100 protein-coding genes are annotated in these 103446 nt (G+C 46.9%); 51 read left to right on the top strand and 49 right to left on the bottom strand.

Going from position 1 to position 103446, the window contains the following annotated elements; translation table 11 throughout:
• The first annotated feature begins 374 nt into the window (after positions 1 to 374).
• Genes EKM92_RS08600 through EKM92_RS08615 form a run of 4 tightly spaced genes read left to right on the top strand, consistent with a single transcriptional unit; the run spans position 375 to position 5063 of the window.
• Positions 375 to 1382: a LacI family DNA-binding transcriptional regulator gene (locus EKM92_RS08600; RefSeq protein WP_164509948.1), complete on the top strand. Its 1008-nt coding sequence runs from the start codon at positions 375 to 377 to the stop codon at positions 1380 to 1382.
• Positions 1383 to 1402: 20 nt separating this feature from the next.
• A complete protein-coding gene (locus EKM92_RS08605; RefSeq protein WP_125709872.1) occupies positions 1403 to 2566 on the top strand; it encodes a galactokinase in 1164 nt (387 codons plus the stop codon).
• Between the two features lie 39 nt (positions 2567 to 2605).
• Positions 2606 to 3598 carry a UDP-glucose 4-epimerase GalE gene (galE, locus tag EKM92_RS08610; protein ID WP_125709874.1) on the top strand — a complete coding sequence of 331 codons (993 nt, stop codon included), beginning with the start codon at positions 2606 to 2608 and terminating at the stop codon, positions 3596 to 3598.
• Between the two features lies 1 nt (position 3599).
• Positions 3600 to 5063 carry a UDP-glucose--hexose-1-phosphate uridylyltransferase gene (locus EKM92_RS08615; RefSeq protein WP_125709876.1) on the top strand — a complete coding sequence of 488 codons (1464 nt, stop codon included), beginning with the start codon at positions 3600 to 3602 and terminating at the stop codon, positions 5061 to 5063.
• Between the two features lie 57 nt (positions 5064 to 5120).
• Here the strand turns inward: EKM92_RS08615 and EKM92_RS08620 are convergent, their stop codons facing one another.
• From EKM92_RS08620 to EKM92_RS08645, 6 genes are read right to left on the bottom strand one after another with little or no spacing between them, the layout of a single operon-like run.
• A complete protein-coding gene (locus tag EKM92_RS08620) occupies positions 5121 to 5384 on the bottom strand; it encodes a hypothetical protein (RefSeq protein ID WP_125709878.1) in 264 nt (87 codons plus the stop codon).
• Complete coding sequence (locus tag EKM92_RS08625; protein ID WP_125709880.1) at positions 5381 to 6235, bottom strand: hypothetical protein; 855 nt, start codon at positions 6233 to 6235, stop codon at positions 5381 to 5383. The genes EKM92_RS08620 and EKM92_RS08625 overlap by 4 nt, the downstream gene beginning before the upstream one ends.
• Before the next feature lie 11 nt (positions 6236 to 6246).
• On the bottom strand, positions 6247 to 7206 hold the full coding sequence (locus EKM92_RS08630) for a hypothetical protein (protein ID WP_125709882.1): 960 nt from the start codon (positions 7204 to 7206) through the stop codon (positions 6247 to 6249).
• A 12-nt stretch (positions 7207 to 7218) separates the two neighbouring features.
• Positions 7219 to 8016 carry a hypothetical protein gene (locus EKM92_RS08635; RefSeq protein WP_125709884.1) on the bottom strand — a complete coding sequence of 266 codons (798 nt, stop codon included), beginning with the start codon at positions 8014 to 8016 and terminating at the stop codon, positions 7219 to 7221.
• Complete coding sequence (locus EKM92_RS08640) at positions 8006 to 8932, bottom strand: hypothetical protein (protein WP_125709886.1); 927 nt, start codon at positions 8930 to 8932, stop codon at positions 8006 to 8008. The genes EKM92_RS08635 and EKM92_RS08640 overlap by 11 nt, the downstream gene beginning before the upstream one ends.
• Positions 8933 to 8945: 13 nt before the next feature.
• Positions 8946 to 9776, bottom strand: coding sequence for a hypothetical protein (locus EKM92_RS08645; protein ID WP_125709888.1), 831 nt, complete (start codon positions 9774 to 9776; stop codon positions 8946 to 8948).
• Positions 9777 to 10188: 412 nt separating this feature from the next.
• Here EKM92_RS08645 and EKM92_RS08650 point away from each other — a divergent pair, with 412 nt between their 5' ends.
• The 5 genes from EKM92_RS08650 (at position 10189) to EKM92_RS08670 (ending at position 14766) form a co-directional block, all read left to right on the top strand.
• Positions 10189 to 10668 carry a hypothetical protein gene (locus EKM92_RS08650; RefSeq protein WP_125709890.1) on the top strand — a complete coding sequence of 160 codons (480 nt, stop codon included), beginning with the start codon at positions 10189 to 10191 and terminating at the stop codon, positions 10666 to 10668.
• A 466-nt stretch (positions 10669 to 11134) separates the two neighbouring features.
• Complete coding sequence (locus EKM92_RS08655) at positions 11135 to 11935, top strand: (Fe-S)-binding protein (RefSeq protein WP_125709892.1); 801 nt, start codon at positions 11135 to 11137, stop codon at positions 11933 to 11935.
• Positions 11916 to 13382, top strand: coding sequence for a LutB/LldF family L-lactate oxidation iron-sulfur protein (locus EKM92_RS08660; RefSeq protein WP_125709894.1), 1467 nt, complete (start codon positions 11916 to 11918; stop codon positions 13380 to 13382). Before EKM92_RS08655 ends, EKM92_RS08660 begins: the two co-directional genes overlap by 20 nt.
• Positions 13375 to 14073 (top strand): LutC/YkgG family protein, encoded by a 699-nt coding sequence (locus tag EKM92_RS08665; RefSeq protein WP_125709896.1) that lies wholly within the window; start codon positions 13375 to 13377, stop codon positions 14071 to 14073. Before EKM92_RS08660 ends, EKM92_RS08665 begins: the two co-directional genes overlap by 8 nt.
• Before the next feature lie 105 nt (positions 14074 to 14178).
• Entirely contained in the window at positions 14179 to 14766 is a 588-nt protein-coding gene (locus tag EKM92_RS08670) for an NTP transferase domain-containing protein (RefSeq protein WP_125709898.1), read from the top strand.
• A gap of 64 nt (positions 14767 to 14830) precedes the next feature.
• On the opposite strand, the gene EKM92_RS08675 is transcribed toward EKM92_RS08670, so the two are convergent.
• Positions 14831 to 15817 carry a LacI family DNA-binding transcriptional regulator gene (locus EKM92_RS08675; protein WP_125709900.1) on the bottom strand — a complete coding sequence of 329 codons (987 nt, stop codon included), beginning with the start codon at positions 15815 to 15817 and terminating at the stop codon, positions 14831 to 14833.
• A 7-nt stretch (positions 15818 to 15824) separates the two neighbouring features.
• Positions 15825 to 17237 carry a sucrose-6-phosphate hydrolase gene (locus EKM92_RS08680; RefSeq protein ID WP_125709902.1) on the bottom strand — a complete coding sequence of 471 codons (1413 nt, stop codon included), beginning with the start codon at positions 17235 to 17237 and terminating at the stop codon, positions 15825 to 15827.
• A 167-nt stretch (positions 17238 to 17404) separates the two neighbouring features.
• On the opposite strand from EKM92_RS08680, the gene EKM92_RS08685 reads away from it, so the two are divergent.
• Entirely contained in the window at positions 17405 to 19360 is a 1956-nt protein-coding gene (locus tag EKM92_RS08685; protein WP_125709904.1) for a sucrose-specific PTS transporter subunit IIBC, read from the top strand.
• A 94-nt stretch (positions 19361 to 19454) separates the two neighbouring features.
• Here the strand turns inward: EKM92_RS08685 and EKM92_RS08690 are convergent, their stop codons facing one another.
• Together EKM92_RS08690 and EKM92_RS08695 are read right to left on the bottom strand one after the other, a co-directional pair.
• Positions 19455 to 20195, bottom strand: a complete 741-nt coding sequence (locus EKM92_RS08690; RefSeq protein WP_125710050.1) for an amino acid ABC transporter ATP-binding protein — start codon at positions 20193 to 20195, stop codon at positions 19455 to 19457.
• On the bottom strand, positions 20192 to 21622 hold the full coding sequence (locus tag EKM92_RS08695) for an ABC transporter substrate-binding protein/permease (RefSeq protein ID WP_420812575.1): 1431 nt from the start codon (positions 21620 to 21622) through the stop codon (positions 20192 to 20194). Before EKM92_RS08695 ends, EKM92_RS08690 begins: the two co-directional genes overlap by 4 nt.
• Positions 21623 to 22180: 558 nt before the next feature.
• Here EKM92_RS08695 and EKM92_RS08700 point away from each other — a divergent pair.
• Positions 22181 to 23143, top strand: a complete 963-nt coding sequence (locus EKM92_RS08700; protein WP_164509949.1) for a ketopantoate reductase family protein — start codon at positions 22181 to 22183, stop codon at positions 23141 to 23143.
• Positions 23144 to 23619: 476 nt separating this feature from the next.
• Here EKM92_RS08700 and EKM92_RS08705 read toward each other — a convergent pair whose 3' ends face one another.
• The 7 genes from EKM92_RS08705 to EKM92_RS08735 form a co-directional block, all read right to left on the bottom strand.
• Entirely contained in the window at positions 23620 to 24339 is a 720-nt protein-coding gene (locus tag EKM92_RS08705; protein WP_125709911.1) for a GntR family transcriptional regulator, read from the bottom strand.
• Positions 24340 to 24583: 244 nt separating this feature from the next.
• Entirely contained in the window at positions 24584 to 24904 is a 321-nt protein-coding gene (locus EKM92_RS08710; RefSeq protein ID WP_056963203.1) for a PTS sugar transporter subunit IIB, read from the bottom strand.
• 67 nt (positions 24905 to 24971) lie between these two features.
• Complete coding sequence (locus tag EKM92_RS08715; RefSeq protein ID WP_125709913.1) at positions 24972 to 26420, bottom strand: PTS sugar transporter subunit IIC; 1449 nt, start codon at positions 26418 to 26420, stop codon at positions 24972 to 24974.
• A gap of 267 nt (positions 26421 to 26687) precedes the next feature.
• Positions 26688 to 27035, bottom strand: coding sequence for a helix-turn-helix domain-containing protein (locus tag EKM92_RS08720; RefSeq protein ID WP_125709915.1), 348 nt, complete (start codon positions 27033 to 27035; stop codon positions 26688 to 26690).
• Positions 27036 to 27133: 98 nt separating this feature from the next.
• Entirely contained in the window at positions 27134 to 27457 is a 324-nt protein-coding gene (locus EKM92_RS08725) for a heavy metal-binding domain-containing protein (RefSeq protein WP_125709917.1), read from the bottom strand.
• A gap of 9 nt (positions 27458 to 27466) precedes the next feature.
• A complete protein-coding gene (locus tag EKM92_RS08730) occupies positions 27467 to 28237 on the bottom strand; it encodes an ABC transporter permease (protein WP_125709919.1) in 771 nt (256 codons plus the stop codon).
• Complete coding sequence (locus tag EKM92_RS08735; protein ID WP_338035114.1) at positions 28237 to 29139, bottom strand: ABC transporter ATP-binding protein; 903 nt, start codon at positions 29137 to 29139, stop codon at positions 28237 to 28239. Before EKM92_RS08735 ends, EKM92_RS08730 begins: the two co-directional genes overlap by 1 nt.
• 139 nt (positions 29140 to 29278) lie before the next feature.
• On the opposite strand from EKM92_RS08735, the gene EKM92_RS08740 reads away from it, so the two are divergent.
• The 7 genes from EKM92_RS08740 (at position 29279) to EKM92_RS08770 (ending at position 34405) form a co-directional block, all read left to right on the top strand.
• Positions 29279 to 30265 (top strand): aldo/keto reductase, encoded by a 987-nt coding sequence (locus EKM92_RS08740; RefSeq protein WP_125709923.1) that lies wholly within the window; start codon positions 29279 to 29281, stop codon positions 30263 to 30265.
• A 209-nt stretch (positions 30266 to 30474) separates the two neighbouring features.
• On the top strand, positions 30475 to 30714 hold the full coding sequence (locus EKM92_RS08745; RefSeq protein WP_125709925.1) for a hypothetical protein: 240 nt from the start codon (positions 30475 to 30477) through the stop codon (positions 30712 to 30714).
• Between the two features lie 81 nt (positions 30715 to 30795).
• Positions 30796 to 32274, top strand: coding sequence for a glycoside-pentoside-hexuronide (GPH):cation symporter (locus tag EKM92_RS08750; protein WP_125709927.1), 1479 nt, complete (start codon positions 30796 to 30798; stop codon positions 32272 to 32274).
• Between the two features lie 113 nt (positions 32275 to 32387).
• The gene (locus EKM92_RS08755) at positions 32388 to 32828 is read left to right on the top strand and encodes a MerR family transcriptional regulator (RefSeq protein ID WP_125709929.1); all 441 of its coding nucleotides are present in this window, start codon (positions 32388 to 32390) and stop codon (positions 32826 to 32828) included.
• Complete coding sequence (locus EKM92_RS08760; protein WP_125709931.1) at positions 32809 to 33210, top strand: cupin domain-containing protein; 402 nt, start codon at positions 32809 to 32811, stop codon at positions 33208 to 33210. The genes EKM92_RS08755 and EKM92_RS08760 overlap by 20 nt, the downstream gene beginning before the upstream one ends.
• A gap of 3 nt (positions 33211 to 33213) precedes the next feature.
• Positions 33214 to 33537, top strand: coding sequence for a carboxymuconolactone decarboxylase family protein (locus EKM92_RS08765; protein ID WP_125709933.1), 324 nt, complete (start codon positions 33214 to 33216; stop codon positions 33535 to 33537).
• 1 nt (position 33538) lies between these two features.
• On the top strand, positions 33539 to 34405 hold the full coding sequence (locus EKM92_RS08770) for an aldo/keto reductase (RefSeq protein ID WP_125709935.1): 867 nt from the start codon (positions 33539 to 33541) through the stop codon (positions 34403 to 34405).
• On the opposite strand, the gene EKM92_RS08775 is transcribed toward EKM92_RS08770, so the two are convergent.
• The 12 genes from EKM92_RS08775 to dnaA form a co-directional block, all read right to left on the bottom strand.
• Positions 34402 to 35541: a hypothetical protein gene (locus tag EKM92_RS08775; protein ID WP_125709937.1), complete on the bottom strand. Its 1140-nt coding sequence runs from the start codon at positions 35539 to 35541 to the stop codon at positions 34402 to 34404. The two genes, EKM92_RS08770 and EKM92_RS08775, sit on opposite strands and share 4 nt — an antisense overlap.
• A 95-nt stretch (positions 35542 to 35636) precedes the next feature.
• Positions 35637 to 35873 carry a 30S ribosomal protein S18 gene (gene rpsR / locus EKM92_RS08780; protein WP_125570580.1) on the bottom strand — a complete coding sequence of 79 codons (237 nt, stop codon included), beginning with the start codon at positions 35871 to 35873 and terminating at the stop codon, positions 35637 to 35639.
• 25 nt (positions 35874 to 35898) lie between these two features.
• Entirely contained in the window at positions 35899 to 36492 is a 594-nt protein-coding gene (gene ssb, locus EKM92_RS08785) for a single-stranded DNA-binding protein (protein WP_125709939.1), read from the bottom strand.
• Between the two features lie 30 nt (positions 36493 to 36522).
• Complete coding sequence (gene rpsF, locus EKM92_RS08790) at positions 36523 to 36819, bottom strand: 30S ribosomal protein S6 (RefSeq protein ID WP_054718326.1); 297 nt, start codon at positions 36817 to 36819, stop codon at positions 36523 to 36525.
• A 204-nt stretch (positions 36820 to 37023) separates the two neighbouring features.
• Positions 37024 to 37728, bottom strand: a complete 705-nt coding sequence (locus tag EKM92_RS08795) for an MgtC/SapB family protein (protein ID WP_125709941.1) — start codon at positions 37726 to 37728, stop codon at positions 37024 to 37026.
• A 705-nt stretch (positions 37729 to 38433) separates the two neighbouring features.
• Complete coding sequence (gyrA, locus tag EKM92_RS08800; RefSeq protein WP_125709943.1) at positions 38434 to 41037, bottom strand: DNA gyrase subunit A; 2604 nt, start codon at positions 41035 to 41037, stop codon at positions 38434 to 38436.
• Between the two features lie 318 nt (positions 41038 to 41355).
• Positions 41356 to 43317 carry a DNA topoisomerase (ATP-hydrolyzing) subunit B gene (gyrB, locus tag EKM92_RS08805; protein WP_125709945.1) on the bottom strand — a complete coding sequence of 654 codons (1962 nt, stop codon included), beginning with the start codon at positions 43315 to 43317 and terminating at the stop codon, positions 41356 to 41358.
• A complete protein-coding gene (recF, locus tag EKM92_RS08810; protein ID WP_125709947.1) occupies positions 43310 to 44440 on the bottom strand; it encodes a DNA replication/repair protein RecF in 1131 nt (376 codons plus the stop codon). The genes gyrB and recF overlap by 8 nt, the downstream gene beginning before the upstream one ends.
• Positions 44437 to 44655 (bottom strand): S4 domain-containing protein YaaA, encoded by a 219-nt coding sequence (gene yaaA, locus EKM92_RS08815; protein ID WP_125709948.1) that lies wholly within the window; start codon positions 44653 to 44655, stop codon positions 44437 to 44439. Before yaaA ends, recF begins: the two co-directional genes overlap by 4 nt.
• Positions 44656 to 44848: 193 nt before the next feature.
• Positions 44849 to 46225, bottom strand: coding sequence for a hypothetical protein (locus tag EKM92_RS08820; RefSeq protein ID WP_125709949.1), 1377 nt, complete (start codon positions 46223 to 46225; stop codon positions 44849 to 44851).
• Between the two features lie 127 nt (positions 46226 to 46352).
• A complete protein-coding gene (gene dnaN / locus EKM92_RS08825) occupies positions 46353 to 47492 on the bottom strand; it encodes a DNA polymerase III subunit beta (RefSeq protein WP_125709951.1) in 1140 nt (379 codons plus the stop codon).
• Between the two features lie 173 nt (positions 47493 to 47665).
• Positions 47666 to 49021 (bottom strand): chromosomal replication initiator protein DnaA, encoded by a 1356-nt coding sequence (gene dnaA, locus EKM92_RS08830; protein WP_125709953.1) that lies wholly within the window; start codon positions 49019 to 49021, stop codon positions 47666 to 47668.
• 579 nt (positions 49022 to 49600) lie between these two features.
• On the opposite strand from dnaA, the gene rpmH reads away from it, so the two are divergent.
• The 6 genes from rpmH to mnmG all read left to right on the top strand — a co-directional run bounded on the left by rpmH (position 49601) and on the right by mnmG (position 55660).
• Complete coding sequence (gene rpmH, locus EKM92_RS08835) at positions 49601 to 49741, top strand: 50S ribosomal protein L34 (RefSeq protein WP_003568442.1); 141 nt, start codon at positions 49601 to 49603, stop codon at positions 49739 to 49741.
• Between the two features lie 454 nt (positions 49742 to 50195).
• Positions 50196 to 50552, top strand: a complete 357-nt coding sequence (rnpA, locus tag EKM92_RS08840; protein ID WP_125709955.1) for a ribonuclease P protein component — start codon at positions 50196 to 50198, stop codon at positions 50550 to 50552.
• Positions 50553 to 50596: 44 nt separating this feature from the next.
• Entirely contained in the window at positions 50597 to 51430 is an 834-nt protein-coding gene (locus EKM92_RS08845) for a membrane protein insertase YidC (RefSeq protein ID WP_125709957.1), read from the top strand.
• A gap of 85 nt (positions 51431 to 51515) precedes the next feature.
• On the top strand, positions 51516 to 52226 hold the full coding sequence (gene jag, locus EKM92_RS08850) for an RNA-binding cell elongation regulator Jag/EloR (protein ID WP_125709958.1): 711 nt from the start codon (positions 51516 to 51518) through the stop codon (positions 52224 to 52226).
• 142 nt (positions 52227 to 52368) lie between these two features.
• Complete coding sequence (mnmE, locus tag EKM92_RS08855) at positions 52369 to 53748, top strand: tRNA uridine-5-carboxymethylaminomethyl(34) synthesis GTPase MnmE (protein ID WP_125709961.1); 1380 nt, start codon at positions 52369 to 52371, stop codon at positions 53746 to 53748.
• Positions 53749 to 53758: 10 nt separating this feature from the next.
• Positions 53759 to 55660, top strand: coding sequence for a tRNA uridine-5-carboxymethylaminomethyl(34) synthesis enzyme MnmG (mnmG, locus tag EKM92_RS08860; RefSeq protein WP_125709963.1), 1902 nt, complete (start codon positions 53759 to 53761; stop codon positions 55658 to 55660).
• A 763-nt stretch (positions 55661 to 56423) separates the two neighbouring features.
• On the opposite strand, the gene EKM92_RS13615 is transcribed toward mnmG, so the two are convergent.
• The 3 genes from EKM92_RS13615 to EKM92_RS08870 all read right to left on the bottom strand — a co-directional run bounded on the left by EKM92_RS13615 (position 56424) and on the right by EKM92_RS08870 (position 58043).
• On the bottom strand, positions 56424 to 56600 hold the full coding sequence (locus EKM92_RS13615) for a hypothetical protein (protein WP_164509950.1): 177 nt from the start codon (positions 56598 to 56600) through the stop codon (positions 56424 to 56426).
• A gap of 2 nt (positions 56601 to 56602) precedes the next feature.
• On the bottom strand, positions 56603 to 56863 hold the full coding sequence (locus EKM92_RS08865; RefSeq protein ID WP_125709965.1) for a hypothetical protein: 261 nt from the start codon (positions 56861 to 56863) through the stop codon (positions 56603 to 56605).
• A gap of 391 nt (positions 56864 to 57254) precedes the next feature.
• Positions 57255 to 58043, bottom strand: a complete 789-nt coding sequence (locus EKM92_RS08870; protein ID WP_225420761.1) for a Cof-type HAD-IIB family hydrolase — start codon at positions 58041 to 58043, stop codon at positions 57255 to 57257.
• A gap of 179 nt (positions 58044 to 58222) precedes the next feature.
• Here EKM92_RS08870 and EKM92_RS08875 point away from each other — a divergent pair, with 179 nt between their 5' ends.
• From EKM92_RS08875 to EKM92_RS08910, 8 genes are all read left to right on the top strand, one after another.
• Positions 58223 to 60055 carry a sensor domain-containing diguanylate cyclase gene (locus tag EKM92_RS08875; protein ID WP_164509951.1) on the top strand — a complete coding sequence of 611 codons (1833 nt, stop codon included), beginning with the start codon at positions 58223 to 58225 and terminating at the stop codon, positions 60053 to 60055.
• A gap of 780 nt (positions 60056 to 60835) precedes the next feature.
• Positions 60836 to 61540 carry an AzlC family ABC transporter permease gene (locus tag EKM92_RS08880; RefSeq protein ID WP_125709971.1) on the top strand — a complete coding sequence of 235 codons (705 nt, stop codon included), beginning with the start codon at positions 60836 to 60838 and terminating at the stop codon, positions 61538 to 61540.
• Positions 61533 to 61856, top strand: coding sequence for an AzlD domain-containing protein (locus EKM92_RS08885; RefSeq protein WP_125709973.1), 324 nt, complete (start codon positions 61533 to 61535; stop codon positions 61854 to 61856). Before EKM92_RS08880 ends, EKM92_RS08885 begins: the two co-directional genes overlap by 8 nt.
• Positions 61857 to 61963: 107 nt before the next feature.
• The gene (locus tag EKM92_RS08890) at positions 61964 to 64651 is read left to right on the top strand and encodes an HAD-IC family P-type ATPase (protein WP_125709975.1); all 2688 of its coding nucleotides are present in this window, start codon (positions 61964 to 61966) and stop codon (positions 64649 to 64651) included.
• A gap of 77 nt (positions 64652 to 64728) precedes the next feature.
• A complete protein-coding gene (locus tag EKM92_RS08895) occupies positions 64729 to 65238 on the top strand; it encodes a transcription repressor NadR (RefSeq protein WP_054717196.1) in 510 nt (169 codons plus the stop codon).
• Positions 65239 to 66136: 898 nt separating this feature from the next.
• Positions 66137 to 67786 (top strand): peptide ABC transporter substrate-binding protein, encoded by a 1650-nt coding sequence (locus EKM92_RS08900; protein WP_125709977.1) that lies wholly within the window; start codon positions 66137 to 66139, stop codon positions 67784 to 67786.
• 381 nt (positions 67787 to 68167) lie between these two features.
• On the top strand, positions 68168 to 68356 hold the full coding sequence (locus EKM92_RS08905) for a leucocin A/sakacin P family class II bacteriocin (RefSeq protein WP_125709979.1): 189 nt from the start codon (positions 68168 to 68170) through the stop codon (positions 68354 to 68356).
• A 97-nt stretch (positions 68357 to 68453) separates the two neighbouring features.
• Entirely contained in the window at positions 68454 to 68750 is a 297-nt protein-coding gene (locus tag EKM92_RS08910) for a bacteriocin immunity protein (RefSeq protein ID WP_125709981.1), read from the top strand.
• 183 nt (positions 68751 to 68933) lie between these two features.
• Here the strand turns inward: EKM92_RS08910 and EKM92_RS08915 are convergent, their stop codons facing one another.
• A complete protein-coding gene (locus EKM92_RS08915; RefSeq protein WP_420812576.1) occupies positions 68934 to 70451 on the bottom strand; it encodes a DHA2 family efflux MFS transporter permease subunit in 1518 nt (505 codons plus the stop codon).
• Positions 70452 to 70482: 31 nt separating this feature from the next.
• A complete protein-coding gene (locus EKM92_RS08920) occupies positions 70483 to 71088 on the bottom strand; it encodes a PadR family transcriptional regulator (protein WP_164509952.1) in 606 nt (201 codons plus the stop codon).
• A gap of 73 nt (positions 71089 to 71161) precedes the next feature.
• Between EKM92_RS08920 and EKM92_RS08925 the strand changes: the two genes are divergently transcribed.
• Positions 71162 to 71662: a GNAT family N-acetyltransferase gene (locus EKM92_RS08925; RefSeq protein ID WP_125709987.1), complete on the top strand. Its 501-nt coding sequence runs from the start codon at positions 71162 to 71164 to the stop codon at positions 71660 to 71662.
• 111 nt (positions 71663 to 71773) lie between these two features.
• On the opposite strand, the gene EKM92_RS08930 is transcribed toward EKM92_RS08925, so the two are convergent.
• The gene (locus tag EKM92_RS08930) at positions 71774 to 73411 is read right to left on the bottom strand and encodes a peptide ABC transporter substrate-binding protein (protein WP_125709989.1); all 1638 of its coding nucleotides are present in this window, start codon (positions 73409 to 73411) and stop codon (positions 71774 to 71776) included.
• Positions 73412 to 73791: 380 nt separating this feature from the next.
• A complete protein-coding gene (locus tag EKM92_RS08935; protein ID WP_164509953.1) occupies positions 73792 to 74514 on the bottom strand; it encodes a GntR family transcriptional regulator in 723 nt (240 codons plus the stop codon).
• Positions 74515 to 74608: 94 nt separating this feature from the next.
• Here EKM92_RS08935 and EKM92_RS08940 point away from each other — a divergent pair, with 94 nt between their 5' ends.
• From EKM92_RS08940 to EKM92_RS08980, 10 genes are all read left to right on the top strand, one after another.
• Complete coding sequence (locus EKM92_RS08940; protein ID WP_164509954.1) at positions 74609 to 75355, top strand: MurR/RpiR family transcriptional regulator; 747 nt, start codon at positions 74609 to 74611, stop codon at positions 75353 to 75355.
• A gap of 271 nt (positions 75356 to 75626) precedes the next feature.
• Positions 75627 to 76967: a PTS sugar transporter subunit IIC gene (locus EKM92_RS08945; protein ID WP_125709994.1), complete on the top strand. Its 1341-nt coding sequence runs from the start codon at positions 75627 to 75629 to the stop codon at positions 76965 to 76967.
• A 94-nt stretch (positions 76968 to 77061) separates the two neighbouring features.
• A complete protein-coding gene (locus EKM92_RS08950) occupies positions 77062 to 78519 on the top strand; it encodes a 6-phospho-beta-glucosidase (protein WP_125709996.1) in 1458 nt (485 codons plus the stop codon).
• Between the two features lie 48 nt (positions 78520 to 78567).
• The gene (locus tag EKM92_RS08955; protein WP_125709998.1) at positions 78568 to 79491 is read left to right on the top strand and encodes an ROK family protein; all 924 of its coding nucleotides are present in this window, start codon (positions 78568 to 78570) and stop codon (positions 79489 to 79491) included.
• Between the two features lies 1 nt (position 79492).
• The gene (locus EKM92_RS08960) at positions 79493 to 79978 is read left to right on the top strand and encodes a hypothetical protein (protein ID WP_125710001.1); all 486 of its coding nucleotides are present in this window, start codon (positions 79493 to 79495) and stop codon (positions 79976 to 79978) included.
• A 342-nt stretch (positions 79979 to 80320) separates the two neighbouring features.
• Positions 80321 to 81829: a glycerol kinase GlpK gene (glpK, locus tag EKM92_RS08965; protein WP_125710003.1), complete on the top strand. Its 1509-nt coding sequence runs from the start codon at positions 80321 to 80323 to the stop codon at positions 81827 to 81829.
• A gap of 31 nt (positions 81830 to 81860) precedes the next feature.
• On the top strand, positions 81861 to 83702 hold the full coding sequence (gene glpO / locus EKM92_RS08970; protein ID WP_125710005.1) for a type 1 glycerol-3-phosphate oxidase: 1842 nt from the start codon (positions 81861 to 81863) through the stop codon (positions 83700 to 83702).
• 8 nt (positions 83703 to 83710) lie between these two features.
• Positions 83711 to 84415, top strand: a complete 705-nt coding sequence (locus EKM92_RS08975; RefSeq protein WP_191988953.1) for an MIP/aquaporin family protein — start codon at positions 83711 to 83713, stop codon at positions 84413 to 84415.
• Between the two features lie 134 nt (positions 84416 to 84549).
• Positions 84550 to 84672, top strand: a complete 123-nt coding sequence (locus EKM92_RS13815) for a hypothetical protein (RefSeq protein WP_263853891.1) — start codon at positions 84550 to 84552, stop codon at positions 84670 to 84672.
• Positions 84653 to 85687 carry a zinc-dependent alcohol dehydrogenase family protein gene (locus tag EKM92_RS08980; RefSeq protein ID WP_125710009.1) on the top strand — a complete coding sequence of 345 codons (1035 nt, stop codon included), beginning with the start codon at positions 84653 to 84655 and terminating at the stop codon, positions 85685 to 85687. The genes EKM92_RS13815 and EKM92_RS08980 overlap by 20 nt, the downstream gene beginning before the upstream one ends.
• A gap of 40 nt (positions 85688 to 85727) precedes the next feature.
• Here EKM92_RS08980 and EKM92_RS08985 read toward each other — a convergent pair whose 3' ends face one another.
• Positions 85728 to 86045, bottom strand: a complete 318-nt coding sequence (locus EKM92_RS08985; RefSeq protein WP_125710011.1) for a DMT family transporter — start codon at positions 86043 to 86045, stop codon at positions 85728 to 85730.
• Between the two features lie 142 nt (positions 86046 to 86187).
• Positions 86188 to 87189: an NAD-dependent epimerase/dehydratase family protein gene (locus EKM92_RS08990; protein WP_125710013.1), complete on the bottom strand. Its 1002-nt coding sequence runs from the start codon at positions 87187 to 87189 to the stop codon at positions 86188 to 86190.
• A gap of 76 nt (positions 87190 to 87265) precedes the next feature.
• Here EKM92_RS08990 and EKM92_RS08995 point away from each other — a divergent pair, with 76 nt between their 5' ends.
• Entirely contained in the window at positions 87266 to 87703 is a 438-nt protein-coding gene (locus EKM92_RS08995) for a MerR family transcriptional regulator (protein WP_125710015.1), read from the top strand.
• Positions 87704 to 87830: 127 nt separating this feature from the next.
• Here EKM92_RS08995 and EKM92_RS09000 read toward each other — a convergent pair whose 3' ends face one another.
• The 3 genes from EKM92_RS09000 to EKM92_RS09010 all read right to left on the bottom strand — a co-directional run bounded on the left by EKM92_RS09000 (position 87831) and on the right by EKM92_RS09010 (position 91163).
• Positions 87831 to 89177 (bottom strand): dihydrolipoyl dehydrogenase family protein, encoded by a 1347-nt coding sequence (locus tag EKM92_RS09000; protein WP_125710017.1) that lies wholly within the window; start codon positions 89175 to 89177, stop codon positions 87831 to 87833.
• Between the two features lie 58 nt (positions 89178 to 89235).
• Positions 89236 to 89664, bottom strand: a complete 429-nt coding sequence (locus tag EKM92_RS09005; RefSeq protein WP_125710019.1) for a MarR family winged helix-turn-helix transcriptional regulator — start codon at positions 89662 to 89664, stop codon at positions 89236 to 89238.
• Positions 89665 to 89813: 149 nt separating this feature from the next.
• The gene (locus tag EKM92_RS09010) at positions 89814 to 91163 is read right to left on the bottom strand and encodes an aminotransferase-like domain-containing protein (RefSeq protein ID WP_125710021.1); all 1350 of its coding nucleotides are present in this window, start codon (positions 91161 to 91163) and stop codon (positions 89814 to 89816) included.
• Positions 91164 to 91202: 39 nt separating this feature from the next.
• Between EKM92_RS09010 and EKM92_RS09015 the strand changes: the two genes are divergently transcribed.
• Complete coding sequence (locus EKM92_RS09015) at positions 91203 to 91811, top strand: FMN-dependent NADH-azoreductase (protein ID WP_125710023.1); 609 nt, start codon at positions 91203 to 91205, stop codon at positions 91809 to 91811.
• A 125-nt stretch (positions 91812 to 91936) separates the two neighbouring features.
• Positions 91937 to 92557 carry a hypothetical protein gene (locus tag EKM92_RS09020; protein WP_125710025.1) on the top strand — a complete coding sequence of 207 codons (621 nt, stop codon included), beginning with the start codon at positions 91937 to 91939 and terminating at the stop codon, positions 92555 to 92557.
• A 74-nt stretch (positions 92558 to 92631) separates the two neighbouring features.
• Here EKM92_RS09020 and EKM92_RS09025 read toward each other — a convergent pair whose 3' ends face one another.
• Positions 92632 to 93420: a Cof-type HAD-IIB family hydrolase gene (locus EKM92_RS09025; RefSeq protein ID WP_125710052.1), complete on the bottom strand. Its 789-nt coding sequence runs from the start codon at positions 93418 to 93420 to the stop codon at positions 92632 to 92634.
• A 440-nt stretch (positions 93421 to 93860) separates the two neighbouring features.
• Between EKM92_RS09025 and EKM92_RS13820 the strand changes: the two genes are divergently transcribed.
• The 3 genes from EKM92_RS13820 (at position 93861) to EKM92_RS09035 (ending at position 96360) form a co-directional block, all read left to right on the top strand.
• Complete coding sequence (locus EKM92_RS13820; RefSeq protein WP_263853892.1) at positions 93861 to 93986, top strand: hypothetical protein; 126 nt, start codon at positions 93861 to 93863, stop codon at positions 93984 to 93986.
• Positions 93987 to 93998: 12 nt separating this feature from the next.
• Positions 93999 to 95693, top strand: a complete 1695-nt coding sequence (locus EKM92_RS09030; protein WP_125710027.1) for an oleate hydratase — start codon at positions 93999 to 94001, stop codon at positions 95691 to 95693.
• A 115-nt stretch (positions 95694 to 95808) separates the two neighbouring features.
• Positions 95809 to 96360 (top strand): TIGR01440 family protein, encoded by a 552-nt coding sequence (locus EKM92_RS09035; RefSeq protein WP_125710029.1) that lies wholly within the window; start codon positions 95809 to 95811, stop codon positions 96358 to 96360.
• 39 nt (positions 96361 to 96399) lie between these two features.
• Here EKM92_RS09035 and EKM92_RS09040 read toward each other — a convergent pair whose 3' ends face one another.
• From EKM92_RS09040 to recA, 7 genes are all read right to left on the bottom strand, one after another.
• Positions 96400 to 96981, bottom strand: coding sequence for a hypothetical protein (locus EKM92_RS09040; RefSeq protein WP_125710031.1), 582 nt, complete (start codon positions 96979 to 96981; stop codon positions 96400 to 96402).
• On the bottom strand, positions 96981 to 97184 hold the full coding sequence (locus EKM92_RS09045) for an immunity protein (RefSeq protein ID WP_125710033.1): 204 nt from the start codon (positions 97182 to 97184) through the stop codon (positions 96981 to 96983). Before EKM92_RS09045 ends, EKM92_RS09040 begins: the two co-directional genes overlap by 1 nt.
• 10 nt (positions 97185 to 97194) lie before the next feature.
• On the bottom strand, positions 97195 to 97401 hold the full coding sequence (locus EKM92_RS09050) for a hypothetical protein (protein ID WP_125710035.1): 207 nt from the start codon (positions 97399 to 97401) through the stop codon (positions 97195 to 97197).
• A gap of 98 nt (positions 97402 to 97499) precedes the next feature.
• On the bottom strand, positions 97500 to 97733 hold the full coding sequence (locus tag EKM92_RS09055; RefSeq protein ID WP_125710037.1) for an immunity protein: 234 nt from the start codon (positions 97731 to 97733) through the stop codon (positions 97500 to 97502).
• Positions 97726 to 98463: a LytR/AlgR family response regulator transcription factor gene (locus EKM92_RS09060; RefSeq protein WP_125710039.1), complete on the bottom strand. Its 738-nt coding sequence runs from the start codon at positions 98461 to 98463 to the stop codon at positions 97726 to 97728. Before EKM92_RS09060 ends, EKM92_RS09055 begins: the two co-directional genes overlap by 8 nt.
• Positions 98456 to 99718: a GHKL domain-containing protein gene (locus tag EKM92_RS09065; protein WP_125710041.1), complete on the bottom strand. Its 1263-nt coding sequence runs from the start codon at positions 99716 to 99718 to the stop codon at positions 98456 to 98458. The genes EKM92_RS09060 and EKM92_RS09065 overlap by 8 nt, the downstream gene beginning before the upstream one ends.
• A 291-nt stretch (positions 99719 to 100009) precedes the next feature.
• A complete protein-coding gene (recA, locus tag EKM92_RS09070; protein WP_125710043.1) occupies positions 100010 to 101230 on the bottom strand; it encodes a recombinase RecA in 1221 nt (406 codons plus the stop codon).
• 198 nt (positions 101231 to 101428) lie between these two features.
• Between recA and EKM92_RS09075 the strand changes: the two genes are divergently transcribed.
• Together EKM92_RS09075 and EKM92_RS09080 are read left to right on the top strand one after the other, a co-directional pair.
• The gene (locus EKM92_RS09075; protein ID WP_125710045.1) at positions 101429 to 102418 is read left to right on the top strand and encodes an aldose epimerase family protein; all 990 of its coding nucleotides are present in this window, start codon (positions 101429 to 101431) and stop codon (positions 102416 to 102418) included.
• A 147-nt stretch (positions 102419 to 102565) separates the two neighbouring features.
• Positions 102566 to 103357, top strand: coding sequence for an HAD hydrolase family protein (locus tag EKM92_RS09080; RefSeq protein ID WP_225420765.1), 792 nt, complete (start codon positions 102566 to 102568; stop codon positions 103355 to 103357).
• Positions 103358 to 103446 lie beyond the last annotated feature (89 nt).

The raw sequence follows: 103446 nt of genomic DNA on the forward strand, positions 1-103446 counted from the left end.
CTGGGACCCTTCAGTACCGGTACTTTGGAACTGGAGATCTAGCAGCGCTCGACAGTTAAGCCCAGATGCTACGGGATAGTCTCCGAGAGTTTAGCGGGCACTTCCACCCGTCGCGAAGTGAAACGAGTGACCTGCGCTCAGCCACCCACTCCTCATAGGATCCGCCATTATCTTAACACCATCACCAACCCGTGGCAAGACATAAGTTTTATAAACGTTCTTCATAGAAATTGTCATCCAATGTTGATTGACAATTGCCCATCGACTGCCATTTAGAAAGTGATGAATGAAACGTTTTCTTGCGATAAAAACCATCTGGTAAACTTTTTACCAAAAATAGGTTAAACTTTAACTTTAGATGTGGTACACTGGTTTTGAGCTCAAGGAGGTGCGTTCTTATCGCTACGTTAAAAGATATTGCCAAACAAGCCGGCGTCGCAGTCGGCACCGTGTCTCGCGTGCTAAACGGAGATACCACATTATCAGTTGCTACTGATACGCGCGAGCGGATCTTTGCTGCTGCTGAAGCATTGAATTACACCAAGCATCAGCGCACGCAAACCCAATCCGGTGGCACTGTCGCCGTGATGCCTTGGTACACCGAAGCCGATGAAACTGGCGACTTGTACTATCGGGCGATCCGCTGGGGCGTTGAAAGTCAGTTGAGTCAAGCAGGCTTGGAACTGGTTCGCGTTTTCCCAGGTGATGAATTCCCTGAAATTAATGACTTGATCGGGATGATCGCGATCGGCAAGTACTCACCGGCACAATTGAAAGCGTTTAAAGCGAAGAAATTACCATTAGTGGTGATCGACCAAGACGTTTTAGCCGCTGATGTCGCTTGCGTGGTACCAGATTTTCAAGCTCCGATCACTGCGATCGCGCAATACTTCTTATCTGAAGGTCATACCAATATCGGCATGTTAGCTGGACAAGAAGAAACGACTGATCATGTGGCCCTTACCGACTTGCGGCCAGCGCTGTTCTCTAGCGCAGTCGTCGCTGCTGGCGGTCAAAAACCTCAGCTCATCACTGGTAAATTCACTACCGAATCTGGCTACCAAACTATGAGTCAAGCGCTGGATAACCTCCCAGAAGCACAGCGCCCGACGGCTTGGTTTGTCGCCTCAGATACGATGGCGATCGGTGCGATCAAAGCCTTACAAGAACACGGCATCAAAGTCCCTGAACAAGTGCGGGTGATCGGCTTTAACGATTTAGCCGTCGGACGTTTCTTGACGCCAGCTTTATCAACGGTCCATGTCGCCACTGCCGAACTTGGACAAGCGGCGGTACATTTGCTGACAGACTTGCGCAACGGGACTTACACCCAACCTTTGAAATTAACCATCGCTTCCACTTTACAATTACGCCAAAGCTAACTTAATCAGGAGAACAACTCATGGATAAAACCCAATTAACTCAAGGCTTCACCAAAGCCTTCAACACCGCACCAGAAAGCTTCTACTTTGCTCCAGGCCGCATCAATTTGATCGGCGAACATACTGATTACAACGGCGGGCACGTTTTCCCATGTGCGATTTCGTTAGGCACATACGCCGCAGTCGCCGCCAACGATCAAAAGGCCTTGCGGTTGATCTCTGGTAACTTTGAACAAAACGGCATCATCACTATCGCCTTAGATCAACTCAACTCAGCAAAAGACAACCAATGGAGCGATTACTTCAAAGGCATGGCGCAAGTCCTTGAGGCTAACGGCGCGAAGTTCACCCACGGCTTAGATGTTTATATCTACGGGAACTTACCAAACGGTGCCGGCTTATCATCTTCTGCTTCTTTGGAATTATTAGCTGGGACCATCCTCAACACCACCTTCAACGCCGGCTTTGAAATGCTCGACTTGATCAAATTCGGGCAAAAAGTCGAAAACAACTACATCGGCGTTAACTCTGGGATCATGGATCAATTCGCCATCGGCATGGGCCAAGCAAATCGCGCAACATTCATGGACACCAACACTTTAGCATATGAATCCGTACCTGTAGAACTTGGCGACAACGTGATTTTGATCATGAACACCAACAAACGCCGCGAACTTGCTGATTCCAAATACAACGAACGCCGCGCTGAATGCGAAGAAGCCCTCGCTCGTTTGCAAACGAAACTCGACATCAATTCTTTAGGTGACTTAGATGCTGAAACGTTCGACCAATACAGCTATTTGATCTACGATGCGACGTTGATCCGTCGCGCTCGCCATGCCGTTTTGGAAAATCAACGGACCTTGCAAGCTGTCACCGCCTTAAAAGCTGGCGAACTCGACGCCTTCTCCCGTTTAGTTTCTGCTTCTGGCGTGTCCTTAGCTTATGACTATGAGGTGACTGGCAAAGAACTCGACACCTTAGTCCAAACCGCCTTGAAACAACCTGGTGTCTTAGGCGCACGAATGACTGGTGCCGGATTTGGTGGTTGTGCCATTGCGATCGTCAACAAAGACGCTGTCGACGCCGTTAAATCAGCGGTTGGCGCTGAATATGAAAAGACGATCGGCTATGCCGCAGACTTTTATGTCGCCGAAATTGCCGACGGTCCCAAAGCTTTATAAGACGTTGTTTCACGTGAAACTCGAAAGGAAGAAAATCTGATGACTATTGCTGTTTTAGGTGGCGCCGGCTATATCGGCTCTCATACTGTTGCCCAACTCGTTAAAGCAGGCCAAGATGTGGTCGTGCTCGATAATTTGATCACTGGCCACAAACGCGCCGTTGATCCCAAAGCCCGCTTTTATCAAGGCGACATTCGCGATTACCATTTCTTGAGCCAAGTGTTCTCCAAAGAAAAAATCGACGGTGTCATTCACTTCGCCGCCTTCTCCATTGTCCCAGAATCAATGAAAGATCCATTGAAGTACTTTGATAACAACACTTCTGGCATGATCACCTTGTTGGAAGCAATGAACGAATTCGGCATTAAAAAGATCGTCTTTTCCTCCACTGCCGCAACTTACGGCGAACCAAAACAAGTGCCAATTCACGAAGATGATCCCCAAGTGCCAACCAACCCTTACGGTGAATCTAAGTTAGCAATGGAAAAAATCATCAAGTGGGCTGACGTCGCATACGGTATCAAATTCGTTGCCTTGCGTTACTTCAACGTCGCTGGTGCCATGCCAGACGGTTCCATTGGTGAAGATCACCATCCCGAAACGCATTTGATCCCGATCATTTTACAAGCAGCCGCTGGTACACGCGACGGTTTGCAAATCTTCGGCGATGACTATCCCACTAAAGACGGCACCAATGTCCGCGACTATGTTCATGTCGTCGACCTCGCCAATGCGCATATCCTCGCGATGAAGTATTTGTCGGAAGGCCATGAATCAAACGCCTTTAACTTAGGCTCTGCGACTGGTTTCTCTAACTTAGAAATCCTCAACGCTGCTCGCAAAGTCACTGGCCAACCGATCCCTGCTAAGATCGGCCCTCGCCGCCCAGGCGATCCATCAACATTGATCGCTGCATCTGACAAAGCCCGTACTATTTTAGGCTGGAAGCCGAAATTCGATGATGTTGAACAAGTGATCGCTACTGCTTGGAACTGGCATCAAACTCACCCAGAAGGTTTTGGAGATAAGTAATATGAATGCTATCGAAGCTCACGTCAACTACTGCTTACAACTTAATCCCACTCTCACCCCAATGGATCGCCTTTACTTGATCAACCGCGTGCGCAACTTAGTCGGTGATGCCACCGACACTGTCCACGCACAAGCTGATCCCTTAGCTAACTTAGACGCCTTAGTTGCTGGTGCCGTTAAAAATGGTGCCATCGACGACTTAGGTCCCGCCAAGCAGATCTTAGAAGCTGAATTAATGGCCCTTGGTACCCCAACGCCTGCTCAAGCTAACGCGAAATTCTGGTCTGAATACCAAACTTCACCAAAAGCAGCGACAGATTGGTTTTTCCAATTATCTCGCGCTAACAACTACATTCAAACGCGTGCCATCGCCAAAAACATCGCCTACACCACGCCGACTGAATATGGTGACTTAGAGATCACGATCAACTTATCTAAGCCTGAAAAAGATCCCAAAGCCATCGCCGCAGCCGCCCATGCCGCCAAGTCTGGTTACCCTGCTTGTCAGTTATGCATGGAAAACGAAGGCTACGCCGGACGTTTAGACTACCCTGCTCGCGCCAATCATCGCATTATTCGCTTTGGCTTAGCTGGTAAAACTTGGGGCTTTCAATATTCGCCTTATGCTTACTTCAATGAACATGCCATTTTCCTCGATGCGGTCCATGAACCGATGCATATCAACGGTCAAACCTTCACTAACTTGTTGGACTTGACCACGATGTTGCCGCATTACTTCGTCGGCTCAAACGCAGATCTGCCGATCGTCGGTGGCTCAATGCTCGCTCATGAACATTATCAAGGCGGCCGCCACACCTTTGCGATGGCCAAAGCACAGATTCAAAAAGCGATCACGATCCCAGGGTTCGAAAAGGTTGAGGCTGGCATCGTGCACTGGCCAATGAGTGTGATCCGCTTAACTGCCAGTGATCGCACTGAATTATCCCGCGCTGCGGAACATATCCGTGCCACTTGGGCAGCTTACTCAGATGCTTCAGTGTCGATCAAAGCGTACGCCGCAGACGGCACACCGCATCACACCATCACGCCGATCGCCCGCCGCGTTGGCGATGCCTATCAACTCGACTTGGTGTTGCGCGACAATCAAACCTCTGAACAATATCCTGATGGTATTTTCCATCCCCATCAAGATGTCCAACACATCAAAAAAGAAAATATCGGCTTGATCGAAGTCATGGGCTTGGCGATCCTCCCAGCGCGGTTATTGACAGAACTTGCTGAAGTGCAAAAGTACCTGCTTGATCAGCCTAACCACATCGCTGAGATGCACAAACCTTGGGCTGATGAACTGAAGGCGACACAAACTTGGTCTGCAGACACGGCACAAGCGCAACTGCAACAAGCAGTGGGGAAAGTCTTCGCTCGCGTCCTTGAAGACGCCGGCGTATTTAAACAAACTGACGCAGGGCTTGCTGCCTTTGACCGCTTCATCGCTGCGCTATAAATTAAACAGCCATCCTAATCGACAAAACGTCGACTTGGATGGCTGTTTTAATGAAAACTATTCCGTGATCTGGGTGCCAAAACGGTCATACGCGGTTGCGTGCCACCCATCACAAGAGACCTTTGCTTGCACCTGATACCAGTTGTGATCATCCCATGAAAGATACCATTGATGATTGGGGCGCTGAACTAAAGTCCCCACTTGATGCGACTGCTGAGCAACCACAGCAAATCGTCGTACTGGCGTCGCAGTCGATTGATTTGAACAACCACCTGATCCGATCAAGAGACTCAACAGCAGCACCCCAAGTCGCCAATTCACGCTTGTTCCTCGGCTTGCCAATAAGTAACTTCATGGGCATTGGCATTGCAATACCAACCGCGTTGATGCATGACACGCGCTAAGCCACACCAGCCTGCCAACTTATCCAGATCTCCAACCAGCATCCAGCTTGACGCTTGGCGAGCTGGCACGATCCGCATGTCACTGCCGTTGATCACCAGGCGAACATATTGCGGCCAAGCGCCACCACGAGCGCTTTCGTTGAGTTGCAGATGCTCCTTTTCAAACGCTTCTGTAAAACCAGGCGTCAACGCTTGTGTGATCACCTGATCGCTGAGGCGGCCGACCCGTTTGTTGTTGCCTCTCAATCCCATCCCCATTGGCCGTCCAGAGACGCTGCTGATCAAATCATCTGCCCACAACTGCGCCAGTTGCACCGGATGCAAATAGCGACTGAAGTCCTGTTTCGATTCACGATCGGCTTCGGCACGATCGATGCGGTCAAGGTCGCGTGCCACTTGAGCTTCATCGAGTTGATCGACTCGGATCAACTCAAATTCCGAATCATCGACATAACCGTGAGGGTCAAGAAACGTCACGTCTGAATGAAAATGAAAATCGTCCAACCGGTTTTGCAACATTTTCTGTCGAAGTGGTGCTAATAACATCTTTGAATTCAAATGATATTGCACGTAGTCGTTGGTGAACTCACCAACTCTGACGCTTGAATCACTATCATCAGGATCACGCAACCAAATCGATGCCTCGGATGAATAGGATTCACCACGCAGATCTTGATACGCTGGTCGATACAGGACAAATAACCGGCTAGATGCTTGCTTGATGGTTTGATCTAATGCAATTGCTTCGCTTAAAGTCGTGATTTTCATGTGAACTCCTCCTAATCGAAAATATCTTCTTCGTCATCATCGAAGAAATCGTCTTCGTCTTCGTCATAATCGATCCCAGTGACGTAGAACCCCCCATCACGATCATCTGTCACCTCACGACCATGATCGTCAAGATAATCAAGTAGGCCAAAATGTTGATAAACGTCGGCGGCATCATGCATCTGTAAAACAAAATGATCATCGCGATGTTTGATCAACACCGCCATATACCCTTCTTCGTCATCATCTGATTCATAAAAGCGGATCACCGGGTCTCCCAGGCGAAAATCAAACTCGGTATCTGCATCAGTTAATCGAACATAGTGTGCATTAAATAACTTCTCCCAATTATCACTTAACGCATCGGCAATTTCAGAATCTTTGCGAATTTGAAACGTCATCAAAGCTGGCACGTGATCATCAATCCGCATGGTATTTTTCATCAACGCACGTTTGAACGCTTGAACATCGATGAAATCCTCAAACTTCGCCGAGGCTTCACGTTGTTTTAGCGCGGTTTGTTCAGCCTCAATGCGACTTTCTAAATCTTGACGGCTCACTTGATCTAACCAGATCACGTCGCCTTCGGTGGTCGGCTCAGCAAAAAAGTCTTCAGTTTCAAAGGTATCTTTTAACACTGATGCAACCAATTGCGGCAATTCATCGCGTTTTGTCTGCGACGGTCCAAAACTTGGATGTGTCATCGGACCACCAAATGGTCCTGAAGCAAATGGATTGATCATACTAGGACGTTTGCCACTGAATCCAAGTGGTGGCATCCCCACACCGCCACGCTCATCACTAGACCACAACACTTGATGGCGATCATTTTTTGCTACCACGATCAACGCAGGGTCTTTTTTAACGCCGATCGCATTGACATAGGCGGGATAAAATCCCACTGTTAAAGAGCCATCGCTACCAGCAACTTTTTCATAAACCATCATTGCTTGAGATAAAGTCAACGTCATGTTTTTTTCCTCCTAATTTAAGACAAAACCGCCATCAGCTTGCTTAACAAATTGCCACCCTGCTGCCACAAAAGTTGTGATCAACCCTAACGCTTGCATTAACGCGGCAGTTTGACTGATCAAAAAGCGATACCCACCGGGATATTGGTAGATCACGATCCCATCGCCTTTAACAAATGGCGCAAACGCAGGGATCACCTCACCGGAAAGTGACATATCGCGAGTGGCGACAACTGCTTGGTCAGCAAAGTGCTGTTCAAAATCTGACTTGGTGAGTGCAATTGCTGGGGCTTGATCAAGGGAGCGGCCAGCTTGCCAGTCCATCGACAAGCTCCCACCCACAACGATCATGGGATCAATTTCACGACTGCGGTCGCCAACCATCACATAATTGAAATACCAACGCATCGTTCCTGAGTCGAGTAACTGCCAAATATTTTGACCAGAAAGTTTTGTCGCCGATAGTTGTTGACTCAACGTCCATCGTTGCTGGTGCGCCTTTAAATCAACCTCATCCGCCCAAATTTCCGTCGTTGGCTCAAAGGCTGCATCGATCAAAAAGCCGTCTGGCGCTTGATATTGTTCGACGCATGTTTCCACCACCGTCGCAAGCCACGGCATCGTGTCATCGACCCAATCACTATGTGGTGCACCGCGACGATGCATCAAACAGCGACCGCCTAACCAAACTTCAAAGCCTGCCGGAAAGTCTTGTGTCGCTGGCAAATATCGCACGCGCATCTCTGGTGACATCCGCGTCATCGTGCTTTGAATCGTCATTGCTAAATCAAGGGTCAATTCATCGATCATCTTTTGCCACCACCTTAAAGCCGCCATCATCAGTTAACGTGAATGTTTGGTCTGCTTGAGCAAAGCGTTCTGGCAACTTTAACCACTGTGCCAAAGCACCGCTGCCAACGACGATCAACTTGTACCAACGCTCCTCTTCATCGTCGAAAAATGAACCTTGAGGCGATGCCACCAAATATAGACGCGCACCAGCTACTGTCGTTTGTAAAAAACGTTCACCACCACCAAGTTTGATGTTGTTTCCCAGTTGTTGACCCACTACCTTGGCCACCGCATATTGGTCGAAGAGGTGATCCAAATCAGGTTGTTTCAACACCCCTAACGCCACGCTGTCGGTGTAGTTGTTCGTCAAATACATCACCTCTGGAAAGATTCGTGGATGTGGAGGCAGTTGCTCCACGATCCCACGGTAATCGGCATGACGCATGACTGTGTCGTATAAGTTATCTGCCAATGCCGCTTGATCGATCAATGAGACAAAGTCTTGATGTGCGACTTTTGATTTGGCAACATCTTGCAGTTGCCGGTCGATTAAATTCACTTCATCATGGCTCATCTTCTCAACCATAAGCGGTTGGTATTCAGCTTCTGGCACTGGGTTTAACACTGGGACATAAGCTTTTGGATCAAGGCGCGGCCAAAGCTTTGTCATCACGTCACTCGCCATTTTTCGCCGTTTCTCGCTGAGTAGCAGTTCACCATTTTGATTGGAATGATTGAAGACTAATACTGACCCCGCAGATAACACAGCTGAAACTTCGGGGTCTTCAGGATCGCGACAACCCACTTCAAAATTTGCAGGATAGATTTTACCTCGTAGATCTTGATACGGCGGCAAATAAGTGACAAATAGTCGTGGCGACACTGTCTTAAGGGCATCATCGAAAGTTTTCGCCATTTTAAGTGTGATAATCATATGCTCCTCCTTGTTAATCATCCAGCCGCACGGCGCCATCAGGAAATGTCGTGTAATCTTGTTCAATGGCCAATGCCTTAAACAAGTCCGCAGCGGTGCTGATCTGCATCACTAACGCTTGACGCGCAAGGCTCCAAGTTAAAATCGCCGTGAGCCCGTCATCATTGGTCAATTCCAGAAATTGCGTGTTTGCTGGCACTTGAATCCCTGCGAAGCTTTGCGCTTTAATCGAAGTCACCATTTGTTGGTGCAAAGCTTGGCGCTTATCTCGGAAAATCGGATTATGGTGATGTGGCCAAAACGTGAATTCTAAAATCGGTGGTAAGGTTTGGTCGTCACTTTCTAAATCGTCGTATAACAACCCGTGGATCTTGGGTTTAGTGAGGACGGCTTCAAGGGCGACAGCCTGTGACTGCTTGCGGAGTTGGGCTTGTTCTGTGTTGATTTGATCTTGCAAGTCGCATTCATCAGCTTGAGTAACGTTGATGGGTTCGGCACTAGGTTGCGGCGGCATCAGCAGTGATTCTTGTGGCTCTATTTTGAATGCTTCGTGAATGGCTTGTTGCAGTGGCGCTTGTAACGGCTTAGGTAAGCGATAATCTTTCAACCAAGGATTGCGCATCACACCACTGGGAACTGTGGCGTTGGTGATTCGCCAAATCAATTGACGTTTAGATTTGTTGTCTGGTTGAAAGTAAATGCTGATTTCAGCTTTGAATTGCTCGCGCCGACGATTGAGGTACGCTGGTGAGAAAATCGTTGTGAGGCGTGAATCAATGGCTTGCAACGATTTGTTCAATTGGATCGCGACGCTCATTGTCGGTGAATCTTGAATTGGTGTCATGGCTGACCTCCTGTGTGATTGATTTGAACAAGAGTAGTATTTTGCCGATCACACTTTCCGTCAACGGGGGTCTAAGTAAAAATTTTTCTGTTTTAGTCGCGTTAAGCATCTAGGGTATACGAAGTGGGGTTTAGGTCGTACGGCGATATGAACCGTGTATTTCTGTTTAACTTGTCGCGTATAAAATTGTGTTGCCGATCACAGTTTTCGTCAATGGGATCTAGGGTGGAGATTTTGTGTTTTAACATCACAAATGATTTGGTCATCACGCGTCGGCAGGAATGCATCGACAGGTGACCACGTCTTTTTGCCTAACTTAGCTTAAGTACCGTCAAAACTACTTTTGACAAAAACCTAGATCTCCATATACTCAAACCCTGTCGCCTACCACCCGCCAAAAAAGGAGATCGCTATGTCCGAAGCTTACGACTTATTTGCAGAAGCCTATGATTTAGTAGAATCTGCCACCTTATACCCTGCAGCGTTGCTGTCACACGGTGGCGCACATCTAGATGAATACGCCTTGCAAGGCATGGTCACCTCAGACATGACCTTACATCAGGCGTTATCGGTTTTGATCAAAGCACTTTACGATCAACTCGATACCCCGCCGTCTCGTTATGCCGCGATCCCCAAAGAAGTCGAACTGGCGATGAGCCGCGCCAGTCAAAAGACCCATCAAGTCGTTTTAAAAACCAAAGCTGATCAAGCCGACTTCATCAAGCGAGGGTGGGGAAACTACCAAATCGTCTTAAGCAAGCAAGACTTACAAAACCTGCTTGAAGACCATTGGTTAGGCAACTTCGATGATGAATATACGCACATGATCCGATTAGATCCAGATATTAGTCGTGCTTTGAGAGATAAACTACTCAGCGATTTGTTGATCTGACGCCAAAAGTGGCTGAGACATAAAGCGAACTTAGCATAGAGTAGAAGGCGCCTGACGAGTAAATCCCGAACTTAGGATTTGCTTGGCAGGCGCCTTCTACGCAAATGCGTTGCTTTATGGCTCGTACGATCTTGTCATTGTCGTGATTATTTTGTTGCCTTTAATGATGTCTTGGCCACTTTTTCAGGTCAATTCACGATTCTTAGTTGACAAAATCCAATCGTCTGCCATTTAGCAAGTGAACCATTTGCTAAATGAGAAATGACTATATCAGAATATAATCACCTATATTGTTGCGATTAACGCACTATATAATGCATCGTGAACGATATTTAATAACCGTTTTTTCTAATAATATTTTCTAACTTTCCCTCCCTCACCGCTACCATCACCCAACTTTCGTAAACCTCGCCACCAACCGCCTTCTCTCATCTATACTGTAAGCGCATCCAAAGGAGGGACGAGCATGAAAGTCGCCATTTTTTCGACTTGTATTATGGACCTGTTATTCCCAAACGTGGGCATCGCCATGGTTGAAGTGTTAGAACGCTTCGGCTGTGAAACCGCGATGCCAGTCAAACAGATCTGTTGCGGACAACCTACATATAATTCAGGCTATATCAACGACACACAAAAGGTGATGCATAACGAAATCGACGCGTTATTATCTGTTGACGCAGACTACATCGTCGGTCCTGCTGGTTCATGTGTCGCGATGCTTAAAGAATATCCGCACCACTTGGCCAACGATCCGCAATACGCTGATAAAGCGCAAATGCTGGCGGATAAAACATATGAATTCTCCCAGTTTGTCTACCGGGTGTTACACGTGGAAAATGCCGGCGCTGAGCTCAACGCCACTGCCACTTATCACCGCTCTTGTCATATGACGCGGCTGCTTGGCGAACGTACATCCCCATTTGAACTGCTCAAACATGTTCAAGGTTTGACCATGATCCCACTGCCCCACCTCGAAAACTGTTGCGGCTTTGGCGGGATGTTCTCTGTCAAAGAACCGGAAATCTCACGGCAAATGGTCGATGAGAAAGTCGACTCAGTATTATCAACTGAAGCTGAAGTGCTGATCTCATGTGATCAAGCTTGCTTAATGAACATTGCTGGCCGCTTCAACCGCCGCGGCGAAACCATCAAGATCATGCACTTAGCTGAAGTCCTCAACTCAAATGTCGATCCGAGTCGCATCACTTATAATACCGACGCCACATTAGTTGCAGGAGGTGGCACTTATGCCGATCAAAACATCTGATCAATCTTTTACCACCCGCTTGAAAGAATCAGAAGCAGACAAATTCATGCAACGGGCCGTCGCCAAAGCCCAAGATGCTCAATGGGATAAGCGCACCAGCTCACGCGAAGACCTCGGCAATTGGCCGCAGTGGCGCGAGCTTGGCGAGCAGATTCGCCAACACGTGATCCGCTATTTGCCAGATTACTTAGAACGTTTCAGCAACAACGTCGAAGCTCGCGGCGGGCATGTATTTTTTGCCAGCACTGATGAAGAAGCATCAAGTTACATTCAACAAATCGCCGTTGATCTCGACGCCCACCACATCGTCAAAAGCAAATCAATGGTCACCACTGAAATCGACCTCGACAAAAAGTTGCTTGAACTGCCTGATCGCACACTACTGGAATCCGACCTCGCCGAATTTATTTTGCAAGAAGACGATTTTGACGAGCCAACACATATCGTCTTCCCGACCTTGCACAAAAATCGCGACCAGATCCAAACCATTTTTCAAAAAATCGGCTACACCGGCTCCAACGACCCCCAAGAAATGGCGCGTTTTGCCAGAAAATATTTACGCGCCTCTTTCTTAGAAGCGGATATGGGGATCACTGGCTGCAACTTCGCAGTCGCTGAAAACGGCTTGATCAACTTGGTCACCAACGAAGGTAATGCCGATTTGGTGATGGCCATTCCCAAAACGCAAGTCGTGGTGATGGGGATGGAACGCCTCGTGCCGACCATGCAAGAAGCCGCCGTCTTAGACACCATGCTCGCGCGTTCAGCTGTTGGCCAACGAATGACCAGTTATGCGACTTTTTGTGGACCAGCCATGCCTGATGAAATCGACGGGCCAGAAAACTTCTATGTGGTGATCCTCGACAACGGCCGTAGCAACGCGTTAGGCGGCCAATTCGAACAAGTCTTGCAATGTATCCGCTGCGGTGCTTGCTTGAACGTATGCCCGGTATATCGCCATATTGGAGGACATGGGTATGGGTCGATTTATCCAGGTCCTATCGGCGCGGTGTTGTCGCCAGTATTGCGTGGTTATGAATTATTCGGTGATTTGCCTTTTGCTTCCAGTCTTTGCGGCGCCTGCAGTGAAACTTGCCCAGTCAAAATTCCATTGCATGAATTGTTAATCAAACATCGTGCGGTGATGAATGACCGCTTGAAACTCGACCACAGCTTCAATAACACCGTGATGCATGGCATCGGCATGGCCACTGGAACGCCACCGATGTTTCGAATGGCATTAGACGTCGATCACGCGATGTCTGGTGCGATGGTTAAACACGACGCGCCAACCGTTGAGAACTTCAGCAATCATAACGGCTACTTCATTCACGCACCAGGTATGGCCAAAGGTTGGACCGACAGTCGCGACTTGCCGCGACCACCAAAACACAAAGAAAATTTCCGCAGTTGGTTCAAACACCATCAGGAGGCGTCACATGACTGAACGCGAAGTGTTTTTAAATCATTTGGCAGAAGCTTCAGGAAGGCCGCGCCATCAGTTAGTCGACCATCCCTTCATCCCGATCAATAGCCTGCCGCAAACCACGCTTAGCGATTTATCTGCTGACGAATTACTCAATTTAGCCCAAACCAGAAGCGAAGCTTTGCAGGTCGAATTTCACCTCACCTCACAAAAAAAGCTCCCACAAGTGTTGAATGTTTGGCTAAAAGCGCAACAGGCACAAAACATTTTACTGCCAACAGACCCTAGACTTAGCGAATACGGCTTAGATCAGTGGCTCGCCCACCTCACCCCGACGCCGAGGTTTTGGCAACCAAACGCTGGTCGCGCGACGAATCTTGATGCTGCCAGCCACGCCGACGCCGCGATTTCAGTGGGTGATTATCTATTAGCTGAATCTGGCACCTTGACAGTGGCAACGACTCGCGGACAAGGGCGGGCGTTTCATTTTCTGCCGACACACTATTTATCGATCATCCCCCGCAGTCATGTGGTACCGCGGAGTTATCAAGCAATGAAAGCTTATCGCCACGCGTTACAAAACGGGACGCTACAAACCTCAAACATCAATTTCATCTCTGGCCCATCGAATTCTGGCGACATTGAAATGGTGTTGATCGTTGGCGTTCACGGCCCGCTGACGGTAAGTTATGTCGTGATCGATGACGCTTAGGCAACTTTTGAATAAACCGGTTTCCTCTCGCTTGTTTTCGCGGTATGATAGAGAAAACGCCTACATTAAATTGCGGTGAGCGAGAAAGGATGGCCGTTTGCGTCAATGGATGGATTAGTATTAGCCGGTGGGACCTCCCGCCGCTTCGGGAAAGACAAGGCATTAGCGCATTTTGACTCAGCGGCTATCAGCAATGTCGCCCATGCCGTTTTATTATTAAAAGCATTATGTCAGCAAGTCTATGTCGCCTGTAACACCTCCAACCGCGCAGCGATCCAACAAGCAGTCGCCAGCCTCGGTGCCACCGTGATCATCGACCGCGATCCAGTCGTTAACCGCGGGCCGATCAGTGGGTTGTGGAGTTACTTCGCCACTTTACCACGAGCCCATGTCGATGTGTTGGTGGTCGCTTGTGACTATCAAGGGCTGGATTTACAAACTCTTGCTCCGCTAGTCGCGCAATTCGGTTATCTCAGCACCCCGCAAGGCCCACGCACCACATGTTGTCGCCTAGATTGTGCTTTCACAACGCTGGAAGCGCAGATCTTGCGACAAGATTGGTCTTGGGAGCATCTCTTATCACTCGCCGGGTGTCCGCCGCTGTGCGTCTCCACTTCGATTCAAGACATCGACGTTTATCAACATGGCACTTTAAATGCGCGACCTGATCCTAGTCAACCGCGTGAAGCGTAACCCAATAGCGCCGAGTCCCCTCTAAAAACGAGGTGACTCGGCGCCATTATTTTTGAAATCAGCTTTAGCCCAGCAAGGTGCGACCAGCTTTTAACTCAACTGGCAACTCATATTGCGTTTCTACAGTAGCTTTGGGATCGTTAATTTGTTTCAACAATAAATCCACCATTAACGCACATAACGCTGAGATCGGCTGCATCACTGTTGCCAGATCTGGAAAATAGTTTCTGATCAACTGGCTTCCATCATAACCTACCACTCGCAATTGTTCTGGTACTGAAATGCCTAATTGACGTGCCACTTCTAACACCATCATCGCTGTCAGATCATCTGATGCAAAGATACCGTCAGGATGTTCATGCGCCAAAACCTCGCGAATCTTCGCCCACTTTAATTCAGTTTGCATGCTAAAAGGCAGCTCCAGAACATGTTCAGGTAATCGATTCGCTTTCATCACAGTTTGATAACCAAAAAGACGTTTATTGGTTGGACTCAACGGCCGATTCGCGCCTGCTAATAGCCAAACATGCTTAGCGCCGGTACGAATCAACGCTTGTGTTGCCATTTGCCCACCGTTGAAATTATCTGAGCTAACAATCGGAATATTAGCGGCAATATGGCGATCAAACGACACAATCGGCGCTTCGATTTGTTCATATTCTTTGATTGTCATGTTGTGCGTCCCGGTAATAATGCCATCAACTTGGTTTGCCAACAGCATTCGGACATACTCTCGCTCTTTTTCAGCATTATTAACTGAATTACATAAAATGACCCGATAGTCTTTTTCAAATAAGAGATCCTCTAAAGTTTGAACCATTTCGCCGAAAAATGGATTCGCCACCCCAGGAAAGATCAAGCCGATTAATTTGGTTTGTTTGCCTTGCAACGACCGCGCACTCATATTAGGGGCATAGTTGAGCTCACGCATTGCGGCAAAGACTTTTTGTTTGGTTTTTTCTGATAAAGAACCATAGTTGTTGATCACCCGTGAAACTGTGGTGATCGATACACCTGCAAGCGCTGCGACGTCAGCTAATTTTGCCATCATACACTCCTTAAAAAATCGTCGCCATCGCCCGACTCGTCACTTGGACTTGATTTTGAGTTGGGCGTGACAAATACCAATCGCCAGAAGGAAAAATTCGTCCTGATAATACCACAGTACCTTCATCAAGATACAATTCAAAACAGGAAGCATCTAAATACAAATCTGCTTGATGTGCCTCAGGCAACAAAGTGGCGTGCCGTGTCGCCGTCACACCACTTGTCTCAATCCGCTTAATAGTGAGCGCTTGAGGGCTTAAGTGTAACTCAAGACCTTCTTGCGAATTTCCTAGATACAAGGTCTCCTCAACGTCTGCCGGCCATTCGAAATGGAGGACACTCGCAACATCAATTTTATCATGAGTTTCTGAGTTGACGGCGCCAACCAGCGCATCAACAACTGGTGTTTGACGTAAATGTCCCGCTTGCAGATGCAACTCACGCACCAAACTCAAACACCCTTGCCAGTCTTCGCCATCGCTTGGATAAGTTGTATCTGGCAAACCTAGCCAACTGATCAAACGTGCGCCTTGCGTACCAGCATTTGCCACTTGCGCCGCATAACCGTCAAAGCCAAAATCTAAATTGTGTAATTTTCCGGGCCGAATCAACTTATGGTGGTCCCAATCGACTGCATCCGCAAGCAAATACACATTAGGATGGATGTTGCCGTATTCAAGTAGACTTTGTTCTAACCCTTGGGGGCAAAAAATCAACGCCACTTTGCCATCCACAAAAGCCAAGTTCGGACATTCGATCATATAACCTAAACTTTCATAGCCAAAATCTAGTGGTCCTTCAAACTGCCAAGGCCCTTCCGGTTGTTTTGCAGAATAAATCAAAATCGTCCCACGTAGATCCTGGCGTTGCGCACCTAAAATTGCATAGTAACGACCATTTTGATGCAAAATTTGGGGATCTCGGAAATGTTGGGTGTACCCTGTTGGCGGGGCAGAAATTAAAGGGGTCGCCAACTCGTCAATGGTGCCGTCAGCATCAACCCAAGCACCTAATTGCGTGCTGATGCGATCCCCAGATTCAGTGAAAACATTACCTGTATACATCAAAAAGCACCGCTCACCAACTGCAATCGCAGACCCAGAATAAACCCCTTGAGTTGAATATGGCGCGTGCGGCTGCAAGCCTACGCCATCATCTTGCCAATGTTGAAGATCATCACTACTGATCTCATGCCAACTTTTGAGTCCATGGACGGCACCATAGGGGAAATTTTGATAAGCCAAATGCCAGCGATTGTTTGCATAAACAAACCCATTCGGATCGTTCATCAAGCCACTTTTAGGTTGCAAATGATAGTGTAAATGCCACAGTGAATTTGCTTGCTGGGCTTGTAAAGTCGCAAGCGTTTGTGACGAATAAGTTTCATAGCGAGCATTGCGTTGCATATCAGTCCACTTTTTCATGGCTTACAGCCTCCTATAAGGCGATCGTTTAACACCTGTATTCTAGCATTTTTAAGGTGAATTTCATAGCAAAATGCTAAACGTTTGACATATTTTCCGCAAGCGCTTACGATTATTTTATAAAATAAAATGTCCTTATTCTTAACTCACTCAAGGAGGTAACTGTTATGGACCACAAGAGAGCCGCCCAAGATATCTTAAAACAACTCGGTGCGGATAATATCGTCGCCGCGGCCCACTGCGCAACTCGACTGCGTTTGGTGATCAAAGATGAATCTAAAATCGATCAACAAGCACTCGACAATAATCCTGCAGTCAAAGGGACTTTTCGCGTCAACGGCCAATATCAAATCATTATTGGTCCTGGGGATGTCGATAAAGTATATGCACACTTAATCGCTTTAACCGGTTTGAAAGAAGCGACGCCAGATGATTTGAAAAAAGTTGGCAAAAAAGCCAATCCTTTCTTGGCTTTGATCAAGGTGCTTTCAGATATTTTCGTCCCTTTGATCCCTGCATTAGTCGCTGGTGGGTTGTTGATGGCATTAAATAACGTGTTGGTTTCTCAAGATTTATTTGGTCCTCAATCTTTAGTTGAAATGTATCCTGGCATCAACGGACTAGCCGAAATGATTAACACCTTCGCCTCTGCCCCATTTGCCTTCTTGCCGATTTTACTGGGCTTTTCTGCTACCCGACGTTTCGGTGGGAACCCCTATCTCGGCGCCACAATGGGTATGATCATGGTAATGCCAGCACTTGTGAACGGCTACAATGTATCTGCAACCTTAGCCGCTGGCAAAATGATCTACTGGAACATCTTTGGTTGGAATATTGCCCAAGCTGGTTATCAAGGTCAAGTACTCCCAGTGCTTGCAGTGGCATTTATTCTCGCTGGCGTTGAGAAATGGTTACACAAACGAATGCCAGCAACTTTAGACTTCATTTTCACCCCAATGATCAGCATTATCTTCACGGCGTTTATCACCTTTGCTTTTGTGGGACCAGTGTTGCGGATCGTCGGCGACGGTTTAACCAATGGCATCGTCACCTTATATGACGCATCTGGTGCGGTGGGCTCAACGATTTTTGGGCTGGTTTACTCCCCAATCGTCATTACCGGTTTACATCAAAGTTTTCCTGCCATCGAAACGCAATTACTGGCCAATATTGCCAAGACTGGTGGGGATTTCTTCTTCCCGATTGCCTCGATGGCTAACGCTGCACAAGGCGCGGCCACACTAGCAGTATTCTTTTTAAGCAAGAATGCTAAAGAAAAAGGGTTGGCTACCTCGTCTGGGGTGTCTGCCTTACTAGGAATTACTGAACCCGCAATTTTTGGGGTCAACTTAAAGCGGCGCTATCCGTTTATCGCAGGCATGATCGGTAGCGCAGTCGGTTGTTTAGTGGTTGGGATATTCGGCATTCGCTCGTCAGCGCTTGGTGCAGCCGGGATCATCGGCTTCATTTCGATTCCAGTAAAGTTCTACGCCCCATTCTTTTTAGCTATCGCTTTAAGCATCATCATCGCATTCAGTGGGACTTTGATCTATGGCAAACGGTTTGTTAAAGCCACTGAGCAAGATATCCCAACTGCTGAGCCTGATACTGATACCATCATGACAGACGCTGTCAACGACGGTGTAATCGTTGCGCCAGTTGCAGGTACAATCACCAACCTCAAAAACGTTAATGATCAAGTTTTTGCCAGTGAAATGATGGGGAAAGGCGCTGCGATCATCCCCAGCGACAACCATGTTTACGCACCAGTTACCGGAGTAGTGACTGCCGCTTACCCAACCATGCACGCCTATGGCTTACAAGCTGAAGATGGTGCCGAAGTCTTGATTCACTTAGAGATCGACACCGTCAAACTTAATGGTGATCATTTCTCATCAAACGTCAAACCTGGTGATCATGTGAGTGCCGGTGATTTGCTTGGGACCATGGATGTTGCCGCCATCGAAAAGGCCGGCTACGACACTACAGTAATGGTAGTCGTCACGAATACACCCAGCTTCGCCAGCGTTGACTGCATCAATGACGAAACCGTATCCCAAAATGACGCGATCATTGCTTTAACTGCCACTATTGCCGCCAATCCGATTGCAATCAATGTTTAAACCATCAACGCCGTGCACTGATTGCAAAGCACAGCTGATTCCATAAAAATAACGGGCGAGGCAGATTTCAAATCTGTCTCGCCCGTTAATGTTTTTAAGCTTCTAACACTTGCTTCAAGAAGGTTTGTAAACGTGGATGTTGCGGATGATCAAAAATCTCAGTTGGCGTACCAGCTTCTAAGATCTTCCCATCGCCAAAGAATACGACACGATCAGCAACTTCTTTGGCAAAGCCCATTTCATGGGTCACGATCACCATCGTCATCCCTTGCTTGGCTAAGCGGCGCATAACGCCGAGCACATCGCCGACCATTTCTGGATCAAGCGCAGAAGTCGGTTCGTCAAACAACATGATATCTGGATGCATTGCCAGCGCCCGTGCAATGGCGACCCGCTGCTTTTGGCCACCTGACAAACTGGCAGGCATGGCATCAGCTTTATCGGTCAAGCCAACAACTTCAAGGAAGGTCCGTGCTTCGGCTTGGGCTTCAGTTTTAGACTTTTTCCCTAATTCGATCGGTGCTAACGTCACGTTGTCTAGCACTGACATATTTGGGAATAAGTTAAAGTGCTGGAACACCATCCCGATGTTTTCGCGGATCTTATCGATGTTTTTGCCAGCATGGGCAATGTCTTGGCCATCGACATAGATCTCACCGCTAGTCGTCGTTTCCAAGCCGTTCATCATTCGCAAAACCGTACTTTTACCGGCACCAGAAGGACCGATCAAGACGACGACTTCATTATCTTCAACTTTTAAATCAACGCCTTTAATGACATGGTTGTCACCATAAGACTTGTTGACGTCTTTCATTTCAACACGTGTTGTCATTATGCATTCACCTTCTTTTGAACCCAGTTGGACAGCCAAGTCAGCAAGGTAATGATGATCAAGTAGATCAATGCGACCATCGCCCAGATCTTAAAGCCTTCCATGTTCCGCGCAATGATGATCTTCCCAGTCTGGGTCAATTCCAACAACCCTAAGACAGACAAGATCGACGTATCTTTCAACGTGATGATGAATTGGTTGACGAAACTTGGGATCATGATCTTCACACCTTGTGGCAAAATGACGCGCCGCATCGACTTGCCCCATGGTAAGCCTAAACTACGAGCCGCTTCCATTTGCCCGTTATCAACAGCAGAGATACCACCTTTGACAAACGCTGCCGTGTACGCCCCTTCGTTTAAGGTCAAGGTGATGACCCCGGCGATAAAGGCTGGGATCTTCGCGCCGATCAACGTCGGCACCCCTGAGTAAATGAACAAGGCCAAAACCATCATTGGTAACCCACGGAAAATGTAAATAAAGGTCGTCGACAGTCCTTGCGCAAACTTATTGGGTACCACACCAAGCAAGCCGATCAACACCCCGATGACCGTCGCAAAAACGATGCCGACGACAGTCAACCAAAGCGTTTCGCCTAACCCTGACATCAAAGTGCCCCAGTTAGACTTCAATAATCCGATGAAGCTACGATCAGTTTCTTGCATCCCAGCAGTTTTCTTGGCTTGAGACTTTTCAGAACCATCACCTAAATACTTGGCGACGATTTTATCATATTGACCGTTAGCTTTGAGTTTCTTGATCCCAGCGTTGATCTTTTTGCCTAACGTCGACGCTTCAGATGACTTTACCGCGATGCCGTAGTTGTTGGCACTGGCCATTTTGAAGTTCTTGGCGAGTTCCAAAGAACCTTTGTAGCTCGTGGCGATGGCATATTGCATCACCGGCTTATCTTCAAAACAAGCTTGGGCGTTATTCGTTTTGACGTTGTCATAAACGTTATTGGAATCATCAAAGGTCACAACGGTAAAGCCGTACTTCTTTTTGACTGAGTTAGCATAATCAGCGCTGGCAGTCCCAGTTTTAACGGCGACTTTCTTGCCGCGCAAACCTGACAGTGATTGGATCTTTGAGCCTTTAGCCACCGCCATGACGACCCCTGATTGATAATAAGGGGAGCTCATGAAGAATTTCTGTTGACGCTCAGGGGTGATGCTCATCCCCGCGATGACCCCGTCGATTTGCCCTGCTTCCAAGGCTTGGACAGCGGCGTTAAAGCCTAAAGGTTTGATGTCAACTTTAAAGCCTTCAGTTTTAGCAACGGCATTCATTAAATCAATATCGATACCGACATATTTATTGTTCTTATCTGCGAATTCGAATGGCGCAAAAGTAACGTCAGTTCCGATCGTGTAAGTCTTCTGCGCGGCGTGAACCGGTTCAGATGACAGCGACATTCCTAACATGACCATTAAACCGGCAAACAAGGTGGACCAAAGCCACTTACGTTTCATATAACACACCACTTTCTAAAAATTTCAATTCATTTAAAAGCTTAACGACTTTTAGGTCATCTGTCCAGAAATCATGTCACCTTATCTAACAGTTGTCAGGTATCGCGCATGACCTTTGACCTGACAATTGCTGACAACACACGCTTAGACGTCAATTTAATTCACAGCAACAAGATATTGGCAGCTCTAATATTTTTGCCACAATTTCTCTAAAAAAGGTTGACTTTAATATTCTCTTTGTTTACTATGTGAACATGGTTAGAAAATAATGAGATGCGTTGAGAAACTTAAGGACGAACTTCTGGGAACGGCCTAGCAAGCGTGGCTGCTGAAAACACGTGCGATCCCTTTAGCAAAAGTTAGTTTCGAGCATCATGGGTGGTTGCCACTATACGACTGTTGAGTAATAAACAAAGGTGGTACCGCGCAAAATGCGCCCTTTAGCAGAAATGCTTTTGGGCGCATTTTTCTCATCATTTTCCAAAACAGACAACCAAACGAAGGGAAGTACATATTATGACAAAATATACAGTAATCGGCGCAGGCGCCATGGGCCTTCGCTATGGGGTCTTGATTCAAGAACGCACCGGCAACCAAGTCGACTTCATTGATACTTGGGAACCCAACGTTGAAAAAATCAAAGCACAAAAAGGCACTTGGGTATCTCGCGATCACAAAGACAAGCATATGGTCCCGATCAACGTTTCCTACCCAGAAGACTACACCGGCGATCCTGATGTGTGGATCATTTTCGTCAAGCAAATGCAATTGGCTGAAGTGTTGAAGCGTTGCGCCCCATTGTTTAAAGATCATCAATATGCCTTCTCTGCAATGAATGGGATGGGCCACATCGACAAGATCTCCGAATACTTCCCAGATGATCATATCGTCGGCGGGACTGCGATGATCGCCACAGTCTTGAATGGCCCTGGCGACGTCGACTTCATGGGCGCTCCTCGCACCGGCGTCATGCACTTGTGCAACAAAACAGAAAAAACTGACGCCATGACCCAACAAATGTTTGATGACTTCAAAGAAGCAGGCTTAGGGCCGATCTTGACGGAGAACTTCATGGGCACCTTGATGTCTAAAGTCGTCTTCAACGCCGTGGTCAACACCTTGTGCACGATGTACGAAATCACCATGGGGCAATTCATCGAATTCCTTGGCGCTAAGAAAATGGCTGAACAATTGATGAACGAATCCTTCGATGCCTGCGAACGAGCTGGCATCCACTTAGTTGAAACTCGTCAAGAAGAAGTTGAATCGGTTGATTACGTTTCTCGCGTGGCCAATCCTTTCCACTATCCTTCCATGTATCAAGACTTCTCCAAAGGCCGCGACACTGAAGTTGACTACATCAACGGCTACATCGCTAAGATCGGTCGGGAAAATGATTACGTCTGCCGCACCCATGAATTCTTGGTTCAAGAAGTGCATATGGCTGAAATGATGCGTAAGTACAAGCAAGCCAAATAGTGTTTTCCAGTTTCGAACTCTCCTATATCTCCCGCAACGTCTTGCCAGCGTTGCGGTTTTTTGTATAGTATCAGTGATCGGAAATTGGGCCTCCAGCTGGCTCGTCGGTGCGTAGTGAGGGTCCTCGGGAAAGCTAGTCGAGATGTGTCGCTACGCTCCCCACTCGCCGGATCTTTCCCTGCGGCTTTCCGTAAGCGACAAGTCGCTAACGGAAATCTCACCACGCACCGACGGCCAGCTTCCGTCCCAATTTCCGATCACTACCACGACGTTAACCGGTTGACGCCTACAAAACGCTTCATATCATTACGGAAGTAAGTATTTGTATCTCAAATGATGTGCTAACGTGAGCATGTCCAATTCATCGCAGCGACGCCAAATCGTCGGAGCCCATAGCTTTTCGTGCCGGAGGCAAGGTGATACCGCTGATCATACAAAAAAGCAGGACGAAATTTCGTCCTGCTTTCAACGTTGCATCAGTCGTTATTGATATCCAATACCGTGTACCCACGCCAGCTCGCTAAGTTGCGGCTGGTAGAGTATTCAATGTTTTCACCAGTGGTCAACCAAATCACTTGTTCCACTTCTAGCACTGGCTCGCCAGTGGTGGCATCTAAGTGGGCGACATCAAAATCATCAGCTAACGTCGCGTTGATCCGCCGCAGCGCCCCGCCGAACTTCAAGTTAAGTTCTTGATGCATGTAATCGTAAATCGATCCCATCAAGATCTCACGCGTTAAACCTGGCACTAGCTTCAATGGGAAAATCGTGTGTTCCAACACCCGCGGCACCTCATCGATCTTCCGCAAACGGTCGATCACATACACTGGCTCGTCGCTAGCGACATCGAGTTTCTTTTGGATCAACTCGCTAGGCAGCGACACGTCAAATTTGATCACTTCAGAGGTGACATGGCCTTCGCCTTCTTGTTTAGTCAACCCATCAAACGCTTCGGCTGGTGAATCAGACGCATGCACGGACACATCGCCTAAGACGTAGGTGCCAAGGCCTGATTGCTTGTAAATCAACCCTTCGACTGCTAAGCCGTCAAGGGCTTTTTTGATCGTCATGCGACTGACGCCAAATTCTTTGGCTAAGGTATTTTGATCAGGGATCAAAGATTTTGCTGGATAGACATTCATATGAATGCGTCGACGGATCTCGTCTGCGATCATTTGGTATTTAGGTGTCGCCATGTGTCCCACTCCTTTTGTTACCCATCATTATACGCTATCTGATGCCCTGTTTTGTCACCGTTTTGTGCCAATGTATGCCCAATCATACATTCACCGGAACTGGTTTTGACACAAGGACTTACAGGCCCTGCGGATACGCTCACATTTTATCGTATTGGTCTAATCGACATTTTTTCTTCGCAACATGGTACAAAAAAAGAAGCCTCGGCGGGGAAAGTGCCAAGGCTTCTTCTTATTCAGATGACTAGAGGCCAAGCAGCTTTTCAGCACTTGCCAAAACCTTCTCGCCATTCATCATGCCATAGTCTTGCATGTTGATGACGTCCATTGGAATGCCTTTGGCGTCAGTCTTCTTCTTTACGTCGCCTTTCATATACCCGACTTGAGGTCCGAGCATTAAGACGTCAACACTACCGTTTTCCAACTGGTTGTCGATGTCAGAGGCAGAGGTGGCAAAAATCTTGTAATCCTTACCCGCGGCCTCTGCCGCCTTTTGCATTTTTGAAACTAAAAGGCTAGTGGACATGCCTGCTGAGCAAGCTAACATGATCGTTTTATCAGCCATAGTATTGCCTCCAAATTTTTTGTTTAATACGTTTTCATTTATATGATAACGCTAAACTGCATAAATGTTAAGCCTTTGCTTCTTCGGCTGCATTTTTTGCTTCTTCGGCAAGCAGATAGGAGTCGTACTTCTTGGCAAATGGGAAGTAGATCAATGCGGATTCAACCAGCACGATTGCTTGCCAGATTGCCATCTTCCAACCACCGATTAAGAAACCGGAAACAATTGGAGGAGTGGTCCAAGGAGCCGCAACCCCGTTCAACGGAGGAACAATGCCAGACCAAATGACCAAGTAAGTGGTTAAAGCAACCACAACAGGAGTCAAGAAGAATGGAACGGCAAGCCATGGGTTCATGACCAAAGGTAAACCGAACAGGAATGGTTCGTTGATGTTGAAGATCGCAGGAACGGCTTCAATTTTACCAATGGACTTCAATTGGATAGACTTAGCAAAGAACAAGGTGAAGATCACAAGCCCGATGGTGATACCAGAACCAGTCAGGTTAATGAAGTTGTTGTAGAATTCGTTAGTCACAATGTGCGCACCGTTGGCCAAAGTCAACTTGTGAGCAGCAGTCAAAGCCGCGTTATCAGCAGTGTTAGGGATCAACAAGCCGCCGGTGATTGCGCCCATGATCATCCCACCATGGACCCCGAAGAACCAGAAGAATGGGACCATGAAGGCGATGATCAACGCGCCACCCAAGGAATCGGAAACCCCTTGTAATGGTGTTTGTAACCAAGTGTAGATCAATTGCATTGCGTTGGTGTTAGCGAACTTGGATAACAAGCCGTAGATGATCATCGCAACCGTTAAGATAATACCAGCTGGAATCATTGCGGAGAACTGGCCGGCAACGTTAGCAGGCACTTGTTCTGGCAACTTGATCTGCCAGCCGCGCTTCATCATAGAAGTGTAAGTCCAGCCGACTAACAACCCAACAACGATGGCACCGATCATCCCCTGGCCGCCTAACCAAGTCAAGTTGATGACGCCGGTAACATCTTGGCTCATGAAGGCTTGCACAGCCTTAGGCGCCTTGTCGATGTAGTTAGCTAATTGCGTACCAGTCCAAACGACTTTACCAGCCGCGTTGGAAACACCAGTACCAGACTTGCCCATCGCAGCAACCAATGGGTTAGCGATGGATAAGGATTGGATCAAGATGAAGGTTGCCAAACTCGTTAAACCAGCAGGCAAAGCTTCAATTTTTTCGTTACGTGCGTAGACATACGCGATACCTACAGCAGCCCATACAGACATGATCGCAAACGATGCGGTGTATGCCTGGTTAAAAATAGCGCCCCAACCCGATGCCGTAATTGCAGCAGATACTGCAGGGATCGGGATGTTGTTCAAGATCAAGAAGATCGACCCAATAATGATGAATGGCATGGAATAAACGATACCATCCTTCAACGCCGTAATGGCCTTGGTGTTGACGAACTTCATGATCGCAGGAAAGATTGTTTCGTTCAGTGCTTTAGAAAAGCCACTTTGCTTTTTGCTTTCCATTAGATTCATCTCCGTTTCAACCAAAATATGATAGCGTACCTAGACAATCGCCTAGGTAAAAATAAATAATGTGTTCCCCCCAGAACTGATCAACTGTGCTTGCCCCACCTCCTACGGTAGTGAATTTTTAAAGCGCAATCATTTACAATCAAAAGTATAGTCTTTAGCTGGTGAAAGCGCAATCTAAAAACGCATTCTTTTTGAAGAATTTGTTTGCGGTTTCATTTTCATGTATTAAAAAAACCGCCATTACTGACGGTTAACCGTTTACCTATTCAAGATATTTCCAACGCTAGACTTGGCAATATTCAGTAAAGCCGCAATTTGTCGATAGGTCATTCCTTGTGCCCGCAGTGACACAATTTGTTGTTGCACTGCCACTGGCAAGCCGCGGTGTTTGGTGGCTTTAGGATCTGCCGCTAGCGGCGTTAAGCTCAACTCACAAGCCGTCCCTCCTGATTGATGAGCGACTTTTTGCGCTTCAAGTTCTGAATAAGTCAGCCACATCGTCCGCAGATCATTGGTCCAAGTGGGCAACAGCAATAAATTATCCGCCTCAAGGAATTCGCCTTCTGCATTGACGACGGTATAGCGTTTCAATTCAACTGTGCCCATCTTGGTACCTCCTGCACTTTTCTTCTATTATAGCGCAGTTGACGCTTACCCTTGCCAAAATAAAAAAGACCAAGGCGAACTTGATCTTTCTCAAATGCTTAGTCGATAAATTTCACGGCAGTACCATAAGCCGCAACAGATTGCATGTCGCCACCAATGGCACCAGAATCAAAGCGCATCATCACCACCGCGTCTGCGCCTTTGCTTTGGGCTTCTTGACGCAAACGCTCGATCGCCTTTTCTCGAGAATCATGCAACATACTGGTGTAAGCCTTGATTTCTCCGCCGACGACATTCTTCAAGCCGGCACCAATGTTTGAAAAAACGTTTTTAGATTGGGTGGTCAACCCGAAGACTTCACCGATGATCTCATATTGACGACCTGGAATATTTTCAGTAGTGGTCACTAGAATTTCAGACATATTTTCTCCTTATACCGCACGGCGGCGGAAGCTTAAGTAAGCGATCAACGTAAATAATACGGTGTAGCCTAAGGTGCAGCCGATCATCACCGGCGTATCCAGCATCGTCAACGCGTGATAAGTTTTGGGATCAACGATTTGATTGCCAGTCAGCAACATGGTGAAGGGATTCCACTTCAACCAGTGCCAACGTTGGACAAACATGATAATGATCTGTGCGGCGACTGCAGTGACGAAATACCCGATAAATCCGCAGGCGATCGCCGCGGCATTGGTTTTAAACCACGTTGCCATTAAAATCACCAAACTCAACAGCAACAACATCACGAGCATCGAGCCGCCAGTAGTCAATAAGTAATCGCGCCACAGCGGCATCGCGTTTGCAGTTTGCGTCCAGTCAAACTTGGGATTCACCACCATGGTCAAGCCACCAGTCATTGCTGTGGCAACGACTTGCAAACCGATCATTTGCATCAACAACACGATCAGCTTGCTGACAAACACTTGGCTGCGGTAATACTTGCGATAAAGCAGTTGCTTGATGGTGCCATATTGAAATTCCATCGCGATCATCGAGGCAGCACTGGCAATCATGATGAAATCAACTAGGACCCCACCGATATAATTATTCATCACCAACATTTGCGTCCCGAAGAACTTCGGATAGCGCCATGACAATACCGCAAAGCCGATTTGGACGACCACCATGAACAATAAGGCAAACCAGGTGCCTTTTTTATGGTTGAGTTTATACAGTTCTTGTTTAATCAACGTCCCCATCAGTGCACCTCCTGTTCCACTAAGTCCAAAAATGATTGTTCCAAGTCATGTTGTGCTTTGGTGACATCTTGAACGGCAATACCTGCGTGTACTAAGGCGATCAGCGCAGCATTTAGCGTGGTCCGATCAGTTTGGGTGATCTGCAATTGACGATCCACCAAGTTCACTGGCACATGCGCCGCTTGCAACGCTGCGAATGCTTCGCGATCATTCACCGTTTGCACAATATATGTGGTCCCGCCAGCTTCAACAAGCGCTTGCATCGTGCTTTGTTGAATAATATGGCCATGATTTAAGATCAACACATCATCAGCGACTTTTTCTAATTCTGACAAAATGTGACTGGAAATCAAGAAACTCGTGCCAGCTTTAGCTTGCGTGCGAATGATATCGCGCAAGTCTTTGACGGCTTGAGGATCGAGCCCATTCATTGGTTCATCTAAAATCACCAATTGTGGTTGATCGACTAAGGCTTGCGCAATGCCAAGTTTTTGTTTCATCCCAAGCGAATAGGACTTCGCTGGTTTGTCGATATAGCTGGCCATCCCCATCACTTGAATGATATGAGCAATATGTTGTTTGCGTTGCTTCTTTGCGGCAAATAAGTTGAGATGTTGCCGCCCGGTCATGAAGGGATAAATACCAGGATACTCGATCAATGCCCCTACATGGCGTAAGGCTTGGTGTTTGGTGATGCTGACAGGTTGATCTGCGATTTGGATCTGACCGCCATCAGTGGGGATCAACCCTAAGATTGCCTTCATGATAGTGCTTTTCCCTGCCCCGTTAGGCCCGACTAAGCCGACGACGTGCCCTGAAGCCACTGTGAAGTCGACGCCGTGTAAAACTTTTTTCTTGCCGAAAGTTTTGTTGAGCCCTGAAACTTTCAATAAAGCTTCCATAATAGTCCTCCGATCTGAACACGCTTAATATACCATGAAATGGCGATTTTTCCTCATGCTTCAGGCTGAAGTGAACACAAAATTTATCCCGACAGTGGTACAATGGCAACGTTTACTAAACTTTTTCGAGGTGAGCGTCATGTACGAAGCAAATTCACAACGTTATGATCACATGCAATATCGGCCAGTCGGCAATAGCGGCTTACATTTACCAGCGATCAGCCTAGGGTTATGGCATAATTTTGGCAGTGTCGATCCATTAAGCAACCAAAAAGCATTACTTGAATATGCCTTTGATCATGGGATCACCCATTTTGACTTAGCCAATAACTATGGCCCTGTGCCTGGTAGTGCAGAAAGTAACTTTGGCCGATTATTTCATGAGGAATTCGCCGCTTATCGCGATGAAATGATCATTTCTACCAAAGCTGGCTACCTAATGTGGCCTGGACCTTATGGAGAATGGGGGTCGCGTAAGCACTTGATCGCGTCATTAGATCAAAGTTTGCGACGGTTGCGGCTAGATTATGTCGATATTTTCTATCATCATCGTCCAGATCTCGATACACCGCTTGAAGAAACGGCCGAAACTCTTGCGCAAATCGTTCGCAGCGGCAAAGCATTATACATTGGGATCTCGAATTACCAGCCAGATGCCATGATGAAAATGTCAGCATTGCTGCATGATTTACATGTACCATTCATCATTCAACAACAACGCTACAACATGTTTAATCGCGATCCGGAACATGGTTTGTTTCAAGCGCTTGAAGATCAACACCTCGGGGCGATCACCTTTAGTCCTTTGGCCCAAGGGTTGTTAAGCGATCGTTACTTGCATGGGATCCCTGAAGATTCACGCGCGGCGCGGCCTAGCAGTCCGTTTTTACAAGTGGATAAGGTCGAAGCGACGTTAGCAACGGTCAAAAAACTCAACATCATCGCCCAAAATCGTGGGCAAAGCTTAGCGGCGATGGCATTAGCCTGGAATTTGCGGCAACCAGTCGTGGCTAGCGTCTTAGTTGGTGCGTCGCGTACCAGTCAATTAGCCGCCAATCTCAAAGCTTTGGAACATTTAGCGTTCACAGCTGATGAATTAGCCCAAATCGATGCTGCTTTACAATAAATCGTCTTCGTCTAGCCGTTGTGCTAGGCATTTTTTTGCCTTTCGGGTAAACATTTACTCGTATTTGCAAAACTTACGCTTTACGTTTTACTAAAAAGAGTTATACTGTAACTAACCGGTTAGCTGCAATTCCATTATTTCTGTTAGCGGTTTCAGCTTTAGCTGAAACCTAAATCAGTAAAAGTTTACCTGACACAAGGAGCACAATTATGGCTAAAAGTGACAAAATCATCATCGACCCAGAAACCTTCGCCCGCACGATCCTCGCAAGTAATCCCAAAGGCGCTGAAGAAGATAACCGCGTTTATATCAAACGGCAGTTGCGGTTGTATCTGGAAGCTTTGTTAATGATCCAAGACTTCAACAACCTTGAAAATACGCAATTTGATATCGCCAAAGAAGATCAACGGGCCAAGATCTTACAAAAAATCATGGAACATCGCTATTGATCGTGATGCCGGCAAAGCCATGCCGGTTCTCTTTTTCCCGCAAACTGTAAGCGCTCACTGATACCGCTTTAGGAGGACCTTATGAAACATCTCAAGCAATATTCATCATATGCTTTCGGGGCTTTTGGGCATGATGCCTTTTACGCTACCTTATCGACTTATTTCATGTTGTTTGTCACTTCCCAATTATTCAATACCGCTGACAAAGGCTTTAACACGCGCATGATCGGTTACGTCACAGTGATGATGACGGTGATCCGGATCGCTGAAATCGCCTGTGACCCTTTGATCGGCGGCGCCGTGGACAACACCCAAACGCGTTGGGGGAAATTCAAACCTTGGCTGTTAACTGGGGCAACGATCAGTTCCGTGATGTTGGTGTTGATTTTCACCAATTTCGGCGGCTTAGCCACTAGCCAACCGATCGTTTATCTCGTGTTATTCGGTTTAGCTTTTGTCATTTTGGATATCTTCTACTCCTTTAAAGATATTTCGTTTTGGTCCATGCTGCCGGCATTGTCGACAGATTCTAAAGTCCGCGCACGCTTTGGGACGATCGGCCGCTTCGGCTCCACGTTAGGCGCGCAAGGCGTCCCGATCATCATTTATCCGTTGATCGTGTTCTTCTCTCAACAATTCTCCGGCACGCAAGGTAGCACCAAGACGCAAGCGGGTTGGACTGGCTTTGCTGTCGTCATTGGCTTGCTGTCATTGTTAGGGGCATTAGGCGTCGCTTTGGGCACCAAAGAAAAACAAAACCTTTTACGCAAAAACACTGAACACGTCCGCTTCCGTGATGTGTTTAAAGTGATCGGCCAAAACGATCAATTGATGTGGTTATCGTTAGCCTACTTCTTGTTTGCCATGAGTTATGTGGTGACGAACTCATTGACTGCTTACTACTTTACTTATGTGTTAGGGGCGTCTGACAAATTCTACTTAGTTGGCGTCATCACCGCGATTTTAGGGATCATTTCCGTGGTGTTATTCCCAACTTTAGTCGCGATTTTACACCGCGAAAAGATCTTCGTTGGTGGCATTGCGATGATGTTTGTCGGCTACTTGTTGTTCTTATTAGCAGGCACGAACTTGACGATGGTACTGTTTGCCGTTGCGATTTTCTTCTTCCCTTACCCGATGATCTTCTTAGCTGCGTTAATGACGATCACTGACTCTGTAGAATATGGCCAATGGAAAAATGGTACCCGCAACGAATCTGTTACCCTTTCTGTTCGGCCTTTGATCGATAAACTTGCTGGTGCGATCGCCATGGGCGTGGTCGGCTTAGCTGCTGTGCATGCTGGTATGGTAGGCAATGCCAAGCCTTCTAGTATCACTGCAGGAGAATTGTTTACCTTCAAGTCCTACATGTTTTATATCCCAATGGTGATGTTGATCTTATCCGCATTGGTTTACACCTTCAAAGTCAAGCTTTCCGAAAAGCGCCACACCGAAATCGTTCGCGAATTGGAACGCAAACTCCGCGCTGAAGCCAAAGCTGACGTCGAAAGCGAACCTGTTGCTGACAGTCAACCAGACGCTGCACCAGAACAAGCTTAACTGTGAAAAGCCGCCTTGAGCGGCTTTTTTCTTGACCGCAAAAACTTTTTCAAAAAAATGCTTGCCTTAGAGTCCACTCAAAGGCTTATGCTACAGTCATGAGGAGGTGGCACATGACAACTTATCGCATCGGACAATTCGCCGCCAAAGTTGGTTTATCAGCTTATACCTTACGTTACTACGAGCAAGAAGGCTTGTTGATGCCGCATCGCGACGCCAATGATCAACGCTATTACACCGAAGAAGATGTGAAGTGGTTGATTTTTATTTTGCATCTCAAAGGCACTGGTATGACGATGTCGCAGCTCAAAACTTATGTGAAGTTGCGGGCGCAAGGTGATGCCACCATTGATCAGCGGTTAACGTTACTTCATGATGTTGCTGACGAAGCACATGCACAGATCCGCGCCTTACAAAACAATCTGGCAGTTTTAGAACACAAAATCGATTGGTATCAAGGCAAAGTCGACGCCACGATCGCTGAAGACGAAAGCTTTGAAGCTTATCTCAATCGCCTTGATCAGGAGGAAAAACATGACCGAACAAATCTCTAAACTTTATCCTAATGGCCCGCTTAACACAGCCTACGCGAAATATTTCACCGGCAACAGCTATTTACGGAACTTAATTGCTGATCCTGATATCAATGTCGGCGTCGGTGAAGTTAGCTTTGAGCCAGGTTGTCGCAATCATTGGCACATTCACCATAATGGCTATCAATTATTGATCGTCACAGGCGGTGAGGGTTGGTATCAAGAAGCAGGCCAACCTGCTCGCAAATTACATGTCGGCGACACCGTCGTCACCAAAGATGGGGTTAAACACTGGCATGGCGCCACTAAAAACTCTTGGTTTAGCCACATCGCGATCACTGCCGGGACCCCTGAATGGTTAGAAGCGGTATCTGATTCTGATTACAACGCTTTGGAGGACTAAAAAATGAAAAAACAAACGGCAGGACGCGATCAACTGGGTGATTTTGCCCCAAAGTTCGCGGAACTCAATGATGATGTGTTATTTGGTGAAGTATGGTCACGTGAAAGTCAAATGTCACCGCGTGATCGTAGCTTGATCACTTGTTCAGCGTTAATGGCACAAGGCTTATTCCCACAATTAGAAGCTCACATGAAAATCGCCAAACAAAATGGCGTCACCAAAGATGAAATGGTGGAACTCATCACCCATTTGGCCTTTTACTCAGGTTGGCCAAAAGCTTGGAGTGCTTTTGGCTTAGCGAAGAAAATCTATCAAACGGAGGACTAACATGACGATTCACAATGAATTTTATTCCTTAAATAACGGCGTTAAGGTGCCTAAACTTGGGTTAGGGACATGGCTAGTCGATGATGACAAAGTCGATCGCCTCGTTGCAAACGCGATCAAAGCAGGCTATCGCCATATCGATACCGCGCAAGCTTACGGCAATGAAGCTGGCGTTGGCCGCGGGATCAAGCAATCTGGCATCGCCCGCGATGATTTATTTATTACGACTAAACTCGCTGCCGAACATAAAGATTATGATTCCGCAGCAGCTGCGATCGATGAATCGTTGCGGAAATTAAACTTAGATCACATCGATTTAATGTTGATCCACGCCCCAGAACCTTGGGCGAACTTCCGTGATGGTGATCACTACTTTGAAGGCAATCAAGCCGCTTGGCACGCCTTGGAAGATGCCTACAAAGCAGGTAAGCTCCGTGCCATCGGAATCTCAAATTTCGAACCTGTCGACGTCCAAAATATTCTTGATCACAGCACCATCAAACCGCAAGTCAATCAAGTCTTAGCGCATATCGGCAATGTCCCCACTGATGTCATTGCATTTGATGCCCAACATGACATTTTGACCGAAGCCCATTCTCCAGTTGCCCATGGTGCGATGATCAATGAACCCACGATCGTTGCTGTAGCGGCTAAATATGGCGTCTCAGTGCCGCAACTGGCGATCAAATACGACTTACAACTAAACTTATTACCGTTGCCTAAATCAAGCAGTATCGCGCATTTAACCGCAAATGCTGAGCTTGATTTCGCCATCAGCGATGCTGATATGGCAACACTGAATCAAATTCAATTCACCGATTATGGCGAAGACAAAGCTTTCCCTGTTTATGCTGGGAAAAAAGACTAACCACTTGCCAACACCTCAAACAACCACTGACAACTTGCTTCCAGACGGTCGATGATTTTGATCGATTGCTTAGCCATATTGGCCTGCGCATCAAGCAAGTCAGCATGGCTCAATAATATTGCCAAAATAGCCAACAGATCATACCAAGTTTCCAATGGGAGCTGGGCAATGGTTTGTTTGGCTTTTTTTGGTAAGCCAATGATGATCGGTTCAATTTGCCGTTTGGTGGTTAAAGCCAAAGGTAATGGCTGAACGGTGAGTTGTGTGACTTTTTCAACTAACGTATATAACCGTTTGAGTTGCCGCAATATGTTGTTGACTCCTTGAGGGCCATCGCTGATGCCTAGCAACTGACGCGTTAAACGTGCCTGTTCAGTAGGGGTTAAGGCCAAGGTTTTCACCCCATAAATTTGCAACTGCGCTGAAGTGAACTTCACTGCGCCGTTGGCAACAAAATCACTGCTTTGAATGCCTAATGATAATTTGGAATTTTTCTGGGTGATGATAATGTTCGGCACCATCACATAGTAAGGCACCAAATACGCTTGTAAGCTTTGCGCTGCGGCTTTAAAACTTCCGGGGATAAAGTCACTGCGTTCATCTAAAACCACGCGTACCGTCCCCACTAAGCGCTGTTGGGTAAAAATCGCCGCCAGTAATTGTAAATAAGGATGGAGCACTGCCAAACCAGCAGGATAAAGCAACGGAATCGGCGGCATTTGGGCTAAACTCATAAACCGTTGGGCCGGATCAGCGACTAACGCTTGTAAAATCAACCGCACCGTATCATTTGGTTTGCTAACCGCTTTGCACTCTTTTTTAAGACTACGTTGATTGGGATACACCACTTCACGAAACACCTGCATCTCACGGTCTTCGCTTTTAACCAAGGTCGCACTCACATACATCTGCTCTGAACGTTTGGTAAAGCTTTCATCCAAGTATATCACCCATTGTTCTTGCGCTTGACGATGCTTGAGAAAAACCTCAAGTTTACGTTTCGTCAACGCGCTTGGCATTTGATCGCACATTAGGCGTCGCAACGTTGCAGGGGCAATGCTGATCGCATCAGCCAAGGCTTTTTTAGACAGGTGATCTTCGCTTAACAGGCGCTTCAACAAGTGCGCATAAACCATTCATCGGTCTCCTATAAACAACCAAATAGTCTCAAATCAACATTTTGATGGTAACAAAAAAGACCTACCATCATGGCAGGTCTTAGAAAACCAAATTAGTCTTCCGCAACGAATGGAAGCAAACCCATAATCCGGGAACGCTTGATCGCAACAGTTAACTTGCGTTGGTTCTTGGCGCTGGTGCCAGTCACACGACGAGGTAAAATCTTACCACGTTCGGAGATAAAGCGTTCCAACAAGTTTGTGTCTTTATAATCGATATATTCGATATGGTTAGCGGCGATGAAGTCGACTTTGCGACGACGACGGCCACCACGGCGTTGTTGTGCCATGAATGTCACTCCTTTTCAAAAGATTCTAGAACGGCAGATCATCATCCGAAATGTCGATCGGTTGGCCATTGTTGGCAAACGGATCAGCACTATTGTTATTGGCGTTACTATTGTTCGCACCAAAGTTTGGTTGGCTATTGCCACCATTATTGGATGATGGAGAAGTTGGGGCCGCGTTTTGGCTCCCACCAAAATTATTGTTTGCAGGCGCTTGTTGGCCTCCGCCGAAATTGTTTTGGTAGTTATTGCCGTTGTTTTGATTGTTCCCAGTCGCATCTTGCGGACGCTGCTCAGTGGTTGCACGCGATTCCAGCAAGGCGAAGTTCTCAACGACAACATCTGTCGTGTAAACCGTTTGGCCTTGTTGATTGGTATATTGACCGGTTTGGATATGACCCATGACCCCGATCAAAGAACCTTTACGTGTGAAATTACTGAGATTTTCAGCGCTTTTACGCCAGATGGTGCAGTTGATAAAATCAGTTTCACGTTGCCCATTGGCTCCGGAGAATTGACGATCAACTGCCAGCGTGAAACGGCCAACGGCGATCCCACTTTGGGTATAGCGCAACTCGACTTCACGCGTTAAGCGGCCGGTTAAAGAAACACTATTAATCATCCCTACGCACCCCTTCTATACAGCGAAAAATTAGTCTTCGCGCTTGACGATCATGTGACGAAGAATATCGCCAGAGATCTTGGACAAACGGTCGAATTCGTTGATCGCAGCGGCGTCATCAGCAGTTAAGTTGACGATGTGGTAAACACCTTCAGTGTACTTGCCGATAACGTATGCGAACTTACGCTTTTGCCAATCCTTGGAATCAATGATGGTAGCACCATTTTCCTTCAAAATATTGTCAAAACGTTCGATCAGCGCAGCTTTGCCTGCTTCATCCATATCTGGACGGATGATGTAGGTAATTTCATACTTGGTCGTAGCCATTGACATTTCACCTCCTTATGGACTTTGGCCCGCGTTGTTGCGGGCAAGGAGTCGGTGACCTAAAAGGCCACATACTCACAAACTAAAATACTATCATAATCTATTGTCAAATACAAACCTTTTGTGCGTTGATTTCATTGTCGCACCAGCTTGTGGCATTTGGCAAATTATAAGCCTTTTTTCCGCTGATTTTCTCCCAGCGGCTCACAAACTGACAGTTTGGATCCGCATCACGTTTTTATTTAACGACAGGTCTTCAATGATCTCAGGGAGATTCAAGTCTTTGGGCAAGCTGATCTCGTAAATATTGACGTAAATCGCTTGTTGATCATCTTGCGTCACTTGAAAGTTCACGTCATTAACTTCGATATGGTGCGCTTCAAAGTAATCTTGGATGAACTGCTTTGTGGCTACGCGATGATGATACTGAATTTCAATACGTTTCATTGCGTTCACATGGACGATCCGTTTGAGAAATACCAAAACTAAAATCACTGCCGCGGCACTGGCGACCGCAATTTCGTAATCACCCATCCCAATGGCTAAGCCTAATCCAGCAACAGCCCACAAACTCGCTGCCGTGGTCAATCCACGCACGGTGCGATGTTGCACCATAATGGTCCCAGCACCTAAAAAGCCGATCCCAGAAACCACTTGAGCGATCAACCGCGCATCATCAGCCCGCATCACGCCTGATAGTTTTGGATATTGCAAGGCAGTGTTCAACGCGTCAAAGCCGATTTCTTTTTGGACCAAAGCCATAATACATGCGCCTAAGCACACCAGCACATGGGTCTTCATACCAGCTGGACGATTCTTATGTTCGCGGTCATAACCGATCACCGCAGATACGATGATGGCTAAAAATAAACGGCCAATGATCTCGAGAAAACTCAATTTAAAGGTCATATGCGCTCCTTTCGAAATATATATACCAATATAACGTCAGTTTAGATAAATGTACTTTATTTATAAAGAATATTCAGTGTCACGATACAAAACCTTTACAATAAAATGCTGGACTTCAACTTTTTATGGTGTTATCTTGTAAGCGGTATCGAGGAGGAAGGGGCGGCTAAGGCTACGTCGTCAGTATTACTTCGCAACGAGGGGAAGTGCCTCGCAAACCGAGGAAGAGCGATCCGCAGTCAGGTGAGGTGACTCTAATGGCTGGCTCTTCCATACCAGAGTGCCGGTACTGAAGTGTCTCCTTTGGTGGACGCAAACAAGGCATACGCGGAAGTACTGCCTCATGGTGACATGAGAAGCAGGTGAAGCCTGTGAACGAACGGCAATGCAGAGCTTATTAGCGATCAAAGCGGCTAAGGTACAATAAGCCAAGGCTACGCAGACACCCACCTGATACTTAAAAGCGATCTGAACGTAATCGCATATGCAGATCCACGAAATTAGCCCTAGTTTCGTGGATTTTGTGTTGTCTTTGAAGCTATTCAAGCGATTCGCATTGATCCGTTGCCACATCGTTTTCCCGCTGTCGCTAAATATAAATAAATAAATTTCTCCCGGTAAATCTTTGCGCCTTGAGGCATGAATAAATAACACCTCAGAAAAAGACAAAAACAGCCAGTGCAAACTGGCTGTTTTTGATGGTACTTATTCGTTGTCGTCTGAATCGTCAGCTTGATCTTCCTCAGCGCGGTTCAGCAATTCGTTGACTTGCGCATCAGCATCCCCTGCTGGTGCATCACTGGAAGGTGTTGCCGCTGCATCAGTGGTTGCAGTGCTGTCAGTGGTTGCAGCAGGTGTGTTTGGATCATCAGGTTCGATTTCTTCAGCCAACTTAGCCACAGTCACGACCTTAGTCCCTGCATCAACACGCATCAAACGCACCCCTAAGGTCGCACGACCAGTTTGCGAAACGGTGTCGATGTTAAAGCGGATCATGACCCCTGCGTCGGTGACCGCCATAATATCTTCATGACCAGAAACCGTGGTGACGATGGCCAATGGCCCGTTCTTTTCGGTGACATTGGCAGTCTTGATCCCTTTACCCCCGCGGCCTTTGATCGGGTATTCAGCAGCAGCCGTACGCTTGCCATAACCTTTCTCAGAAACCACGAAAACTTCAGAATCAGGCGTTAAGACGTCGGCGCCGACCACATAATCGTCATCACGCAAGCGGATCCCACGGACACCAGTAGCTGAACGGCCCATGGAGCGCACCGAATCTTCTTTAAAGGTGACTGAGTAGCCGTTATGCGTCCCGATCAACATCGTCGCATCCCCAGTCGTTGGGATCACGCGACTAAGTTCATCGTCTGGCTTCATGTTCAAGGCGATCAACCCGTTTTTGCGGATATTCAAGAATTCCGCGACAGGCGTGCGCTTAACGATCCCGTGTTTGGTCACGAAGAACAAGTAGTCAGCGTGTTTTTCACCGTTGTTGACGTTGATCACCGTTTGGATCTTCTCGTTGTTGTCGATGCCTAACAAGTTGATGATCGGAATGCCTTTGGCGGTGCGCCCATATTCTGGGATCTCATAGCCTTTAGCGCGGTAAACTTTACCAGAGTTGGTGAAGAATAACAGCACATCATGCGTCGAAGTGGAGATCAAATGTTCCACAAAGTCGTCATCATGAACACCGGTACCTTGGACACCGCGACCACCGCGGTTTTGTAACTTGAATTCAGATTGTGGCAAACGCTTGACGTAACCATTGTGCGTCAAGGTGATGACCACTGTTTCTTCTTCGATCAAGTCTTCGTCTTCGATGTTCAAGTCTTCGCCGACCAAAAGTTCCGTGCGGCGTTTGTCGCCAAACTTCCGTTGAATTTCCAACAATTCGTCGTAAATGATTTGGTGAACTCGTTCCGGCCGAGCCAAAATATCTTTGTAATCGGCAATGGCTTTGCGAATTTCACTTAATTCATTTTCAACTTTGTCGCGTTCCAAACCAGTTAAGCGAACCAAGCGCATATCCAAAATCGCTTGGGCTTGTTTATCAGACAAAGCGTACTTGTCCATCAAAATGACTTTGGCTTTGTCGCCAGTTTCACTACCACGGATAATACTGATGATCTCATCAATATGATCTAAGGCGATCTTCAAGCCTTCCAAGATATGTTCGCGGGCTTGGGCTTTCTTCAATTCAAAAGCCGTCCGCCGACGGATCACTTGTTCTTGGTGTTCCAAGTAATATTCAAGGATCGACTTCAATGGCAACGTCTTTGGCGCGCCGTTGACGATAGCCACCATATTAAAGGAGAAGCCAGTTTGCAAAGGCGTCAACTTAAACAAGTTGTTTAAGACCACGGATGCTGACATATCGCGGCGAATATCGATGGTGATGCGCATCCCATCGCGGTCAGATTCATCGTTAAGATCAGTGATCCCTTCGATTTTCTTTTCGCGAGCAAGTTCAGCAATACGTTCCACTAACTTGGCCTTGTTGACCATGTAAGGAATTTCGGTGACGATGATGCGTTCGCGACCGTTTTTCTCGGTGACGATCTCGGTTTTAGCGCGAACCGTGATGGTGCCTTTCCCTGTTTCATAAGCGCGGCGAATACCAGATTTCCCTAGCACTAACGCCCCAGTTGGGAAGTCAGGCCCTGGCAAAGCGGTCATCAAGTCAGCAGTGGTGGCTTCTGGATTGTCCATTAAAATGTGCAACGCAGAAATCACTTCAGCTAAATTGTGCGGTGGAATGTTGGTGGTCATCCCCACGGCGATCCCAGTGGCACCGTTGACTAACAAGTTAGGAAAACGTGCCGGCAAAACCACTGGTTCTTTTTCTGTGCCATCATAGTTATCTTGATAGTCGATGGTGTCTTTGTTGATGTCGCGCAACATTTCCATGGTGATCTTACTCATCCGCGCTTCAGTGTAACGCATCGCAGCGGCACCATCACCATCAACTGACCCAAAGTTCCCGTGGCCGTCGACTAACATGTAACGGTAAGAGAAGTCTTGCGCCATGCGCACCATGCCTTCGTAAATCGATGAGTCACCATGTGGGTGGTATTTCCCCATGACATCCCCGACGATACGAGCGGACTTTTTGTATGGCTTATCAGGGGTCACCCCAAGTTCATTCATCCCATACAAGATCCGGCGCTGCACTGGCTTGAGGCCATCGCGCACATCAGGCAAAGCCCGGGCGACGATCACACTCATGGCATATTCCAGAAACGATGTTTTCATCGTTTTGGCCAAATTAACAGTCGTGATCCGACTTTCTTGGCGGTCATCCATATGCTGCATTGCTCCTTTCAATTCATCATGACGTTTAAGTTTGAAATTCTTTGTTTAGGTGTCGAAAAATTCTGGACTCCAGGTCGATTCAATCATTGATCAGCTTAACTCGCAGGCAGTTGGAAATTTAGGCTGGAAGCTGGTCAGTGCGACATGGTGAGATTTCCGTTGGCGGTTTACCACCTACGGAAAGCCGCAGGGAAAGATCCACTTGGATCAGTCGCGTTGCGCCTGATCCAAGTTAGCTTTCCCGAGGACCCTCACCATGTCGTGCTGTGCCAGCTGGAAGCCTAAATTTTCAACTGCCGAAGCTCATAGTTAAGCATCAATGTTTTTGGCATCGACATAAACCGCGTTGTCTTCGATAAACTTGCGGCGTGGTTCGACTTTATCGCCCATCAACATTTCAAAAATGCCATCTGCGGCTTCAGCGTCTTCTGGTGATACCCGCAACAAGCGGCGCTTATCAGGATCCATCGTAGTTTCCCACAATTGACTGGCATCCATTTCACCAAGCCCTTTATAACGCTGAATTTCAGGTTTCGGACTTGGTTGCAGCGTCCCTAATACTTCTTCAAGTTCTTCATCAGAGTCGATGTAGCGCATCATTTTACCTTGGCGGATCCGATACAAAGGCGGTTGGGCGATGTAGACAAAGCCGGCATCAAGCAGTGGCCGCATGTAACGATAGATCAACGTCAATAACAACGTCCGAATGTGGGCGCCATCGACATCGGCATCAGTCATGATGATCAATTTGTGATAACGGGCTTTTTTAACATCGAATTCTTCGCCAAAACCAGTGCCCATCGCCGTAAACAGCGTCCGAATTTCTTCGTTAGCCAAAATACGTTCCATTGAGGCTTTTTCGACGTTTAAGATCTTCCCACGAATCGGTAAGATTGCTTGGGTCAACCGCGAACGACCAGACTTTGCAGAACCGCCGGCGGAATCCCCTTCGACAATGAACAATTCTGAGATCTCAGGATCTTTACTGGAGTTATCGGCCAACTTACCAGGTAAGTTAGAGATTTCCAAACCAGACTTTTTGCGGGTGACTTCGCGGGCACGCTTAGCGGCAGCACGGGCTTTTGACGCAAGCATCGCTTTGTCAACGACTTGGCGGGCTTGTGTTGGATGTTCCATCAAGTACTTGGCAAAATGCTCTGAGAAGGTCCGGTCAGTGACCGTCCGTGCATCAGCGTTACCAAGCTTGGTCTTGGTCTGCCCTTCAAATTGTGGATCTGGATGCTTGACAGAAACCACAGCGGTCATGCCTTCACGGACATCTTCACCAGACAAGGCGTCGTCGTTGTCTTTAAGTTGCCCTGACTTATGCGCATAATCATTGATTACTCGCGTCAAAGCAGACTTAAAGCCAGTTTCATGAGTCCCGCCTTCATAGGTATGGATGTTGTTGGCAAAAGTCATCAAGTTGGTGTGATAGTCTTGGGTATAATCCAACGCCACTTCCACCGTAATGCCTTTGGCTTGGCCTTCAACATAAATCGGTTCTTCTAAGACATTGGTTTTACCTTTATCCAAAAAGTCGACATATTCTTTGATCCCACCTTCATAGTGGAACACCAGCTTTTCAGCCGTGTCAGCTCGCTTGTCGGTGAAAGTCAACTTCAACCCTTTGTTCAAAAAGGCCAGCTCGCGGATCCGCTGCGTTAAGATCTTGTCATCATAAGTGGTGGTTTCCGTGAAAATATCGGGATCGGGAATAAAGTGAACTTTGGTGCCATGGGCATGCTCTGGGGCATCGCCAATGACTTTCATTTTGGTGTTCACTTTGCCGCGGGTGAAGTCCATGTAATAATACTTGCCGCCGTGGCTAACAGTGACGTCAAGTTTAGTGGACAAGGCGTTGACGACTGACGCGCCGACACCATGCAACCCACCAGAAACTTTGTATCCGCCGCCGCCGAATTTCCCACCGGCGTGCAAAATGGTAAACACAGTTTCAAGGGCAGGCAAGCCAGTTTGGCGTTGGATATCAACTGGGATCCCACGACCATCATCAAAAACAGTAATGGAATTATCTGGTTCAACCGTCACATCGATAGTGGTAGCAAAACCTGCTAACGCTTCATCGATCCCGTTATCAATAATTTCCCAAACCAAATGATGGAGACCTTGTTGGGAAGTGGAGCCAATATACATACCAGGACGCTTGCGAACGGCTTCTAGGCCTTCAAGCACCTGAATTTGGCTGGCATCATATTCAGCTGCCTTTTCTTCTTTGGCTTCGATTTGGGCTTCTTCTTTATCAGTCACCGCTAGTTTCCTCCTTCATGAGCTGGCCGTCTTTCACATAAAAGACTGCCGGCGTATCGATTATTTCTTGTGCGATCCCATCCAAACTCGTTGTGGTCAAAAACGTTTGGACTTTATTTTGAATCGCTTTGAGTAAATGGGTTTGGCGATCATCATCGAGTTCTGATAACACATCATCCAGCAATAACACCGGATATTCGCCAGTTTGAGCTTTCATCAAATCAATTTCAGCGAGTTTCACTGCCAAGGCAGTGGTGCGCTGTTGTCCTTGACTACCGAAGTTGGCGACGTTTTTATCATTGACGATAAAAGCGACATCATCGCGGTGCGGACCCACTAGTGTTGTGCCTAACATCAACTCACGCTCACGATGTTTGGCTAACAAGTCTAAAATTGCCGCTTTAGCAAGCGCGACATCCCCGCGGGCCGCTTCTGGCACTTGGGAAACATATTGAAAGGTCAGCACTTCATGATTTTTCGTGATGTCTGCATGGATTTTCGCCGCAAATGTCGCCATTTGTTGCAGTAGTGCTTGCCGTCGCGTCACAATTTCAGCGCCGGCAGTCGCCAATTGATCCGACAATACCTCTAAAAACATCAGGTCTTTGGCTTGATGCAACCGCAGTTGTTTCAAGTAAGCATTGCGCTGTTTCAACGCAGTGCGATAAGCAGTCGACTCTTGCAAATACTTCACGCTCATTTGACCAAATTCCATGTCGATGAACCGCCGGCGATTCGCTGGACTGCCTTTGACAATGGCAAGGTCTTCTGGCGCAAACAACACCACATTGAAATGTCCCACATAACTGGACAGCCTAGGCTGTTCGATCCGATTGAGACGCGCTTTTTTCCCTTGAGTGGAAATGATCAATTCCAATTGTTGCGAACCAGTCGCTTTTTCAACTTGGCCTTGGATCTTGGCAAAATCACTGCCAAATTTGATCAGCTCTTTATCATTGTTGGTGCGATGGCTCCGCGCTAACGCTAACACGTACACTGACTCTAGCAAATTGGTTTTGCCTTGAGCATTCGACCCGATCAACACGTTGATTTGAGGCGAAAAATCAGTGTCCACCGCAGGATAATTGCGATAATTTTTTAGCGTTAGATGCGCTAACCTCATCCAGCTTGAACCACGGTGATCACCGTGTTGTCAGGCAAAGTTGCGGTATCGCCTGCACGCAATTTCCGACCGCGGCGGGAATCTTCTTCCCCATTGACCAACACGCGGTTTTCCGCCAGGAACCACTTTGCCTGACCACCAGAATCAATGATGCCAGCATCTTTTAACAACTGACCTAGCGTAATGTATTCAGTCGAGATCTCAACTGTTGCCATTCGTTGCCCACTCCTTTTGTCGTTTGAATAATACTACCTATATAGTATACCGTTTTTGTGAGCAAAACTCAATGACATGACGCAATATACGGCGGTTTCAGCCGACTTTAAGCGAATCTAGTATCGGGGCACGTACACCCCCTTAAAAACGCAAATTTGGCCAAATGTACGCATTCAGCCAAATTTGCGTTTTTTACGGACCAGAGATCGCTTGAATTTGGATCTCGGCTTGATAATGTCCTGCTTTAGCCAGCGGTTGTTGTTGAAACACCCAGTCGATCTGTGACAATGGCAACAGTTGTTGGCCGTTATAACTTGCTGAATAAGGTTGCGTCGGCGTGATCAACGTACCATTCGGCCACTTAAGATCAGCTTGTAGCCTCGCACCATCAGCCTGTTTTAAATTGCTGATATTTATGGTGAGGCGCCACATGCCTGGTTGATTCACTTGCCAATCAGCAAGGCCAGCATTTACTGTGACCGGACCTTGAATGATTGCTGGTAAGGAGACAGTGGCGTTAGCTGGTGGTAGCAACGATTGAGTGAATGGTTGACTCGAAGGTCGATAGACATAAGTGATGACTGAGCTTCGATATTCAACCGTTGACTGCGCATTTGAATACCGAAGTACCAACTGCAATGAGCCACTTGCTTTTTGAACCTGCGCAGCGTTGAGACTCGGCGTATCCGTCACAATGTCTGGCATGGTGATATCAGGAACTTGCTGATGGAATTTCCAGACAAATTCTAACTTGGTACCAGGATTTGGTTTTATATAATCAAAGTCTAAGATAAGTGGTTGACCATTTGTCAAAGTGATCGGTAACAATCCAAATTGTTGCGTTGCGACGCCACCGGCGACGGTTAACTGCAGTTGTCCTGCGCTTAATCTGATACTTTCGATAGCAGTAGTATCTACACTCGAAGGCGTCACCATATAAAACGATGGCGTAGATGGCCACTTAAATGCACTTGAACTTATCGTTGACGTTATCGTGCCGTCTTCAACCGTTACTTCACCATAAAGATGGTGCCACAATACTAATTGAGGCAACGGACTAAGGATTGCTTTAAAGCTGGTATCTGCCCAAGTAATCGCTGAAATTTGTTCTCTTGCGTGTAAAATCATTTCAGTTTCATAGTTATTGCTATCTTGATTGATGTTCATTACTATCTTTAAAGCATAATCGCCAGTGCTATTAGTTCGGACGATGATACCTAATCCGCCTGTGTTAATAGCGCCGAGGCTTAGTTCTGATGGTGTTGCGAATTCTAATTGAGATGGGTTAGTTATAGGTTGAACTGGTACGCCCTTTCCGTTTACTGTCACGTGGTAACTTGCTTGACTTAATTCCGAGGGCTTAAGTGGACCACCTGGCAAATATGCAATCGGAATTATCGCCACAGAATTATCGGCCTTGATCCACAGATCCTTGGGTGGTCGAAACACCATCCCGCCTTGAATCGGATCGTAATCTGGTGGCAAAGGTTGCGTTTCTGCGTGCACGGTAGATAAACCGACAAACCAAAAGCTCACCCACAGCAACAACACGCCTAAGAGCTTTTTCATTGAAATGACCTCCTCTTTTATAAATTACGCAAAAGAAGGCAGAACCATTTTTTACAGTTCAAATACAAACTTGGCCAAATAAAAAAAAACGCCGCAACCGCGACGTTTTGGTGAAGCAATTACCGATTTAGAAAGTCCGCACCGGCGTGATCAGTTGAATGAAGTGTTCATGATCTTCAGATGGCACCAAGGTAAATGGGCGTAGTGGTGCGGTGAAGTCGATTTCGATGGTTGCTTGGCCAAAGCCTTGCAGCGCATCTTTCATGTAGTCAGGGTTGAAGGAAATTTCCAAATCATCCCCGGCCAAGCTGTTGAAAGTCAACGCTTCTTCGACATTCCCGACATCAGGAGAGTTCCCGTAGATCACTGCACTTTGTTCTTGAGCATTCAAGTTCAACCGCACGACGTTGTTGCTGGATTCATGACTCAACAAGCTGGCCCGTTGAATTGCAGCCAGCAATGCTGGGGCATCGAATTCGATTTGAGTCGTGGAGCTAGTTGGGATCAAGCGACTCGTATCTGGATAGTTACCTTCCAGCAAACGCGAATAGAAGTTGGTTTGGCCAGCGACAAACAAGACTTGGTTTTCAGCAAAACGCATTTCAACTGTTTGAATGTCATCAGTCAACATTCGGCCAAGTTCGATCAACGACTTCCCTGGAATGATCACATCATATTGAGAGTCTGCCGCAGCAGGCAATTCGATGGTGCGTTGCGCCAAGCGATGAGAATCTGTGGCGACAGCTAACAGTTGGCCATCAGAAATGATCACATGCACACCAGTTAAGATCGGACGACTTTCTTGGTTGGACACCGCAATAACGGTTTGGTTGATCAATTGCTTCAACACATCAGCAGGCACTTGCAAAGGTTGTGGGTTCACGATTTCTGGCAAATGTGGGTAGTTGTTGGCATCTAACCCGTTGATCGTAAATTCACTAGAACCTGAAGTGATCACTGTTTGGAAGTTATCTTGAACGTCGACAGTCATTTTGGCATCTGGCAAGCGCTTGACCACTTCGTTAAAGATCCGTGCTGGCAAAACAATGCTACCAGTCGATTCGATTTGCAAGTCGTTGGTTTCGGCATCAGCGTCGATGCGTGCTTCGATAGAAATATCAGCATCGCTACCCGTTAACACTAAGCCGTTATCAGAAAGCACTAACTTCAATCCGGTTAAAATCGGGATCGTGGTTTTGCTTGAGATCGCTCGCGATACGTCGTTGAGTTTTTTAATAAAGGTGGCACGCGTGATGGTGAATTTCATGACAGTCCTCCTGTAGGTGCAGTGTAAATAGAATAAAAGCTTTTAAGTAATAGTAGTAGGCCTTGGGGATGCTGTGGAAAACTTTGCGAAACAACGTTGCATTCTGTTATCCCCTTGTGGATAAGTCAAACGGATAAGTCCGGTCGTTTTGAAAAGTTGTCCACATAGCCAAATCAGCCGCGATTTTTGAGGCGGTTCTTGAGTTCTATAATTTCAGTTTTCAATTGCTCATCAAGGCCCATTTGTTCGGCGATTTTTTCATGGGCGTGAATGACCGTCGTGTGGTCTTTGCCACCGAACTCGGCGCCGATCTTTGGTAATGATGAGTCGGTCATTTCACGAGACAAGTACATCGCAATTTGCCGCGGCATGACGATTTGTTTGACGCGCTTTTTACCTTTGAGTTCAGATACCGTGACGCTGTAGTATTTGGCGACGACTTGTTGGATCTGGCCGATGGTCAAGGCGGCGTCTTTATCCGATAACTTCAAACTCTTTAACGCGTCTGCAGCTAAACTAGTGGAAATATCAGAGTGATTCATCGTCGCGTAAGCTTGCACGCGCACCAAAGCCCCTTCAAGTTCCCGGACGTTAGAATCGATTTGCCCGGCGATGTAAGAAAGCGTATCGTCTGGGATCACCAAATGTTCTGCGTCTGCTTTATTGCGCAAAATCGCGATCCGCGTTTCCAAATCAGGTGGGGTGATATCGACGGATAACCCCCAAGCAAACCGCGACACTAACCGTTCTTGTAACTTGGGGATCTCGCTTGGCAAACGGTCTGACGTCAACACGATTTGTTTTTTGTTTTCATATAAGGCATTGAACGTATGGAAGAATTCTTCTTGGGTGGCTTCTTTTTCACCAAAAAATTGAATATCGTCGACTAAAAGTAAATCGACATTGCGGTATTCTTGCCGGAACTGTTCTTGTTTTTTGGTTTGGATCGAGTTGATGAAGTCATTGGCAAAGGCTTCTGACGTCACATATTTCACGTTGGCATTAGGTTTGTATTCCACCAATTGGTGGCCGATAGCTTCCATTAAGTGAGTTTTCCCTAAACCGACGCCACCATAAAGAAACAGCGGATTGTACAACATCCCTGGTTCTTCAGAAACGACTAACGCTGCAGCATGGGCCATTTGGTTGCCTTTGCCAGTGACAAACGTTTCAAACGTGTATTTCGGATTGAGGTGGGTGGTTTCCTTATAGGTAGGGACCACTTTTTTGACTTCTGGTTCAGGCTCAGCATTGCCTAACCCGATCACTTCATCAGGTAAAGAGCCGGTGATTTCAATGACAGGATTGATCTCTAAGTTGTTGTAGGCAAAAGCCCATTCCACGACTTTGGTGACTAAGCGTTTCTCCCAATAGTTTTTGTGTAATTCCGAAGGGACGCCGATGGTTAATGTATTGCCTGTGAGGCGTACAGGTTTGGCATCTTTGATCCAGGTACTATACCCGGTCGCAGTCAAACTTGCGCGGAATTTATCTTGTAAATACGCCCACAGTTCTTCGATTGTTGGCACCCTAAACCCTCCTTTCACGTACAAAAGCTGTACGCGCGGCGTTTGCTTCACGTTGATGTATAAATATTCAACCAAAAAAGCGCAAAGCATCGCGACATTAAGTTTAGCATTTTCTCAATTAGTTTTCCACAAGCAAAGTAGTTTTCCACACAATTCGCAACATGAGGAAAAGTTCACCCACACCCATGTTAAAAACTTTTCCACAAGGTCGTGAGCAACTCATGAACATCAGCGGATTTCGGTGAGTTGTCCACAAATTCAGAAAATTGAACAAGCCCATTAGAACGCATGTTTCACAAGTTATAAACAAGTTAAAAACAGCCTGTGGAAAACTTCTGAACAGGGATGTGAACTTGCGGAAAACCTGCGCGTATCTTGTGGATGACCGTGAAAGTGAAAAATCGCCTTTTGACAACTTATACACAGGTTTTCTACAAATTTCAGTTTTCTGTGGAAAAGAAAATTCCGGGATTATAACACCAAATGCTTGACGTGACTACCAGTCATCCGTATAATGGGATAATGTTTGATAAGTAAACAAAGTTACTGAAAATAGTATTCTAAATAGGAGGTGCTACCATGACCACTAAACGGACATTTCAACCAAAGAAGCGTCATCGCGAACGCGTCCATGGCTTCATGAAGCGTATGAGCACGAAGAACGGCCGTAAAGTTTTAGCTCGTCGTCGCGCTAAGGGACGTAAAGTATTATCTGCCTAAAAACTCCACTGACCGCGTCAGTGGTTTTTTTTTGCAAATTCGTTGCCTGATCAATTGACTCCGCGCTGGGTGCTGGCACTGCATCAGTTGTTCGGTTTCGTCGATTGCACATTAGATGACTGGTTGATCAGTAATTATTGTGATGAACGATTGATCTTGCAGTGTGAGTTGGTTGAAACGGAAGGCTGGTCGGTGGCACATAGCGAGATTCTGCTTAGCGATTTATCGCTTAGCAGAAGCCGCAGACAAAGATCCGGCTGGTGGCGAGCATAGTGAGACATCCAGACTAGCTTTGTCGAGGACCCTCGTTATGTGCCGCCGGCCATGCTTGGAGTTTCGACCGACTTCACCAATTCAGGTGACAATTCAACATATTACATAGGAAATACTAAGAAACTAATGCGTCAAATCGTCGCATCTTGTATACTTAAGGACAGATTGTGAGGGAGATTTCGTGCGTAAGTCGTATCGCATCAAAAAAGAAGCTGAATTTCAAGATGTGTTTGATCACGGGCAGTCGGTGGCTAACCGTAATTTCGTGATCTACCACCTGCAACGAGATCAACCACATTTTCGGGTGGGCATTTCAGTGGGGAAAAAAGTCGCGCATTTTGCTGTTGGTCGCAACCGGATCAAACGCTATGTGCGCCAAAGCCTATTGGAATTAAAACCAGAAATCGATCCGCAAGCGGATTTTTTGGTGATCGCTCGCCGTGGTGCGGCCAAGCTTGATATGGCCCAAACCAAGAAAAACTTGATCCACGTGTTGACGTTAGCTGGCATACTTGCTGACGACGTTGACATCATCTAGTCGCACGCATCATTGCGTGACACGTTGACGAAAGAGGGATTCACGTGAGTAAGAAAACCGTTAAGCGGCTGGGGGCAGTCTTTGCTTTGATGGCAATGGCTGTCGTGCTGACGGCGTGTGGCACTTCTACTGTCACTGCCAACAGTACCGGCTTTTGGGATCGTTACGTTATTTATAACGCTGGTCAATTCATTTTATGGTTAGCGAAGTTCTTTGGCGGCAATGCTGGGGTCGGGATCATCATCTTCACCTTGTTGATCCGGATCATCATTTTCCCATTGAGTTATATTTCATTGAAGTCGATGGGCAAGCAGCAAGAAATTGCCCCGCAACTCAAAGAACTTCAACAAAAATATAAGTCCAAAGATACTGAGACCCAAAAGAAGCTCCAACAAGAAACGCAAAAGCTTTACGCTGAAGAAGGGATCAACCCGATCATGGGTTGCTTGCCATTAGCGATTCAAATGCCATTCTTGTTTGCCTTGTATCAAGCCATTTACCGTACCGATGCGTTAAAGACTGGGCATTTCTTGTGGGTCAACTTAGCACAACCTGATCCTTATTTCATCATGCCGATCTTAGCGGCGATCTTCACCTTGCTGACTAGTTTGGTGTCGACGTTGGCCCAACCACAACGCACAACGATGTCTTGGGCGATGGTTGCCATTTCGCCTTTGATGATTTTATTCATGGCGTTCCAATTCCCAAGTGCCTTAGCGATTTACTGGGTGGTTACCAACGCCTTCTCCTTGGCCCAAACGTTCTTGATCCAAAATCCATTCAAGTTACGTCGCCAGCGTGAAGCTAAAGCCCAAGCCGCTAAAGACAAAGAAAAAGCGAAACGTAAAGCCCTTAAAAATGCCTTGCGCAAGCGTTAATTAAACTTAAACGAGGCCCAGACACGTGTATCAGTCTCGGCCTCGTTTTCGATTTTTTGTGAGAATTTCAACCTCGGAGGACATTATGCCGACTTTTCAAGGCACCACCATTCAAAAAGCGATCGACCAAGGCTTACAAAGTTTAGGCGTTGCCCGCGATGCCGTTAGCGTCGATGTGATTCAAGAAGGCAAAAAAGGGTTATTCGGTTTAGGGAAAAAAGCCGCGATCGTCAACTTAAAGCCGTTGGTGATCGCCCCAGAACCAAAACCTGCGCCAAAGCCTAAGCCTGCGCATCACGTGCATTTGCCACATGCCGCAAGCGATAAACGTCAACGCGACGATCAAACCGCGATCGCCTTGGTGCAAAGTTATTTAGAAGATATCATTCGCCAACTACAAATCACAGCAACTATTGATAGCCAACGCAAAGGTGATAAAGTCTGGTTTGACGTGGTCACTGACAAAGAAGCGCAGTTGATCGGCAAACACGGTAAGATCATCAATGCGATTCAATATTTAGCCCAAACCGAATTTAATCGTTATGGCAAAGCCAAATGGACGATCATGGTCAATGTCGGGGATTATCGTGAGCGTCGCGATGCTGCAGTCAAACGCCTCGCCCAAAAAACTGCGCGAGACGTCGTGGCCACAGGTGCTGCGGTGTACTTAGATCCGATGCCAGCGTTTGAACGCAAAGCGATTCATTCCGCCTTGTCAGATAACGCTTATGTGGAGACCCATTCCGAAGGCGTTGATCCTAGACGGTATGTGGTGATCACACCAGCAAGACATTAAACTTGCCAAACACTGACTTTTTGTATACAATGAGTTCAAATTAATCGATGAAGTAGTCAAAGTGCTTTGTCCAATTTGCGAGACCCTATTTGGCGTCCGCAAGTTGGATGGTGCACTTTTTTGTTTGAAAGGAAGCTTAATCTTGCCATCAACCATCACAGAATATGACACCATTGCAGCGATTTCCACGCCGCCTGGTGAAGGGGCCATCAGTATTGTCCGCTTAAGCGGTGAAAATGCCGTCCAAACTGCCGAAACGCTGTTCAAAGGCAAAGACTTGACCAAAGTGGCCAGCCATACCATTAATTATGGTCATATTTTAGATCCAGATGATCACCAAGTGGTTGATGAAGTAATGGTCAGCGTGTTGCGTGCACCAAAAACTTACACCCGCGAAGATATGGTCGAAATCAATTGTCACGGTGGCATCGTCCCAACGAACCGCATTTTACAATTGTTGTTAGGCCAAGGTGCAAGGCTCGCTGAACCAGGTGAATTCACCAAACGCGCCTTTTTAAATGGTCGCGTTGACTTAACGCAAGCAGAATCGGTGATGGACTTGATCCGCGCCAAAACCGATCGCGCGATGCAAGTGGCAGTCGATCAACTGGATGGCGATTTACGCCGGTTGATCACGAATTTGCGCCAAGAGATCTTAGAAGTGTTAGCGCAAGTCGAAGTCAACATCGACTATCCCGAATACGATACGGATCAAATGACCACCCAAATGCTCAAAGAAAAAGCAGAGATGGTGTTAGCTAAAGTCGACGAATTGTTGCAAACCGCTAGCCAAGGGAAAGTCTTACGCGAAGGATTAGCCACAGCCATCGTTGGGCGGCCAAATGTCGGGAAATCCAGCTTGTTGAACCACATGTTGCATGAAGACAAAGCGATTGTCACAGATGTTGCCGGCACCACGCGTGATGTGTTGGAAGAATATGTTAACGTTCGCGGCGTGCCGTTGAAGTTGATCGACACTGCTGGGATCCGCGATACCGAAGACAAAGTCGAAAAAATCGGCGTTGCCCGCTCACGCAAAGCGATCACCCAAGCAGATCTGATTTTATTGGTGTTAGATGCGTCACAGCCGTTAACGTCAGAAGACCTTGAATTGCTTGACGCCACTGCAGATAAACAACGGATCGTGGTGTTGAACAAACAAGATTTACCAGTGCAAATGGACTTAGGCGATCGCGTCGACCAATCGCAAATCGTTCGCACCTCGATCACCACTGGTGCTGGGGTGGCGGCATTAGATACCAAAATCGCTGATTTATTCAATGATGGGATCGAAAATTCGCAAACCACATTGATGGTATCTAACAGTCGTCAAATCGGGTTATTACGGCAAGCGAAGGTCAGCTTACAAGCCGTCCTTGATGGCATTCAAGCTGGCATGCCGATCGATTTGGTCCAAATCGATATGACCGCAGCCTGGGACAAACTCGGTGAGATCACTGGGGATGCCGCACCAGATGAGTTGATCACGCAGTTATTCTCACAATTTTGTTTAGGGAAGTAAAGGAGCAGTTATGCCAGAAGTTCGTGAATATGCAGCAGCAGACTATGACGTTGTCGTCGTCGGTGCCGGGCATGCAGGTTGTGAAGCCGCATTAGCCTCAGCGCGAATGGGCAACCACACCTTGCTGATCACCATCAGCTTGGAAATGTTAGCCTTCATGCCATGTAACCCAAGTGTCGGCGGCCCAGCCAAAGGCATCGTCGTACGTGAAATCGACGCCCTTGGTGGTGAAATGGGTCACAACATTGATAAAACTTACATTCAAATGCGGATGCTCAACACTGGTAAAGGCCCAGCAGTCCGCGCTTTGCGGGCCCAAGCTGACAAAGCCGCTTACCATCGTAGCATGAAAGCGACCATCGAAGCAGAACCAAACTTGGATTTGCGCCAAGGGTTAGTAGAACGCTTATTAGTTGAAGATGGCGTTTGTGTCGGCGTTGTGGCCGCCACTGGTGCGCAATATCGCGCCAAAAGTGTGGTGTTAACTGCTGGGACTTCCAGTCGAGGGAAAATCATCATCGGCGAGTTGATGTATTCCTCAGGTCCTAATAACTCATTGCCAAGCATCAAGTTATCTGAAAGTTTGGAAGACAACGGCTTTAAGCTCCGTCGTTTCAAAACTGGGACCCCACCGCGTGTGGTAGGCAACTCGATTGATTTTTCCAAAACTGAAGAACAACCAGGCGACACCACCCCACATCACTTCAGCTTTATGACTCCTGATTCCATGTATTTAAAAGATCAATTGTCTTGCTGGATGACTTACACCAATGGCACGACACATGATATCATTCGTCAAAACCTCGATCGCGCGCCAATGTTTTCTGGTGTGATCAAAGGCGTCGGCCCTCGTTATTGCCCATCGATCGAAGACAAAGTGGTGCGTTTTGCTGACAAGCCGCGTCATCAATTGTTCTTGGAACCAGAAGGCCGCGATACTGACGAATATTACGTCGGCGACTTCTCAACCTCCATGCCAGAAGAAGTCCAATTGAAAATGTTGCACTCGGTTGCCGGTTTGGAACACGCAGAATTAATGCGTCCAGGTTATGCGATCGAATATGACATCATTGAACCTTGGCAGTTGACTGCGACTTTGGAAACCAAAGTCGTCAAAAACTTATTTACTGCTGGTCAAATGAATGGCACTTCCGGCTATGAAGAAGCCGCTGGTCAAGGTTTGATCGCCGGAATCAATGCTGGTTTACGCGCCCAAAACAAGCCTGGCTTCACCTTAAAGCGTTCAGATGCCTACATCGGCGTCATGATCGATGATTTGGTGACTAAAGGCACCAACGAACCTTATCGTTTGTTGACCTCTCGTGCAGAATACCGGTTGATTTTGCGTCATGATAACGCCGATCTGCGTTTGACAGATATGGGTCGCGAGTTAGGGTTGATCTCAGATGCCCGCTACGCCCAATTCACCGCTAAAAAGGCGGCTATCGCTGCAGAAAAAGCGCGTTTGGAAAACACCCGCTTAAAGCCTAAAGACGTCGCTGACTTTCTTGAGGCTCACCATATGCCTGCGTTAAAAGATGGTGTGTTAGCAAGTGACTTCTTGAAGCGTCCAGAAGTTACTTATGCTGATCTCGTTGAAATTATTCCTGCAGTTGCACCAGTTGATCGTTACGTCGCTGAAGAAGTGGAAGTCCAGATCAAATACGCTGGCTACATCGACAAGGAAATGCAAAGCATTGCCAAACTCAAGCGCATGGAAGCCAAGAAGATCCCTGATAACATCGATTATGAAGCTATCAGCGGTTTAGCGACTGAAGCCCGTCAAAAGCTCACCAAGATCCAACCAGAGACGCTAGCGCAAGCCAGCCGCATCTCCGGCGTCAACCCTGCAGATGCTGCGATCTTATCGGTTTATATCGAACAAGGGAAAATCGCTAAAGTGCACGCCTAAACAAAAACCGTCGAGTCGATTGTGACTCGGCGGTTTTTTGCTGTCGTTGTCCAGCAGCGTAAGTGTTTCAGCAAACTATACTAAAATGCCTCCGGCACGAAAATCTGTGGTCTCCGACGATTTGGCGTCACTGCGGTGAATTGGACAAGTTGCCGTGCGGCCGTCTGCAGAAATCGGCAAAGACCGCCGATGTTCTTGCGACTAAAATATGAACCAAAGAAAAGCACTTTGTTTCATATTTTGCCGGTGAAATCTGCGTGAGCCGCCACAAACCGGTGTCTCACTTGATTTCACTCCCACAGGCAATTGTCCAATTCACCTCCGTTTTGCCAAATCATCTCCGTCCACAGCTTTTCTACGTTGATATCACTGGCTTACAAGTCAAATACGCCGAGTTACGACGTCATTTACTATGACTAAACATGATATCAACGTAGGCATTACGCATTTCGTAGCCATCGGGGACAGTGGACTAGCGTAGTGGAAGTGATTTGAAATGAGGACGGAAGCTGGCCGCCGGTGCGTAGTGAGATTTCCGTTAGCGATTTACCGCTTACGGAAAGCCGCAGGTGGAGATCCGGCGAGAGGTGAGCGTAGCGAGGCTCTCGGCTAGACAAATCCCTTGGACCCTCACTACGCACCGGCGAGCCAGCTGGAGTCCCCATTTCAAATCACTGAACCGTTGCTAGCCCACTGTCGCCTGATGGCGGATATCGTGAGGCTCTAGTGCAAACAAAAAGCCGCAAATTGCGGCTTTTTGTGGTTAGCGGACTGTCAGTAGGCTGATCAACACGCCGACTAAAACAATACCGACAAGGCCTTTTAAGCTGTAAGACAGCTTCGTGCCTTGCTTGGTGCGATATTCAAAGACCAATAAGGTGATCGTGGTGATCAATGCGGCGATCACCATGATCAATAACTTCATCACTAAAGCATCCATGGTTACACTTCCAAATCAAAATAGGGATTGAGGCGCTTTTGAATCGCGTGGATCTGTAATAAATCGATTTTTGGCAGCAGCCGATAAATGAAGCCAGCGAAAGTATCGCGATGGAATTTATAATCCATGCGGCCAAGGCGCTGTTCGTGATCGTTAGAATCGCGTTCCCAGACTTCCAAATTATACGCGGCGTCTGGAACTAACGTAATATAGCAGTTATCATTCAGCCACACAATGGGCTTAAGGGTAGATTGATCGATCACGTAAAGGCCTCCAAGTTATCTAATCCAAGTGTCGCAACCAGCAGTCGCGGCAACAAGTTGATTCCAGTATAGCAGAATTTAACCAAACGCCAATTTTTGAAAGTTTGTGAAAATTGGTTCACAAGTCCGCGCAACCCAATAGCTGGCGGCTGAGCTTGTCAAGGGTAAATTTGCTGGTACAGGCTGGTATAACAGCGCTGTAGCCGACGAGAACAACCTTGGATAGATAAAAAAATTATTTTTTCGGGGAATGGTATCGGTCTGTTTGATTCACAAACGGTACACCAAACGTCCTTTATTAGTATACGAACAAACGTTTGATTCGTCAAATTATTGTATCCGGAAATAACCCCGAAATCATCGGCTTGAAGAACAGAATAATGTTATTTAATTAAATCAGCCCAAAATGTTTAAGGGCCTTAGGGATCCCACCGTGTAAATAGTCGTCAGTTTGATAATCCGCGATCGCGGCGACTTGTGGCAAGGCATTCCCCATGGCGACGCCGACAGTCGCTGCTTGTAAGATCTCGATATCATTGTTGCCATCGCCAAAAGCATATGTTGGTAAGCTGGCGAGTTCTGGTTGTTTCATCAAGATCTCCAAACCGCTAGCTTTGGATTGGTGGGCATTGACGATATCTAATGTGCTTTCCCCATTGCGATAAAATTGTAATTCTGGAAAAGCGTTGATGTACCATTCTCCCATGGCGTCGCCTTTGGCATTATGCGCCAAGAAAATCAGCATCATGCAGACATCATCGTGATCGAAGAATTTCGGATCGACTGGCGGAGGCGTTTGACGAACCCATTGATAATTGGCTTCGGTTTCTGGGGTGGTTTGAGAAAGCGCAGAACGACGGCCGTTATAATAGGCTAACGCGACGCCATCTTGACCAGCTTGTTGCGTTAGGCGGTGTAGTTGTGGCAAGCCAACCGGACTTTCATATAAGTGATGCCCATTGTGATAGACGTCAGCGCCGTTAGCGGCGATGGCACTGGGAATGTGACCGATGCGCATCCAGTCTGCCAGTTCATAATAATTGCGTCCAGTGGAAAGCACCGTTAAGACGTGATTGTCGTTTAACGCCTGCAGCGCAGCGAGGTTTTCCGGTGGAATTTGTTTTTGGGGATTTAACAATGTTTTGTCTAAATCAAATAATGCGATGGCTTTATAACTCACGAATAGGCCTCCAATAATTAATAGAATTATTTTAACACGCGGCTTGCGGTGATGGCGGTGAAAACAAGTCGCGCGTAACGTGTTATTTTTCATAAAAACCCTGTTAAACCACCTTTTCATGACAAAATAATTGTGAGAAAATGGAGCCAAAATGTGAAACAGCCGGAGGGGAGAGCGGCTTGAACTTTAATTTTGGAAATTTATCGATGGGCATGTGGCTGGTGCAAACAGTTGCGGCGACATTTTTCACCGCAGGGTTTGTCGGCTTTGATTTATATTTGTGGCGCAAAGCACTCGGTGACGGTCAGTATAAAACTGCTTTTCGCTGGTTTTTGACGTTGATGCCATTAATGATCGGGGCGTTGATGACTTATGGTGGTTATGCCGGCTTTATGGATAGCATGATGTTTGCCAACATCGGCTTATTCACCTTGATCGTGCCTTTATTTGATGAACAAATGACGTTAGTTGAATATGTTGTGCGGGCGCTTGGACTGGCAAGCGTTTGGCTTTTTCATCATGCCAGCGGGCAATCAGCTTGGGGATTGCTTGCAATGGCGGCGATGGTGGTGATTTTGGTTTTAGTGCGGATCGGCAAAGAAAAAATTCGCTATCGCGCGCGGACCTTGATGGTAGTGGCAACTTTTGCTGCCATTGCTTATTGGTACACTGTGCCACCGTTAGCGATGGGATTGCGCGTTGACGGTCGGTTAGCGACGCAAGCAGTTGCGATGTTTTTGGTGATGGGCGCCTTTACCAGCTTTTATTGGAACTTACAGTGGCAACAATTCCAACATCAAAAACATTTGGAAGCTTTGGCTGCTTATGACAATTTAACTAACGAAAAAACTTACACCCGTAATCAAGCGGATATTACGGCATTGTTTGACCATGCCCAAGCCAACCATGAACCGTTGAGCTTAATGGCATTAGATATTGATCGACTGCGGAAAATCAATCAAGATTTCGGTCATTTAGCCGGGAATACGGTTTTGATCCAAACTGCAGAAACTTTGATCGGGGTGTTTCACAAGCACGACTTACATGAGCATTTTTATCGCATCGGCGGCGAAGAGTTCAACATCGCCTTCCCTAATGCAACACCTGATCAATTATTGCCGGTGATCCGCGAATGTTGGCAAGCGATCCACGATGGTCAATTTAGTTATGAAGGGGTCGCGATCCCTGTCACTGCGTCGATCGGGGTCACTGGCATGAAAGCAGGCGACGGGGTCGTCGACGACTTATACAAGCGTGCTGATGATAATTTATACGCCTCCAAACAACGTGGCCGCGACACCATCACGGTTGATGGCGCACCAGTTTCAGGGGATGACGTGCCAAGCATTGCGCCAACTTATGCCTTCTATGCGCAACCGATCATGGATGCCCAACGTGAAACTGTGCAAGTATGGGGCAATGAATTGTTACTGCGGACCTATGATGTGGCGCAAGCACGTTGGATGTTGCCGAATTCCTTTGACCTCGCAATCGATTTGCAAGTGGAATTGATCTATCAAGCTGTCGCCAATGCGAAGTGTAAAAATGTGGCGATCAACTTAACCTTAGCGCAATTCGCAGATCCCCAAACCGCTTATGCCTTGATTGCTTGTTTACAAAGTCAAGACGGTCCGACTGGGTTAACCGTTGAAATCGTTGATGTCCCAGACTTAGCCACGACGCGCAATATTTCCGCGATTTATCGCGCTGCCGGCATTCGCATTCATATTGATGATGTAGGCTCTGACAACTCCTTTGAACTGGTGCAACAATTGATCCCTTATGTTGATGGGGTGAAGTTTGCGATTCAAAACCTGCGGAAAACTGAATCAACTGAACGGATTCAAGAACGGATTCGCTTTTGGGCAGATATTGCCCGTAAAGGGAATTTGCGGATTATTTTGGAAGGGGTTGAAGACCAAGTCGATGTCGACTTCGCCAAAACCCTTGGCATTCATTATTTCCAAGGTTACTATTTTGCCAAACCAGCGCTTCCCAAGCTGGCAGCATAAAACTGAGATCGTCACGATCTCAGTTTTTTTGTCCTTACGCTGTCCGGCAGCGTCAGTGTTTCAGGCCGCCATCAGGCGACAGTGGTCTAGCTCCGTTTCGGAACTGAAATCATCTCTCGTGGCCGGCCGGCTACAGAGATCGGCAAAGACCGCCGATGCTCTTTCACCTAAATTTCAAGCCAAGAAAACCGCTTGTCTTGAAATTTGCCTGAAATATTAGCTAAGCCAGAAACCCACTGTCTTAGCTAATATTTCTGCCACGTTCGATGATTTCAGTTCCTCCACTACGCCAGCCCACTGTCACCTGATAGCTACGAATCGCGTGTCTTTGACGTTGATATCATATTTAGTCATTGTGAACGACGTAACGTCAACGTATTTGATCTGTATGCTAGCGACACTAACGTAGAAAATCTGTGGGCGGAGATCAAAAGCGTGGAGGCGGGCTAGTCATCAGCCGTGGGGCTCTTAGCGATTTATCGCTTAGAGCCCAGCGAGAAGGAGATCCATTTTGCGGTTATGAGCGTAGCGATTGCAAAATTAGCTCCGACGAGCGTCATTGCGTTCCATGACTAGCCCGCCGGAACACTTTTGATCGGAGCCCACGGATTTTCGTGCCGGAGGCATATTGGTATAGCCAGCTGGAAGATCAAATTCACACTCACGCTGCCGGACAGCGTGAGTTAGAAAAATTGCCGGTGTTTGTGGGGTTAGGGTTGATTATGAAAAATAAACAGGTAAAATCTAATTAAGTTCTCATATTAAAAACGAGGTGAGCGGATGGATGCGCAACTAGACTTTAAAGCCGGGATCAAAGACGTCATGCCGACGGTGTTCGGCTACATTGGCGTGGGCTTAGCCTTTGGAATCGTGGCGCACACCAGCCACTTATCAGTATGGTTGGTTTTATTAATGTCGCTGATCGTGTATGCAGGCAGCGCACAATTTGTGATCACTAGCATGTTATTAACGGGCAGTCCCATCGGTGCGATCGTGGTGTCCACACTGTTGATCAATGCGCGGATGAGCTTAATGAGTATGACCGTCGCCCCATATTTACAAAAAGAATCAATGGGGCAAAATATTGCCATTGGAACGCTTTTAACTGACGAAACCTTTGCGTTATCGATGAATAAACTGAACCTCACCGATCGTAAGTTACGCCCAGCGTGGTTTCATGCAGCAAATGTGGTTGCCTATTTAGTTTGGGCAATCGCCACAGTGATCGGGGCGTTGATCGGGAGTTTGATCCCAGATGCCAAAGCCTTTGGTCTAGACTTTGCGGTGGTGGCGATGTTCATCGGGTTATTATACCTGCAAATGATCACTGATCGGTCTAAGCCGTTGTTGCGGCATTTAACCGTTGCTGGGTTTGTCGCCGTGGTGATGGTGGTTTTAATGCGGTTTATGCCAGGTTCTACGGCAATTTTAGTGGCAACGATCCTCGGTTGCTTATTCGGAATGGCGGTGGAACACCATGAGTAAAGTGCTGATCACGATTTTGCTGTGTGGGTTAGTGACTTGGTTGATCCGCGTGGTGCCATTTGCATTAGTGAAAGCGACCACCTTGCCAAAATGGTTACTGCAATTTCTCAGCTTTGTGCCGGTAGCGATCCTTGCTGCAATTTTTGTTGAAAGTTTGCTGGTTTATCACCAAGGACAATGGCCAAGTGTGAATACTGAGAATTTACTCGCTAGTATTCCCGCCATTATCGCCGGCGTGATTTCCAAGAGTTTGTTGGTGGTCGTGGTTGTTGGTATCGTTGCCATGGCGCTGATTCGCGCCTTTGGCTGGACGTGAAAATATTGCCCGGGAAATATTGCGACAGAGGCTTGCACTAAATTTCCCGTCCCCGTACTATATAATTAATAGCAAATGCTAAATAATGATTTAAAGGATGATGATATATGGAAGATCCCAGTGCGCAGATAAAAATGACCCATTTAACGGTGGCAGAAGTTCAAGCAAAAGTCCAAACGCCTGATTTAGAGGCAGGCTTAACGCAAACAGAGGCCGAGAAACGTTTAGCGGAAAATGGCCCGAATGCCTTAGCCTCACACCGCACACCGAAATGGGTTTTATTCGTGCGGCAGTTCAACAACTTGATCATTTATATTTTGATCGGCGCAGCGCTGATGACCAGCATGATGCGCTTGTTGACTGACACGATTATTATTGCCTTGGTGATCATCATTAATGCGATCATTGGCTACATTCAAGAAAGTAATGCCTCTGATTCGCTTGATCAAATTAAAAAAATGTTGGCCCACAATGCGACGGTTTATCGCGACGGCCAACGCATCGACGTGCCTGCTGAAGAATTAGTGGTCGGCGACGTGGTGTTCTTGGAAGCAGGGGATAATGTCCCTGCTGACTTGCGCATTATCGACAGTGATAACTTGATGATGCAAGAAGCCGTGTTGACTGGGGAGACTAACTCTGTGGCTAAGTCCCCAGAAGCATTGCCAAGCGACACACCTCTAGCTGAACAAGCGAATATGGCCTTTTCGTCAACAGCAGTTGCTTCCGGTTCTGGGATGGGGTTAGTGATTGCCACTGGCGCCGACAGTGAACTTGGGAAGATCTCATCTGCTGTCGCGAATGCCAAGAAACGTCAATCACCAATGATGAAGCAACTTGATGGCATCGGCAAAGGGATCTCTTATGGGATCTTGATTTTTGCGGTGGCCTTATTTATCTTTGGCTTGATCGGCGGCCACTATACGCTTGGGACCTTAGCTTTAGGGATCGTGACGATGATCGTCGGTTCGATGCCTGAAGGCTTGCCTGCGACAACCAGTGTCATTTTAGCGATGGGTGTCCAAGCCATGGCGAAAAACGAAAACACCATTGTCAAAGACTTACCTTCAGTAGAAGTCTTAGGCTCTGTTGACGTGATCGCCACTGATAAAACTGGGACTTTGACCCAAAATGAAATGACCGTTACCGATATTCTCACCCCAACGGCGCAATATGCGGTTACCGGTACTGGCTATGCGCCTGCCGGGGACTTTACGTTAGACCAAGAAGTGATCACACCTGCTGATCATCAAGACTTGGAAGCGCTGCTGACTGCAGGTTATGAAGCAAACGATACCACCTTAGCTGAAATTGACGGGAAATATGAAATCAACGGCGAACCTACTGATGGTGCCTTCATCACCGCTTATCAAAAAGCCTTTGGTGAAACTGAAGAATCTGATGAATTGGATCTCATGCCTTTTGATTCCGATTATCGCTACATGGCCAAGTTGGTGCGTTTAGCTGATGGGACTAAGAAGTTGTACATCAAAGGCTCACCAGATAAATTATTACCAATGGCCAAAGCCAGCGACCCAAACTTCGATGAAGCTCATTATTTAGCTTGGACCAGTGAACGATCTAAACATGGGCAACGTGTCATTGCTGTAGGTTCTCGGATCGTCAATGTCGATAAGATCAGTCATGAGTTGTTAGAATCAGGGATCGACTTCTTAGGGTTAGCCGCGTTGATCGACCCGCCACGTCCTGAAGTGATCGCATCGATTCGCGACATGAGAAAAGCCGGCGTGAAAGTAAAAATGATCACCGGCGATCATCCGCAAACTGCCCAGGCGATCGCCAAAACCTTGAGTTTAGCAGATGACCCGCAAGTGGTCACTGGCGCAGAACTTGAAGCAATGAGTCCAGACGACCGGGAACATGCCATGGTGTCTGCTGACGTGTTTGCTCGAACCACCCCTGCTGATAAGCTTGCAATCGTGCAAGCTTTACAAAAAGCTGGTAACGTCACGGCGATGGTCGGCGATGGTGTCAATGATGCACCAGCGTTGAAACAAGCAGATATCGGTGTGGCCATGGGTGAATCTGGGACTGATGTGGCCAAAGATGCTGCTGACATGATTTTAACGGATGATAAGTTTACGACCATGCAGCGGGCGATCAAAGAAGGCCGCCGGATCTATGACAACATTAAAAAGAGTATTTTGTTCCTGTTGCCGACCAGTTTTGCAGAAGGCTTAGTCATCGCCTTCACTGTGTTGACTCGCGATGATATGCCATTGAATGCCAGCCAAATGCTTTGGATCAACATGGTGTCTGCCATCACGATTCAGTTAGCGTTTATCTTTGAACCAGCAGAAGATGGCATCATGCTACGGCCACCGCGTCCTAATGACGCTGGGATGATGAACAAACATGACGTGTTCCAATTGCTGTATGTTTCGGTGTTGATCTCAGGCATCGGGCTGATCGCTCATGACTGGTTGTTGAGTAATGGCATCGCCGGACCGCGGGTGGCATCAACGATGATGGTCAACATTATTATCTTAGGGAAGATCTTTTACTTGTTTAACATTCGCACTAAAGCGATCGTGTTCTCTAAGCAGTTCTTCTCTAATCCCCAAGCCTTTTGGATCATTGGGTTGATGATGGTCTTGCAACTCGGCTTAACGTACTTGCCATTTATGCAAAATGTCATGCGTACCGCAGCCATGAGTTGGCGTGAATGGGGGATCGCGATCGCGGCTGGCGTCATTACGTTGATCGTGGCTGAAGCTGATAAATTGATCCGAATCGGATTGCATCGTCGCGCTGGTCGCGCACGCTTTCAATAATTTTGTTAATGGACTAGTCAGCACCGTTGTTTTAGCGTAAGCTTGGGGTATAAGACAATGCAACGGAGGTATTTACTATGTTAACCAGTGCTGAACGTCAATCTCAGATCCAAATGGCTTTAGCTGATGCCAAAGCCCCGATCACAGCGACTGCTTTTGCCAAAAAATTTGGTGTGAGTCGTCAAACTGTCGTTGGGGATGTCGCTTTATTACGGGCTCAAGGGACGAAACTGATCGCCACTCCTCGCGGCTATCAATTCGAAGACAGCGCCACAAAAACCGCTGTGATCGTGTGCAAGCACACCCCAGAAGATGCCGTTAAAGAAATGCAGATCATCATTGATCACGGCGGTGTCGTGAAAGATGTCATGATCGATCATCCCGTTTACGGTCAATTGCGCGGCTCTTTGGAAGTGGCTTCTGAACAAGAAATTCACTTATTCCATTCCCGCATGTTGCAACATGAAAGCCATATGTTGTCTGAATTGACAGACGGTGTGCACTTACACACCATCGGCTACGAAAACCCTGAACAGATCACTGAAATCAAACAGGCTTTGCGTGACGCCGGTTTCTTATACGAATAAGCAATAGAGAAGCTGAGACTTGTGGGTCTCAGCTTTTTATTTTGAGAATAGCTTAATTTAGAAATAAACGATTTAAAAATTGGTCTACTTTGTGAAATTGAATGAAAACACAGTGTTATCAATGATTGATTGCGAATTTAAAATATTTTTGACCAATTGGTTGCATTTATTTTAAAGTCATGATACCATCATGGTGAATTCTGCGAAGATCAAAGTAGTTGAGACTCGAGCTTGGCTTGCAGTCTTTGACCTTCATTGGTATGCTCGCCTTGGCTGTTGGCGACAGCAGTCAAAGTCCTACTACCCAGAGTGCGCATGACGAAACCGCGAATCGAGCTACGGTAACACAGGGTAAGTGAGCAACATGTGGGAGTCCGCCCACAGGCTTGGATAATCTTGGTAGCCATCCAAGTTCGCGCAGCTGGTGATTCTGCCTGTCTGATCCGGCGGGGAACGAAATCCTCGATATAATACCGCACCACCCTAAGGCGTGTTTCTTGCGCGCCAAAGGACAAAGTAGACAAGTTTGGGACCACGGGCCAGTTTTGAAAATGCTGGGCCGTGGTTTTCGTGGAATTAATGCGGATGCTTTTGGACAACTTGGAGAAATTGTCCGGAGGTTTTATTTGACAGCGTTAAAATCCTCAGGTATGCTTACCACATATTAAAAAAAGGAGGGGCCGTTATGAACGAATCGATGAAACAAATGCAATGTTGCTGTGTATGCATGTGCAAGTCGGACGCTGATGGCGGACTCTTGGACGGCATATTTGGCTAGGTGAAACCCTTAGACCAAATATTGGCGCCGACGCCTTCAGCGGATGCATTTTTGCATCGTTGAAGGACTGTCGGCGCTTTTTTGTCGCTAAACATAGCTAAACATAATGGAGGAATTGTGATGACTCATTTCAAAACTGCTGCGCTGGTTGTAACCACTTTAGCTTTAGGCTTAGTGCTCGCAGCATGCGGGAGCAACAAATCAAGCCAGTCGAGTTCAGCGACGAAACAACAGCTGAACTTAAGTGCCACAGCACCGCTAGATACTATTGATTTGGCGCAAGCCACTGGTTACGGCCAAACTGGGAATGTGTATGAAAGCTTCTGGCGCTTAGGCAAAAACGGGAAGCCGATCGCCGGCCTCGCTAGCAAAGCCACGAAATCAAGTGATGGTTTAACTTGGACGATCGCGATTCGCAAAGACGCCAAGTGGAGTGACGGCTCAGCGATCACTGCCAAAGATTTCGTTTATTCTTGGCAGCGCACCATCGATCCGAAAACCAAGTCACCTTATAGCTACTTGTTCTCCGGCATCAAAAACGCTGACGCCATCAACAAAGGCAACGCCAAACCAGATACGTTAGGCATCAAAGCGCTCGATACGAACACCGTTCAAATCACTTTAGACAAGCCGATCGCCTACTTCAAAGTCTTGATGGCTTATCCATTATTTGCGCCACAAAGTGAAAAAACTGTCACCAAATATGGTAAGAAATATGCCACCACTAGCAGCAAAATGCTTTACTCGGGGCCTTTTGTCATTACCGGCTGGAACGGGACTGGCAATACATGGTCCTTTAAGAAAAACCCTTACTACTGGGACAAGAAAGTGGTTAAACTCCAAAAGGTCAACTTCCAAGTGGTGGAAGACACCAGCACTGGTGTCAACTTGTTCAACACCAACAAGCTTGATTTAACACCATTGGCTGTCAACCAAGTGCCAAAATATGAAAAAGACAGCACTTTCCGCTCTTACGCTTATTCTTATATCGCCTACATGCAATATAACTTCAATGCTAAAGATTCAACTGTGAAAGCTGCGATGAATAACCAAGACATTCGCTTAGCCTTTTCTCAAGCGTTAGATCGCAAAGCGTTGACGAAGAAAGCTTTAGGTAATGGCTCGCAGATCCCAACTGGTTTTGTGCCAAATGATTTGGCCAGTGATCCAACCACAGGCAAAGACTTTGCTCAACAACAAACCGTCGCCAACACCATCAACTATTCAACGAAATCTGCAAAAGATCACTGGACCAAAGGCCTGAAAGCCATCGGCAAATCTAAGTTGACGCTGACATTGCTTTACTCCAATGATGATGCCACCAGCAAAACCACGGCTGAATATATCGGCGGCCAACTGCCTAAGGAATTACCAGGCTTGACCATCAACTTGAAAGCTTTGCCTTCACAAATGGCCAAGCAAAAGGAAACCGATGGCGACTTCGATATCGCATTATCAGGTTGGGGGGCCGACTTCAACGATCCGATCAGTTTCTTACAAATTCCAGAATCCAACACTGCCTACAACTACGGGAAATATTCCAATGCGCAATATGATGCTTTAATTCAAAAAGCATCGACGACCGATGCCAACGATGCCGCCAAGCGTTGGGATGATCTCGTGCAAGCCGCAAAGTTATTCAACCAAGCGCAAGGCGTGACGCCGTTGTTCCAACAAGTCACGGCTTACTTGCAAAAAGGTGATGTCAAAGGTTTAACGCATAACACTGCTGGGACGCAGTGGGGCTATAAGTACGCGTACATCAAATAATGTCGACAATGAAGCGAGATCGTGAACAGCCATTAGTGGCATTCGCGACCTCGCTTTTTAGTTTGGTTAATATTAGGGTGTTAGGGAGGTTTTTGATTAGAAAATCAATCCGGATCCATTGCTCATCGGCTATCTCATAGCGGTGGGTATGCATAACAATCAGTCCTTTACGCCAACGTGTCAGGTTCAGGTCAGTCTGTGCAAATGATAGGTAACTCGCGAACATTTTTGAGTTTGAGGACACGCCTTAATACGCTAACGAAAATCGTGAAATTTTATACGTTCATAGTTATTTTTAATAGCTCGCCTTGATCGGCCTATTATTAATGACGGGGACGGTACAGTTCATTTTCCTGAATAATAATAAAGGAGGGATTCGTGATGAAAAACACTAATAAATTGAATACTCAGGAATTAAAGAAAATCAATGGTGGTAAGTACTATGGCAATGGCAGGTCTTGCAACAAACACGGGTGTAAAGTTGTTTGGGGAAAAGCGATTGGTATTATTGGTAATAATGCTGCCGTGAATTTACATTCTGGCGGCAATGCAGGTTGGAATGGTAATTAATTAATTTTTCAGCCTATTTTATATAAGGGCTGATATTTTTCTGATAATTAATGTCTGCATCATTTTCGACAAGTATATCTTACGAGGAGTATCTATCATGTTTAAATTAAAATGGTTCGCAGGTGGAACAGATCGGGCAACACAAGCCATAGAAATTATTGATGAACTACTAAGTGATTTACCCAACACGCCTAACGATGATGCCTTGAAAAATGTATTATTAACATATCGTCATGAATTTGTGAAAAAAAGTACCTCTGTCCCGTTTATCTTAAGTCGAATGAACTTAGCGGTCTCAAATGTTCTTGAAAAAAATGAAATCACTTTGACTAATTCTCAATCAAGTAAATTGAAGAAGCTGATTTCTCTGTCAAGCATTAGGTACGGGTACTAGTTCGGGACTTCTATCAGTGCATGGCGGGTTAGTGAAGGCGGCCAAGCGAATCATCCCCTCGCGCCAAGAAATTGTCTGCTTCGGATATGAACTCGTCTATAACGCTGCTGGAACGCAGTGGGGGTACAAGTATGCCTACATTAAATCGTTCCACTTAAAAAGCCAGGCAATAGCCTGACTTTTTTAGGTTAAGTCGCCAGAATCATTGGCATCACGCATTAAGAAGAAGGCAGCACCTGCGCCGATCACAAACACGATTGCTGCGGTTAAGGTAATGCCACGCATGCTGTTGGCATAAGCATTCAGTACCGTTGTTTGGAAGTCATGCGCAAAAGGTGCTTGACTCATTTGTTTAGAAAAGGCGATCCCATGTCCGGCAAATGGTCCGGCATCAACTAAGACTTTTTGAAGGGCAGCGGCGGCTTTTGCAGGGAGCCCTGCAATTTTGCTTAAATGCGCACTTAAGTATTGTTCATAGCGATGATCTTGGATCAACCCTAAGCCAACCACGCCAACGGTAGTCCCGATTTGTCGAAAGACGTTGATCAAACCGCTAGCCATCCCCATAGTTTGCGGCGCGACGCCTTCCATCCCAGCCGTGTTGAGCAAAGGATTGACCATCCCGTTGGTGATCCCCATTAAAATCATGGCTGGCCACATTTGTGCAAAACTCAAATGCGTGGTCATCGCATTCATCATCAAGATAAAACCGACGGCACCCAGCAACAAACTGTAGCCGATCATTTTACGCTTAGAGAATCGCGCGCCGAGCATCCCAGTGATCGGGCCTAAGATCAACGACCAAATGGAAATCGTCAATTGCCGCACACCGGTTTGTAACGCGGTGTAGCCGATGTAGTTTTGCATCAATACAGTCAAAAAGGCATTAAAAGAGTACATGGCGACCCCTAAGCCTAAGGCAACGATGATCGTTCCGACAAAATGCCGACTTTTAAACATCGACAAATCGACCATGGGATCGGTAACGCGTTGTTCGACAATGACGAAGGCGATCAAGCCGATGACTGCGGCGATCAACCAACCAGCCACACCAATATTCGTCCACGCCCAGTTGGTGTGCGCTTCTTTTTGAATCAAGCCATAGATCAAGCTGAATAAAGTGAAAGCTGATAACGCCATGCCGGCAAAATCGACGCGCTGTTTAGCCCCGTAGCTTGGGGTTTCGTTGACGTAAATGGCAGTTAATAATACGGTGATGATACCGACTGGGACATTGACATAGAAAATTGCTGACCAGCCGAATTGACCGACTAAGTAACCACCGATCAAAGGCCCAGAAGCCGTCGAGATCCCGATCACAGACCCTAAGATCCCTAACGCTAAACCGCGTTTTTTACCAGAGAAATTCGATGCGACTAAGGCCATCGCCAAGGAGTTCATCCCGGCACCACCAACGGCTTGGACGGCGCGTCCGATGTTTAAGATCATCAAATTCGGTGCCATCCCGTTGACAGCAGAAGCGACCACAAACAAAATGATCGACGCTAAAAACAATTTTTTGCGGCCGTACATGTCACCAAGTTTGGAGACGATCAACAAGCTGACAGCCAAAACCAAGGTGTAAATGTTGAGCACCCATTGTAAGTTGGTGAACGTTTCATGGAAATGTGTCGCCATCGTCGGTAACGCGACGTTAACAACGGTGACGTCTAATAACCCCATAAACGTTCCCAGTGACATTGCAACCAGTGCGATCCACTGGCGATAACTTTTATTCAAGAGCTTTTGCCTCATATTCTTTCGTGATTTTAGGCGCGGCGGTGAAGTGCGCATCATCGGCCAAGCCGTCTAGCTCATGCAGTTGGTCATTGACCCAATCTAAGCGAGCTTGCGCAACGTTTAAGGCTAACTGTAAGCCGCGCAATGACCAGCCGATATCGATTTGGCGATCAGGATCGGATAACACGCTGTCCAAGTGGACTGTCACTTTGTGGTAAACCGCGATATCTGATTCGGTGGCTTCGCGATAGGCATGTAAAACATCGCGTTGAAAGCCCACGGTTTCACGGCCTAAACCGCGAAACTTAAAGTGGAAGTTCGATTCACGTTTGGCATCCATGGCGATCGGCGTATGCATCAAGTCTTCAAAGCGAGCAAGGCCAGCCATTGTGATCTTGGCTAGCTTTTGCGCTCGGCCATTGATTTCCTTAGTTTCTAGGGTAATGTAGCCGGATTTTTCTAATTTATGTAATAAGGGATACATCACGCCGTTTGAAATTTGGCGACGCGGTTCTAAGTTTCCTTCAAGGATCTTGCACAATTTATAGCCGGTGCGATCATGCACCATCAGCGCACTTAATATTAATAATTCGTACATCACAGCCTCCTGATATGTCGAAGCGACAGGTATCAGTATACGTCGCTGCGACATATTGTCAAGGCGATTGGGGATGCTAAAATCGAATTATTCATATTTTTCAACAACAGAAAGAGGCAATTCTTTGGAAACGACAGTTACTGTGACGAAAACCAATGATCTCAGTCCTAAAACCTTATTAGAAATATTGGCAGTCAGAACCAAAGTCTTTGTTGTTGAGCAAAACTGTGCTTATCAAGAAGTCGATGCCAAAGACTTTGACGCCTGGCATGTCCAATTGCGTCAAGCAGGGGAGTTGGTCGCATATGCGAGAATTATTCCCCATGATGATGGCCAGTCGATCAGCTTTGGGCGAGTGTTAGTTGTTGAATCACATCGACGCGAACAGCTTGGGCGGAAACTCGTGACTGAAACCTTAGCAACAGTACGGCGGTTATACCCAGATCAGCAAATCAAGATCCAAGCCCAGAATTATTTACGCGAATTCTATGGGAGTTTTGGATTTCAACCAGTTTCCGATGTGTATTTAGAAGATGGTATCCCGCATGTGGACATGGTGATGCAAACTTTCTGATGACATCAAAAACACGCCTATCACGACCAATAACAGTCGTGATAGGCGTGTTTTACAATCATTTAGCCCATTAAAAAACCTCGCTGCATCGCAGCGAGGTCATAACTCTAGTTAGTTGCTTAACTTAGCGCCGGTGTAGTTGAAGGTGTTAGCTGGGCTATAAGTCAAACCAGTGATCTTAGGACTTTGCAACGTGGAAAGCACACGTTGGTAAATAGGCACAACGCCCATGTCCTTCGTCAACAGTTGTTGGGCTTGAACCAAGTCGTTCCAACGCTTGTCAGCGTTAGTGGCATCAGTAGTCTTAGACTTTTCGATCAAGGCATCGTATTGCGCGTTAGACCACTTACCATCATTGTAAGAGTTGGTGGAAGTGAACAGATCCAAGAAGCTGATGGCATCTGGGAAGTCAGCACCCCAAGCGGTGATGACCATGTCGAATTGACCGTTAGCAGAGCGGGTCAAACGGGTCTTGAATGGCACTGTGGCAGTGGTGACTTTCATCCCAGGTAAGTTCTTTTCCAAAACGTTTTGCAAGTATTCGGCAGTGGTTTTGGCGTTGGTGGTATCATCAGTCATCAATTCCAAGTTCAAGCTAGATTGACCGACTTCTTTCAAACCTTCAGTAAACAATTGCTTAGCTTTGGCAGGGTCATACTTGGTGTATTGGCTCGTACCTTTAGCAGCCGTCTTCGCAAAATCAACAGAAGAATCAGATGGGTCAGACATCAAGCCTGCAGGCGTAACGCCTGTGGAAGCCAATGAGCCGTCGTTGAGCACTTTTTTAATGTATTGATCGCGGTTCAAGGCATATGAAATGGCTTGGCGGATCTTCACATTCTTAAAGGCAGGGACTTTCTTTTCGTTGAGTTCCAGATAGAAAGCAGACGTTTGTTTCAACGCTTTGTAGTCTTTGTTAGACTTTGCAGAAGCGGCTTGTTGACCACCTAAAGTGACTTGATCTAACTTCTTAGAGTTGTACAAGTTCAAAGCGGTTGAAGAATCTTTGACCACTTGTGTCTTGATGGTCTTGATGTGAATGTTTTTAGCATTCCAGTACTTCGGGTTCTTGGTTTCAGTCCAAGAGTTACCAGTCCCATTCCAACCAGACAAGGTGTAAGCCCCGTTTGTCAGGACGTCTTTGGAGTTCGTGCCATATTTAGCGCCATATTTCTTCACAGCCTTTTCAGATTGTGGGAAGAACGCAGGGTTTGTCAACATGGTGTTGAAGTAAGGGATCGGCTTTTCCAATGTTACTTCAAAGGTTTGGTCGTCGATGGCCTTAACGCCTAAAGTATCAGGCTTCATTTTGCCAGCCATGATGGCATCGGCGTTTTTGACGCCGGAGAATAAGTAAGCATATTGGGCTTTGGTGGCAGGATCAACAGTGCGCTTCCAAGCAAAGACGAAATCTTTAGCCGTTAACTTAGAACCATCGCTCCAAGTGGATTTGCGCAACTTGTAAGTGTAGGTCAAGCCATTGTTGGTGGCTTTGGTCACTTTAGTTGCCAACCCAGGTGTTAACTTCGTGCCTTGATAATGGTACAAACCTTCCATGGTATCAGTTAACGCTTGACCAGAAATGGCGTCAGTGTTTTTGGATGCATCCATGGTTGAGATCACATCAGATTCCATCCGGTTCCAAGTGTTGGCACTAGATGAACTCGACTTGCTGCCACCACAAGCAGCAAGGATCGCAGTCAGCGCAAGCATGCCGGCGCCAGCTGTAAAGAACTTCGCTTTCTTCATGCGAATACCCCCTTATAATTGTCCCTACGCTATCACCCCACTTGATGGTAGCGCTCGATTATCGCCACTTTACATTAGAAGAATATTAAAGTAAAGTGGTTGATTTGAATTCACAGAATCCTTTAATCAAAATGAAATGGCGGTGTGGCCTAGATGGCATCGACATGTTGAAATGATGGGGTTCAATCTTTGGTAGCGTAAGCAAAACCGCTATTTTTTATTTCATCAGTATTGTTATCACTGATGAAGAATTCGATGAGAGCGGTCACCTTGCGATGATGAGGCTTTTTCTCATTGTTTCTTGGTTAATAAGGCGAAAGGTTTGTTGCTTTTTGTTTCATGTGAAACAAAAAGCCCTTCTGTGCGCCAGAAGGGTAAGCTCATGATTGTTGGTAGGTGTTCATCATCGCGTATCCGCCTAAACGCGCGAGGTTTCGCACCGTTGAATAGTCGATATTTTCGCCGGTTGACAGCCACATGACTTGTTCGACTTCCAACACCGGCTCACCAGGTTCAGCTTTTAAATACAAGACATCTCTTGAATTAGCTAAGGTGGCGGTAATGTCGCGCTTGGCACCAGATAACCGCAAACCTAACGTATCACATAAATAAGCATATAAGGAGCCGTGAAGCCTTTCGCGCGTTAAGCCTGGCGCAAGTTTCAACGGGATAAAGTTATGTTCTAAAAAACGCGGACGGTCATCGATTTTGCGCAAACGGTCGATCACATACACAGGTTCATCAGCGCGTAAGCCTAGTTTGGCTTGTACTAAAGCACTCGGCATCGTGACGTTAAAGCCTAACAAATCGCTGGTAACATGTTGTTCACCGCGCAATTCAGTTAAGCCATTGAATCGCGACTCTGGGGCTTCATCACCATGAGCCGCCACATCACCTAAAACATAAGTACCGCGACCGGATTGTTTGTAGACTAAACCGAGTTGCGCTAAACGGTCGCAAGCTTCACGAATCGTCACTCTCGAAACCCCGAATTCTTCAGCAAGCGTATTTTGATCAGGTAAGCGTGACATCGGGGGATAAATTTGATCATGGATTCGGCGTTGGATCTCGCTGGAAACCTTTTCATATTTAGACTTTGACATGATCCGCCTCCTTTTGTCTCCATTATATCGCAAATGACAGCGCTTGACCGATGTATACCAATGGCGCATTATAATGAGGTTAGGAGGGGTGTCGATGTTTCCGTATGAGAAGTTACAAACGCTCAACGAGCTAGAAACTGTGGTATACAACTATATCAACAAACACCAAACCGCGGTCGAAACCATGACGATCCGCGCCCTCGCGCAAAAAGCACATGTCTCTACCAGTACCATTTTGCGTTTTGCCGAAAAAATGGGTTATGAAGGTTATTCAGAATTGCGCTTTGCATTAAAGCAACACCGCAAACATACGCAAGAAGTCGCGCGTGGGGAAACTTATGATATCACGATGCCATTGGCAGACTTTTTCTCAAAAGTGAATTCAGTGGACTTTGGTAAGTTGATCGACCAAGCGATGGACTTGATCGATCATGCGCCATTAGTGCTGTTTTATGGGATCGGTAGCGGGAATTCATTGGCGCAGTATGGGGCACGTTTTTGGTCAAATGCTGGGAAATTATCACTGCCAGTGATGGACCCATTCCAACCATTTCCTGCACACACGCCTTTACCTGAAGGTACGGTGATGGTGGTGCTGTCAGTATCAGGGGAGACGCAGCAAGTCATTGAATTGGTGACGAAGGTGCAACCAGATCATGTGAAGATCATTGCCGTCACCAATCATGGGAATTCGACCTTGGCGAAAATGAGCGATTTAGTGATCAGCTATTATATGCCAGATTTGGTTCATGGGGATTTGAATTTAACCACGCAAGTCCCAATTGTTTATTTAATTGAAATGATCGCTCATAAGCTGGATGCCGAACGCAGTCAAACATGAATGATTGCGTCAGTGCACCTTACCCTGAAAAAACCGAATTTGTCCTGACCTCATGGAACATGTTACATATGCGTAACATGTTTTTTGATTGTCTACGTGTTTCTCAATTGTTAGAAAACGTATACAAGATTCTCGCGAACGCATACAATGTAACATGTAATCATGATTAGTGCGTACCCCCCAGATACGCAACTTACTTGGGCCCAGATCAACTTTTTCCTGCTAGCGTGTGGGCGCTAGCAGCCGCAATTAATATATTGGAGTGAATATTATGAATGACTACATTAACAACAAATTGTTGCCAAAAGTCATGAAGTTCACCAACAGTAAGATCATCGTCGCGTTAAAAGACGGGATGATCTACACCATTCCTTTCATCATTATTGGGTCGGTGTTCTTGATCTTATCTTCCTTGCCTGTTGAATCTTGGGCAGCTTGGATGAACAGTACCGGGTTGGTACCATATTTCAACCAGGCCACGAACTTCTCCTTTAACGTCATGTCGCTGATCGCCGTTACTGGGATCGCGTATGAATGGGCGCATAACGAACACATTGCACCAATGCCAGCCGGGATCACGGCTTTGATCAGCTTCTTGGTCGTTCTTCAACCAACGGCCCCGATCGTTGATGGCACTGGCAAAGTCTTAGTTAAAAACGTCTCTCACTTAACTGGCTTTATCGATACTTCTTGGTTAGCTGGTAAAGGGATGGTTGCCGCGATCATCATTGGTTTGATCACTGGCTGGATCTATTCTTGGTTTGTTACCCATAACATCACGATCAAGTTGCCTGAACAAGTGCCTGCTAACGTGGCCAACTCGTTTATCGCGTTGATCCCAGCAGCTGTGTTGGTCACCGGTTGGATGTTAGTTTACATGGCATTTGATCATTTTGCCCATACTTCTATGTTGCAATTTATCTACAATGTCATTCAAACACCACTGCAAGGGATCACCGATTCCTTCGGTGGGGCGTTGATCGTACCAATTTTGATTTCGTTCCTGTGGTTCTTTGGGGTCCATGGTTCCTCCATTGTTTCTGGGATCATGACTGCGATCTTACTTTCCAATGGGACTGAAAACGCCAAATTGTTCCATGCTGGCAACTTAACCCAAGCTGCTGGTGGTCACATTTTCACCCAAGCTTTGCTTGATCAATTCGGTACTGTTACTGGTGCCGGGATCACCATCGGGATGGTTGTTTACATGCTGTGGTTTGCGAAGTCTGAACAAATGAAGTCTTTAGGGAAATTGGAAATCGTTCCAGCATTGTTCAACATCAATGAACCAATCTTGTTCGGTGCACCAATTGTCTTAAACCCAATGATGCTGTTGCCATTCATGCTCACCCCAATGCTTTCCATGGGTCTGACTTATTTGGCCATCAAGATCGGGATCATTCCGCTGTTCAATGGTGTGTATGTGCCTTGGACCACGCCGCCAATTATTTCTGGTTTCTTAGTTGGTGGCTGGCGTACCGCTTTGTGGCAAGCTTTGATGCTCGTCATGACCTTCTTCGTTTACTTGCCATTTGTTCGTCGCCAAGACAACATGCTGTTCTCTCAAGAACAACAACGTTTGGCTGAAGAAGAAGCAGAAGCTGCTAAGTAATTTGTAAACATGTTGAGGCGAAATACCACGCAGGAGGATTTCCCCCGCCTGCAGGGGATTTCGCCTTTATTGACACAAGGATTGGAGTTTAGTGATGTCACAATTGAGAAAAGACTTCTTATGGGGCGGCGCTGTGGCTGCCCACCAGCTGGAAGGTGGCTGGCAAGCTGGTGGTAAAGGCGTCAGTGTTGCTGATGTGATGACTGCCGGTGCTAACGGGGTCGAACGGCGGATCACTGATGGTGTGAAACCTGGTGAAAATTACCCCAACCACGAAGGTATTGATTTTTATCATCAATATCAAAGTGATGTCGATTTGTTTGCAGAACTCGGTCTCAATTGTTTCCGCACCTCCATTGCTTGGACGCGGATCTACCCTAATGGGGATGAAACCGAACCAAATGAAGCCGGCTTGAAGTTCTATGATGATTTGTTTGATGATTTGTTAGCTAAAGGTATTCAACCGGTTATTACCTTATCGCATTTTGAAATGCCATATCACCTGGTCAAAGAATATGGTGGCTGGCGGAATCGCAAAGTGATCCAATTTTTCGTGAACTTTGCCACCACTGTGTTTAAACGCTACAAAGACAAAGTGAAATACTGGATGACCTTTAACGAAATCAACAACCAAGCGGAATATTCTGGTTCGTTTGCATTGTTTACGAACTCAGGTATTAAAGTGGCCCCAGGCGAAAACGCGGAAGCGGTGATGTATCAAGCTGCCCATTATGAATGTGTGGCTTCTGCTTTAGCGGTTCAAATTGGGCATCAAATCAATCCGGATTTCCAAATCGGTGCGATGATCGCCATGGTTCCGTTATATCCAGCTAGTCCTGATCCTCGCGATATTTTCAAGGCAGAACGCGCGATGCAAGCACGTTATTGGTTTGCCGAAGTGCAAGCAACAGGGTACTATCCTGCATGGTTGACCAAATATCAAGAAAATTCAGGTTTTGACTTGGATATCACGTTAGAAGATCGTGATGTCCTGCAAGCAGGAAAAGTCGATTATATCGGTTTCTCCTATTACATGTCAAACACTGTGAAGGCTAAAAAAGACGAACCAGACTCCTTTAAATACGAAGAAGCAGTCGATCAAGTCCGCAACGAAACCGTCCCGATTTCTGAATGGGGTTGGCAAATTGATCCCATGGGCTTACGCTATGCCATGAACTGGTTTAATGATCGCTTCCGCCTGCCATTATTCATTGTTGAAAATGGTTTTGGGGCAGTCGACAAACTGGATGCCAATGGTCATATTCATGATGATTATCGCATCAGCTACTTGCGTGATCACATTGAACAAATGAAGCTCGCAGTCGCAGTCGATGGCGTCGATTTAATGGGTTACACGCCGTGGGGGTTCATCGATTTGGTCAGTGCCGGTACTGGGCAAATGTCCAAACGCTACGGGATGATCTATGTCGATAAAGATGATGATGGCAATGGGACCTTAGCGCGTTCGAAGAAAGATTCGTTCTATTGGTTCCAACATGTCATTGCGACCAATGGCGAAGATCTGTCAGACGTCACGCCAGATTATCGCTAAATGTAAAAGCCCGCACTGCGGGCTTTTATTGTCAGAAGGGAAGTCAATATGCATAATTACGTCAGTTTTGATATTGGTGGCACAACCATCAAATATGGCCTAGTCACAGGCATTGGCGAGATCTTGGCCCATGATGCTGTACCGACGCCAAGTGATCGCGCCGAGTTGTTAGGTGTTTTATCCAGTGTGGTAAAACAATACGCTGATCAACACCCACAAGCCATCGGCATCAGTGTCCCTGGCATTGTCCAACGTGATGGGTTTATGATCACTGGTGGCGCGATCGATTGTTTATATGAATGTCCATTAGGTGAACTCGTTTCAACAGCGACTGGTTTACCTGTCCATGTGGAAAATGATGCCAACGCCGCGACCATTGCTGAAGCATGGCTTGGTGCCGCACAAGGTGTCAAAGATTATCTGTTGCTCGCCTTAGGCACCGGCATCGGTGGCGGGATCGTCATCAATGGTGAAGTGTTCCGCGGTGCTCACGGGATGGCTGGTGAAATCGGTTGGAATGTGACCCATGAAGTGGATTGGACCGATGATCTTGAAGCCAGTTCCTTAAACTTCCATGCTGCTGTGGTATCAGGATTGGTGCGCCGGTATAATGCCAGTTTGAAGCGCGTCGATCATGACGCTGACGAAGTGGTTGATGCGCGTGATATTATTACTTTAGCACATCAAGGTGATGCGATCGCCACACCAATTTATCATGATTTCATTGTTGATGTGGGGATCATGTGCTGTAATTTATTTGCAACCTTAGATCCTGAGTTGATTTTGATCGGTGGCGGTATTTCTGCCAATGATCAATTCATCGCCGATTTACAAGCGATGGTTGACGAATTAGAGACCCGCCACACTGGTCTTAGTCACGTCAAAGCGCGAGTCTTAGGGAAAGTGGTGGCGGCAGGCCTACGCAATAATGCTGGTTTGTTAGGTGCTGTATACCCATTAGTGGAGGAATAATATGCTGAGTTATCACTTGTTGCGCAACGATTTGACGAAAGAACAACGATATTTAAAACGCTGGGCCAAGCGAGGTTATCAATTGACAAGCGTTCATGGTTCTTGGCATCATTTTGAGAAAATGGCCAAAGCGCCTGCATCAACGCTACAAGTGGTCGGCATTGATGCAGATCCTGAAGCTAGTACGGTGTATACGCGCAAGCTCGGTCGCCGGGTGTTATATCGCGTTGGGACGTTGTCAGGCGATGATGAACGTGCTGTTGCCGCGTATCATGCCTTCATGCTTGATCAAGGGACCCGTCAAGAGTGGCGCGGTGGCATGGCGATCGGTGCTGGGGTATTGTTATATGGCATCAGTCGCATCGCATCATTTGGCAATATCGTATTGATGATTTTAGCTGCATTGATTGTGGCATACGGTGTTTGGACGATGTTTGTCGGACTACACAATACCGTTGCCTCTGCGCATGCCGAAACCGCCCAATAAAAGTGCCACTCCCATAACAGCATCTCTAAACCCGGCAAACTGAACGGTTTGCCGGGTTTTTGCGTGGTTGAAAGGATTGATTGAGACAAATGATTGCAGATCCAACAGTTGACGTTGTGTGACGATCAGGTCTAAAGATGTCGACAGACATGTTCTAATCATTCTCACGAATTTCTAATCAAATAAAAAAACCGTCCAGAAGGCGCCGGCTACTTATTTGTGACGTGTAAAATACAAATGTAGACAACTTAAATTATTAGAATTGTTCTAAACTAGTTTACCTTCTGAAATGGAACCGTTATCATGAAGCCGTATTAATCTTATTCACGAGGAGGAATATAGATGGGAGACCAACAATATGTCCTCGCCATTGACGAGGGTACCACTAGCACGCGGGCATTGATCATCGATCATTCAGGGACGATCGTGGCAGATGCCCAACGTGAATTTCCGCAGTATTTTCCGCAACCGGGGTGGGTTGAGCACAATGCTAACGAAATTTGGAATGCCGTGTTGTCAACGATTGCAACGGCTTTTATCAACAGTGGCATTCAGCCACGGCAAATTGCTAGCGTCGGCATCACCAATCAACGTGAAACGACGGTGGTATGGGACAAACAAACCGGACTGCCGATTTATAACGCAGTGGTGTGGCAGTCGCGGCAAACCAGCCCAATTGCTGAGAAACTGAAGGCAGATGGTTACAGCGAGCTGATTCACACACATACCGGATTGTTAATCGACGCATACTTTTCGGCTACCAAGATTCGCTGGATTCTGGATCAAGTACCAGGGGCGCAGGAACGTGCGGAAAAAGGGGAGTTGATGTTCGGTACGATCGACACCTGGATCAGCTGGAAGTTATCTGGCGGGGCCATTCACGTGACTGACTACACTAACGCGAGTCGGACGATGTTGTTCAATATTCACACGCTGCAGTGGGATGACGAGATTTTGCGGATCTTGAATATTCCTAAGGTGATGTTGCCAGAAGTTCGTAGCAACTCAGAGGTATACGGACAAACCGCAGCCTATCATTTTTACGGCAGTAGCGTCCCGATCGCTGGGATGGCAGGCGATCAGCAAAGCGCTTTGTTTGGGCAACTGGCGCTGTCACCAGGGATGGTGAAAAATACGTATGGCACTGGCTCCTTCATCGTGATGAATACGGGAGAAACACCCACTATATCGACGCATAACTTACTGACTACCATTGGCTACGGAATCAACGGTAAAGTCACTTACGCCTTGGAAGGCTCAGTGTTTGTGGCAGGTAGCGCGATTCAGTGGCTCCGAGACGCGATGGAGCTTGTGCAGTCAGCACCAGATTCAGAGCAAGCGGCCAAGGACTCGACTAGTCAAGATGAAGTGTATGTGGTGCCGGCATTCACTGGGTTAGGGGCACCGTATTGGGAATCCGATGCCCGCGGAGCAGTGTTTGGCCTCACCCGCGGTACGACCCGTAATGACTTCATCAAGGCGACCTTGCAATCGCTGGCGTACCAAAGTCGTGATGTGGTGGAAACCATGATTCAAGATACCAACATCGAGATCCCAGCGTTACGTGTCGACGGCGGGGCCGCGAAAAACGATTTTTTGATGCAGTTTCAAGCAGACCTCTTGGGTACGCCAGTTGAGCGTGCGGCCAACTTAGAAACCACCGCAATGGGTGCAGCCTTTTTAGCAGGGCTAGCGGTAGGTTTTTGGCGGGACACCGATGAACTCAAGCAATTGACTGGTGTGGGGAAGCGTTTTGAACCGAATATGCAAGCAGCGCGGCGCACGAAACTATACGCAGGCTGGCAACGGGCAATCGCAGCAACCATTGCGTTTGCACCAACCAAGGATTAAGGAAAAAGGATTCACTAAGGAGGAACTTACAATGGGATTTTCAGCAAGCACACGGCAACAAACCATCATGCAACTCAAGCAGACTCAGATGGATTTGCTTATCATCGGCGGTGGGATCACCGGTGCTGGGGTAGCGATTCAAGCTGCCGCTAGTGGCATTAAAACGGGTTTGATCGAAATGCAAGATTTCGCAGAAGGCACTTCTTCGCGCTCGACTAAGCTGGTACACGGTGGGATTCGCTACCTAAAGACGTTTGACGTCGGGGTAGTCAGTGACACTGTCAAGGAACGTGCTGTGGTGCAAGGAATCGCGCCACATATTCCACGACCGTTCCCAATGTTGATGCCGATTTACGCTGAACCGGAAGCGACTTACGACATGTTTTCCGTTAAAATCGCGATGGATCTTTACGATCGACTTGCCGGAGTTGATGGGACCCAGTATGCCAATTACACGATTGACAAAAAAGAAGTCCTTCAACGCGAACCTGGCCTTAAAAGCACCAATTTAGTAGGCGGCGGCGTGTACCTTGATTTTGTGAACAACGATGCGCGCTTGGTGATCGAAAACATCAAAGAAGCTGCAGAGTTAGGGGCCTTGGTGGCTAGCCGCGTGGCTGCGATCGACGTGTTGCATGACGACACTGGCCGGGCCATCGGCATCAAGGCCAAAGACACTTTGACTGGCGAGATTTTTGAGATTCACGCCAAAGTCGTGATCAACACCACCGGTCCCTGGGTAGATAAGTTACGCGCAGTGGATGACAAACTTGATCATCAACCGATGCTACGTCCAACCAAAGGGGTGCACTTGGTGATCGACGCCGCTAAGCTCAGCGTTCCGCAACCGACTTATTTTGACTCAGGGGTGCATGACGGTCGCATGATTTTCGTGGTGCCGCGTGAAGGTAAAACTTATTTTGGGACCACTGACACGGACTTCACTGGCGACTACGCACATCCGACAGTCACCCAAGCTGACACAGATTACTTGCTGGCAGCGATCAACAACCGTTATCCGAAAGCCAACGTTACCCTTGCTGACATTGAGGCCAGTTGGGTCGGGCTGCGGCCACTGATTGCCGCTAATGGTAGTTCTGATTACAACGGGGGTGGTGCTAATGCTGGTAAGGTGTCAGATGCCAGCTTCGACCATTTGATTCAAACCGTCAACGACTATGAAGATTTGTTGGCGACCCGTACAGACGTCGAGCAAGCCATCAGTAAGTTGAAAACAGCGCACGCGGAAGACACGTTGAAGCCGTCGCAAGTATCTCGAGGCTCTAATCTTGAAACCGAGGCAGATGGCATGGTGACATTGTCCGGCGGGAAAATCACCGACTATCGTAAAATGGCGGCTGGCGCTTTGGCCTTGATCCGACAGATTTTATCTGATCAGTTTGGCCAAGAGGTCAAAACCATCGACAGCAAGAAACTTCAGGTGTCTGGGGGGCATTTTGATCCAACCAACGTTGAAGATACTCTGAAGTTCTATACGCGCATTGCCAAAGACGCCGGTATGTCAGAAGCAGATGCAGCCGACTTGGCCAACCGCTTCGGTAGCAACACTGGTCGAGTGGTGACGTATGCTGAAGCCGGTGCAGCGACAGGGCTTTCTCTGAAGGAAACAATTTCGCTACGCTACTCAGTAAATGAAGAAATGACCATGACGCCGGTAGACTATCTTCTGCGTCGCACCAACGCCATTTTATTCCACGCGGAAAGCGTTGCGCAATTAAAGCAACCTGTGATTGACGAAATGGCACGTTTGCTGGGCTGGGATACCATGACGAAGGCGAATATGACCGCTGAGCTTGATCAAGCCATTGCAGAAAGCCAGCTGACAGCATTGAAAGAGGCGGTGACACAATGACGACCACGGTGATGACACAAGCGTTAGGTGAATTTATCGGTACCTTGATTTTGGTCCTTTTAGGTGATGGGGTCGTGGCTGCGGTGTCGTTGGAAAAATCCAAAGCCAAAGGCGCTGGTTGGCTTGCCATTGCGCTGGGCTGGGGCCTGGCAGTGACACTTGGGGTTTACGCTTCAGCTTTCCTTGGGCCAGCACACCTGAACCCAGCAGTCACATTGGCGTTTGCTTTCAGTGGTCACTTCCCATGGACAAGCGTCGTGCCGTTCGTTGTTGCCCAAATGCTAGGCGGTTTTGTTGGGGCAGTGTTGGTTTGGCTGCAGTATCTGCCGCATTGGCGCGAGACGTCAGATGCTTCCGCGATCCTCGGCACCTTTGCCACTGGTCCAGCAATTCGCAATCCGCTGGCGAACTTCTTTTCTGAAGCGCTGGGGACGTTGGTCCTGGTGTTCATGCTGTTGGCATTTACCAAGGGCCAGTGGACTGAAGGCTTGGCACCGCTTGGCGTGGGAGCCTTGATCACTGCCATCGGCTTTTCACTTGGAGGTACCACCGGTTATGCGATCAACCCAGCTCGTGACCTCGGCCCACGCATTGCGCATGCAGTGCTTCCGATTGCTGGTAAAGGCGACTCGGATTGGGGTTACGCCTGGATCCCAGTGTTTGGACCGTTTGTTGGTGGGACGGTAGGCGCATTGCTGTTCAACTTGATTTAGGTTACTGTTTCACGTGAAACGTCGATCATCGTTGATCGACGTTTTTTCGTGACTTGTACAAAAAAATTTCAAGTTTTCCTTGCCTTAGAGTCGCTTCAAGGTTGTATGCTGAAGTTATTAAAGGAGGTGGTCGCATGAATTCGATCATTTTAATTGGCGCTGTTGGTGTGATGGTCACGCTATTGGGATGGCTCATGCCAACACCTGTCGTTGTCGTCAATCAAAAAGGAGCTCAACATGAAAACCGTCGTCTTTGAAGCACCAGGTCACGTGGCCGTTAAAGAATTTGAAAAACCTACTATTGAACAACCAAACGATGCCGTTATCAAAATTATCCGCGCTTGTGTGTGTGGCTCTGATTTGTGGTGGTTCCGCGGGTTGTCGAAGCGTGAATCAGGATCTGTGGTCGGACATGAAGCCATCGGTATTGTAGAATCAGTCGGTGCTGCGGTGACTCATGTGGCACCAGGGGATTTTGTAATTTTACCTTTTACTCATGGTTGCGGTCATTGTGCTGCTTGCCGTGCTGGCTTTGAAGGCAACTGCTTGAATGCCAAAGAGCAAGGTAGCAGTGGCTTTCAAGGGGAGTACGTGCGCTTTACTGAAGCCGATTGGTCATTAGTGAAGATCCCAGGTCAACCTGAAGATTATACTGATGCGCAACTTAATGACTTGTTAGCGTTGTCTGACGTGATGGCCACTGGTTATCATGCTGCCGCTAGTGCGGAAGTGAAGCCTGGCGATACCGTGGTCGTCATGGGCGATGGTGCCGTTGGCTTGTGTGGTGTGATCGCGGCTAAGTTGATGGGAGCAACGCGGATCATTGCAATGAGTCGCCACGCTGATCGTCAAGCCTTAGCTAAAGCTTTTGGCGCCACAGATATTATTGCTGAACGCGGGGATGAAGCCATTGCGAAAGTGGTTGAAATGACTGATGGCGGCGCTGATGCCGTACTGGAATGCGTTGGCACAGCGTTATCAGTTGATACTGCGATCAAATGTGCCCGTCCCGGTGCTGTAGTGGGACGAGTTGGTGTCCCACAAGAAGCGACTGATGCCAATGCGACGCCGTTTTGGACCAATGTTGGGTTACGCGGCGGCATTGCTAGTGTCACCACATATGACCGTCACGTTTTGCTTGATGCCGTGTTAAAAGGCGATATTCACCCAGGCTGGGTATTCACCAAGCGATTTAAACTTGATGATGCGCAAAAAGCTTATGAAGCAATGGATCAACGTGAAGCAATCAAATCATTACTGATCATTGAATAATTCAAAATGGCAACCGCTTGAAAATAGCGGTTGCCATTTTTTAATGACTGGTGAGCTTGATGCCAATGATCCCGATCAACAAACAGCCGACAAATACCCAAGTGATCGGACTGATACGATCACCGAAGAAAATCACCCCGACGATGATCGATCCGACAGCACCGATCCCGGTCCAAATTGGATAAGCGAGACTCATGGGTAAGCGGCGAGTCGCCTCAGCTAAACAAACGAAACTAATGATCATCCCGATAATGGTGAGGACTGTGAAGTTGAATTTGTGGAAGCCGTTGCTCAATTTCATGAAAGTGGCCCACACCACCTCAAAAATTCCTGCGATCATTAAATAAAGCCATGCCATGGTTAATTCCTCCTAAAAATAAAAAAATGCACCACTTCCATATCCTATTTAGCCTAAAGGATATGGAGGTGATGCCTGCCCGGCGGCAGATTTGTATTGACCTTGAAGCTAGCATAACAAATTGAGCAGGTAGTGGCAAATACTAGGCCTGCAAAGCGTCAACTGTTGTCAGGATCGTTTCATTGACGCTGTGTTTGGCCTGCCAGCCTAAGCGTTGTTGCGCGTTTTGCGTGGAAGGGTGGTGGTTGATCGACAAAAATAGCTTGCCATTGCGCGCTTGTGCGCTGAAAGGTGCAGCCAAGCGAATCACCCAAGCTGGTAAAATGCGATGTGGGAGCTTTTCTACAAGGGCTGGTCGTTGTTTGCGAATCAAGGTAGCAATTTGCGGTAAAGTGATCGCACCATTAGTCGCTAAGAAACGTTGATCAGAAGCTTCTGGTGTGAACATTGCACGGACGTGCGCATTGGCGACGTCTTCAACGTTAGAAATAACAAATTCAATATCGGGAATAAACTTGCTTGAGCCATCTAGTAGTTGATTGACTAATCCGAAACTACCAGAGATATGCCCGGCTAACGGTTTCCCGAGCATCGCGCCAGCCGCGACGGTAGCGAAATCTAAATTTTCTTTGCGCGCGAAGTTCCAAGCCGCGCGTTCTGCGAGGAGTTTCGAGCGTTCGTAATCGGATAATCCAGGTTCGTTAGGATCAGTCCAATCTGCTTCAGTTGTTGGTCGCGTGGTGTGATTGGAAAAACCCACTGCACCAAAGTTTGCCGTCATCACCACGCGCTTGACCGCTGCTGATTTAGCTGCTTTTAAAATTCGCAAAGTGCCATTTTTGGCAGTTTGATTCATTTCATCAGTGGTGGTTTCGCCATTGACAAACACCGGTGCGGCCACACTCATCACGTAGGTGACGTCTTGCATGGCTTTTGGCCAGTCATCGTCATTTAAGAGATCTGCTTTGACAAAACTGAGTTGATCAGTTGAAACCCCAGTCGCTGCCATGGCGTTGCGTACCGCGTCGGCTTTATTCAAGTTACGCAAAGTCGCGCGTACCGGGTGATTGTTTGCTAAGAGTTGGTGAATGATGTGTAAAGCTAAAAAGCCGTTACCACCTGTGACCAAAGTTAATTCTGACATTGAATGTGTCCTCCGATTCGGTTATTATCATGAGGATAAACCCTAAACTATACTTTAGGGCAAGGAGGGATTTCAAATGGCTTATTCCATTCAAACTGTCTCTGAAAAAACTGGTTTAGCGATTTCCACGTTGCGCTTTTACGATAAAGCAGGGCTTTTACCATTTGTGGCGCGAGACAGCTCTGGTTATCGGGCGTTTACCGACGGTGATTTGGCATTGTTGCACACGATTGTTTGCTTGAAAAACACTGGGATGAAAATTGCTGATATTCGCCGGTATATCGAATTGGTCATGGCAGGCCCGACCACTGCCAAAGACCGCAGTGCTTTGTTAGCTGCACATCGAGAAAAAGTCGTCGCGAAACAACAAGAAATTGCGCGTAGTTTAGCGGAAATCGATTATAAACTGCAGATGTATGCCTCGCCTGAGGCTGAAGAAAAAGTCGCACAAGAGTGGGCGATGGCGTCAGCAGATAAAGAGAAAAACGGGTTACCGAATCCGTTCACGGCATAAAATTGCGATTAAATATGAGATGTTTTAAAAATATCATACAATGTGAATGATATTTTTAAAAACTAAAAAACCGTCATTTTGCAGATTGTAAACTAGCAAAATAACGGCTTTTTAGTTTGGTAGTCGATTACCGTGGTAGTACCGTTGCTAACAGATCCAATACCCCAGAAGTGGCACTAGGGAAGGCGAAAATTTGTTGTTGTAGCATGGTAGCGGTGTAATTGCCGTTGATCACCATCGTCAATATGTTGATCAAGTCTTCGCTGTCGTCAGCATACAAACTTGCACCAACTAAGGCCCCAGCTTGGTCGAAAACCAAAGTGGCTTCAGCATCTAAGGCGTGTTTGTACTGAAAGGCTAATTGTTGGCCGAATGGTAAAACTTGAGTGTGATATTGGTCAGGATCCTTAGCGGCAACAGCTACGGAAACCCCAACTTCAGCTAAGCGAGGCATTGCAAAAACGACGCTTGGGATCGCTGGGTAGCTGATCGGGTCAGCATTTCCTAGAATGACACTAGCGATGTAATTCGATTCAAAAGTTGCCACTGGTGTGAGTTTTGCTTGTGGTTTGTCGATCACATCACCACTGGCGAAAATATTTGGGACTGCAGTTTGCAAGTGATCGTTAACTTCAATCCCACGACGAGAAGCCTTGATGCCTAGAGCTTCGAGCCCTAGATTTTCAACATTGGAAACCCGGCCAGTACTGCCTAACACATAATCGGTTTCAATGCGCAAGCCATTGGCCGTTGTCACCAAATAGCTGTTATCAGTTTTTGTGACGCTAGAAACAGCTTCATTGAAGTGGAATTCAACGCCTTGGGAAACCATTTTAGCTTGGAGACGCTTCACGTAGGTTTGATTAAAAGGCGCCAAGGCGCGATCGCTGAATTCAATGACTTCAACGATTTTACCCATGGTGGCAGCTATTGACGCAAATTCCATCGCGATGATCCCTGCACCGATAAAAACTAAGCGATCTGGCATGTCAGGTATATCAAGAAATTCGCGGCTATCGTGAATATGTTCAGCGCCAGGAATGTTTAAACTTGCCGGGCGTTGACCTGTGCCTAACACCATATATTCACTGGAATAAGTGTGATCGCCAACCGTTAACGTGTGCGCATCGACCAACTTCGCACTACCGGTGATCATTTGAATGCCAAGTTGTTGGAATAAGGTCGTCATGGTAGGCGCTAGTGGATCAATCACTTGATGTTTGTATGGCATTAAAGTGGACCAATCAACTTGTGGTAATTCCGAAATACCGCTGCCTTGGAAACGTTGGAGTTGTTCGATCAATTGAAAAGGTCCGTCTAGCGCGATCTTGGCATCACAGCCATAGTTGGTGCAGGTACCACCGACAAGATCTTTTTCCACGATCGCGACACGCTTTCCTTGTTGTTGTAAAGCGACAGCAGCGTGCCAAGTGGCATGGCCAGAGCCGATCATGATCACATCAAAATCATACATAGAAAATACCTCCAGAATTTTTAATCGTGCACGACTAATAAGTAAAAGGCAAACCGCCTTAAGCGTCTAAGGCGGCGATCAGTTTTTGATTTAAGGCAAGGGCTTGTTGATAGTCAGCTGCCGTTAAGTGGTATTGGCCTAAGCAATCAGCCAAAGCCTGTTGGATCGAGGTTTCGCTGGCTTTTGCATGGTCAGTCAGGCTGACGATCAAGCGCCGTTTGTCAGTTTGTGGATGCACGCGTTTGACCCAGCCGCGTTCTTCCAAGCGTTTGACTAAAGGGGTCAACGTGTTGGAATTTAACTGTAATTCTTGGCCGAGCGCACGCAACTCTTGGTGGTCTTGATTCCACAAAACTGTCAATAGTAAGTATTGGGGATAGGTCAACCCGAAGTCCGTTAACGCGTCTTGATAAAACTTGTTAAATAAACGATTGACGTTATAAACGCTGAAACAAAGTTGATTGGCCAAGTTAACATGAGTCGTCATGAGTTGCTCCTTATCAGTCGTGCACGATTGAGATTAATATACGCCAAATAGGTCAATGTGGCAAGGGAAGAGTGCAATAAAAAGTTTTCTCGCTAAACTGGTCCCATAAAAAGTCGCGTTACTGGCCCTTTTAGAATTGAACTGGCTTGCTATACTTTGAATTGTTCCCAAGCATCAGCTAAAGCTTTGACGCCATTGATGATGGTTTCATCGCTAGTTTGGCGGAAGCTGAAGATCACGCTAGGGTAGGCAGGGTGTAAGTTGTGCCAGCAGCGATCAGGATCGACTAATCCGATACCAGCGTGAGCAGCTTGTTGAATGAAGTCAGTCGCGTCGCTGCCATCAGGTAAGCGTAATGTCACAAAACTCCCAGCGCCTGTGCCCATCGGTGACAAATGATGACCAAAGTATTGATACAGCGTGTCTAACAATAGCTTTCGACGGTTTTGATAAACCACAGTTAGTTGTCTCAAGTAGCGCTCTAAATCGTCGCTTTGAATCATTTGGGCCAAGATCCGTTGCTGAAGTTGGGAGTTTCGATTCGGTAATTTTCCATAAACACCGCGATAAGTCATCACTAAGTCAGAAGGAAGGACTAAAATGCCGGCACATAACGAAGCACCAAGCGTTTCATCGAAATTTGTATAGTAGAAGCACCGCTCGCCGTTGAGAAAATGATGGATTGCCGGTGCAGATTCGCCATCGTATTGTAAGGTGCCATCGGTGTCCAGCTCAATGAAATAACAATTGGTAGCCTTCAGTTCGTCAGCAAATTGTTGTCGGGCCTGCGTGTCCATGCCGAAACCATCTGGAAAGTTATGTGTTGGATTTAGCACATAGCCACCAGCTTTTGGTAAATGAGTCAGCGCTTGAAATCGGTGTGTGGGAATCCCTAACGTTTTCCAAACTTCACTGGCATTCGGTGCAATAGGTTCAGCGACGCCTAATCCAGAGTTTTGTAGATCAGGCAGAAGATGGGCAATGATATTGGCCGCTTCGTTGAAACCGCTGGTGACAATGATTTGATCAGCAGTGACATGCAGATGTTTCAATCGCGCTAAATAGTTGACCAGTTGTTCACGATAAGTGCGGTCGCCGCCGAGTGGTTGAATGTGTGGAATACCTTGTTGTAAAACACGCAATTCTGCTGCTTGCCAAGCTTGAGTCGGGAATAACTGCATCGCGTCGTGCTGATCGGTGAAATCATAGGCAAATGTTGTTGCTTGCACAGTAGGGGCAGCACTTGGCGTCACCACGAAGGGCAAATGGTGCGTCACGTGATACCCGCTGGCAGGCATACTGGTGAGGTAACCTTCAGCGACTAACTCTGCATAGGCGTGATCAATGGTATTGCGGCTAACCGCCAGTTGTTGCGCTAAAAACCGGGTACTTGGCATCAAAGCCCCAGGACGTCTGACACCAGTTTCAATTTCAGCACGAATCTGATGATAAAGCTGTTGGTAGATTTTTTCTCCAGCATTGCGATCGATCGTTATCATGGTTATCCCTCTATTAATTAGTTTGAAAGGAAGACTTTTATGAATATTTTGATTATTAATGCACACCCAGATTATACCAATGCGTTGCGGGGTACCAAGCAACTGGCAGATTACACGGAAAAGCAGATCAAACAACAACTACCAGATGCACATATTGAGCATTTACCGTTGTATGCACCTGAAGTGACGATCCCTGAGATCACTGCTGAAAATTTAAACGACCCAAGTTTGATCGATGCGCAACAAAATGAATTGATCGCGCAGTGGAAGCGCGCGGACTTGATCATGATCTTCATGCCACTGCATAATTTTAACATTGTCAGTCGCTTGAAAGACTATATCGACAATATTTTGATCGCGAACAAGACCTTCAAGTATACCGCAGATGGTTCCGTTGGGTTGCTCGATGGCAAACAAAAAGTCGCTTATATCCAAACTAGCGGCAGTGACTATGAACATGATATCCGCTATGTGAACGCGGATATTGCACCGCATTATATGCGGACGATTTTGAATTTCATGGGTATTGCTAAAATGGAATTGATCCGTGCAGAAGGGTTGGACTTGATCGAAAACGATAAACAAGCGATTCTTGAAGACACGAAGCAAACGTTAGCTAAATACATTCAAACCGTGGCCACCGCCTGATCAGGCCACGACACCTTTGATAAGTTGCCTCCAGATAATAATAGTCTGGAGGTTTCTTTTTGCTTGAAATTTGCCAGAATTCAATTATTGGTAGACACTTTCGATAATTCAAAGGGGGGTCGTAGATGGGAAAGCAGGTTTTTGTTGAAGGTGAGATCTTACTGACGGATCGTATGGCTACGGTGAACTTTGCTGGACGTTCACACATCATGCGTCAGACGTTAGTAATACCCACGCGGATTGATGTGACTGGTGGCGCACGACTACATTTTCTACCTTGGGTGCTAGTACCGACGTGGATTCAAGGCGACTGGCGATCAGGTGAACATTGGCGTTTTGTCGGTCAGACAATTAAAAATACTGCCATCTTGCCGTTAAGTGAGGTGACCACCGTTTTAGCAGAATCACGCGCAATGCGTGAAGCTATTGCCCGGCTGACGATCACTTGGGTCACACAACATCAAGAACAACATTCATTAAAGGCGATTGCACCGATCACTGCCAGTTTTGTCGCGGGTAAAATCACAGCGCAAACTTGGTATGCGAAAGTGGCGTTTGAAGCTGGTGTTCATGCACCATTAGTGGCATCCGGCCATGAGCTCAGTGAGCGACTGATTTGGTTAAATCGGATCGTGGCCTCCAAAACATTACCGACGCTGACACTATGTGCGGTAACGCAGACGACAAAAATAGCAACGGGTTCGTTCATGGCAGAGACCTTTGATCGCAATGAGATCCCGTGGTAGTGAATGGTTAACATTAATGTCAAAAAATCACCCTTCGAAATCCGTTTCGAAGGGTGATCGTGTTTCACGTGGAACTAACCAAAAATTTTCTCTAAATAAGCGAGCACACCGGCGTGATTATTGTCGATGGTATGATCATCGGCGATAGCCGCGACTTGAGGTGAGGCGTTTTGCATGGCGACGCCTAAACCGACTTCTTGTAGCATTTCTAAGTCGTTGCCACCATCACCAAAGGCACACATTTCACTTAAATCAATGCCAAGGCTTTCACCTAAACGCTTGAGTCCGGTGGCTTTGTTAACCCCTGGTTGGATCACATCGATATCGCCGTGGCCGCTTGATGTTGGCACTGCTAAGCCTTTAGTGGCTTCAGCAATTTGTTTGAGGATCTCGTCGGTTTTTTCTGGAGGGCAGCCCATGGCGAACTTCAAGATCTCATCATCTGGACGGTCTTCAAAGGTGTCGACAGCAAGCAGGTGGGTGTAGTAGTGCCGCGTTTCATCGATCCAAGCTTGGCCTTCTTGCTTGCGAATATAAGCACTTTTAACACCGCAAATCGCTAGTTTCAATTCTGGGATCTGTAATAAAGCATCAAGGACTTGTTGGGCGGGTTCAGGCTCAAAAGTTGACGCAAATAACTCGCTATCAGCAGTGCCGCAGTAAGCACCGTTCTCCGCTAAAAATAAGACATCAGGCTGATCAAAGAAGGTCTTCAACTGATAATATTGATTGCCTGATGCGACGACGAAGCGAGTGCCTTGGGCTTGCATTTTGGCATAAATCTGGTTAAAGCGTTCGCGGTCATAAGTTTTTGCGTCATTTAAGAAAGTGCCATCCATATCGACGGCGATCAGTTTAGGGATCATGGGATAACCTCGCATTGCTTGATTGATATATATTCAGTGTACCATGCGAGATAACGGTTTCAAAATCGTGTTCAGAACGATCGACCCGGTCCACTAGATGCCTTTAGAAAACCACTGAAAATCAAAAAAGCCGCCATGGGCTTGGCGGCCAAAAAGGGTTGGGGTTCACTTTGGAGGAGTGAACTGTGAACTGGCGGGCACCAGTTCAACAGAGAAAATGAAAAAGTGGGGTAGAAATAAGGGGGTAGCTCATTTCTATGTTGTTTATACTACCGGTGAGTTGTGACGAAAGTGTGATGCAAAAATAGCAACTTTGTGTCAAATTTGCATGAAATAAATAGCGCTTACAAGATTTAAACAAAACCACCATTTTGTCTAAAGCCAAGTTAAGGGCCGCCGCGTTAACATAAAACTGTAATCAGAAAGGAAGAGCAAATATGAAAAAATTTCTGACCTTTACCGCTTTGGCGGTCACTTTAGCAGCTGCGGCAGGTTTTTACTCTGCCAAGAAAATGGAACTGTTTAAAACTGATGAGCACGACTACGACGAGTTTGAAGCATAGGAGGCTTTGAGTATGGTGAAATCAAAAGCAATCATGATCGGTGCCGGCTTAGCCAACATGGCCGCTGCCGTTTATTTAATTCAAGAAGCCCATTGGGATGGTCAAGCGATCACTTTTTATTCAATTGATGATCACGGGTCAAACGATGGTGCCGTCACTTTAGATACTGTCGATGAATATTGGAACAAGAATCATCCGATGGAAAATAATCTCGGCTATGTCGCACGCGGTGGGCGGATGCTGAACTATCGGACTTATGTTGATTTAATGGATTTGTTGTCACGTATTCCATCGGCGACTGAACCGAATATGAATGCTGCCGAAGATACCCGCGAATTCGATGCGGCGCACCGGACTTTTGATAAGGCGCGTTTGTTGCAAGGTGGCAAAGGGATCATCGACGCCGGCAAGCTCGGATTAGACAACAAAGATCGCATGTTGTTGACGAAGCTGATCATGATGGGTGACGCTGAAGAAGAAAAACTCGACAATGTCACCATTGCGGAATACTTCAAGGAATCCCCACATATGTTCCAAACCAACTTCTGGTACATGTGGGAAACTACCTTTGCTTTCCGGGTGCAAAGTTCTGCCCAAGAATTACGGCGTTACATGCACATGATGATCTACGAATTCACGCAAATCGAGCATTTAGTCGGCGTCAACCGTACGCGCTACAACCAGTTTGAATCGATCATGTTGCCATTGATCAACTATTTGAAAGATCAAAACGTCAACATCGTTTTGAACAAGCGTGTCACTGATATGACTTTCAAAGACACCAAAATGGGTGATGAAATCACCGTCACTGGCTTGCAAATGACGGATACGGAATCAGGTGAAGAAGAATTCGTTGAGGTCGATGCTGATACCGCAGTGATCTTCACCAATGGCTCAATCACTGATTCAGCAACGCAAGGCGATATGGACCACCCAGCGGCGGAAAACATGGACTATGGTGCGGCGGCTGGTTTGTGGAAGAACATTGCCGGCAAGTTCTACAACTTAGGGAATCCCGACAAATTCTTTGCTGATCGCAATGCTTCTGAATGGGTCAGCTTCACGTTGACGTCAAAAGACCACTTGTTGCTTAACGAAATTGCGCGGATCACCACGCAAGTCCCAGGCAATGCGTTGAATTCCTTCTTGTCGACGACTGCAATCACTGATCTCGGTCAACAAGATGTCAACATGTCCATTGTGGTGCACCATCAACCGCACTTCACCACGCAAAAGCCTAACGAAACCGTGCTTTGGGGTTACTTCTTGTATCCACGCCGTCACGGGGAATTCGTCGACAAGCCATATATTGAAATGACTGGTCGCGAAATGGCAGAAGAATTGATCGGCCAATTGTCTAAAGTTGATCCTGGCCCTGTGAACATTATGACGAAAAAAGATGCCATCATGGATGCCATCATCAACAACATTCCAGTTTACATGCCATATGCTTCAGCGCTGTTCAACAATCGTGCCAAAGCTGATCGGCCTAAGGTCATTCCAGCACATTCTACTAACTTAGCCTTCACAGGTGAATTTGTGGAACAACCATTCCAGATGATCTTTACGGAACAATCTGCGGTACGTTCTGGTGAAATTGCCGCTTATCACTTCGCAGGCTTGCCAATGAGCAAGTTAGTCAAGACCCCTCGCTATGATAAAGATCTGAAGACTTTGGCTAAGGCCACCAAGAAGATGTTTAGCTGAGGCTTTGCGGAATCGCGTTTATACGAAAGCAGTCGTCAACGCTTTTGAGTTGGCGACTGCTTTTTCGTGCAATTCAGCGATTCGGTGTTACAATATTCGGCAAGGAGGGACAGTCATGATCACAAAATCTGAATTACAAACCCAACTTGCGCAAACCGTTCAAGAGGTGTTGACCGCTGCCAAATTGCATAAAGGCGACTTGTTCGTCCTTGGCTGTACTACCAGTGAAGTGGTTGGCGGCCACATTGGAAAAGCCTCAAATCCTGAAGTCGGGGAATGGATCGTCCAAACCGTGCTCGATCAATTGCGACCATTAGGCATTGAACTTGCTGTGCAAGGTTGTGAGCATATCAATCGCTCATGTGCAGTGGAACGACGCGTTGCTCGGGCTAATCATTTTGAAATCGTCAATGTGGTGCCTGGCATCCATGCTGGTGGATCAGCTTCAATGGCGGCGTTCAAATTATTTGATGATCCAGTGGAAGTGGAGCATATTTCAGCTCAAGCTGGAATTGACATCGGCGACACCAGCATCGGCATGCATGTGCAATTTGTCCAAGTGCCAGTCCGTCCTAGTCAAACGGAACTCGGTGGGGCGCATGTCACAGCGCTGCGCAGTCGTCCAAAGTATGTCGGCGGCAGTCGCGCCCAATATCTCGAATTATAGTCAAAATGTCGCAGGTCAAAAGCTTGCGACATTTTTAGGTTAATCATTCACATGGTAATGACCGGCAACGTTTGAAGATGCTGCTAGAAATTCCAAACCTGTGCCTTGGATCCAAGACTTAAAGCCGATTGCATTGATCGCGTCGTTCAACGCGTAATCACTATCAGTATGCGGTAAATCCGCTAAGCCAAATAAGTCGTGCACCGGCAAGTTCCCTGGATTTAGCAGGAAATATTGTCCTGCCACCGCGCTTGGAATATGCAAATAACAAGTGAGATCAGAGGTGACCACATGCAACAAGGTGCGATAAATAGGGCCAGGGTGACTGCCTAACAGAAAGTCTTGGTTGTAGTCGTATTGATCGACGAAAACATCGATGGCAGTCGGTACCAAACTCAGATTTTTGTGCAGTTGTTGATGTAACACCAAGCGATCAGTTTCGACATGTAGCGAAATATCTGACATCACATATTTCAAAAAGCCCATCATACCAGCCTTAGGAATCGTGCGCTTGCCGGAAACTAAGGTACCGCATAGTAAGACACGATGATTCAATAATCGCGGATCGTCGGGAAGGGTCAGCAATTGTGGTTGCTTCAAATCAGTTTGAATGGTTGTCATCAGTCAAACGCCCCCGTTAAAATCGCGATCCCTAAGATCAACAGCAAGGCGCCAAAGAAAAAGCCATAGAAATTGGCGTACATGATAAATGGTGACGTGTTTTTGTCACCGTGATGTTTGACTTGTTTAAACTGTCGGACACCGGCAACAAATTGCCAACACCCGAGTAAGATCACGACGATCCCTGCTAATTTCTCCCACATGATAACCCTCCTAATCAAGCGCCCCAGTTAATAACTGAACGGCCATCACGATCAACAACCCGCCGAAGAAAAAGCCATAAAAATCGGCGAAAGCAAAAAATGGGGAAGTGTGCTTCGTCGCATGTGTCGTGACGTCTTTGAAGGCACGATACGACGCGTAAAACTCATAGAATCCCAACAAGATGCAAATGACGGCAATGACTTTCTCCCAGATCATCACTGGCACCTCCTACCCTGATTGACGCCTCAAGCATACAACGCGCGCACAAAAAAAGGCGCAACTTGCGCCAAACGTCACGAAATCGGGGCTGAACGTTAAAATTTCATCGTGAAAATGCTGTAGGCGGCACCTAACAGAATTAAACCGATCCCAATGCTGTAATAAATTGCAAAAGCAGAAAAGCCGCTAGTCGCGCGATTACCATGTTTGTGAATGCGTTGAAACTCTGTGTAACCGGAATAAAGCTCCCAAGCGGCCAGGAGTAAAACTGCGATCCCAGCTAATGGTTGCCAAATTGGTTGATTTAACGCAAAAATCGTATTAATCATGAGTGCCCTCCAATAATTGTTTTAAGCTGGCAAGTTTGCGGAAGCTGACATCAATTTTGATACCATTAGTCATGATGGCAAGGCGGTTTTTGGTATCGACACGCTTTAGTTGATCGAGATTGATCAAGCAACTTTTGTGACAGCGAAACAAGGTCGGGTACTTGGTGTTGATTGCCGTGAGGTTTCCGCGAAAACTGGCGATTTCGTTAGTCGCCATTAGTTCGATCGTATCTGAATCACTTGCCGAAACTTGTAAAGCGATCACTGAATCCAGCGGTAAAGCATTGACTTGCCCGCCTTGGGTATAAGCAAATAGTTGCGGCGTATGTAATTGCCGTTGCGCGTGGCGCTTAGCAGCGGCAACTAAGGCTTGATGGATACGCGGTAAGGTGTCAGCATTTTTTTGAATCAGATCCATCGGGGTGATTTGATTGGTTAAGATCAACAATGCAGCTTCTGGATGGCTGGTGATAAAAATAATTTCGGCAGTTAAACTGCGACTGCGAATGGCTTTAGCAACATCGATGCCAGAAAGGGTTTGACCAGATAATTCGATATCCAGTAAATATAAACTATCTTCTGGAGCCTCAGCGTCCAGTAGTGTATGCGCATCACCTGTGGCCAGTTGTAATTTTGCGTCGAGGCCTTCGATCATACAAGTGGTTTGGACTTGTTGGACATAAGCATCGCGTTGTTGATCCGAATCTTCTAATAAATAGATATTAAGCATGTGGCACCTCGATGATCAAACTTTGAGCGAGTTGTTGTTGGTTGAGCTTGGTACGGGCTTGAATGCGTTCATCTTGGCTGAGTTCTTGAATGATCGCCAAGCCGTTGCCATGACCAGCGCCTTTGGAAGTTTGTTGTAGATCCTGTAAGGTGAAATCTGCTGGCACAGGATTGATCACCGTGATGGCGATGTGCTTGGCGTCTGCGATTAATAAAACAGCAGCACTTTGACCAACAGTGATCGCTTCTAGTGCATTATCTAATAAAATGCCGACGCCTCTCAGCACTGGCATCACCAAGTCGTCTGGTTGTAAGTTGATATCGCCTTGGGTTTGGATCTGTAAATGCCGTTTTGCATTTTCTGCTTGCGTCCATTTGAGATATAACAAGCTTCGCAGTGGGGGACACAAGATGTGATCAAGCACCGCTTGATCAGGTTGGGACTGCGTCAGTGCTTGTTGTGCATCTGCAAGTAATGCCTGATCAGCTGACGAGTCATGGTTAAGTTGTAAAGTGGCGAGGATATTTTTATAATCATGCAGCAAATGGCGGTTGTGCGTTTGTTGGGCTTCCAGCTCAGCGTAATACTTTTCGCGAGCAGCTTCGGCTTGTTGCGTTAATTTGGTTTGCATCGCGGCGCGATAAGCTTGCAAGCCGTAATATAAAACTAAGACATTGGCTGCAGCAAAAAGCAACACTTCTGCCATTAACAACCAAGTGGTGGAATCCGCAAGTTTCAACCATTCAAAACTGATTTGAATGCCGTAAAGGATCAACGTGGTGGCTGCTGTGTACCAAGTCAACAGCAAACGCGTCGGGGCATCGTTAAACGCCGCAAAGTGAGTCGCGAGATCTCCTCGATGTGGCCAAGCGCGCCAAGCTAACAGAAGCAGTAGGCCGTTAACAATGATCGGAACCGCAAAATCTAGACCGGATTGTGCTTGTGGCCAAAGCTTAGCAAATAAGTTGATGGTGATCACCATGAAGTTGGTCAACATCAAATAACTTTCCCACATTAATAAAAACGCCAGTACTTCGTGGCGATGGCGCTGAAATAAAAATAAACTCCATACCACCCCAAAAGCGAGTTCACCAACCGTGGTGAACGCTAATGAGATCACGGTGGTAAAGGCCAACGCCGTCGCCACGAACCAGAATTTAATGCGGTGATAGCGAATTTGTGATTGTACGCTAAAAATCAATGCAAACAACGGCATCACGATCACCAAATAATTTGCCCATGAAACACTGTGCAAGAAGATCCCCCCAGATCATGTTATCGCTTTAATTATGGGCTTCACAAACGCTAGGTGCAACGCCCTTACAAAAATGTTCGTTGGGTCGAATATATACAATTATCGTTTGGTCGACAATGAGGCTGGACGAGAATGATCACCAAAAATAGCGATGTTGCGTTTATTTGCGAAGGGCGCCAACAAAGTCTCAATAATCAACCTCGGGCTAATCGCTGTTAACTGAAATGAAGCATCAAAAAAGCGCCTTACCTTCACGAAGTTCATCAAGGTAAGACGCTGTTGGCTTAAAGCTTAAACTAATTGGATCGGGCCATCGCCATTGTTGTTGTCATGGTTGCCTTTGTCATCATCAAATGAGACATCAGGCTTAATGGTTTCAGGCTTTGGATCATCAGCTTTGTCAGCAGCTTTCTTAGCTGCAGGCTGCTTGCTGTCAGCAGCTTCAGCGTCGTCTGCATCCGCTTCTGGTTCCGGATCAAATAGCAACTTACGCATCTTAGTCGTGATTTCATCAAGCATATCAGGATGTTCACGCAAGAAGTTGACGGCGTTAGGCGCACCTTGACCAAGACGTTCGTCTTTGTAACTGTACCATGAACCAGACTTCTTGATGACATCGTGGTTGACCGCTAAGTTCAACATGTCATCAACAGGTTCGATCCCGTGACCATAAGTCATTGTGGTTTCGATCTTCTTGAATGGCGGTGCGACCTTGTTCTTCACGACTTTGATCGTAGTGGTTTTACCGATCGGGTCATCTTCGCCGGCGACTTTGATCTGCTTAGAGCCGCGGACTTCCAAACGAATGGTAGAGTAGAACTTCAAGGCCCGGCCACCAGGTGTGGTTTCTGGGTTCCCGAACATGACGCCGACTTTTTCACGGATCTGGTTGATGAAGATCACAATGGTTTGAGATTTGAAGATCTGGGCGGTGAGTTTACGCAACGCTTGACTCATCATCCGCGCTTGTAAGCCGACGAATTGATCGCCGATTTCCCCATCGATTTCAGCTTTTGGGGTTAAAGCGGCGACAGAATCGACAACGACGATTTGAACGGCACCAGAAGAGACTAACGCATCAGTGATCGCTAAACCTTGTTCACCAGTATCAGGTTGAGATAACAGTAATTCGTCGATGTTGACACCAAGGGCCTTGGCGTAGGTTGGATCCATTGCGTTTTCAGCGTCGACGTAAGCGGCGATGCCACCTTGTTTCTGTACCGAAGCGACAGCTTGTAAAGCGATGGTGGTTTTCCCACTTGATTCTGGACCGTAGATTTCGATCACACGACCACGTGGGAAGCCGCCGACACCAAGGGCTGCGTCTAATGACAAAATACCAGTTGAAACAACTTCAACATTGGTTAAGGACTTTTCGCCCATTTTCATGACGGCGCCGTCACCAAATTCTTTGGTGATCTTCTTTAAAGCCTTGTCTAAGGCGACTTGGCGGGCGTCAGCGTCAGTGATTTCTTTGACGTTTTCACGTGAGTTGGTTGATTTAGATGCCATGTTATCCCTCCTGGGTAATTGCTATCCTTATTATCGAACATTTGTTCCGGTAACGCAAGCTTTTTCCAAAATTTCTCCTTCTTTATCATATGCCAGGATGACGTCGGTGTCCAAGAATTGCCTTTTGAATGTAAGCGTTGACGTCAGTGCCCAATGCGGTATATTTAAAATAACACGCATCGCAAAGGGGATAACGACATGACAGTTTCGATGAAACATTACGGCACAAAAAATAATGAGCAAGAATATGAATACACCATGACCAACCACAATGGGCTCCAAGTTAAATTGCTGAACTATGGTGCAACGCTAGAAAAAATTCTCACCCCAGCGGGGGATAATTTGATCCTGTCTTTGGACAGCCCCAAAGCCTACGATCAAGAGCGCAACTTCTTAGGTGGGACAGTTGGTCGTGTCGTTGGACGCCTACCAGGACATGTGTGGCACTTCGGACAAGCAGAAATTGTTTTACCTAAAGGCGAAGGTGAAAATGCGATCCATGGTGGCGCAGAAGGTCTAGATACACAGGTGTTTACCGGCAATTATCGTGAGTTTACTGACTATGACGAAGTGTATTTCACGTTCTTAGACCCAGCCGGGCATAATCATTTCCCGGGAAATGTTCAAGTGACTGTGACTTATCGCTTAGATGATGAGGACAAATTGACGTATCACGTTGACGCGACGACTGACGCCCCAACGTTATTTAACCCGACCAATCATGTTTATTTTGCCCTTGACGGCGAAGGCTCGACTGTTGACGACACTACTTTGACGTTAGCATGCGACTTTTATGCGCCGTTGACGGATCACTTACCGCTTGACGGCTGGGCACCGGTTGCTGGGACACCGTTTGATTTCACTGCTGGTCAACGTCTTGGTGACGTGATGCCGCAAGTGTTAGATGGGGCAGGATTTGATCATCCATTTTTGACTAAGTCTGCGCAAGCGGCAACCTTAGTTGGTCAAACTGGACGCAAGATGCACCTCACGACGACTGCACCTGGCGTTGTGGTGTATACAGCCAATCACTTTGATCATACTGGCATTGCCCACAACATTGGTCAACACGCTGGCGTCGCTTTAGAAGCGCAGATCCCACCTGCAAGCGGCTTCGATTGGTCGGCGATCACGTTGATGCCTGGTCGACCATATCAATTGACAACGAGTTGGCAGTTTGAATATTAAGTTTGTTTTTGAATTAATGAAGAAATAAGTGACGTCTTTTGGGAATAAAAGTGAGTTGTGCCTACAAATATGCTAGGCCGACGCGCTTTCCAGTGGTAAAATGAAAACGTTGTCTATTTTAAGGAGGCGAGCGTCATCGCAAAATACATTTTTACTGCCTTAGATGGCGCGTTGCTGAATGATTTAGGCAACTTAACGACTACAACGGCATTCGCATTGAATAATTTAGGCGCACCGCTGTCGATCATCACTGGCCGCGCCCCTTTTGAATTGAACGGCGTGTTGAAACGACTGCAAACTGACGCGCCGCAAATCGCTTTTCATGGGGCCTTGATCTATGCGCCACGGACTGGCAAGAAAGGTCTCTTGGGGGCTTGGCCACTGGAAGCATTAGCGATGATGGCGTTGGTGCGGTCACTGCTTGCGAGTTTCCCAGAATTGGGGATCAGTGTCTTTGACGCGTTGCATGGTTATGCCGTTAAAGAAGCAACGGGCGAACGGTATAAATTATTAGGGCGCAAACGCTTGGAAGTCTTGCCGTTGCAAGAATTGTTTGATGCCAAACTCAAAGAAGTGTACATGATCTCGTTAATGTTGCCAGAAGCGCATTTAGCAAAATCAGTCGCAGATTTCTTACATCGGCTACATTTAAGAGATATTCGCATTGTGCCAGTCGGTGATCGGCAGTTAGACATTGTGAGTCGCGATGCGCGGCCGACTCGTGGGATCGATTATATTATGACGCGTTATCGGTTGTATGCTGGTGATATTGTTTATTTTGGTTGCCACTATGATGAAGTGCGAATGGCTGATTTTGCTGGGGTGCAAATTGCCATGGGCAATGCTGAACCGGCGTTACGAGCAGATGCCGATTATGTGACGTCAACCAATAACGATAATGGCGTGGCGCAAGCTTTACAACGATTCAAACTACTTTAAAAAGGTTGAGACGGCTATACTCCTTCTTGGGTAGACAAGCAAATAATTAAAGCTTGCCTTCCTAGGAAGGAGTTTTTGTATGGGCCGGA

Source organism: Lacticaseibacillus porcinae (assembly GCF_003946305.1).
In the GTDB taxonomy this organism is placed as follows: domain Bacteria; phylum Bacillota; class Bacilli; order Lactobacillales; family Lactobacillaceae; genus Lacticaseibacillus; species Lacticaseibacillus porcinae.

What these genes read in the sequence shown, in the direction of transcription:
- EKM92_RS08605 (WP_125709872.1), top strand. Translation starts at nt 1,403, where the DNA reads ATGGATAAAACCCAATTAACTCAAGGCTTCACCAAAGCCTTCAACACC.
- galE (WP_125709874.1), top strand. Translation starts at nt 2,606, where the DNA reads ATGACTATTGCTGTTTTAGGTGGCGCCGGCTATATCGGCTCTCATACT.
- EKM92_RS08615 (WP_125709876.1), top strand. Translation starts at nt 3,600, where the DNA reads ATGAATGCTATCGAAGCTCACGTCAACTACTGCTTACAACTTAATCCC.
- EKM92_RS08625 (WP_125709880.1), bottom strand. Translation starts at nt 6,235, where the DNA reads ATGAAAATCACGACTTTAAGCGAAGCAATTGCATTAGATCAAACCATC.
- EKM92_RS08630 (WP_125709882.1), bottom strand. Translation starts at nt 7,206, where the DNA reads ATGACGTTGACTTTATCTCAAGCAATGATGGTTTATGAAAAAGTTGCT.
- EKM92_RS08635 (WP_125709884.1), bottom strand. Translation starts at nt 8,016, where the DNA reads ATGATCGATGAATTGACCCTTGATTTAGCAATGACGATTCAAAGCACG.
- EKM92_RS08640 (WP_125709886.1), bottom strand. Translation starts at nt 8,932, where the DNA reads ATGATTATCACACTTAAAATGGCGAAAACTTTCGATGATGCCCTTAAG.
- EKM92_RS08645 (WP_125709888.1), bottom strand. Translation starts at nt 9,776, where the DNA reads ATGACACCAATTCAAGATTCACCGACAATGAGCGTCGCGATCCAATTG.
- EKM92_RS08650 (WP_125709890.1), top strand. Translation starts at nt 10,189, where the DNA reads ATGTCCGAAGCTTACGACTTATTTGCAGAAGCCTATGATTTAGTAGAA.
- EKM92_RS08655 (WP_125709892.1), top strand. Translation starts at nt 11,135, where the DNA reads ATGAAAGTCGCCATTTTTTCGACTTGTATTATGGACCTGTTATTCCCA.
- EKM92_RS08660 (WP_125709894.1), top strand. Translation starts at nt 11,916, where the DNA reads ATGCCGATCAAAACATCTGATCAATCTTTTACCACCCGCTTGAAAGAA.
- EKM92_RS08665 (WP_125709896.1), top strand. Translation starts at nt 13,375, where the DNA reads ATGACTGAACGCGAAGTGTTTTTAAATCATTTGGCAGAAGCTTCAGGA.
- EKM92_RS08670 (WP_125709898.1), top strand. Translation starts at nt 14,179, where the DNA reads ATGGATGGATTAGTATTAGCCGGTGGGACCTCCCGCCGCTTCGGGAAA.
- EKM92_RS08675 (WP_125709900.1), bottom strand. Translation starts at nt 15,817, where the DNA reads ATGATGGCAAAATTAGCTGACGTCGCAGCGCTTGCAGGTGTATCGATC.
- EKM92_RS08680 (WP_125709902.1), bottom strand. Translation starts at nt 17,237, where the DNA reads ATGAAAAAGTGGACTGATATGCAACGCAATGCTCGCTATGAAACTTAT.
- EKM92_RS08685 (WP_125709904.1), top strand. Translation starts at nt 17,405, where the DNA reads ATGGACCACAAGAGAGCCGCCCAAGATATCTTAAAACAACTCGGTGCG.
- EKM92_RS08695 (WP_420812575.1), bottom strand. Translation starts at nt 21,622, where the DNA reads ATGGTCATGTTAGGAATGTCGCTGTCATCTGAACCGGTTCACGCCGCG.
- EKM92_RS08700 (WP_164509949.1), top strand. Translation starts at nt 22,181, where the DNA reads ATGACAAAATATACAGTAATCGGCGCAGGCGCCATGGGCCTTCGCTAT.
- EKM92_RS08705 (WP_125709911.1), bottom strand. Translation starts at nt 24,339, where the DNA reads ATGGCGACACCTAAATACCAAATGATCGCAGACGAGATCCGTCGACGC.
- EKM92_RS08710 (WP_056963203.1), bottom strand. Translation starts at nt 24,904, where the DNA reads ATGGCTGATAAAACGATCATGTTAGCTTGCTCAGCAGGCATGTCCACT.
- EKM92_RS08715 (WP_125709913.1), bottom strand. Translation starts at nt 26,420, where the DNA reads ATGGAAAGCAAAAAGCAAAGTGGCTTTTCTAAAGCACTGAACGAAACA.
- EKM92_RS08720 (WP_125709915.1), bottom strand. Translation starts at nt 27,035, where the DNA reads ATGGGCACAGTTGAATTGAAACGCTATACCGTCGTCAATGCAGAAGGC.
- EKM92_RS08725 (WP_125709917.1), bottom strand. Translation starts at nt 27,457, where the DNA reads ATGTCTGAAATTCTAGTGACCACTACTGAAAATATTCCAGGTCGTCAA.
- EKM92_RS08730 (WP_125709919.1), bottom strand. Translation starts at nt 28,237, where the DNA reads ATGGGGACGTTGATTAAACAAGAACTGTATAAACTCAACCATAAAAAA.
- EKM92_RS08735 (WP_338035114.1), bottom strand. Translation starts at nt 29,139, where the DNA reads ATGGAAGCTTTATTGAAAGTTTCAGGGCTCAACAAAACTTTCGGCAAG.
- EKM92_RS08740 (WP_125709923.1), top strand. Translation starts at nt 29,279, where the DNA reads ATGTACGAAGCAAATTCACAACGTTATGATCACATGCAATATCGGCCA.
- EKM92_RS08745 (WP_125709925.1), top strand. Translation starts at nt 30,475, where the DNA reads ATGGCTAAAAGTGACAAAATCATCATCGACCCAGAAACCTTCGCCCGC.
- EKM92_RS08750 (WP_125709927.1), top strand. Translation starts at nt 30,796, where the DNA reads ATGAAACATCTCAAGCAATATTCATCATATGCTTTCGGGGCTTTTGGG.
- EKM92_RS08755 (WP_125709929.1), top strand. Translation starts at nt 32,388, where the DNA reads ATGACAACTTATCGCATCGGACAATTCGCCGCCAAAGTTGGTTTATCA.
- EKM92_RS08760 (WP_125709931.1), top strand. Translation starts at nt 32,809, where the DNA reads ATGACCGAACAAATCTCTAAACTTTATCCTAATGGCCCGCTTAACACA.
- EKM92_RS08765 (WP_125709933.1), top strand. Translation starts at nt 33,214, where the DNA reads ATGAAAAAACAAACGGCAGGACGCGATCAACTGGGTGATTTTGCCCCA.
- EKM92_RS08770 (WP_125709935.1), top strand. Translation starts at nt 33,539, where the DNA reads ATGACGATTCACAATGAATTTTATTCCTTAAATAACGGCGTTAAGGTG.
- EKM92_RS08775 (WP_125709937.1), bottom strand. Translation starts at nt 35,541, where the DNA reads ATGGTTTATGCGCACTTGTTGAAGCGCCTGTTAAGCGAAGATCACCTG.
- rpsR (WP_125570580.1), bottom strand. Translation starts at nt 35,873, where the DNA reads ATGGCACAACAACGCCGTGGTGGCCGTCGTCGTCGCAAAGTCGACTTC.
- ssb (WP_125709939.1), bottom strand. Translation starts at nt 36,492, where the DNA reads ATGATTAATAGTGTTTCTTTAACCGGCCGCTTAACGCGTGAAGTCGAG.
- rpsF (WP_054718326.1), bottom strand. Translation starts at nt 36,819, where the DNA reads ATGGCTACGACCAAGTATGAAATTACCTACATCATCCGTCCAGATATG.
- EKM92_RS08795 (WP_125709941.1), bottom strand. Translation starts at nt 37,728, where the DNA reads ATGACCTTTAAATTGAGTTTTCTCGAGATCATTGGCCGTTTATTTTTA.
- gyrA (WP_125709943.1), bottom strand. Translation starts at nt 41,037, where the DNA reads ATGGATGACCGCCAAGAAAGTCGGATCACGACTGTTAATTTGGCCAAA.
- recF (WP_125709947.1), bottom strand. Translation starts at nt 44,440, where the DNA reads ATGAGGTTAGCGCATCTAACGCTAAAAAATTATCGCAATTATCCTGCG.
- yaaA (WP_125709948.1), bottom strand. Translation starts at nt 44,655, where the DNA reads ATGGCAACAGTTGAGATCTCGACTGAATACATTACGCTAGGTCAGTTG.
- EKM92_RS08820 (WP_125709949.1), bottom strand. Translation starts at nt 46,225, where the DNA reads ATGAAAAAGCTCTTAGGCGTGTTGTTGCTGTGGGTGAGCTTTTGGTTT.
- dnaN (WP_125709951.1), bottom strand. Translation starts at nt 47,492, where the DNA reads ATGAAATTCACCATCACGCGTGCCACCTTTATTAAAAAACTCAACGAC.
- rpmH (WP_003568442.1), top strand. Translation starts at nt 49,601, where the DNA reads ATGACCACTAAACGGACATTTCAACCAAAGAAGCGTCATCGCGAACGC.
- jag (WP_125709958.1), top strand. Translation starts at nt 51,516, where the DNA reads ATGCCGACTTTTCAAGGCACCACCATTCAAAAAGCGATCGACCAAGGC.
- mnmG (WP_125709963.1), top strand. Translation starts at nt 53,759, where the DNA reads ATGCCAGAAGTTCGTGAATATGCAGCAGCAGACTATGACGTTGTCGTC.
- EKM92_RS13615 (WP_164509950.1), bottom strand. Translation starts at nt 56,600, where the DNA reads ATGGATGCTTTAGTGATGAAGTTATTGATCATGGTGATCGCCGCATTG.
- EKM92_RS08880 (WP_125709971.1), top strand. Translation starts at nt 60,836, where the DNA reads ATGGATGCGCAACTAGACTTTAAAGCCGGGATCAAAGACGTCATGCCG.
- EKM92_RS08885 (WP_125709973.1), top strand. Translation starts at nt 61,533, where the DNA reads ATGAGTAAAGTGCTGATCACGATTTTGCTGTGTGGGTTAGTGACTTGG.
- EKM92_RS08890 (WP_125709975.1), top strand. Translation starts at nt 61,964, where the DNA reads ATGGAAGATCCCAGTGCGCAGATAAAAATGACCCATTTAACGGTGGCA.
- EKM92_RS08895 (WP_054717196.1), top strand. Translation starts at nt 64,729, where the DNA reads ATGTTAACCAGTGCTGAACGTCAATCTCAGATCCAAATGGCTTTAGCT.
- EKM92_RS08900 (WP_125709977.1), top strand. Translation starts at nt 66,137, where the DNA reads ATGACTCATTTCAAAACTGCTGCGCTGGTTGTAACCACTTTAGCTTTA.
- EKM92_RS08905 (WP_125709979.1), top strand. Translation starts at nt 68,168, where the DNA reads ATGAAAAACACTAATAAATTGAATACTCAGGAATTAAAGAAAATCAAT.
- EKM92_RS08910 (WP_125709981.1), top strand. Translation starts at nt 68,454, where the DNA reads ATGTTTAAATTAAAATGGTTCGCAGGTGGAACAGATCGGGCAACACAA.
- EKM92_RS08915 (WP_420812576.1), bottom strand. Translation starts at nt 70,451, where the DNA reads ATGTCACTGGGAACGTTTATGGGGTTATTAGACGTCACCGTTGTTAAC.
- EKM92_RS08920 (WP_164509952.1), bottom strand. Translation starts at nt 71,088, where the DNA reads ATGTACGAATTATTAATATTAAGTGCGCTGATGGTGCATGATCGCACC.
- EKM92_RS08925 (WP_125709987.1), top strand. Translation starts at nt 71,162, where the DNA reads ATGCTAAAATCGAATTATTCATATTTTTCAACAACAGAAAGAGGCAAT.
- EKM92_RS08930 (WP_125709989.1), bottom strand. Translation starts at nt 73,411, where the DNA reads ATGAAGAAAGCGAAGTTCTTTACAGCTGGCGCCGGCATGCTTGCGCTG.
- EKM92_RS08935 (WP_164509953.1), bottom strand. Translation starts at nt 74,514, where the DNA reads ATGTCAAAGTCTAAATATGAAAAGGTTTCCAGCGAGATCCAACGCCGA.
- EKM92_RS08940 (WP_164509954.1), top strand. Translation starts at nt 74,609, where the DNA reads ATGTTTCCGTATGAGAAGTTACAAACGCTCAACGAGCTAGAAACTGTG.
- EKM92_RS08945 (WP_125709994.1), top strand. Translation starts at nt 75,627, where the DNA reads ATGAATGACTACATTAACAACAAATTGTTGCCAAAAGTCATGAAGTTC.
- EKM92_RS08950 (WP_125709996.1), top strand. Translation starts at nt 77,062, where the DNA reads ATGTCACAATTGAGAAAAGACTTCTTATGGGGCGGCGCTGTGGCTGCC.
- EKM92_RS08955 (WP_125709998.1), top strand. Translation starts at nt 78,568, where the DNA reads ATGCATAATTACGTCAGTTTTGATATTGGTGGCACAACCATCAAATAT.
- EKM92_RS08960 (WP_125710001.1), top strand. Translation starts at nt 79,493, where the DNA reads ATGCTGAGTTATCACTTGTTGCGCAACGATTTGACGAAAGAACAACGA.
- glpK (WP_125710003.1), top strand. Translation starts at nt 80,321, where the DNA reads ATGGGAGACCAACAATATGTCCTCGCCATTGACGAGGGTACCACTAGC.
- glpO (WP_125710005.1), top strand. Translation starts at nt 81,861, where the DNA reads ATGGGATTTTCAGCAAGCACACGGCAACAAACCATCATGCAACTCAAG.
- EKM92_RS13815 (WP_263853891.1), top strand. Translation starts at nt 84,550, where the DNA reads ATGAATTCGATCATTTTAATTGGCGCTGTTGGTGTGATGGTCACGCTA.
- EKM92_RS08980 (WP_125710009.1), top strand. Translation starts at nt 84,653, where the DNA reads ATGAAAACCGTCGTCTTTGAAGCACCAGGTCACGTGGCCGTTAAAGAA.
- EKM92_RS08985 (WP_125710011.1), bottom strand. Translation starts at nt 86,045, where the DNA reads ATGGCATGGCTTTATTTAATGATCGCAGGAATTTTTGAGGTGGTGTGG.
- EKM92_RS08990 (WP_125710013.1), bottom strand. Translation starts at nt 87,189, where the DNA reads ATGTCAGAATTAACTTTGGTCACAGGTGGTAACGGCTTTTTAGCTTTA.
- EKM92_RS08995 (WP_125710015.1), top strand. Translation starts at nt 87,266, where the DNA reads ATGGCTTATTCCATTCAAACTGTCTCTGAAAAAACTGGTTTAGCGATT.
- EKM92_RS09000 (WP_125710017.1), bottom strand. Translation starts at nt 89,177, where the DNA reads ATGTATGATTTTGATGTGATCATGATCGGCTCTGGCCATGCCACTTGG.
- EKM92_RS09005 (WP_125710019.1), bottom strand. Translation starts at nt 89,664, where the DNA reads ATGACGACTCATGTTAACTTGGCCAATCAACTTTGTTTCAGCGTTTAT.
- EKM92_RS09010 (WP_125710021.1), bottom strand. Translation starts at nt 91,163, where the DNA reads ATGATAACGATCGATCGCAATGCTGGAGAAAAAATCTACCAACAGCTT.
- EKM92_RS09015 (WP_125710023.1), top strand. Translation starts at nt 91,203, where the DNA reads ATGAATATTTTGATTATTAATGCACACCCAGATTATACCAATGCGTTG.
- EKM92_RS09020 (WP_125710025.1), top strand. Translation starts at nt 91,937, where the DNA reads ATGGGAAAGCAGGTTTTTGTTGAAGGTGAGATCTTACTGACGGATCGT.
- EKM92_RS13820 (WP_263853892.1), top strand. Translation starts at nt 93,861, where the DNA reads ATGAAAAAATTTCTGACCTTTACCGCTTTGGCGGTCACTTTAGCAGCT.
- EKM92_RS09030 (WP_125710027.1), top strand. Translation starts at nt 93,999, where the DNA reads ATGGTGAAATCAAAAGCAATCATGATCGGTGCCGGCTTAGCCAACATG.
- EKM92_RS09035 (WP_125710029.1), top strand. Translation starts at nt 95,809, where the DNA reads ATGATCACAAAATCTGAATTACAAACCCAACTTGCGCAAACCGTTCAA.
- EKM92_RS09040 (WP_125710031.1), bottom strand. Translation starts at nt 96,981, where the DNA reads ATGACAACCATTCAAACTGATTTGAAGCAACCACAATTGCTGACCCTT.
- EKM92_RS09045 (WP_125710033.1), bottom strand. Translation starts at nt 97,184, where the DNA reads ATGTGGGAGAAATTAGCAGGGATCGTCGTGATCTTACTCGGGTGTTGG.
- EKM92_RS09050 (WP_125710035.1), bottom strand. Translation starts at nt 97,401, where the DNA reads ATGATCTGGGAGAAAGTCATTGCCGTCATTTGCATCTTGTTGGGATTC.
- EKM92_RS09055 (WP_125710037.1), bottom strand. Translation starts at nt 97,733, where the DNA reads ATGATTAATACGATTTTTGCGTTAAATCAACCAATTTGGCAACCATTA.
- EKM92_RS09060 (WP_125710039.1), bottom strand. Translation starts at nt 98,463, where the DNA reads ATGCTTAATATCTATTTATTAGAAGATTCGGATCAACAACGCGATGCT.
- recA (WP_125710043.1), bottom strand. Translation starts at nt 101,230, where the DNA reads ATGGCATCTAAATCAACCAACTCACGTGAAAACGTCAAAGAAATCACT.
- EKM92_RS09075 (WP_125710045.1), top strand. Translation starts at nt 101,429, where the DNA reads ATGACAGTTTCGATGAAACATTACGGCACAAAAAATAATGAGCAAGAA.